Origin of the sequence: Tenacibaculum amylolyticum (assembly GCF_964511145.1) — a bacterium.
In the GTDB taxonomy this organism is placed as follows: domain Bacteria; phylum Bacteroidota; class Bacteroidia; order Flavobacteriales; family Flavobacteriaceae; genus Polaribacter; species Polaribacter amylolyticum.
This window is the reverse complement of sequence record NZ_CAZEFZ010000070.1, coordinates 42,351-157,693: the sequence shown is the minus strand read 5'-3', so window position 1 is coordinate 157,693 and position 115,343 is coordinate 42,351. Positions and strand designations below refer to the sequence as shown.

The window sequence follows — 115,343 nt, the reverse complement described above, 5'->3', positions numbered from 1 at the left end:
GAACCTGTTCCTGTAGCACAAACATTTTCTTTTATAGATGAAGAGAACAATATTGATTTATCTCGCTTTAGCTATATCGATACTATGGTAACTGTTGTAGATGCCTATAATTTCTTTAATGATTTTGGTAGCTCTCATACGTTAATAGACAGAGAACTTACCAATATTGAAGGCGATTATCGTACCATCGTAAATTTATTAACTGATCAAGTTGAATTTGCAAATGTGATTATTCTTAATAAAACCGATTTAGTAACTGCTGAACACTTAGGTGTGCTAAAAGCAGCAATTCAAAAACTAAATCCATCTGCTCGTATTATTGAATCTAGCTATAGTAAAATAGCTCCTAAAGAAATTCTAAATACAGGCTTATTCAATTTTGAAGAAGCTGAGCAAAGTGCAGGTTGGATTGAAGAACTTAATAAAAAAGAACACACTCCAGAAACTGAAGAATACGGTATTTCTTCTTTTGTATATAGAGCTCGAAAACCATTCGACCCAAATCGTTTTTGGAATTATATTCAACACCATTTCCCAAATACAATTATTCGAAGTAAAGGTTTATTTTGGATTGCTTCTAGACCAGAACAAGCAATTGTTTGGAGTCAGGCAGGAGGTTCTTTAAAAGCAGATAGCGCTGGTGTTTGGTGGAGCAGTATGTCTTTTGAAAAACGCACACAATTCTTAGCTTTTGTAGAAAATCAACAGCAAATAGAAGGAAATTGGGATAAAACTTTTGGTGATCGAAAAAATGAAATTGTATTCATAGGTCAACATATAGATGAAAAACAAATTACAACAGCTCTTAATGCCTGTTTAGCTACTAATGAAGAGTTAGAAAATAAGATGTGGGAAGTTGGTTATGATGATCAATGGCCAGTAGAAAGAGCTTATGCATTAGAATAAAATAAAGTCCATCGTATAAATTCCTGTATTTGATAGAATAATTCCTTGATTCATTCTTTCTATTTTGAGCTGCTTTGCGAAAGCTTATACTTTCGCAACATCAGTAATTCATTTTTGCTATTCAGTAATTAGAAAAGCTATCATAATCATAGTTAAAACTGTATTATTATCCTACCGCTTTTTCTATATTGTTTCGCGAAAATTTGTTGAATCTCAAATATGAAGTTAACAATAAACATTTGGAATACATATCTACTAGGCTTTACTTTTTTAATAAGTTATTTAAATGTAATTTCTAGTAGAATAATTCCATCTAAAGGTTTCAATTGGCTTGTTTTTACTCCAGAAGCTCCAATAGCTAGCTTAGTAAACGCTATTATTGTATTTACCATTTTAAAATTTCTTCTAGTTAGAAATAATAACATACTACTCCCTAAAATAAAATGGAAAAAACTTAGCTTAATAGTTTTTACAGGACTTCTTTTTTATATAATTATCTCAAACTTAATGAGCGTAATCGCTGCGATAATTTTTGATAGTTTCGATAGAAATTTCCAACCAATTGGAATGGTTACTCTTCATAATATGAGATATATAGTTGATTACTTTCTTTACAGTATTATTTTTATGGCCTATGTCTTTTACAATAAAAACATTCAACAAGAACAACATTTAAAAACAATTGAGAAGTCACTTAATAGAAGTAACCTAGCAAATTTAAGAGCGCAGCTTAATCCGCATTTTCTCTTTAATAATTTAAATAGCTTAGATGAGTTAATTTATACCGATAAAGATAAAGCTTCTGATTTTTTAGCTGATTTTGCTAGCTTATATCGATTCTGTCTAGAAAATGCCAATCAGCATTTAATTTCATTAGAAGACGAGTTAAATTTTGCTCAATCTTATTTTGACATGATGCTTCAAAAATATCCTGATGAATACCTATTACAAATTCATGAATACGAAAAAGGGGCTTTTTTAATTCCTCCCTTCACTTGCCAAACACTTATTGAAAATGTAATAGAACATAACAGACCAGATGAAAAAGGTGTTCCAATTCATATTGTAATATCGTTAAAAGACGATTACTTAATTATTCAAAATGATAAAACCTTAGATACTCGAAAAACTATGAAAAGTGGTAAGGCTATCAAAAACTTAAGAAAACAATATGAGCTCTTAGAAACTCGCCCTTTAATTATTGAAAATAACAGAACTCAATTTACCATTAAAATACCTTTAATATCAAATGATTAATATCTTAATTATAGAAGACGAAAATGCAGCTCGTAACAAGTTAAAGAGATTCCTAAGTAAATTAGATGAAGAAACAAATGTAGTTGCAGAAATCGAAGACCTAAAAGGTTTGCAAAGATTCTTTAAAAGCCCTTCAAAAATTGATGTAGTTATCTCTGATATAGAATTAAGAGATGGAAATGTATTTTCGTATTTAGAGCAATGTGATATTCGTTGTCCTATTATTTTCACTACAGCGTATAATCAGTTCTGGACCAATGCTTTTGAAGGCATGGGAATAGATTACTTACTTAAACCTTATAATTTTGCTCGTTTTCAAAAAGCTTGGGATAAGTTCAAGAAAATAGCCGTTCCAAAATCTTCTTCTAAAGAAATTTTAAGTCAGTTAGAATCTTTATTTAAACAACAGCAAACTTCAACTAATTTAAGAGAACGATTTACCTATAAAAAAGGAAACGGTATCGCATTTATAACCATCAATCAAATAGCATTAATTAAAGCTGAAGAAGGCGCTATTTTTATTATTGATGAAAACGGTAAACGATTGCTTTCTACTGAAAATGGTTTACAACAACTATTTAGTATGCTAGACGAAAAAGTCTTTTTTAGAATTAATAGAAGTGAAATTGTACATAAAAAATACATTGAGCAAATGCAACGCTTTTCAAAAAATGTAATTGCTATAAAAGTTACAGGTATACAAGAATGGTTAAAAACAAGTCAGAGTAACACTAGTGAATTTAACGACTGGGTGAAAATGTAACTTTTAATCAGTTATAAAAAAACCTGATTCCTTTTTCTATTATTTTAGTATTTTAATTAGCATGTTTTATAAATATAACTGGTAATGCCCAAAAGAGAATTTATACAAGTTCCTATTCGTAGTATTCGTCAAAATGACAATACATTAAATTCTTCATTTTCAATCGAACATATAAAAGAAGATGAAAATGCTGATAAGGTTGTTGTACCAGCACATCGACATGATTTTTACCATATTATGTTTATAAAGCAAGGAACGGGTACAAATATTATCGATTTTAAAACCTATAATGTACAACCAAATACGCTTTTTTTTATTTCTCCTGGTCAAGTACATTCAATTGAATTAAGCGCCAATGTTAAAGGATATGTTATTTCTTTTAATTCAGAATTTTACTTACTTAACGATACCATACAAAAACTATTAGATTTTCCTTTCTTTCATTCTTTTAGCAATGCTCCTGTAGCGTATTTAAATGAAAGTAATATTAAAATTCAAGCTGTTTTTGATGAATTGTATGAAGAGTATAAAACTAATTCTGATAAGAATATGCTAAGAGCCTTATTAGAATTGTTATTACTTAGAGCTGCACGTTTATATACTAAAACGCCTACAAAGGAAACACCTGCTTACTTAACATACCAAATCAGAAAACTAGAAGCTTTAATCGATACTCATTTTAAACAATATCGTGTATTAAATGACTATGCTGAATTAATGCATATTTCCCCTAAACATCTTAACAGTCTAGTTAAAAAAGGTCTTAACAAAACAGTTAAAAACCTTATTCATGAACGATTGCTTATAGAAGCTAAAAGGCTTTTGTTATTTACTAATAATTCTATTTCTGAAATTGCTTATGAATTAGGTTTTACAGACAAATCTTATTTTATGCGTTTCTTTAAAAAACAGACTTCTATTACTGCAGAAACATATCGTAACCAACATAAACCAACTTCAGTTTAAAGGATTTTTTGTCCATTAAAACCCGTAAAAAGGTCACCTTCTGCCCTACTTTTCTAATCTAATTTTGCTTTCATATTATAAATATGATACTATATGAAGCAAGATATTCTGAACTATTTCAGTAACATAAACACTAGAACTAAAGGAATTATAGTAGCACTTCTAGGAGCTATTTTAATGAGTTTCGACCCTATCTTTATTCGATTCTCAGGTGTAGGAGGATTCGATACAATTTTTCTGTTTGGATTATTTACAGCTATATCTATGTCAGCATTAGTTCAACTAAGAGAAAAACGTTCTATTGTTCAGCTTATACGAACAAATGGATGGCCTTTAATAATTCCTAGTTTTTTAATGCTTGGAAGTGCATCTGCATTTGTATTAAGTGTTAAAAACACATCTGTCGCTAATACCTTTATTATATTAAGTGCTACTCCAGCAATAGCTGCGTTAATAAGTTGGATTGTTCTAAAAGAAAAAACAAATAGTGCTACTTGGCTAGCTATTTTATTTGTAATTATTGGTGTATTTATTGTTGTAAACGGTTCATTTGATTCTGGTAATTGGAAAGGCGATCTCTTAGCTTTTGTATCTGTTTTATGTCTTTCTGTAATGTTTACTATACTTCGTAAATACAGTAAGGTAAATAGATTTACAGTTGTTGCGTTAGGAGGCTTTTTCTTAGCTTTTGTAATGTTCTTCTTCGCAAAACCTTCAAGTTATTCAATACATACTTGGATTATAATGGCAGCTATGGGACTCTTCTCTGCTCCTTTGGGTAGAGTACTTTCCATGATTGCAACAAGATATGCAACTGCTTCAGAAATTTCATTGACTCTAATGTTTCAAAATGTGTTAGCTCCAATTTTAGCATTTATCTTTTTTAATGAAGTTCCTAACACAAAAAGTTTGATTGGTGGAGGAATCATTTTCCTCACCATAGTCTTATATATCATCAACTTATCAAAACAGTCAACTAAAAAATAATAACTCTTAAATATATACTCATGGAAAAAAATGCATTACATCATTTTATAGAAGAATTATCTAAAATATGGAATCCTGTTAATTCAGATTTAACAAAGAAAAGCAAACAGTTATTAGAGGAATTAACTCAAAATTGTATTGGTGAAAGTTGGATGAATGATTTGATAGAAAATCAATATCCTGCAAAAGAAATTTATAAAAGTCAGGAACATGGATTTATTTTAATGGGACATGTAGAAAATGAAGGTGTTATGAGTCCTCCGCACGATCATGGAAATGGTTGGGTGTTATACGCAACCGTTTCAGGAAATGTACAAATGGGTATATATCAACCTATTATTTCACAAAACGGTACACTTAATTTAGTACAAAAAGATAGCTATGTTTTAGGTCCTGGACAATGTAGTATTTATTTACCTGGTGATATTCATGATACAAAATCACTAGAAGATAATACCGTTATGTTGCGTTTAACTAGTTGTGATTTTCATAAAGAGTTTGATGAAGGTAGACTAATACGATATACAAATGAAGTTAGCAAATGGTAACCATTGTATATATGATCTAAAATACCCTAGCGAGTATCTAAACTTCTTTTAGATACTCGCTTTCTTAATTTAAGAAGCTTTCCCTCAATTTAAATAATTAACTTAGTTCCATATGTTTTTCAACCTAAAATTGTTTCTTATAAACTAATTACTTATGTCTAAAATGTTTGTAAAGAATTTATCTGATGTAGCTATTGAAGTAATTATCGATTGCTTTTTAAAAGCTTTCGAAAACTATTTTGTAAAAATGCCAACCGACATCGATTATTATGTACAAAGATGGAAGGCTGCTAAAGTCGATTTTAGCCTTTCATACGGTATGTTTGATGGAAATAAAATGGTAGGTTTTATAATTCATGCTATAGACAAACGAAATGATGTTTTAATTGCTTTTAATACAGGTACTGGCGTTATCCCTGAATATAGAGGTAAAAAAATTATTCGTACTATTTATGCATATGCTCTAGATGAATTAAGAAAAAATGGTATTCAAAAAAGTGCGTTAGAAGTAATTACTGAAAACAAAATTGCAATTGCATTATATAAGAGTATTGGTTTTACAATACGCAAAGAGTATAAATGTTTTAATGGAACAATTGATCTAAATATATCTCAACTCCCAGATTTAAAAACTGTTGATCTAAAACAAATAGACTGGAACTCTTTACCTAATCAAAAGTATTACTCATGGGACAATCAAAAAGCACCAATCTTAGCAGGAAATTATAGTTTTTTTCAAGTATTACATAACGGACAACCTGAATCCTTTTTCATTATAAATACTGTCCTAAACTATGTCGCTCAAATGGATATTTTGATTTCACAAAAAGATGCTTGGAAAAGGCTTTTCGCTGGCATACAAAAAGTCTCTGGAACTATTAAAATTAATAATGTAGCTATTCAGTTACAAAATAAAATAGATGCACTAACTCAATTTGGATTGAAAAACACAGTTGATCAGTTTGAAATGGAATTGGATTTATAAGTTTCTGGAAAACCATACCCAATACTACATATGAAATTGGTATAAAAAGTTGTATCGAGAACAGCGTACTGAAGGGATTACTGTTCTCGATACTTCTCACCTTAAAGCCAAGAAAACGAATATGTAGGGCGTTTTCTCAGCAATCATAACTAACTTACATATAATAAACATCATAGAAAAGATTACCATCTCCTCTCTACTTTACTTTTACTTTCTTATAGGAGATTGCCTATCTGTAGGAATACCTACTGTAAAACTTGGCAAACGCTCCATTGTATGACAAGCTGTACAATTTGTTCTCATCATTTCAAAGTTTGTATTAAACTCTTCTTTGTTCTTTGCTTTAATCGACTTTCGAACTTCTGGTATTACGTAGTTTAAAAAGTGTTGTGCCGATTTTGCTCTTTTCGGTCTACGCTCTAATCCGAGTTTAATTGCTTTTTTTATTTTTTCTAATTGATAGCTTGCATAAGGCCAATTTTCATCTTGCCCTCCCCAATACAATTCTTGATAACGATAACCTACTTCAACCATCGTTTTATCAAAACCTCTAAACTGACTTTCAATGATTTTTACTTGCTCCTGTTCTGAGCCTTTAATCCATTGCCCTTGTACTGGTTGGTACGATTCTTTATTCGCGCAACTTGTAAGTGTACTAAGTATAAGTACTATTAACACACTTGTTTTTTTCATTATTATAATGTATTTAAATATTGTTTTACAATGTCAAATCCTTCAACATCTAAAGTAGTTGTGCCTATCCAAGGCATTCGTCCACTTCCTATAACATCTCGAATTTTCCCTTTTCTTGGTGGTATTCCTGTAGAAGATAAAGGAACTGTATATCTAAAATCGAATCCTTCTCCTGCAGCTTTTGGTAATCCTGCTGGATTGTGACAATGTGCACAATTCATTTGGAAATAAGCGCGCCCACGTTCTGCAATTGTATATGAAGTACTTAAATAATCTGGTAATACTGGTATGTTACTATGATTAAAATCGTTCATTAAACCTTTCGTTTGAAAATAAGCTAATTGGTTTACCATCGCATTCTCACGTGTAACATTTATATTCATATTCATTAAGGTTGGTCCTAATGGTTCAACAGTTGAGTTTACTTGATGACAAGTAGTACAGTTTTGCTCTGTAGGCACTTCATAACGCACTGTTCTCGATTGTCCATTAGCATCTATCCAACTTACATTTTTGCTTACTCCATTTAAATTTAATGTCGCTTCAGTTTGTGCATCATTCCACACATAAGTTGCAACATTCCATAAACCTTGACTCTTAACTAATAAACGTGTTTCTATTACTTTTTTCCCTAATGCAGGATCACGAACATCGTTGTAATAAAAAAATGTTTTTACTAAAATTGTTCCTTCAGGAAAATCTGGAACTCCATTATCTATTTTAGTGATTTGCGTTCCTGCTGGTAACTTTACTAAACGTTGTTTTTCTGAATAGTTTACAAATAACGAAGACGATAACTCTATTAAATGATAATCTGCTGTAGGCACTAAATCGTTTAAATTACCTTGGTAAATATTGTATTCGGTTAATTTCTGGTTAAAGGTTACGGTATCTGGCGCTGGTATATATCCAGGATCGCTAGAACAAGAAAAGAAAGCAGCTATAACACTAAATAGCAACAATTGGTTAAACACTTTTTTCATTTTTATTAGTTTTTTAATCATCATTTATGCTAAATTAGTAGGGAAGCACACGCTTAGTTTAATTAATTCAATGAAACCGCTCTTTTTTTCTGTAAACAAGGAAAAACAACAAAAAACTACTGAATATAAGGTTATTGCATCTATTTATTTCAATTATGGTTAAGTATATAACGCTTAGTTTTAACTTAACTGAAAATATTACTTAGTTCACATAAAAAACAGCGCTATTCACTGAAAAAGAAATTATAACATAGTTCTAATTACTATTTTTGAGCCAATGAAATTTCAGTACAGGCATATCATATATTGGGTGGTTTATAGTTTTCTATTATATTTCCTTTTAGCCTACTCTACGCATCAATATGATTTGCAACCTTACTTTATTAGTTTGTTAGTCATTCAGATTGCAATTTTCTATTTGAATTTCTCTTTACTAATTCCTCTTTTTTTCAATAATGGAAAAAACACCATCTTTTTAATAAGTAACCTATTCTTTATTATTCTATCTGCTTTTGGTATTAGTTATATAGAAGAAATTATGGCAACTTCTCCTAAAGATGAATTTGCACTAGAACCACTTTTAGCACATTCTATGCCTGCAATAGCAGCTATCTTTGTAGCTTTTTTGGTTACTATTTACCTAAAAGAAAAAAACAGAAAAGAAGAAGAACTTATCCGTATTAAAGCAGAAAAGAACTTTTTGATTCAGCAAATCAATCCGCATTTTCTGTTCAATACTCTCAATAATATTTATTCATTAGTAATACAAAACAACCCTAAAGGCGGTGATGCTGTATTACAACTTTCTAAAATGTTAGATTATTCGCTTTACAGAAGCAATGATGAACAAGTTTTATTAAGCGATGAAATCCAATATATCAATAATTTTATTGCTCTTTTTAAGCTAAAAGACAGTAGTATTAAAGGCATCAAGTTTCAGCATGATAATGTGTTTTCACAAAGTAAAATATCTCCTATGCTATTACTTACTTTTATTGAAAATGCATTTAAACATGGAAATATTGAAGATGTAGAAAATAGTTATATAGATATTACGATTGCTTCTACACAAAATGATATTACTTTTCAATGTAAAAATAGCTTTAGTAAAAAGAAAAAAACAGACAAAACTGGAGGGATCGGTATTAAAAACGTTCGCAGACGTTTGGAATTAATCTATCCTTCTAAACATACACTACACATTTTAGAAAACGAGGGAACTTTTAGCGTTTCATTAAATATTATTACAGATGAAGCTTAATTGTATTATTATAGATGATGAACAACCTGCACGTGAGTTATTACAAAACTATTGTAGTAAAATAGACTCTTTACATCTTGTAGGTAGTTACAAAACTCCAATACATGCTATTGATATTTTACAACAAGAAAATATCGATATTTTATTTATAGACATTCAAATGCCTGATATTTCTGGTCTTGATTTTATTAAATCTATAAAAACACATCATACCAAAGTAATATTTACTACTGCGTATCGTGAATATGCATTAGAAAGTTACGAATTAGATGCTATAGATTACTTAGTAAAACCCATAGAATTTCATCGCTTTCTTCGTGCTGTAGAAAAGGTAAAAGAAGTACATATAAAACGTAATGAAGTAGATGTACAAAAGAAAGAAGAAACCATTATTATTCGTGCAAATAAGAAGTTATATCGTTTGCCTATTTCTGATATTTTATACATAAAATCTGAAAATGAATATGTAAAATACGTTACTAAAAATCATGGTAATTTATTAGTTCACGGAGCTTTAAAAGATGTAATTAAAACATTAGAATCTCATACAGATTTCATAAGGATTCATCGTTCTTATATTGTTAATGTTTCTTGTATCGATTATGTTGAAGGAAATAGCATACGTATTAATAATGAGTTTTTTCCTATAAGTGATAGTTATAAAAATGCCTTTTTTGATGTGTGGAAGTAACTCTATTTTAATGTCTACAGTTATTTATATATCTAAACTTCTGTAAATCTTAATTTTTGGCTAAAGTCTTATTTAGCTACTGAGAAAAAATCAATTTGGCGTATCTTTGCACCCGATTTCAAGATGTGAATTATGCAAGACAATACCATTGTAACCTATATTAAAAATGTACTGGAAAATTTACCTACAGATTGGCTAAATTTAACAACACATAGACTCGATATATATAAAGAAGAATTAGCAAAAACTGAGTTTTTAGAACAGTTTGAAAACTTATATAACAGTACTAATTTTAACGCTACTGCCTTAAATGAATTACCTACTGCATACGATTATATTCGATTAGGACATCCTTTATCTTCTGTTTTAGAGTGGACTATTGCCAATTTAAATGGTTTAAAACCTGATAATGTAATTAGTTTTTCATCGGTTACTATTCCTATACTTGCTATTTTAAGAACTAACTTATTAGCTAAGAAAAATTCTTTAATTCTATATACAAATGAATTACCTGAGTTTTTTAATACTGAAATTGTTAAGAATGTATATGGATATACTTTTGAAACAAAAAAAATAGAAAACCTTGAAGATATTCCTGATTTTGACGGAAGCACAATTCTATTTACTGAACAAGAAAACATATGTAACTTCGACCTAACGCCTACTATTGATTTCTTTATTAATGCTTATGCAGATTTAGGAAGTATTTTAGTTGTAAAAGGATCGGAAAACGACAGCTATATTTCAGCAATTCAACATGTAAGAAGAAGAGAAACTATTGCTATGACTCCTGTAAACACATTAATTGCTTTACAGCAGTTAGTTGGCAATGTTGTTATTCCTACTTATAATACCGAAGCTGATAAAACTAGTGTTTTAAAGACTATTACAGAAATTACGAATACAAATACCAAAGCTGTTGTAGGTTCTAGTGGTTTGTCTATTCAGTACGCCATTGTTATGGGACTTATAGATCATGCATTAGAAAACCATAAAGGACATGCCATTAAAATTATTGTTCCTCCAAACTGTTATGGCGGAACTAATGATCAAGCAAGACGTGTTGCTGCTTGTTTAGATAATGTAGAAGTATTGGATTTACCTGTAGATGGAGATAATGATATGGTAAAAAGTATTGATATCGTTTTAGAAAAAGTAGCAGCTGAAGATGCTGTTCCGTATATCATTGCAGAAATTCCTACAAACCCAAGAGTTGAAGTTCCAGATCTTGTAAAATTAGAAGAAGTTTTAAGTAAGCAACGTGTAAACTCTTCTGGTAGTAATGCCATTGCTCCTGTTTTCATTTTAGATCAAACATTTTGTCCGAATGTGCACTTCTTAGGAGATAATGACATGTTAGCTTCTGTAAAAACAATTGCTTATGTAAGCGGTTCTAAATTCCCTAGCGGCGGTAAATGTACTGCTGGTTATTGTACTGCTAATACAAAAGCAGCTCCGTTAATGGATAAAATAGCATTACATATTCAACTTTGTGATAACGAAGCGACTGCACTTCAATTAGAAATATTGGCTGCACAAATGCCTTCTATGAATCAACGAATTAGCGACGCCTATAAAAACACAAGAGAATTTGTAAGCTTTATAGAAGAAAATTTACCCCATGCTAAGATTAACTTTGTTTCTGAAGAGTTAGCCTCACAAGGGTTTACACCTTCTGTATTTTCTTTAGATCTTCCTACGAAAGGGGCAACTGATGAAGAAAGAGAAGCTTATAAAAGAGCTTTAAATCTTAAGTTAATTAATTTAATGATTACGGAGATTCCTACAGAAAGTAAGTATTGCGTTAGTTATGGGCAATTAAAAGGATGTTATTGGACTATTCCTGCTACTTCTACACAAGGAACAACAAAAGAAGGAGATAAAGATTATATAGCACGTGTAGCTGTGTCTCCAAAATTGGATTTAGAATTACATAAAAAAGTATTTTCAGATTTTATACAAGAGTTGTAAAATTCTATAATAATAAAGAAAAAGCGAGATGAATACATCTCGCTTTTTTATTTAAAATAACATCGGTAATATATATTCAAATAATGCAATTAATAATAGAACAGCTAAAATATTTAAGATAAATCCCGCCTTCATCATATCTTTCACCTTAATGTAACCACTAGCAAAAACAATAGCATTGGGAGGTGTTGCCATAGGTAACATAAAAGCACAACTACTTGCAATAGTTACAGGAATTAAAAGATAAATAATTGGAATTCCTAATCCAATAGCAATTCCTGCTACTACAGGAGCTAACACAGCTACCAACGCTACATTACTCATCAATTCTGTCATAAATAGCATTAATATAATAAGTATAGAAGCCGTTAGTAAAACACCTAAATTTGAGGCTGCAATTGCATTAGAAACTATAGCTACAATTCCACTACTAGACATTCCTTTAGCTAATGCCAAACCTCCTCCAAAAAGTATTAAAATCCCCCATGAAAGCTTTTCTGTATCCTTCCATTGTAAAATAAATTCTTCTTTTTTAAAGTTAAATGGAATTGCAAAAATGGCTAATGCAGCACTAATACTTATAATAGTATCTGTAAGCTTTAGTCCAGGGAAAATATTATTAATCAATGATCTAAAAACCCAAAAGAAAACTGTAATTCCAAAGATGATTAAGACATGTTTCTCTCGTTTCGAAAGTTTTCCTAGCTTTTGTATTTCAGTATCTATAATATGTTGTGATGTTTTAAACTGTAATCCCTTATTTGGAAACATTAATTTTACTAGTACTACATATGATAATGTTATCATAATTATAGAAAAAGGTAATCCTATAGTCATCCATTTTAAAAAGGAAATTTCTATGTTGTATTCGTTTTCTAGCAAACCAATTAACACAGAGTTTGGTGGTGTTCCAATTACGGTAGCCACTCCTCCAGCGTTTGCTGAAAAAGCGATTCCCAACATTACTGCCAATGCAAAATTCTTATCTTTTTTAGTAAATCCATCTTCATCATCTACCAATAATTGAATAACAGATAACGCAATTGGTAACATTACTACTGTACTTGCAGTGTTGCTAATCCACATACTTAACAAACCTGTTGCTATCATAAAACCTAAAATTACTTTATTAGGGGTTGTTCCTGTACGTTTTACAATATTTAAAGCAATACGTTTATGTAAGTTCACTTTTTCTAATGCTAACGCTAAAATGAAGCCTCCAAAGAATAGAAATACAATCGGGCTTCCGTAATTAGCTCCTACTTCGTTCATTGGCATTACTTTTAAAATAGGAAATAATACCAATGGTAATAATGCCGTTACAGAAATAGAAACGGCTTCGGTTATCCACCAAATAATCATCCACAAAGCCACACTTATAACAGCATCAGCGTTTTCAGAAAGTAATTCAAATGGTAACTTATTAATAAGGAAAAATACAACTGGTCCTAAAACAAGGCCTATCTTTTTTGCTGTAGTGTTTTTCATTAGATATTAATTAGAATTTTGTTTGTAATATTTCTTTTTTACAAAGGGTAAGTATACTAATTTTTATGTGTTTAACACTCTGTATTCTATACAATATTATCTTTAAAACAAAAAGCTGCCACCCTATATAAGGAATGACAGCAGTTTTAAAATGAGTATATAAAAGTGTTTAGTTTATGCTGTAGTATTCTTTGTAGACTTCCAGTCTAATAATTCTTTAATTAAGAATAGGTTTGCCACAACCATTAATAATAAAATTAGGATTTCAGAAACATTACTAGCTTCATAAATGACAGCTGTTATAAAGTGATATACATTGAATAATCCTAACAAAATTGCCCAAATAAAAGAAGTCCATCTAAACCATTGTTTCGATACTTGAATGGTTAATACAGCAAATAAAAATGCCATTCCTTCTAAAATAATACGCCATTGGTGTACCCATCCTGGAATTTCTCCTGTAGATCCTTCAATCATTACAGATTCATTAAAATAAATACTTGCTAATCCATATACATGATGAATAATGAATCCAATAACAATTAATGTCCACAATGCTATAATCTTTGTTCTCATAGGTATAAAGTTTTTGTCTTTAGTCTTTTCAGACGTTTGGTTAGTTATCTGTTCCTCTTTTAATAAGGCTTTAAAATTTTTAAAATCTATAGGTGCTTTCGTAAAAGTGCTTTGCTCTTGAACTTTCTTTGTGATCTTTTTGTATACTAGTAATGAAGTTATTCCTATAAACAACCACAACATATCTACTAATAAAATATCGTGTTGTTTGTTTTGAATTGTAGTCCATATCCATTGACCAGAAACCAATCCGTTTGCAATTGGAATTAATAAACCTGCAATACCGCCTACTAACAAGCTCATTTTGTTTACAAAATAATTGTCTCGTTTAAAACGCATGTATAGTATTGTAACAAGCCACAATAAGAAATAGAAATAATAAATAGTTGTTTGTTTATCTGTATAATAGCTTCCAAACAGTTTTACAAATAAGAAAGAAATTGCCGTAACTGGAAGCATTGATAAACAAATTGCTAAGTAAATATGACCAACTTTTGCTGTGTACAAACGCTGTCTTATCGTCATACTCTTCTTATTTCTAGCTTCTATCCAAATTAATACTCCAGATAAGATTACAAAGCAAGTAATTAATGCCAGAATAAAATAGGCTATTCGCATTGCTAAACCTCCAAAATTGGCAAAATGTAACCTTGTTAATACTAGTTGAACATCTTCTGTATAACTTACTTCCGTAGGATTTTTAATAACTTCTATTGTTCCTGTTATAGCATTATATACAATACTTCCATTTCCAATAAAACGGTCATCATCTTCCATTTCTCCTAAGATTACATACTTCATATTCGTACCTCCGTAATTACGAACAAAAGCTCTTGTAATATGAAAATCTTCCCAAGTATTCGCCGCTTTCTTTACATACGAGTTAAAGCTAGGAATATCTCCTTCATATGCACTTTCCCAAGCGTATGTTTTTCTATCGGGTCTTAAATCTTCTAATAGTTTGGTTTGATCTCCATTATATAAAAAATTGGCAGGAATTAACACCAAAATACTCAATGCAAAATATGCTCCTGTAATAGCAAAAATAAATTGAAATGGTAATCCAATAGTTCCTAATGCTGTATGCGCATCTGTCCAAACTCTTTTTAGCGCAATTTTTGGGTTGAATGTATAAAAATTAGGGATTATTTTTTTCCAATGAACAATAACACCTGTTACAATAGCAAATAAGAAAAAAAGGGATACAAATCCCGCTAGATATACTCCTATTATAGGTAGTTGATGGAAGAAATGCAATCGATATAAAAACTCACCTATACCATAATGTTCGTGGTATTCTTTTCTTTTTAATGTATTTATATCTACAGAAAAATAATGCGTTGTTTTACCTTTTTCTGTTGCTGTACTATCTTGACTAGGCAATAAATAAGCGTAAATCTCATCCGTTTCTCCTCCAAAATCGAGTTGTATATCTCTTCCTTTTAATTCATATGCTTCATCTAGGGTATTAAATATTTTATCGTAGTTTATATCACTTCTTTTCGTATGACTTATACTTTCTCCTTTTTCCCAAACATTTATTTCATCTTTAAATAAAGCAAAAGCTCCAGCAAAAAATATTACATATAATGCTACGCTAATTACAATACCACTTACTGTATGTGTATTAAAAAATACATTATAATTTCTTTTACTCATTATACAAATGGATTTTGAGTATTAGCGTATGTGTATATTACTACTAAAACTATAATTATTACAACGTACAATCCCAATGCTTTAAATCCATTTTTAAACAAGTACGGAAGTATCATTAAAGTGCCCCACAAAATGTAATGTGTAATTATTGATGTAACTAAAACTTCTTTATGAAAAGGAATTATTAAAGCTAGTACCATATTTATTAATGCAGCTATAATATATCCACCTATAAGTCCAGTAATTATTTTTGCAGCTTGTTGCCAAGGCGAGGTTGTTAAGTATTTTTTATTAGCTGGCATAGTAGTAAAATTCAATTAAACTAATTGCAATTAATCCTAAAAGTATATGTTGCGTTTTGATAATTTGAAGTGGATATAATACTACTAATAAACTTATACAGGTCATTAAAAGCATAATTCCAAAAAATAATCCTGAGGTTATTCCGAAATACTTTACTGCCACATAAAAGCCAATGAGTAACAATATTACTCCGACTATTCTTTTGTATTTTAAATCTTTTGTTAAAAAAGCCCCTAATATCGTTGTACTTTCTATATTAGTTTTTGTAGAACTTGTATAACCTAAGAAAGTAGATAATAAAAAAATTAAAAGTATTAAACTTATCATTTTAGTAATAAATTAGAATAGCAAAACCCTAAACCGTTTATGATTTAGAGTTTTGCATGACATTGGACATCAATTCAAATCAACTGACACATTGTTATTTTTTAAAACTTATACGTTAACGCTCCAAAAAATGCTCTTGGTTGTTGTGGTGTAACTGTACTCCATCCTTTGTAATACACCTCATCTGTAAGATTATTTACATTAAAGCTTACACGGAATTTTGCATGGTCGTAGTATACACCTGTGTTAAATACTGTATATCCTGGTAAAGTAAACTCTCCTACATGTGGATAGTTTTCCATTGTATTGTAATCTGTAGTTCCGTTTAATCCAAAGGTTATTCCGAAATCTTTAATTACTCCATCTAAGAATCTATAGTCTGCCCAGAAGTTATAGGTAATTTCTGCTCCTGCTTCTCCAAATCTTCTTCCTACTAATAATGGATTTGATGCAGATTCTAAAACTTCTGAATCGTTGTATGCAAATCCTCCTCTAAGGTTTAATCCTTCTACAGGATATGCATTTACATCTAATTCAAAACCTTGGCTATTTACTTTTCCGTCTTGTTGTTTTGTTGCTCCAAATCCGAAGATTTTATTATCTACTGTAATGTTATAATAGCTTAATGTAGCTTCTAACTTATTACTAAAAAGATTCGTTTTAACTCCTCCTTCAAATTGATTTGCATTCTCTAAATCAAAAGATAATAACTGTAATCCAGCAGCAGGATTTGCAGGATCTGCTAAGGTTAATTCTGGATTTACATAGTTAAATCCGTTTTGAAAATTAGCAAATACAGATACTTTGTTTAAAATAGGCTGATATACTACTCCTACTTTTGGAGAAAATGTAGATTTTGTATAGGTCGTTAAATCATCTGCTGTAGTATTCTTGTCTCCTTTGTAATTGAATCTATCATATCTTACTCCTGCCATTACAGATAATTCTGGTAAAATATTTACTACATCAGATACATACGCACTTAATATGTTTTGATTTACATTCGTATTTGCATTACCAGCTCCTGTTAATACTAAATCTAAGTTTTCTTGATTCGCTGGTAATCCTTGTATTAATTGCCCTTGTGCAGTAATTAAATTTAATCCTCTAAATTCAGAGCTATTATCTATATTTTGAGTTTCTAAATAATCTACTCCTACTAATATTCTATTACGAACATCTCCAATTTTAATATCACCTGTAAAGTTTTGTTGAATATCAAATGAGTTTGTTTGAGCATCACTTCTTTGTCCAACTACTGCGAAAAATGGATTAGGTTGCGTAGCATCTAATGGATTCGCAAAAATGTTATTAACGAATGTATAGTATCCTCTTGATTCTGCTTTTCCTCCTGAAATAACTGTTTGTGAAGACCAATTATCTGTAATTTTATAAGCTATTTCTCCTCTATAATTTTGAGTTGGATTTTTAATCGCTAAACTGTTATCTGTTAATGATAACTCAGGATTGTAATTTAATGCTTCTATAGTATTAAAAGCTAAAGGTCCTAATCTGTTTAAGAATAAGAATACTGGATTCGTTTGTTTTGTACTAGATAGCTCGTAGTTAAAGTTTAATGTTAACTTATCGTTTACTTGATAAGAAACAGATGGAGCCATAAATAATGATTCTCTAAAACCTGCATCTTGGAAACTATCTTCTGACTGGAATCCTGCATTAAATCTAATAGAAACTTTTTCTGTGCTAGAATCTGTAGTATTTAAATCTACAGTCATTTTTTTGAATCCGAAAGAACCTCCTCCAACAGAAATATGTCCTCCAGTACCTTTAAATGGCTTTTTCGTTACAATGTTAATTAACCCTCCATAAGAAGTTACTGTGCTTCCAAATAATGTTGCTGAAGGTCCTTTTATTACTTCAATTCTTTCTACATTAAATGGGTTTACAAAACCATTTGTAATACCAGGCATACCGTTTACTAATTGTGGTTGTGTAGCAAAACCTCTAATTGCATAATATCCTGCACCATCTCCTGGTCTACCTGTAGATTGCCATAATTTATCTACACCTGTAGCATTTTTTAAAGCATCTTCAAAATTATTTACGTTTTGTGAAACTAATAACTCATCTGTTATTGTATTATAAACTTGTGAGTTTTCAATGTTTTTTAAAGGTAATTTTGCTACATAAGCTGTTTTTCTTCTTGAAAATTTGTTTTTATTATTAGATAATACGATTTCATCTAAAAGCTCGTTTCCTTCATATAAAGTAACCATTACATCACTTGCTGGTGCCGTTACTGTTATTTGTTTTGTTTTGAAACCAATTGAAGAAATGATTAACGTTTGTGTACCTTTAACATTTTCAATCTTGAACTTTCCATCCAGATCTGTAGCCGTTTTATTATCTGTTCCCTTTACAGAAACCGTTACCCCGTATAACGACTGATCGCTGTTATCAACTACTACACCACTTATTTGTGCAAAAGTCGACATACTGCTTAGTAGCAGTAAACCTAAAACTATAAATTGTTTCATTTATTTTTATTTAGACTGATTAAATATTATGTTTGCAGCAAAAGTATAATGTTCCCCGTTTACTACAAAATAATTTAGAATAATTTTAAATAGTGTTTAAACTACGGCAAAAGTATACACATTGTAGGTTAACAAAATGACGTATTCGGGATTAAAAATGACGAACTATGAGCGCTATAGAAATTAAGATAGATAATGAGAAGAAATATGGCTTAAAAGAGATATTGGAATTAAGTAATACAACTGAAGAATGTGGTGTTACTAGAAAAAATTATACTATAAACCCAGCTTATGGAACAGGTAATTTAGTTACTTGTAGCTTTGATGGACTTGTTGTTAGACAGTTAAATATTAAGTTGAATCATAATTTAAATTTCAATGGACTCCAAGAGGTTAATGCTTTGGTATTTTCGGCTATGCTAGATGGTGAGAAAACTATTTCAATACCAGATTCAAGTGTAGAAATCGTTCAAGAAAGTTATGAAGGTTATATAGCTTATTTAGATACTGTTAAAGGCACTATGAGTTATTCTAAAGATCGTATTGTGAAAGAAATTGTAGTAAAAATGTCAGCTAATTTTATTGAAAAACACCGATTAGATACCTTATTTCCTATACATGACGAGTATGCAATTAGTCAGCTTAAGAAAAATTTTATCCATCAGCTAGATTCTAAAACTCAAGACATTATAAATGAATTAATTTGCGATTCGAGAACAGGTTTATTAAAGCGTTTGTTCTTAGAATCTAAAGCTTTAGAACTACTATCGTTACAAATAGGAAAAGACCACCGAAATGAGGTTAAAAACTCAACTGCAACGAAAAAAGTGTATCTGGCTAAAGATATTATTACCAAAAACCTAGATACGCAATTTTCTATATTTGAATTATCTAAAAAAGTGTATTTGAATGAGTTTTTATTAAAAAAAGAATTTAAACGAATTTTTAATATTACCATTTTTGAGTTTGCGCTTCAGGAACGTATGAAAAAGGCGAAACACTTATTAACAAACACAGATACTCCCATTTATGAGATCGCTGAGTTTGTAGGTTATAAAAATCCTACTCATTTTTCGGCGGCCTTTAAAAAAATTGAACAAATGACTCCTAAACAGTTTCGTAAAAGAATACAATAAGCTCATTCTTTTATATCATATCAAGTTTTTAATACTTTTCTTTTCTTCCAGGCTTCATCTCTGTAACTTTTGGCTTTTCTACCACCATTAATATGATTCCAGCCTGGAGGCATGAATATATATTTTAAACTATCTAATATTGTTGGCGCATTTTTAACATCTTGCCATAATTCTCTCCATAGTAAAAATTGTACGTCCCATAAACTTTCGCTATTCAGTTTATCGTGCATAATTCCATATTCAATTTTTTCATTTGGCACTTCTTTTTGGAATGTTCGAAATAGTTGATCCCAAATACTAAATGTTTCTCCATAATTTCTATCTAGGTAAATATGGTTTTTTGCATGATGTACTCTATGTACCGATGGTGTAATAAGTATTCTATCTAACCATTTATATTTTCCAACGTATTTTTCACTAATATGTGTTAAGGTTGCGTACAAACGAGCTATGGGTTCTATTACAAAAATCATAAATGGATGGAATCCTAAAATAGGCAACCACATAAAATTAAATGGTGTAAAAAAGACATCAAAAATAGATCCTCTTGCTACGACTGTAAGATTCATTTCTTCTGCCGTATGATGCACTCCATGAATACACCATAAAACTCGTACTTTATGACCTAGAAAGTGTATAAAAAACACCGTAAAATCGTACAATAAATAAGCCAAAATCCAGTAGTACCATTCGAATCCTATATTAAAAAGTCGGTATTCGTATAATAGAAACATCCCTCCTACTATCATTATTTTAGACAATAAGAAATACGGAATACTTTGTATTAAATAAGACACAATGCTTACCATCCCTTCTTTTTTACGTTCTATATAATTTGAGAATAATAAAATTCCCCATTCTGCAATCATGAGGATAAGGACAATTACACTCATGTGTTGTAAATGCCCTGAAAATATTTCAATATCAGTTAAGTTCATTTTTATTAGTTTTCCTAGCTCTTATTATTATTAAGATACTTTTTGTTTTAGCTTCCTATTTTGTGCATTAATAATTAACTCCATTCTTCGTAAACTTGCTTCATCTAAGTTTAGACAAGCATCTACCCAAGAATTTGTTATATCTATAAGTTCATTCTTTTGAAGTGGAAATACTTTTTTAATACATTTATAATGGTTATATAAGAAGCTATGATTACCTTTTTGTAGGTACTTAATTAATTCGGTAATTCCATTATTTTCTTCTGTAATTACTTCGTTTATCATTCCAACTTCTTTCATCTCTGTAGCATTATACACTTTACCTGTATATAATATTTCAGAAGCGGTTTTAAAGTTTAATTTTCTAAATAAGAAGCTATAAGCTCCCATACCAGGGAAGAGATTAAATTTATTTTCTGGTAAACAAAAATTGGCTTTCTTATTCGCTAGAATGATATCATGCGCAGCAACACATTCAAAGCCTCCTCCGTAAGCATTTCCTTCAACTAGAGCAATACTAACAACAGGTAATCCAAAATTGTTATAAATATTATATACAGCTTCTACGCAAGAATGCGCATAATCTGTTAGCACTTCTCTATTTTGTTCAATAATATTTTTAAAGAAAAAAGGTAAATCTCCTCCCATATTATATACTTCAGGATGTAAAGATGTAGAAGCAATATATTTTAGTGGATACGATTCATCTGCAAAAAGCATTTTTAAATCCGCTGAAAAAATTTCAAATTCCTTTAATATTTCCAAACTAAAATTCGGAATCCCTTTTGTTTTTATTTTCCAGAGTAGTAGCTCGTGTTCTGGATAATAATCTATTTCAAAATATGTATATGTTTTAATCATTTTTTTGATAGTTGGGGGCTTTAAATGTCTCGGTTAAAAAATTACAAATTTGTGCTACTGCAGCTATAGAAGGTGGAGTTTTCTTTAATGCATTTAACACAACAAAATCATGAATGGTTCCACCATATCTAGTTGATACTACTGGAACTTTAGCCATTCGTAGTTTTTTAGCATAGGCTTCTCCTTCGTCTCTTAAAACGTCATATTCTGCCGTAATAATTAATGTTTCTGGTAAGCCACTTAATTCTGTTTTTGTGGCTTTTAAAGGAGCAATTTTACTGGATGAATGCATACTTTTATCTGGTGCATATTGTTTCCAAAACCAAATCATAATATCTCTAGATAAATAATGTCCTTTAGAAAATTGTTCGTAAGACTTTGTATTTACATTAGTATTTGTAACTGGGTTAATTAATACTTGCGCATTTAGCTTAAACTCTTTTCTTTCTTTTGTCATTAAGGCTATTACTGCAGTCATATTTCCTCCAGCACTATCTCCTCCTATACTTATTTTATTAGGGTTTAATCCATATTTTTTTCCGTACTTGGATACATACAAAGCTGATAAGTATCCTTCTTCATTTGCTACTGGAAATTTTGCTTCTGGTGCTCTAGAATATTCAACGAAAACAATTCCTACATTTGCTTTTATAGCAATGTCTCTCATCAAACGTTTATGAGTTTCAAAACTATTATATACCCAACCTCCTCCATGAAAATAGATAAACGTTGGTAGTAAGCCTTTGTATTTTTTTGGCTTAACTAATACTACATTTACTGATTTCTCTTGAAGTTTAAAAACTTCCTTTTTAAAAGTAACTGCATTATAGATTTCCGTAGTGTCTTGCTGCATGCCTTCCATAGCATCTCTACCAATATCTAATGGTAAATCTTGTAAAGGTGATCCAGTGTAAGAATGTATTGCATTTAAAAACTCTTGTACATCTGAATCTAATCCGTAGCTACCAGCTAACTTTGTTTGCGCTTTCAATGTTAATTGAAATAAGCAAATACATAACGCTAATAAACTTCTTACATTCATGCTGTTTTCTGTATTAAGTTTGCTTTCTTACTCTTACTAAAAGCTTTGTATTGATCTAATGCATATAGCAATAAAAATGTTCCTAAGTTAATACCCAGCATAATTGCAAGTACCATAGGTTCGTTGTATGCTGAAAAATTAGTAAATGCTAAAGTCCAATAAATTAGAACCCATTGAATCAAATAAAAAGAAGTTACGTGTTTACTACAGTAGAAAAATAAAGTACTAATGTAATTTTCTTTTGGCAATAAACGCTCGATGTGATAATATACCCAAAACAGTACTAACAGAATTCCCATTAATCCCATACTTCCACCTGGGCCTAAATGATAATAATCTCCAAAATGATACTCGTAATTATAATCGCATAATAGTTTCCCTGTCACTAAAAACAGAATTCCTAGATATAACATTGGTCTGAAAAGAGACTTATCTGGATCTTCTGGTTTTTCTTGATAGCTTAAACCTAGGTATAATCCCATAAGAATAAACGATAACCAAGGAAATAATGGAAAATACACATCGAAATTATTTCCCCACATTAGGTTTAAGACATAATCTACGCCAGGCACTCCTAACTGGAATCCACTAACTACTTTAGAAAGCCACATAATTACCAACGAAATAATAATTAAAATGTATTTATTCCTGATTAAGAATTTAAATGAAAGTCCAATTAAAAATAATGATATTCCTACTAGTTGAAACATATCTCCTTTTAAGAAGTAATTCAACATTCTACTAGGATCGCTTAATTGAAGTCCACTTGCTTCGACAAAACTAGTAGGAAAACCTCCAAAAAAGACTACTGGAACAATAAACCTTAAAAAGTTTAAAATGTAGCCTAAAGCAATAATAAATAGCGCTTTTTTTAAAATTCCGCTTTTATTCGCATGTCTTGAAAACGCGAATGATATTCCCATTACTATTAAGAAAATTGGAGAACCTCTTTCTAATAATTGGACAAATTTACCTGTTATTGTGTTTTCCCAAGTATCCATACTTGAAAAGAGCATCATTACATGTACAGGAATCATCATAAGTACACTAAAGCCCCTCGCAAAATCAACGGCTCTTACTCTATTATGTTTTTTCATTGTTTTCTTTACTATTTTGTATCCCAACTTAGTTTTTTTGATAAGGGTTTTCTTCTTCTATTCCCTGTTTCAATTCCTTCCTTTACATGTCCCATGAAAAAGATTCCTAAAAACTTTTCACCTTCTTCTAAGGCTATTCTTTTCCCATATTCCATGGTAGCTCCTGCTGTATCCCAATAACATCCTAAATTGAGTGCTGTGCAGCTTAACCACATATTTTGTATTCCACACGAAATAGCTGCTATTTCTTCCCATTCTGGTAATTGTGCTCTTTTACTAGGTTGAAAGATTACTGCTATTAGTGTTGCATTTTCTGCATACAATTTTGTGTCTTCATAGCGTTCATTAGAAAACTCTTCTTCTGTGTAGCGTTCTCTATAATAATCTGCCATAAATAAACCTAGCTCTTCTTGATGTTTTCCTTCTAACACAACAAAACGCCATGGTTGTGTAAGTTTATGCGTGGGAGCCCATAGTGCATTAGAAACTATTGTTTCTACAGTTTCTTTACTTATTGTTTTGTCTGAAAAATCATACGCATACGTTGTTTTCCTATCTCGTATGAGTTTTGTTATTCCTTCAATATTCATAACTACACTGTTTCTACTTCGGCTTTAGAAATCTTACTTACTTTTTTAAATTTAGCTATCGGATTTTCTAAAGTTCCTACTAACTTTAAACTTTCAATAGGATCTGCTAGGTTTAGCATTTGTTTTGTATTTCCTAATTGCAGTCTGTTTAAACAACAACGGTCGAACTCATCTACAAATAAATCGTAACGTTCGTATTTCTCTGAAAATTCTGGGTACTCTTCTTGGTATTCATAAATACATTCTGCAACCAATTGCCAAAAATTATGTTCTGAAAAACCTATTTGTGTATCTAATTGGGTTCCCATAAATCGGAAGAAGCAATCAAAAACATCTGTAAAAATTGATAGTATTTTCATTTTGTCAGAGGTTTCTGTGTACAGTCTATCTACATGCTCTGGAAGATTCATTGTTTCGTTAAATACAATTACCTCTTCTGTAATATCTTTCATTAAAACATATACAGGAGTATCTTCTTCTAGTACCATTATTAAGTTTTCTCCATGTGGCATGAATACAAATTCATATTTGTAAAAACAATGCAATAATGGAGCTAAATAAGCTTTTAAATAACGTTGTATCCAAGTTGTAGCTCCATATGGTGAAGCTGCTATTAACGATGCTAACAGAGAATTCCCTTCTGAATCTAAATGTAATAATGCTGCCATTGTCAGCACTCGCTGATTAGAGTTTATCTTCGTAAATGGACTCTCTCTCCATAATGCTGAAAGCATTTTATTATGAGGATTTGTTTTGCCTAGTACTTCATAATAATGGTTTTGATACCCAATAGTTGCTACTTCTCCAAGCATTGTAAATCTATTCCCTTGTAAATATTCATCCTCTGCTAATAAATTATTTATCCATATAGTTATAGGCGGTGTACTTTGCATATAATAAGGAGAAAGCCCTCGCATGAATCCCATATTTAAAATAGACAAAGCTGTTTTTGTGTATAATTTTTCAGGATTAGTAACATTAAATAATGTACGAATAGATTGTTGCGCTGAATAAGCATCTTCACTCTCTCCTACCAATACAATATTTTTTTGCGCAATATCTGCTGCAAAAACTTGCACTATTTTATTTGTCCATTGCCAAGGATGCACGGGCATAAAAAGATAGTCTTCTACATTTATGTTATGCTCTTTAACTATTTGTGAAAACTCATATATCTTTTCTTCTCCTAATTCATTCTTCAGTAAATTATCATATTCATATCCTTTTACAGCTGTAAAAGTTGCATATTTTTTATGTGCTGCAATCCATAAAATTTTAAACGAATGGTTTGCTTCAGGAGAATACAAATGATAATCATCATTACTAAAACCTATTCTTCCATTATTAGCTACAAAGCAAGGATGGCCTTCTGTCATTCCATGTTCTATGTCTTGAAAACTTTTAGTAGCTAAAACTTCTGCTGAGAACGTTTCGTTTTGAAGTTTGTATGCAGCTCCAGATAATGTGCTCGTTATTTCTTCTAAATACGTTGCTAAAAATTCATTAGGTATTCCTAGTATTTCTTTAAATTCTGTGATAAAAGACAAAGCATCTAATGAGTTAACACTCTTGTTATTTGAATACTTCGTAATACTTTTTTCATCTATATGCCAGTGATCTAAAGAGAATTTCTTTGCATTAAATTCATAATTATAATTATTACAATCTGATATAATACTGTAACGATTCCAATTATTTTCTGCTCTTAGAAATTCAGGTATTAGTATTAGTTCGTGTGCAAATTCACTGATGGCTTTTTTTATTAATTGACGATTTACAATTTCCCAAGTATGAGGTTGTAAATGCGCGATGTTTTCGTTTGTCATTTTTAATCAATTATTCCGTTAGTTCAATTGTTAAGAATGTGTCATTACGAATGAAATAGTCTTCTTTATTAATAGATCGCTTCATTTCATTCGTGATGACATATATTATTTATATTGTTGTACTGATAGCATTCTTATACGATTCTCTAGTACAAAAAGCCAAAGCTGCAGTTTTATGAGGTAATGCAATCTCTTTTTGGTACTCAAATCCTGCTTTCTTATTTAATACATGAATCTTTTCGTTATTCGCATCTGGCTCAACAACTACTCTATTCACATATGGTAAACTGAAAAAATATTCCATCACTGTAGAAAATACATGCCAAGTGAATTGTGGGATTCTTTTTTCTGCTGGAGCAACTAGTATATGCATACCGTAATCACTTTCTAAAGCATCATAATGTTCTGCTATCATATCTTTAGAAGCTTCATATTTTTCCATTAGAAAGATTGGCTTGTTGTTTAACATTCCAATAAACGTATGATGATGGGGATTGTCTTCAATTTCTTGATATGCCGCTTTTACTTCCTTTTGTGTTTGCTCTAACATTCCCCAATATTTTGCATAAGGTTGTGTTACCCAATTATGCAATAACTCAATATCTGTATCTAAATGAATTGGACGAATACTCATCTCTCCTAATCCGGATATTTCTCTACGAAACACTTCTTGATGTGTTGAAACCATAACTTATGCTTCTTGTGTTTTAAATTGAGCTAACGGATTGGTTAAGTCTCCTGCAAATTGTAATAAAGCAACAGGGTCGTCTAAATCAATCATTTGCTTATGATTGTTTAGTTGTAATCTGTTTAAGCAAGAAAGTTTGAAATCGTCTGCAAATAGATCGTACTTTTCAAATTTTGTAGCTAATTGAGGGAATTGCTCTTGGTATTCTCTAACATTTTCTGCTACTAATTCCCAAAAACGGGTTTCACTATAATTGGCATGTTCTTCTAAAATTGGTGCTAAAAATCTAAAGAATCCATCGAACATATCTGTAAAAATAGATAGCAGTTTTACATCCTCAGGAACGGGTGCATACATTCTTTTTAAGTGCTCAGGCAGTTCAACATCTGGGCTTAAAATACATGCTTCTTCTGTAATATCTTTTAGCAATGCATATGCAGGAATATTATCTTCTAATACCAAAATAATATTTTCTCCATGTGGCATGAATACTAAATCGTAATAATAGAAACAATGTACCATTGGACTTAAATACGCTTTTAAATACTTACGAATCCAATCGTCTATAGAAATGCCAGAATCTTTAATCATTTCAGGCACTAGTGCATTTCCATGGTGATCTATATGTAATAAAGCAGCCATTGTAATTGGCTTCTGATTTTCTTTTACTACTGAATATGGGCTTTCTCTCCATAAAGAAGCTAACATTTTATTATAATCGTTATGTGGTCCGAATTCTTCGAAATAAGGATTCACATAGCTTACAGATCCTATTTCACTTAACATTCTAAAACCGTTTTCTTTTAAGTATGGATCATTGTATAATACATCTTCTAACCAAACGGCCATTTTAGGAGCTGTTCCTAAATAATATAGAGGTAATCCTCTCATGAAGCCCATGTTTAAAATCGATAAAGCCGATTTTGTATAGAATTTTTGAAGATTGGTTGTATTGAAAAGTGTTCTTATAGATTGTTGTGCTAAGTATTGATCTGGACTATATCCTAAGCAAATTAAATCACCTTTTGCTACTTCTGGAGCAAAAATATTGGCTAGTTTATTAAACCATTGCCAAGGGTGAATTGGTAAGAACAAATAGTCTTTTGGACTATGTCCTTTTTCAGTTATAATTACATTGAACTTAGCAATTGTATCTGCATCTAATTCTTGTTGAATTAATTTCTCATAAGGTAATGTTTCAATAGCTGCATATACTGCTTTTGACTTATGACCTGCCAACCATAATAATGAGAATGAATTTCCTGCTTCTGGTGCATACGAACGATAATCTGTACTATCGAAACCAATTCGTCCGTTATTTGCTACAAACCCAGGATGCCCTTCTGTCATCGATTGTTCAATGGTTTGAAAATCTGCAGTAGCTAGTTCTTTTGCTGTTGGGTTTCCTTTCGTAATCTTAAAAGCACTTCCGTATAGTGTACTAATAATTTCTTCTAAGTATACAGGCATTTTTTCATCAGCAATTCCTAATACTTTTCTAAACTCTTTGATAAAGTAAATTGCGTCTAGTGTTTCTGGAGTTCCATTCACATATTTTTTAATTGACTTTTCATCTATTAAAAAATGATTTAATGCCATAGGTTTCGCAATAAATTCATAGCTAATTTCTTTATTATCTGCTAAAACTCTATAATGGTTATAATTATTTTCTAGCTCTTCTATTATTTCAGGCTGAATTAATAGTTCATGCGAAAATTCACATAATGCTTTTTTAACTAATAATGTATTTGCTTGTTGCCAAACTTTTGGCTGTATATGTTGTGTGGATTGTTGTGGTGATACCACATTATCTAACGTATTCATACTACTACGCTTTGAGGGTGAAAATGATTGTATTTTTTGTTGGTAATTTGCCTTTGTTAAGTAAGCTATTTGTGCTGTTTTATGAGGCAATTCGATTACTTCTCCTAGCCTAAATCCAATTCTTTGACATAAGGCAAACATCTTTTTATTACGAATGTCTGGCTCTACCAAAATTCTATCTATAACTGGATTGGTAAAGACAAAATCCATAATAGATTGAAACATAAACCATGTAAAATTGGCTACTTTAGGAGTTTTGGGTGGTGCTACTATAATATGTACACCACAATCTGAATCTTTGGCTTTATAGAAGTCTTTGATAATGTCTTTTTTAGGATTGTAACGTTCCATCACAAATGCTGGTTCGTTATTGTACATTCCTACAAAAACATCATAATCTTCAGGTGTCGAAAGCTTTATATATTCGTCTTTTACTTCTTCTAATGTGGCATTTTGCATTCCCCAAAACACCGCATACTCTTTTGTTACCCAAGAGTGTAAAAAAGTACTATCTGTTACTACTTCAAAAGGACGAATTGTAATTGTACCAAAGTCTTTATATTCTTTTGAAAAAATCATTGAGTTTTCCATTGATAGTCTGCTTTAGGTTTTAACAAGTTGTTTGTGAAATGTTCGTACAGATTTAAACACAAAGAAGTATAATACTAGTGTAATCGTAAAACCAATTAATGCTATATAAAAAGGAATTTGTAATCCATAGGTATCTACAATAATTCCTACATTCAATGAAGCTAATAATACTCCTAGATTTTGAAAAAAGTGTATTTTACTATAATCTACTGCGTATGATTCTGGCGTGCTTAATTCGAATAGTAATACATCGAATTTTACTACCCCTTGGAAAATTGCCCAACCATATATTATTCTTCCTAAAATTACGACTGCATCCGAAGGAATTCCTTGTAAGAATAGTCCTACTAAACCAATGCATAAGGCATTTATAATTCCTTTATGTCCTTGTGATTTTCTCTTATTATTAATCCACAACGCTATTAAAGCAACAAATCCCGGAATCGCATACACAGTTCCAGAAACTACTTTAGATGTATAAGGTGAAAAACTTTCCCAGTATAAAGAGAAAAATGGTCGTATTAAAAAATCACTAAAGTATAATATTAGTGTAATGAGTCCGAGTTTTAAAATAAATCCTTTGGGAATAAATTTATTTTCAGTCTTTTCAGGTTCTTCAGAAATAATTAAATGCGTAGCGTATTTTTTACTTTTCAATAAGTACGCACTCATTCCCATTTGTACAAAATCTCCTCCAGCCATAATTAAGAATATATAACTTGGATCCATTGTATCTACAGTCATTCCACCAATTACAGCTCCTAGTATTCCTCCCATATGTACAACTACAGATAATAATCCAATAGTACTAGGGTGTTCTTCTTTGGTTACTATTTTTAATATATACGGATACACTAAAAGGTAGCTTCCTTTGAATAAGATCATTACTAAAGATGCTATCCAGAAATATGTGTACGATTCTGTTTGATAGCAGTATAGCGCTAATATTCCTGCCACTGCTTGGGTATATACCAATATATTAAGCTCTGAAACCTTTTTGGAAACATATGCCCAAAAAGGAAACGCTATCATGACCATAAAGCAGATAGCTGCAAAATAATATCCTACGTTTTTGGGATTGGTCATTCCAAAACGTAGTTCAAAAAATTGCGGATAAAAAGGATGCAGTAGGTAATCACTTACTACTGCAACCAAGGTCATTAAAATTAAAAAGTTCTTTAATTTCATTTGTTTTTAATAATTCGTCATTGTAAAACTTGAAGTAGTCTGTAATAAGATTTCTATCGTGTTACTTCAGTTTCTATTTCGAGTTTCCTAAAGGAATACTCAGAGAGTATTTGGAATGACGTTTATATTTATTTTTAAGAATTCATAACGTTCATCATGATTTCCTCTTCTTTACTTACTCCAAATTGCTGAAACGCTATTTTCGTTTCTATTGGGTAATGCTCAACTCCTGTCATTTCTCTGATAATGAATGAGTTTCTATATGCTGCCATTCCTAAATCTGGTGTTACAAAACCATGTGTATGTAATTCAGCATTTTGCACAAAAATTTCATTCTGATTTTTATCTACACTATAATTACGCGCTACATCAAAACGATTCTTTTCATCCCATTCAATTCGATCAGAAATGCCTTCAACAAAATCTGGTAATTGATATGCATATCCTGTAGATAATACCAATCCTTCAGTTTCATGTTTATAGTATTTTTCTTGTTCTGTTTGGAATAACTCTAAGTTGATTGTACCATCTTCCTCTTTCGTATTTATTAACTCAGAGTTTGTACGTAATGAAACTTTTAAAGGAGTCTCAGCTATAATTTGTTTTGTATATAATAAATCGTGAATTGCTCCGATTAAATCGCTATTAATTCCTTTGTATAAATGCTTTTGATTCTTAATTAAATCATCTCTTTTTTGCGCTGGTAAATCATAGAAATAGTCTACATACTCAGGAGAAGTCATTTCTAAAGTTAGTTTAGAATATTCCAATGGAAAGAATCTTGGAGAACGTGTAATCCAATTTAATTCATACCCTTTTGTATCTATTTCTTGTAATAAATCGTAGAAAATTTCAGCAGCACTTTGCCCACTTCCTAACACTGTAATTTTTTTCTTTTCTTGCAATGCAGCTTTATGATCTAAATACTGAGAAGAATGAACCGCTTTTCCTTTAAGGTCTTTACAACATTCTGGCACATAAGGAGGTGTTCCTGTACCTAAAACAAGTTTTTTTGCCTTATAAATTTTATGCTCCTTTGTTTTTGTACAAAGTGAGGTTACTACATATACATTTTCTTCAGCAACGTAATCTATATGCGTAACTTCTGTATTGAAATGAATGTTTGATAATTTTTCAATAGCCCATTGACAGTAATGGTTATATTCATTTCTTAGTACTAAGAAATTCTCTCTTATATAAAAAGAGTACATTCTACCCTGCTCTTTTATGTAATTTAAAAAGCTAAACGGATTGGTAGGATCTGCTAACGTTACCAAATCTGCCATAAAAGGAATTTGCAACGTAGTATCTTGTAATAGCATGCCTGGGTGCCAGTTAAACTTTTCTCTTTTGTCTAAGAAAATTCCATTTAGGTTTTCTATTGGCTCTGTTAAACAAGCCAATCCTAAATTAAAGGGTCCTACACCAATGGCGATAAAATCTGCTACTGCACTCTGCTTCATAATGCTTCTGTTTTGGGTTGATATTTCTTTCCTGTTTCTTCTATCATTTCGATAATATTCAGGAGGTTATTAATTGTATTCTTTGGATTTAACAGGGTAAATTTCAAATAAATATTTCCATTTAATTTTGTACTTGCAATGGAAGCTTTTCCTGCTTTAAACAACGTGTTTTTAATGTGTAAGTTTACCTTATCGTGCGTTGGTTCGTGTGCAGCTTCTGAGTTTTTATACCTAAACACAACTGTACTTAATTCTGGAACATGTGCAGTTTCAAAATTTGGATTGTTATGTAAGTGCTCATGTACTCGTTTTGCCAACTCATGTACTTCTTCTAAATACGATGCAATAGTTTTAGTTCCTAATGTTTTTAAGGTTAACCATACTTTTAAAGCATCAAATCTTCTTGTAGTTTGAATTGATTTCTCAATTAAGTTTGGCCTTTCTGTATCTTTATCTTCCAGTGGATTTAAGTAATCTGCGTAATAAGATACATACTGAAAATGTTGCTTATTCTTCGCTAAAAAAGCGCTACAGCTAACAGGTTGGAACAATGTCTTATGAAAATCTATTGTTACAGAATCTGCCATGTTCGCTCCTTCAAAATAATGCTTATGTGTTTCTGTTAACACATAACAACCTCCATAAGCACCATCTACGTGTAACCACATATCTTGCTCTTTTGCAATCTTTCCTATGGTTTGTATTGGATCAAAGCTTCCATAATCTGTAGTTCCTAAAGTAGCTACTACAGCGATAGGTAAATTACCTTCTTGCTTTGTTTTTTCTATTGCTAATACTAACTCTTCAGCATCCATTCGCATTTTATCATCAACTTTTACAGGTACAACTGCGTCGTATCCCATTCCTAAAAGTGCTGCGTTTTTCTTTATACTGAAGTGTGATTTTTCTGAACAGAAAATTCTGAATTTACTAACCTGATCTGACCAACCGTGTTGCTTGATATTGATTCCAAACTTTTCAAAAGCATAATGGTCTCTGGCCATAAGTAAAGCCATGAAATTAGATTGTGTTCCTCCACTTGTGAATACCCCATCTGCTTGGTTTCCTAGTTGAAATTCGTTACAAATCCAACGGATTACTTCTTGCTCAATAAATGTTGCTGAAGTACTTTGATCCCATGTTTCTACTGCTGTATTTACTGAAGTAGCAATGATTTCTGCTACAATCGAAGGCAATGTAATTGGACAATTTAAATGCGCTACATAATTTGGATTATGAAATGCAATTGCGTTACTGATATACAAATCATCCAATTCGCGTAATGCCTTGTCTATAGGACTTGAACTGTGAATATCTACGAGTCTTGCTTTAGAACGATTACTTCGTATTTCTTCTAAGTCGTCACCTTTATAAAACTTCCTGCTTGCCAAAAACTTTTGTACATACCCTAAAGTTTTTGAAATATATTCTTCATATAATTTTAAGGATTCGTCATTAAACAAGTAATTATTTAATGACAATTCCTTAAACGGAGGGGCTTCGTTTATAATCATTATTTTTATTTAGTCTTAATAAGACTACAAAATTATAATGCAACGAAGTTTTAATTATGACGAAATTGGAATTAAAAAAGACGTGATTTGATTTATTATTAAAAACTTTCTAAGAAAGAAAAAACACCGTTAAAATTAATTTTAACGGTGTTTTTAGATTAATATTTTATAAATTTTATCGTTTTAGAAATTTGTTTGTTTTTAATTTTCAGTAAATAATTCCCCTCTGGTAACAACTCAATATAAGTGCTAATATCTCTTTTTATTACTATATTTTCTTCAGAAAATTCTTCTATTGTTCTTAAAGTTTTACCTGTAATATCTATTATGGAAATAGAAGTAGTTTCTTTTGATACTCCTGGATAATTCACAATTAATTGACCATGCGTCGGATTCGGGTACACTTTGATTATAGCATCTGGTTCCTCTATAAAATCTTCAAAAACTCTACTAGACAAGCTACTGATTGTAACATCTAAATTTCCCGATAAAGACCAATTTCCTGCGGCATCTTTAACTAAACTTTTAATCTTTCCGTTTCTTCTTCTTACATCTTTATTATATGAACTTCCAGCTGTAATTACTTGTGAAGCTCCTCCTCTATGTCTATAAACTTTCAAATCGTCAAACAACATGTTCGTTCTATTGGTTCTTAAAGAAATAGAGCTTCCTCTTTCTATAGGAGTTGTATCTGTCCATTTTAAAATGGGTGTATTATTTTTAAACACTTCTATAACTCCATAAGTTGGACTGTACGTAATTTTATAATTCGCCCAATTATTATCTTGATTTACATTTCCAATAGCTCTAAAATTCAATGTATTGTTAATGGTTTCATAGATGCGAACTTTATTGTCTTCTCCACTAAACCAAATTAAATAGGAATTTCCTCTTTGGTCTTGTGTTACATCATCTGCCATAATGTGAATTCCAAATTTTCTTGGCCCTGAAGTAGATTCAACCTTAGCTGCAAATTCATACAAATAAGGTAATCCTGAGTTTTGAGATAAGTAAGAATTCAATCTTGTATTGTCTACAGAAGTATTCGATTGTCGCATACGGCCGTTACTTATGGTCCAACTTCCTGCATTTTGAGTATAAGCTCCATAAAATTCATTAAAATTATCATTAAAAAAACCATTCCCTCTATTAGCATACCAATTGTTTCCGTATTGTTCTAAAGCTTGGTAAAATCGTTGGGTTACTCCTACGTTATCTCGATCATTAAAATTTGCTGTAAAATCTCCCGACTGTGTATTTCCTCCAGATGCACTAATACTAGTCGTTGGAGCTTGTGTATCTCCAGATGGTGGTGGCGGATTTGAGTTACACCTGCTTCCTAAATCATTTTGCAATGCTACAAAATAAGCATCGGCAAATCTATTTCTCCAACTATCGCTTAATAATTTGGAAGCATCGCTAGAATCTACAAAACCAATTTCACTTAACACTCCCACTGCATTATTTCCTGACAAGACTCCTAAATGAAAGATAAATGAGGCATCTTCTACAGAACGTCTATCTCTCCATTGCCCTTTTTCTACCATTCTGTCTTGAACTTGTCTCGAAAATCGACTGTTTGCTGATTGTGGAGAGTTGCTTCGATTACACCAAAACGTTTCTGTTCCTGTTCCGCCACCTCCATTACAGTGAATACTTATAAAACGATCTGCTCGCCAATTATTAGAAATTGCTCTTCGTTGACTTAATGTAATCCAACCATTTCTTGTAGATCGTGTTAATCTTACATTCCAACCGCTACAACTGCTTTCTATTAAATTTTTAAGTTTTATTCCAACAGCCAAAGCTGTAGCATGCTCTGTATCTGTTCTTCCATCTGGATTACTTCCATTAGAAGCATATCCATGTCCTGGATCAATTACAATCGTCTGTGCTAAAATATCAGCATTCAAAAAAGCTGCTGATATACATAGTAAAAAAGTGATTTTTAAATATCTTTTTTTCATGGTTTTAGTTTTGAAGGTTTAAATCGGCAATAAAAATTCTCCCTGATTTTTCATCTGTAAAAGCAATTTTTTTTCCATTAGGTGATACATCTGCCCACGTTTCAATACTATCTTTGGAGTTAGTTAGTTGTACTTTTTGAGCAGTTTTTGCCGATATATAAAACAAATCGGAAGCAGTAATACTATGTCCATCATTACTCTTATCTTCAAAAGTGACAACACCACTACTATCAGGCAACCAAGCACTAGCTAATCCATTCCCTAAATACTTTCTCTTTTCTTTTCCATCAATTGCATATAAATACATTCCTGGGCCTTCGTGCACTACCACATATTTCTGATTAGGCGCAACTATAGGATGATAATACTGTCCGCCTTCTTTCGTAATTACCCAAGGTTTTCCATGAGTTCCATATTTGGCTTCTAATTGTAATGTTTCTAGGTTAATATATACTGTAAGAATTTTCTCTTTTTGGAACTTCGATTTCCTTAAGATATTTGTGTTATCTGGATGTACTCCTTGTACTATTTTCTCTTTTTTTGTTGAAAGATTGATACTTTTTACAACGAGTTCTGAAAATAAAGCTTCCTTTGGTTTTTCTCTAAAAATGATGCTATTGCTATCGGCACTCCAATTAGCTAAATATCCTATTCCTTGTGCACTTTTTACTTTTTGAATTGTATTACTTTTTATAACATCTACTACAAATAAGGCATCGTTATGGTGATCTGTAAATACAATTTTTTCACCATCTGGCGACCATATTGGAGTACTGAACTCTCCTTCTGGTGATACGGGGGTTATATTACTTAGTTTAGACTGTGCTTCTATTTTGATCGCAAAAAATATTGCACAAATTAGTATAACATATATTGTTTTCATTTGATCTTGATTTAGTTTTTAATGAACTTAATTGTTTTAGAAACCTGTTTGTTTAGAATTTTAAGCAGATAATGTCCTTGTGGTAATGCTTTTATAGCGTTACTCAAATCTACTTGCTGCGTTTCTTTTTCTTTGGATATCTTCTTTATCACTTTGAGCGTTCTCCCTGTTATATCGACTATTGAAATCGTAGTCGTTTCTTTTATCTGTGATGGAAAATTTATAAACATTCGATCCTTTGTTGGATTAGGAAAAACTTTTACTGCATCATTTAACAAAGCTTCTGGAGTCTCAAAATTTCTACTAGACAAACTGCTAATGGTAACATCTAAGTTTCCAGATGAAGACCAATTTCCTGCAACATCTTTTACCAAACTTTTCACTTTACCGTTTCTTCTTCTTATATCTTTATTTACTCCTGTTCCCGCTGTGATTCTTTGAGTACTCCCAGCCCGATATTTGTATACTTTTAAATCATCAAATAATATATTAGTTCTGTTAGTTCTGAGAGAAATAGAACTTCCTCTTTGAATTGGAGTTGTATCTGTCCATTTTAAAATAGACCTGTTATTCTTAAAAACTTCTATAACTCCATAAGCTGGACTATAGGTTATTTTATAATTTGCCCAATTATTATCTTGACTCACATTCCCTATAGCTCTAAAATTGAGTGTATTGTTAATTGTTTCATAAATACGAATTTTGTTATCCTCTCCGCTAAACCATATCAAATAGGAATTTCCTCTTTGATCTTGAGTTACATCATCCGCCATAATGTGAATTCCAAATTTTCTTGGACCAGAAGTAGATTCTACTTTGGCTGCAAACTCATATAAATAAGGTAATCCTGAGTTTTGTGATAAAAAAGTATTTAATCGTGTATTGTCCACAGCAGTATTCGATTGTCGTAAACGTCCGTTACTTATAGACCAACTTCCTGCATTTTGTGTATATCCTGAATAAAACACATTAAAGTTGTCATTAAAAAAACCATTTCCTCTATTTGCATACCAGTTGTTACCATATTGTTCTAAAGCTTGGTAAAATCGTTGGGTTACATTTACATTATCTCGGTCGTTAAAATTTACTGTAAAGTCTCCTGATTGTGTATTTCCTCCCGATGCACTAATACTTGTTGTTGGAGCTTGTGTATCGGCACTTGTTCCAAATGAATTTTGAGAACGATAGATATAATTTTGACGGGGCTGGCCTGCATCTACAAAGGAACCTGGCGTAGATGCATTTCCTCCTGCTGCTCGCCATTCAAAATGAATATGATCTCCACTAGATCCACCTGTAGTTCCTTCTTTTGCTATTATTTGTCCTTTTTGTACGTTTTGTCCTTGACGTACTGATATACTTTTATTATGTGCATAATAAGTTCTGGTACCATCGCTATGCCTGATAATTACCAACCTTCCATAGCCACTGGTAAGACTTCCACTAATTCCAGCAAAAGAAACAACACCTGCCGCGGAAGCTCTCACATTATCATCTCTAGACAAAGAAGTAGCAAAGTCGATAGCACTGTATCCATGATGTCCGCCATTTCCAAATAAATTACACCTTCCCACAGGAGAATGTCCGCTCGTTGGCCCAGGAGTTCCATGTCTTGAAACGCAATTCTCATCTCCAAAATCCCAAGGCAAATAGTACGATAAAGAAGAGCGCTGTATCCTATTTTCTTTTATTGTTTTTTGCTCTAATTGTTCTTTCCAACCGAATACATGCATATGGGCTCCTTTCGATTGTGTTACTACTAAAGCTGTTTTTGAAGAAAGACTGTATTTATAAAGTACATCTGTATGTCCATGCAAAAAGTCTACTTTTTCATCTAAAGTTCCTGTAAATAGAAACTGTTTCCTATCTGGAGACAATAAAGGAGTTCTTACATATGAAAAGGTAATAGGTATTTTTCTAAGTTCTTTAGTTTTCAGGTTTAGTATAAAAATTCCTTCATGCTGTTCTGCTGCATCTAAAAATAATGCCTCCACAAAAATTTCATCAATATGATTAGTCCAACCAATTGGTTTGTAAGCTAACGACTGTTTTTCTTGACTGTTTTTTTGAATCAAAATTTTCTCTTCATTCAACACCGTGTTTATTGTTTTGAAACGGTATCCATTTCCAATCTGTTCTCGTTCTAGGTATACCCACAGATTAGGATCGTACGGACTTTGTAATCCTTGGAAAAAGTCAAAAGATTCACTGACAATTTCCTTATCAGAAATTTCCTTTTCAGTTAACACAACGTTATCTAACGTTTTAGGGAGCAATTCATGGTGTTTATTCTGTTTTTCAAACACTTTCTCTTTCGTTTTGGAGGAAAAACTTTTTGTTAATGGTCTTCCATTTTTTGTAAAAACAAGTTCTTGCGCAGGTAATATATATACGCACAAGTATACTGCTAATACAAGTAGATTTGTAATAGTTTTCATGTTATAAGGGTTTTAAAAAATTCGCTTATGTGTAGGCAATAAGTATGCTGTAATTATTGCATTGAATATCCGTATGAAGTTATAATTACGTTTTAAACGTCATTCCAAATTTACCTGTGCTGAACTTGTTTTAGTGTTTTCAGAATCTTACCATAATATTAAATGACGGTTTGAGATGGAAACCTGAAACAAGTTCAAGTAGACGTTCGTTATTATTATGTATAAATTCGGATAATCATATCATTTTACAATGAATAATTACGCTTTAAAATTGGAATTGCCTTATTGAATATTCTATACTAAAAAATGTATATAGTGTTAAGTATGAGTGAATATTTGGTATTTCATTAGTTCGAGGGTTTTTAATGGTTCATCTGGGGATAAAATTACAGACTATAACCAGAAAAAAAATAGGTACTAATCCTCAATTTTCAGAATTTGAATGCACTCATAATTTAACAATGTATTTAAATAAAGCGTTTGTTCCTTGTAAATTCAGCTTTTTACAAATATTATATCGATGATTTTTAATCGTTTTTTCACTTTTAAATAATTGACTGGCTATTTCTTTATTTGTTTTACCTAAAGCAACTTGATTTATAATATTGATCTCTGTCTTAGACAACTTCTCTCTTACAAGTTCATTCAATTGTAAAACTGGTTCTTCTTTTTCTTGATACCATTGCTCCCTGAATATTCTACTGATGTAAGGTTTATTTTCAATAAGTCTTCCTGCGCATTTTTTTATCAATTCAATATCCTCAGCCTTATAAAGTATCCATTTAATTTCTAGTTTTTTTAATACTTTAATAAGTTCAGTATCTAATGAAAGCGCCATAACAACTATTTTTGCTCTTGGAGCATGACGTTTTGTATATGCGGCAAGTTCCATCCCCGAATTGTCTGATTTAAAAGTAGCGTCTATAACCACTATATCTGGTTGTGAAACAACTATTACTTTTCGTAATTCTTCTAAATCACTTACATCTTCGTATAAATTAAATTGCAAATCTTTAGGAGCCTCAAACATTGCTTTAATTCCTAATTTCTTGAGAGGGTCTTCATAAGCAACAACGACGTCGAATTCTCTTATTTTCATTATGGGAAAGGGTTAAGAGGATAAATCTAATAAAAGGATTTGTTTTTTGAAAAAATGGTGTAAAATGAAACTTTTAAGGCTTTTTAAAACTCAAAATCAACAAGAAAATGAATATTTACACTAAAAATTGGATGTAAGAGCACTACGTTTAAAGATATAAGAATCTTTATTCTTTTTTCTGGAAGTAAAACGGTCTTTTGCCTAAAGTTTTGGGTAGTTATTATACCAAATCTATAATAGCTTGTTCAAGTTCTTGCCCTCTTTCTAAGCCCATTTTTTTTCGGATTCGATGACGAGACGCTTTTACAGATCCCATGGTTACATTACGAATAACCATGATTTCTTTTAGACTTAAATTCATACGCATTAAGGCGCAAATTTCTCTTTCAGATTTGGTAAGATCTGGATATAATGTTCTCAGTTTTTCATTAAACTCTTTATCTAATTGCTCTATATTATCTCCTATAGAATCGAACTTACTTTCTGTTTGAATTTGTGTGGTTAAATCTACAATTAATGACTGAAAATCTTTAGCATCTACGCCATCTCTATGTTGTTTTACTTTTTTCAACTTAGACAAAAATTCTTGTCTGAACTGCAAACGCATTTTATTATCAGCTACCAACTGTTTTGCTTGATATGTGGTATGCTTTAATTGCTCATCTAATAACTCCTTTTCAAATTGTTCTTTCTTAAAACGCTCTTGATTTAGCTTTCTTCTGTTGTTAACAATTATCAACAACGTAATTACAACAACAGATACTAATAACAATACAACTATATAAAGGTTATTTCTAGCTTGCTTTACTGCTGTTTTCAACTCTAACTCTTTTTTTTCAGTCGCAAATTTAATACTGTCGGCTTGTTTCTCTTTTTGAAACTTATAATTCAATTCTAATTCAGTTATTTTCTTTGCATTTCTAATATTAAAAATAGAATCATAATAGTATTTATGAGTTTTATAAAAGCCAAGAGCATATCTATAATTCCCCATTTTTTCGAAAATATGACTTCTTAGCTGATACATTAAAGGTAGTTTCGCTGTGTTTCCATATTTTTTGGCAGAAGCAAAAGTTTCATCTATATAATGAATCGCTTGTTGATGCTTACCCAAATCAGAATGAATTTTGGCAAGATGCATTTGACTGTTAATAATAAATTTAGTGTAGTTTTCAGACTTATAAAGCGCTATGTTTTTCTTATATATTTCAATGGCATTGTCATAGTTCCCTGTAGTATAATGGATTGTCGCAATATTTTCATTAGCTCTTGCTTTTCCAAAAGAAGTAGGATAATAATTTCTCGATAATTGATAATAGTACATTGCAGAATCATTCTGCTTATTGTAATAATAGCTTACACCTAGCATATTCAAAGTTCTTCCCAATTGTGTACTATCAATATTCCTTTTTTGTATTGCTATTGATTTTAGAAAATATGATTTAGATTTTTCATACTCTTTTTGATATCGAAATAGCATACCTATATTATGGTAACTCTGAGCTATTCCTACAGTATCTTTTAAGGTTTCTCTAATTTTTAAAGCTTCTAATCGTAAGTCAAGCGAGTTTTCATAATTTTTTTGCATGGATTCATATTTACCTAAGGTATCAAATATTAACGCTTTTTTCTTTAGAAAATAACTTGACTTAGAAGTGTTTTTTTTAATAATCTCTAAAGCTTCATTCATTAAACTTCTCCCTTCATCTACATTTCTTTTTTCAACTTTTTTAGTGAGCTCTACCAGATAATGTAATTTCAAAGAGTCATTCTTTGCAGTAGAAATATGTTCTCTTAATTTAACTTCTACAGAATCCTGTTTTGATTGTCCAAAACTAGCAAATACATAACTACAAAAAAGACATACTAAAAGAACCCTCATAAAAATAAGTATATAAAAAAAGACACTACAAATATAGTTACATAAAGATAATACACTTCATAATAGCATACAAGTTAAAAATAGCTACATCTCTTTTAAACAAAGGGTTGAAACTTTTTGTAACCATAAAAACAGAGTGCTTCTAACATCTGTTTTGTACCATTGTATCAACATTGTTTATTAGTTTTTTAAAGTCTTCAAATTTCCTATTTATGAAAAAAATAGTACTTCTATTTTTAGTATTACTGTGTGGCATATTATTGCTTCCAATACAATTACACGCAGCAAAAAATAACGATTCTAAAAATCGTTTCACCGGACAAATTCAAGTGAAAGGAATGGATCCAATGGGTACACCTTTTACTAATGGTCAAACAAACGTATCAGAACCAGATGGTACACTCTTTTTTGATACTGCCATTGGAGCTGAATCTTTCAACTCTTTCACTATTGAAAACATAAGTTTTGCTGACGATTTAAATATCTCCAGTGTTACTATTACTGGTGCTCATGCTAGTGATTTTCAAGTAGACGCGATGCTACCTGTTACTATGAATCCTGGTATGATGGAACAGATTATGATAAAATTTAATCCTCAATCAGCAGGTATAAAAAATGCAACAGTCACAATTGTAAGTGACGATGCTACTAATGGTACGTTTACATTTACCATACAAGGAACTGCTTTTGAAGGTGGTACTGGACTAGATTTTGATGGAGTAGATGACAATATTACATTTGATAATGGAAACTATAGTTTAAATGGAAATTTCTCTATTGAACTTTGGATAAAACCTGATATTTCAGGAACTGGAGAGCATTTTATATTGGATAATCAGAGCTCAAATTCAGGTTATAGCTTACGTATCGATACTTCAATGCAGCTTAATTTCAGTTTTTTTACGGCTAGTGGAATTAATACGTTAACAAGTTCTCCAATTGTAAATGATCAATGGCATCATTTGGTAATTGTTTACAATGGTACTAGCTATATCATGTATATAGATGGAGTACTAGATACTTCTTTAGAGCTTTCGGATACAATCGTTGATAGCAGTAGTAATAACTTAACTATTGGAGCTACCAGCGGCGGTGGATCATATTATAAAGGAGTTTTAGATGAATTAAGAGTATGGGAAACAGAAATTTCTAGTTGTAGAATTACAAATCAATTTAGTTGTGAATTAGTCGGGAATGAAGACAATTTACTTGCTTATTATAATTTTAATAATGGAGAAGTAAATGGGAATAATTTCCCAATGTTTGATGTTTTAAGATATAATCATACAATTTCTTCTGGTACACCACCAGAAGGAAAGCTAAATAATTTTGGTTTAACAGAAACAACCTCAAACTGGATAGATGCTACAGCAAATGGTGTTACTGGAACTTGTAGTACGTATACAGAACCTATTATAAGAATTACTTCCAATAGCAATACAATTACGAATGGAAGTACCGATACAGTTAAACCAAATAATACTTCTTTTGGAAACGTAGTATTAGGACAGGCTGAACCTGCGGATTATACGATTAGTAATACTGGTAATGGCATACTAAACGTTTCTAATATTGTGATTGATGGTTCTACTGATTTTACAATCATTGAATCACCAGCAACGGTAGCAGCTGGAGGATCGGGAAACTTACGAATATTATTTACGCCAAGTTCAAATGCAACTAAAGAAGCTACTGTTCGAATTACTAATGACGATTGTGATGACGCTACTTTCGAATTTGATATAGAAGGAACTGGGTTTACACCAGCTACAGGGCTTGATTTCGATGGAGTGAATGATCATATTAGTATTAATCATAATAGTTCATTCAATACCAATACATTTACAATAGAGACATACTTTAAAACATCGTCTTCTACGGCTGGACAGTCAATTATCGCTAAGTATGATGCAACAGGAATTAATGGATTTTCAATGAATTTAAATAATTCTGGAAGGTTACAATTTGAGTATGCAGTGCCAAATAGTGAAACGACTAGTGCATCTAATGCTTCTGGATTAAATGATGGGAACTGGCATCATGTTGCTTTAGCATTTGGAAATGGAAAGGTCACATTCTATATAGATGGTGTACTAGACAATGAAATTACGTTTAGTAATATTCCAGAAACTCCAACAAATACAGAATCACTTTCCATAGGGTACTCTGAATTTAATACCATTTATTTTAATGGAGAAATAGATGAAGTTCGTTATTGGTCTAGAGTACTATGTTTAGATGAAATTAATGCACAACGTGGTTGTGAATTAGCAGGAAATGAATCAGGATTAGTAGCATATTACAATTTAAATCAAGGTAGTATTGACGCTAATAATACTTCTGAGACAACTGCTAATGATGAGACATCAAACAATTTAGATGGTACATTAACTAATTTTGATTTAACAGGTAGTACTTCTAACTGGGTAGATACTTCTGCAAATGGAATTTCAGGAACTTGTTCTATAGCGATTCCTGAAATTAATGTGCAAGGTGATGGTAATGATATTTTAAATGGAGATACTTCGCCTACCTCAAGTGATAATACAGATGCTGGTACAGTGAATGTAGGTTCATCGAAGAATATGAACTTTAATGTACGTAATACAAATGGTACAGGAGACTTAGCAATAAGTAGTGTTACGCTATCTGGCGATACTTCTGAATTCACAGTTACACTAAACCCAAGTAATAACCCTATATTACCTGCACAATCTGCTGGTTTAACTATTTCTTTTCATCCAACTTCTGGCGGCCTTAAAACGGCTGTAGTAACTATTATTAGTAATGATTGTGACGAACCTGAATATACGTTTACAATACAAGGAACAGGGATCCCACCAGGAACAGGACTAGATTTTGACGGTTCTGATGATATTGTCACTATTTCTCATGATAACTCGCAAAACAACTTAGACTTTTCTGTAGACTTTTGGATTAAAACCACAGATGGACTTGGAGGAGTCATCAATAAGTTTACACCAAATGGAAACAATGGTTGGCGTATTAATCTAGATGGAGGTAGAATAGAGTTTTACTATTACGCAGATGCTTCAAATTATATTACTCGTTTATTGAGTCCACAAACCAAAGTAGATGATGGGAACTGGCATCACGTGGCTATTACCTTAGATTCTGGAAATGCAAGATGTTATATCGATGGAACAATTGCCAGAACAACAGGATGGGTAGGAACAGCTACTGCAACCACTACAACTGCCAACATCCAGCTAGGATACGCAGCTGCAGATACTCCATCAGGTGATACTGGAGGATACTTCGATGGTGAATTGGATGAATTACGTATTTGGACTAAAACCTTGAGTCCTTTTGAAGTAGAAAGCCTAAATGGTTGTACTACAGATATGACGCAAACCAACTTAGTGGCTAGTTATAATTTTAATGAAGGAATTGCTGCTTCTGATAATAGCGGACTTACTACTTTAACAGATGGTTCTGGAAATAACTTTAACGGTACACTTAGCAATTTTGCATTAAATGGAGCTACAAGTAATTGGATTGATGCGGCTGACAATAATATTTCTGGAAGCTGTGATTGCGTTGCTCCTGGAAATGTTACATTAACAACTCAAACAGAGGTAGACAATTTTACAGCAACTTTAGGAACCTGTGGTATTATTGAAGGGAATATAACCATTAACGGAACTATTACAGATCTATCTGGTTTTTCTAACATTCATACGATTTCTGGAAACTTATATTTAGAAGGGAATATTGTAGATGATCTTTCTGGGTTTAATTCGTTAACTACCATTGGTGATAATTTTACGTTAAAAGATATGACGAATACGACTTCTCTAACAGCTTTTTCAAATGTTGAAAATCTTGGAGGAGATTTTGAAGTTAATAACTTAGATCAAGTAACAGAGCTATCAATTCTTAGTCAAATTTCTTCTATTTCAAACATTACCATTACTAATAGTTCCATGTTATCTACAATTACTTTTGATGAATTACAAACTGTAAGTGGAAGGGTTTCTATAACATTTAATAGTTCTTTAAGTGCTATTGCTATTCCAAAATTAACTGAGGTAACTAATGAATTTAGAATGAATAATAATGGCGGTGGAATGACGAACCTTAGCTTAGATGTTTTACAAAGTACAGGAAATCTTTTATTGGCTGATATGAATGGTTTACAATCTATAACAATTCCAGAATTACAAACCATTACAGGTCGTTTTGCTATTAGTGGTTTTAGTGCTTTAACCACACTTAGTATTCCTAAATTAGCAAGTATCAACAATAATGCTTCAATTAATAATTGTAGTCAACTTACCACCATAACTACAACAGCTTTGTCTACTATAGGTGGTAATTTCAGTATGGATGATTTAGGAATAACTAGCTTAAATTTCCTTCAAAATCTAACTAGTATTAGTGGTCAGCTTTTAATAAGAGATATGGCCAATTTGAATAACCTTCAAGGGTTTGATGAATTGACAACATTAGGTAGTTTTAATTTTTCCGATTGTGATTTGGTTACTAATTTAGAAGGATTCCCCAAATTAGCTATCACTTCTATAAATTCATTGGGTATTAGTGAAAATGAATTACTTACAACATTCGATAATTCTTTCTTAGCCTCTTTAACCTCTATTGGTATTTTAAATATTAGCTTCAATGGAAGTCTTACAGATATTAGTGCATTACAAAACGTAACAGCATTAACCAGTACAGATTCTACTATTAGAAATAACAATGAATTAGTTACTATTGATTTATTTGGATTACAAAATGTAACTAACACCTTAAAAATACAGAATCAAGCTAACACAACAAGTTTATGTGGCTTATATAACTATGTACATAATGGTAATGGAAGTACTACGTTATCTTTTGTTGGTACTAACCCTACAAATTGGGATAGCATACAAGATGTTATTGATAATTGTGACACACCAGTAATTACGCTAATTGGTGATAATCCACAAGAAATTGAACTAGGTAGTGGTTATACGGAATTAGGAGCAACAGTAAATGATGGTTCTACAGTTACTATAAACACAAGTGCTTTTATTGATGCTATTGGAAGTTATAACATTACCTATAATGCAACTGGTGTTTCTGGAAATAATGCTGTAGAAGTCATAAGAACTGTAAACGTAGTCCATCCTGCGCAAGTTACTTGGACTGGTAATACAGATAGCGACTGGACAGTAAACGGAAATTGGTCTACAAATATACAACCGCTAACAACTCAAAATATTCTTATTCCTAACGTAACAAATGCTCCTGTAGTAGAAACTGCTGTACAGGTAAATGATCTCACTATAGAAACTGATGCTGATTTTAATATTTCTGAAAATGGAGCTGTAATTCTAGATGGAAACTTTAGTACGAGTAGTAATACTACGATTACTTCAACTGCAAGTACAAGTGGAACATTACTTATAAAAGGAACTTCTAATGGGACTATTACGTATGAAAGAGGTGGTTTAACTGCCAATACTTGGAGTATGGTTACAGCACCTGTTTCGGGACAAAGTATTAAAGAATTTGCTGAAAATGCTTCGAATAATATTCGTACAAATACTTCGGTAACTCCAACTCGATATGCAATTGGTTATTACGATGATAGTCAACCAGCAGGTTCGAAGTGGAGATATTACACGACTACAGATTTAGCAACTAATAATCTAACTTTTGAAAAAGGTAGCAGCTATATTATCTCCAGAACTACTGATGGAACTGTTACGTTTACAGGAACATTAGAAACGGCTAACGTAACAAAAAACGTGACTTCTTCTGAATGGAATGCCCTTGGAAATCCATATACAGCCTACTTACCTATAAATGAAAATGGAGGAACTAATTTTATTCAAGACAACTTAGCTAAATTCGATGCTTCATATGTTAGTGCTTATATTTGGGATACTTCTCAAAATAAATATGTAGCACATTCTTTAGTAAGCGATGCTAAATTTTTAGCACCTGGTCAAGGGTTCTTTGTAAGAACTACTACTGGAGTCTCTGATTTTTCTTTCAACGAAGCACATAGAACTACTCAGCCAACTTCAGGAGGAACATTTAACAGAACTACTACTCCACAACAAAATCCAACTATTGAACTGATTGCGAGTACAGAAAACATCCAAGTTAAAACAGCTATAAAATACGCTCAGAATGCTACAAAAGGATTAGACGCTGGATATGATATTGGAAACTTTGAAGGAGCTTCTTTTGATGTATTTACACATTTATTAGAAAACTCTGATAAAGAATTTACTATCCAATCACTTCCTATTTCTGAGTATGAAAATATGGTAATTCCGGTAGGTTTAACAATAGCAGCTGGAAAAACAGTAGTATTTTCAGTAACAACTACTAATTTGCCTTCAGATGCTTTTGTATATCTAGAGGATAAATCCACTGGAATCTTCACAAAACTTGGTGATGATAATACATATACTATTGCTGCAAACGAAAAGATTGAAGGTGTAGGAAGGTTTTATCTACACACAACTTCTCAAACATTGAATAATGACGATTCAATTGATAATATAACTAATATCCGTATTTATAAATCATCTACTAAAGAGATTACTGTAACTGGTTTACAAACCAATGCTATTGTTAAAGTATATTCTATGTTGGGTGAAGAACTTATACATAAAGAATTACAATCTACAACAAACACAATTAGTTTACCAGCATTAGCTACTGGAGTTTATATTCTAAAACTGAATACAGAAACGGGTAACATTACTAAGAAAATTATTTTAGACTAATTCAACAAGAAGCATCATATAATGAAACATAAAAAACAACATCAAGAAGAAATCACAAGAAAAGAAGCACTTACTAAAATGAAAAATTATGGAAAATACGCAGCTTTTACTGCTATAGGCACTTATATTTTATTATCTCCTAAAAAAGCGCAAGCTGCGAGCCCTGAAGTTCCAGGAGATGGTTTTTAGTTTATTCTTCCCCCAGATTTAGTAAACTTCAAAAGACAGCTATTTCTAGCTGTCTTTTTCTTTAAAGTTATTTTATGAGCCTTTTTTATTTATACTAATGTTTATAAAGCTTACTATTTGTCATTCTAAACGATAGTGAAGAATATTAAAAACTACGTCATTCCGAAGAAGTGAAACGACTGAAGGAATCTTTCAATCTAAAAATAGATTGCTTCTTTCGTCCCTCAATCGCAATGACGTAAAGTAGAAAAATGTTTATTTATTAGACTAAACTCTTCGCTTTCCCTTCGAGTAACCTCAGGGATCACTCAGGATTACATTCTACCTTTCCTCTTTTGTTTTTCTAAAAAAATCTAAATCTAGTTTATTTAGAGTTTTTCTCAACGAAATTCGTTGAGAAAAAGAACTCTATCTATAACTCATATACTTTTACATAATCAATTATAAAGTCTTCAGGGAAAATAGTATCATCTACTTCTGGACCTCCAAAATTCCCTCCTATTGCCATATTTATAATTAAGTAAAAAGGTTTGCTATATGGCCAGTTTTTTTCATTTTTATTAATTGGTGCATATGTATATACTTTTTTCTTATCTATATAAAATATGATCGCCTCCTTTGTCCATTCCATTTCATAGACGTGAAATCCTTCTTCGATAGTAGGTATTTTAGTTTTTTGAGAATGAATTGTATTTCCAAAACTTGATGCATTATGTAAAGAAGTATAAATCGTATGTGGTTCTCTTCCTACATATTCCATAATATCTATTTCTCCACAATTAGGCCATATGTTAGTATCAATATCATTTCCTAACATCCATATGGCAGGCCATAAACCATGACCTTTTGGTAACTTTGCTCTTACTTCTACTTTTCCATAAGTAAATTCAAGTTTTCCTTTTGTATGGATTTTTCCTGAAAAATATAAGCTGTCTTTTTTTGATGCTTTGATGATCAAACTTCCATCTTTAACAATTACATTTTGCTTTGTATATAATTGACGCTCATTATTTCCCCAACCACATAAATTAGGACAGCCGTCTCCTAGATCGTAATTCCAAATAGTTGTATTTAATTCAGCTTCATTAAACTCTTCATTAAAAATTAACTTATTATCTTCTGTATTACAAGAAACCAAGCTTAAAATGATAATTATAATTGCTATTTTTCTCATAAGAAATCAAATGATGTTTCTAAAGAAGTATCTGAACTTCCGCCTACAAATACCTTAAACTCTCCTGGTTCAACTATGAAAGCTCCTGTGTTATTAAAAAAACCTAGTTCTTTTTCAGTTAATGTGAATGTTACTGTTTTTGTTTCTTTAGGCTTTAATGTTATTAGTTCAAATCCTTTTAGTTCTTTTACTGGTCTGGTTACACTAGCTATCATATCTCGAATATATAGTTGAACCACTTCTTTACCTTCTACTTCTCCTGTATTCGTTACATTTACGATTACTTTTACATTCTTTCCTTGTGTACTAACTTGTATATCGTTATAGCTAAAAGTGGTGTAACTTAAACCATAACCAAAAGGATACAAAGGTTTATTTGTTTCATCTTGGTAATGCGACCAAAACACTTCTTTTTTAGGGCCGGGTCTACCTGTATTTTTATAATTATAATAGATTGGAATTTGACCTACTGATCTTGGAAAAGTCATAGGTAATTTTCCACTTGGATTATAATCTCCATACAACACTTGTGCCACTGCATTTCCAGTTTGAGAGCCTAATTGCCATGCTTCTACTATAGCAGGTATATTCATTTCTGCCCAATTTATAGTTAAAGGTCGACCATTATTTAAAACTAATACAATGTTTTTATTTACTTGATAAACTGCTTCTAATAATTCTTGTTGTATTCCTGGTAAATCTAAAGAAGTACTACTCCTTGCTTCTCCACTTTGGAAGCCTACTTCTCCTAATACCATTACAACTACATCTGATTTTTTTGCTGCTTCAATAGCTTTGTTAAATTTCGATGTATCTGTTAAGTTTACTTGTACTTCATTAATAAAGTTTGTTGCTCCAACAGCAACAGATGCTCCTTCTGCATAAATTAATTCATTCTCTTTATACTTTTGCATACCTTCTAAAACAGAAATTGCCGAATTATCTTTAGCTGCTAGCCTCCAACTTCCTAGTGGGCTATTTTTATCTGCTGCCAATCCTCCAATTAATGCTATTTTTTGTCCACTTTTTTTCAAAGGCAACACCTTATTTTCGTTTTTCAATAACACAATTGATTTTTTTGCTATGTCTAAGGCTGCCTCTTGTATTTCTTTACTTCCAATTACTGATTTTTCTCGTTCTTCATTGCAATATTTATAAGGATCTTCAAATAAGCCTAATTCAAATTTCACTTTCAAAATTCGTCTTACTGCATCATCTATTAAGCTTTCTTTTACACTTCCATCATTTACTAACTCAGCAAGTTCATTAATATATGCATACGATTCCATATCCATATCTGAACCAGCTTTTACTGCTAAGTCTGCTGCATCTTTTTTATCTTTTACATATCCGTGCGCCATCATTTCCATAATAGAACCCCAATCTGAAACTACGAAACCTTTAAAGTTCCATCTTCCTTTTAAAATTTCTCTTTGTAAAAATGCATTTCCTGTCGCTGGTATTCCATTCAATTCGTTAAATGCATTCATAAATGTTTTTACATCTGCATCTTTTGCTGCTTTAAAAGGCGGTAAAATTGTATTGTAAAGTGTAGATGTTCCAACGTCTACTGTATTATAATCTTTTCCAGATTCTGCAAATCCGTACGCAGCAAAATGTTTAGCACATGCTGCTAAAGTAGCTGGGCTAGAAAGATCTTCTCCTTGAAATCCTTTTACACGCGCCACTGCTATTTTACTTCCTAAAAAAGTATCTTCTCCTGCTCCTTCCATGACTCTTCCCCAACGTGGATCTCTTGAAATATCTACCATAGGAGCAAATGTCCAATTAATACCAGCTGCCGCTGCTTCTTTAGCAGCCATTGCTGCTGATTTTTTAATTGCTTCTAAATCCCAACTAGCCGATTCTGCTATAGGAATTGGGCTTTGCGTTTCATATCCATGAATTACATCAAATCCTATGATTAAAGGGATTCCTAGCCTACTTTCTTCAACTGCTATCTTTTGTACTTTTTTTACATTAGCAACACCTCTTACGTTTAGCATAGAACCTACTAAACCTTTTCTTAAATGTTCGTATTTTTTAGCTGCATCTCCATCACTCGGAACTGGCCCCGTTACATCCCAGAAACCATTATATTGATTCATCTGACCTATTTTTTCTTCTAAAGTCATTAAATTCAATACTGAATCTACTTTTCTATCAATATCTTTTCTTCCTTCTTTTATTCCTGTAGACTTTTGACAACCTATTATTGCCAAGAGAATAATACTAATTATGAGCGTATTTTTTTTCATATAAGAATAGTTTAAAAAGAGGTTAATAATGAAGTCTTATTAACCTCCCATTAATTCAAACAATTTACTATTGATATACTCGTATGTAATCAACTTCCATCGTAGCCTGAGTGAAACTACCATCAATGGCTCCCCCTAAAGTTCCACCCATAGCTACATTTAATATCAAAAAGAAATCTTGATTAAACGGTAAATCTGCATTATTTGCCAATTCATAATATTTAACATTATCTAAGTAAACACTTACCTTTTCTGATGTCCATTCTAAAGTATACAAATGAAACTCCGAAGTAGCATTGCTAATCGAGGTATTTTGACTAAAATCTGCCTTAGTGTTACTAGCTGTATCTTGCCAATGACAAGTAGCTAATACCGTATTTTTATCTGCCCCTGTTTGTTCCATGATATCAATCTCTCCACTAAAAGGCCAACCAACTGTTGAGAAGTTTGCTCCTAACATCCATATCGCTGGCCATGTTCCCATACCTTCTGGTAATTTTGCGCGCACTTCTACTCTTCCATATTCAAATTCAAATAAGCCTTCTGTCTTCAATCTTGCTGATGTATAATTACTTCCTGAAAAACTCTCACTCTTTGCTGTGATCACTAAATTTCCATTCTCTACAACTGCATTGTCTGCTCTGTTGGTGTAGTATTGTACTTCATTGTTTCCCCATCCATTGGTTCCTGTACCAATATCATAGGTCCATTTAGTTGGGTCTGGTGCACCATCTGTGTTAAAATCATCTTCCCAAACTAAAGTGTTGTGTACAAAAACTGGTGGCGGTGGTGTTACTACTGTTTGTGAGGTTAATAAAAACCACCAGTCAAACTCATTATTGGCATCCGTAATCTTTAGTACCAGCTCATTTGGGGTACCTCTATCAAAAATCTGGTAACTATGATTCCCTATGTAATATCCTATAAATCCATTGCCGGTAATCGTTAACGTTTCTACACCTCCTGGAGCTGTTAATGTCCAATTTTCTGTATAATCATTAAATTCATAATTCAATACATCCGATCCATCTACAGTTCCTCCTGTTCCTCCTAATTCATCTATTAAATTAATTCTTCCAAATACATCTCCATTAGTAACATGCATTACTGTACCGTCTGAATTAAAAATATAACGATCGTCATACATTCCAACACCGTCCTTTTCATTCGCTGAGGCTTGATACCATTCTCCAAAAATAGTTCCGCCAACTGGGCCTAACCCAAAATGTCCGTCTACTTCAGACTTTATACGCCATGTCTTTGAAGAAGATGCTGTTGGATCTGCTGGATTGAATCCATATAACTTGGTCTTTAAATCATCTGGTGGTGAATAGGTAGCCAACACATCTACTTGGATTGTTTTACTAGAGCTTACTCCTGCTGTACCAATTGCTACTACTGTAACCGTATACGTATTTACTCCTAGTTCACTAAAATTATAGGTTTTTCTTCCTGAAGGCTCAACAGATTCTGAACCATTGAATACATATTTGTAGGATAAGGCATTATCTGCTGTAGCCGTAAAGTTAACTACACCACTTCCATCTCCATTAGGATTTGTAGCATCCTGACCTATGATCTCTGCTGTGATTTCGATATTCGAAGGATTCGTAATCGATCCAAATTCATAAGTGGTTTCTTCACAACTACTAAATATACATAACGACAATACAATGCATAGAGATCTGAAAATATATTGATTTATTTTTTTCATGTCTGATTCTTTTTGTTCTACTGTTAATTGGTTAAAGAAAGTTCATCGTAATAGTATACACTATCATCTCCTGGGTTTCCAAAATCAAAGAAAATAACCACTCGTACATAATCTGCTACTGGTGCTCCACTAAAATCATATACTAAATCTTCCCATTGATTCGCTACTGAAGTGGTCAAATCTACTTCATAATCAATACTAGCATCCTCATTCTCTATCTTTAATTTCACAGTGATTCCTTGTTTTGGTGACCATACCTTAACTGCAACCTTACTATAGGTAGTTAAATCTAATGCAGCTCCGCCTGTTTCAAAAAACGCTCCTGCCCATACTTCTGATCCATTAGTTTTGGTAAGTTGTGCTACATTACCTGTGGTATTAGCTCCGGTAGCATCTGGATTGGCAACCACAACTACATTTGCGATATTTCCAAAAGAGGTAAATGCTGGTGCTGCTCCTTCAAAATCTTGGAAGATCAAAGGTTGAACTCCTCCTGAGTTGTTTACCAGTTCTATATCATCGTAATAATATGTACTGTCATCTCCTGGATTTCCAAAGTCGAAGAAAATAACTATACGTACATAACTCGCTGCTGGTGCTCCACTAAAATCATACGTCAGCTCTTCCCATTGATTCGCTACCGTAGTGGTTAAGTCTACTTCATGATCAATACTTGCATCTTGATTTTCTAATTTTAACTTTACAACTGCTCCTTGTTTTGGTGACCATACTTTAACCCTAATGTTCGAATAGTTCGTAAGGTCTAATGGAGAAGCAACTTCAAAGAAGCCTCCTGCCCAAGTTTCTGCTCCATTCCCTTTTATAAGTCTGGCTACATTACTACTGGTATTAATGCCTGACATGTCTGGATTACTAACTACTTCTACACCTGCTCCTCCAAAACTCGTAAAAGCCGGTGCCGCTCCTTCAAAATCTTGTACTAATTGACTAGTATTACTCGATGGTGCTTTCCAGAAATAGACATTGTCTATAAATACAATACCTGCTCCACTTGGATCGCTTGAGATAATGTATTGATTGATATCTGAGAAAGAAGTCATTCCTGCGGCTGCAAAATCGGCTAATGGAATGTCCATAGAAACCCATTCTCCTTGCGCTGGTGTAAAGCTTAATTCAGCCTCAGTATCGCCATTTCCTCCTCCAAATCCATCGCCATTAAAGTCTACTAACTTTAATCTAAAAGCAGTGATGTTAGGTGTCCAAACATCTAAGTGAATGAATTCCATATTAGAGGCATCTACTGGAGCACTTACCGTTTCAATTCCATTAAAATTAAGTGTTGTGTATTTCTTGGTAGCATTGCCTTCAATCATAACATCTTCAAAGGTTGCAGCACTCCAAACGGTATTCCATGTATCTACTGTAACATCGGTATAGGCATCACTAAATAGTGAAATAACATCTGCATCGTTTCTTCCAGGTGGTGTTGGGGCTACTGAACTTGGTTCTAATATTTCTGTAACTGTAAAACTCGCTGTGTATTCGGTAGTAGCAATGGCAGCTCCTTTAGCTACAATACGTACATCATAAGTACCTGGATCTTGATACTGGTACGACAGTGTTTCTCCGATATTAGCCGTTGCTGCAGGTTGTGTAACACCTGCTTCTCCTGAGTAAAATTCATACATTGCTGCATAATCTGCAGTTGCTGTGACATCGACTTGCTTTGATACAGCATTGCTATTTTCTATGGTAACCATTAAATTCTCTGGAGCTTTGAAAGAAATTACTAGGTCTTGTGTAACTTCTGTCTTTTCACCATTGATATTATAAGCTACTATCTTTAAAGTATAGGTTCCTTCTGCATAAGTATGATCAATACTTTCTCCTGCATTAAGTGCTATAGGATCTGGAGTATTGTCTCCAAAATACACCATAAAACGTACTGCACCATCTGCCGTGGGTGTAATGGTTACAAGTCCTGAATTGTCCTGCGTAAGTTCATATGTAGCTGCCACATTTGAGGGCGCCACAATAGTATCTAAAAAACTTGTGTCTCTATCCTCTGTACAGGCTATTAACAGTACCAAAAGGATACATAAGTGATAATATATTTTCTTCATAATATGCTTTCTTTTAATTAATAACCTGGGTTTTGTGACCATCTGTTTCCTGCTAATTCTATCTCAATCCTTGGGATAGGAAATAAGTTATTCTTCGGACTGGTAAAACCTGGAATGGTAGCCGTTTGACCTGTACGTACCTGATCAAAGAAACGGTGTCCTTCGCCTGCTAATTCCAATCTCCGTTCATTATAAATATCCGTAGTTAACGTTGCTCCTGATGAAGTAAGATCATGGTTCGTATCTCCAAAAGCTCTTCTACGAACTTGATTGACATATCTCAATGCAATACCATCATTGATACCACCTCGATTATACGCTTCTGCTGCCATTAACAATACATCAGCATAACGAATTGCTCGATAATTGTTACTGTGCGTTAAATGAGGATCGGGTGCATTTCCTTCTTCATAAGGAATGTATTTAAAGTTGAAATAACCGTTGTGATCGTGACCTTCGGTATATTGAACATCTGGACGTGTTTGAACAAAGGCTTCAATATCAAATATTGTGGCATCTTTACGCGTATCTCCTGCTTCAAAAGCATTCACAATAGCCATTGTTGGAATATTAAAACTAAAGCCATCTGCATAAGGTGCATAGTTACCACTTCGAAAACGTGGGCCCATAAAACCTACTGCAATGTTTCCTTCAACACATTGAAAACAGCCAAAACCACCGCCTTCTTGCCCGAAGTACTGAACTTCAAAAACAGATTCTGAGTTGTTCTCATTTTGATTTGAGAAAATACTTGCAAAATCCGTCACTAAACTATACTGTCCTGAGTTAATTATCTGATCAAAAGTTTGAGCAGCTTCTGCAAATTTTTCTTGATATAAATAAATCTTGCCTAATAAAGCTAAAGTTGCCCCTTTGGTGGCTCTTCCTTTTTGACTTTGCTGCCATGGTAAAACTCCTATAGCTTCTTGTAAATCTCCTTCTAATTGTGCATATACTTCCGTAATCGTAGATTTATCAATCGTTTGGATTTCTTCTAAAGTAATACGTTTGTCTAAATACATTGGAATATCGCCAAAGAATTTGACTAACTCAAAATAATAATACGAACGTAAAAACTTTGTCTCTGCTAAAACTTCTGCTTTGCGACTAAAATCTGTTTTGTCTTTAAATTCCATGATATAATTAGCACGACTTATACCTGCATACATCCATTGGAAAATATTACGTAAGGCATCATTATCTGGGTTCTGGGTCATAGCATCTATCTGCTGCCAAGACAAAACATCTGTAGGGTTTTCTCCTCCACACAAACTATTATCCGATGCTATCTCTCCTAAAATTTGATTTAAATAAGTGGTAGATAATAAATCATATACGCCTATCAAGGCATTTTCATAATCGTCTGCATTATTAAAATAATTTTCTGTATTCTCTTGACCTTCTGGTAAAATTTCTAAGTAATCTTTACATCCATAGGTTATAAAAAAGATCAACACTGCTATATATTGAATATGTTTTTTCATCTTATTGCTTTATTAAAATGATACTTTGATTCCTGTGATAAACATTCTTGCTTGCGGGTATTGTCCTAAGTCAACTCCTGCTCCGATAGCACTTGCATTAGAGATATCTGGGTCATAACCCCGATACTTCGTAAACGTATATAAATTGTTTGCTGACAAGTATATTCTTACACTTGTAAATCCAGAATCTTTAATCTGACTTCCATCTAGTGTATATCCTATTTGTACATTTTGGATTCTTAAAAAAGATCCGTCTTCTACATAAAATGAAGAAAATAATTGATTGTTTGCTGCATTGGTAGAGGCTCTAGGAATCTCATTAGAAGTGTCAGGTCCTGTCCATCTTCCATTGTACAAAGACAACTTATTACTATAGGTTAAAAAACGTTCGTAACTTCTTACAATTTCGTTTCCTATAGATGCATAAAACGTAGCGCCAAAATCGAATTGTTTATAATTAATATTAAAACCTCCCCCCATTGTTATATCTGGTATTGGGTTTCCTAAAACAGTTAAATCATTTTCACTACCAAACTCTATGTAACCGTTTCCATCTACATCTACATATTTTAAATCTCCTGGAGCTGCGCCTGGCTGGTATTCATCTAAAATTCCGTCACCATCTCTATCAATAGCCAAGGCATCTATTTCTGCTTGTGTTTGAAAAACACCATCGGTTTGTAGTCCATAAAATACACCAATTGGTAATCCTGTTTGCATACGTGAAGTTTGTTGGTTTAACCCGAATAATCCTCCTGAAATAAATCCAGCTGCATTATTTACTTCTAGTACTTTATTATCAATACTAGTTAAGTTATAGTTTATATTAATTGATAAGTCATCTGAAAATTCGTGTGAAAAGCTTAGACCTAAATCAATACCAGTATTTTCTACTGTTCCTGCATTTACTACAGGTGCTTGACTTCCTCCTGCAGATGCTCCTAATAATGCCGAAACTTCTGGTACTAATAATAAATCTTCTGTACGTTTTTTATAGTAATCGAAATTGATATTTAATTTGTTATCCCAAAGTGCAGCATCAAAACCTATGTTTGTTTGGAAATTAGTTTCCCATTGTAAGTTTGGATTCGCCAAAGCTCCTACTGCATTTCCGAAGGTTAATACATCTCCAAAAGGATACGAAGCTTCTGCATTCGCTCCTTGTAAAATTCCAATCCATCTAAAAGATCCTATTTTATCATTTCCTGTAATTCCCCAACTTCCTCTTAATTTTAAACTCGATAACCAATCTACTTTAAAGAATTCTTCTCTATGAACTAACCATCCACCAGAAAACGAAGGAAAATACCCTACTCGATTACTCGGTCCAAATCTTGTAGAAGCATCTCTACGAACCATTGCTGAGAAAATATATTTTTGATCGTAATCGTATTGTAACCTTCCAAATACAGACACCCATCTGTCTTCTCCTACTCCTGAATTAGAGTTCAATGTTTCTTGAATATCATTAGTACCACCTGCTGAATCATCGTCATCTATAATAAATGATTGTGTGTTACTTAAAAAAGCATTCTGCCAAGAATCATTCCCTGTAACTAAAAAACCAGCTCCAAATAATCCTTTATATTGAGCACTTCGTAATGAAAAACCTAATAACCCTTGGAAATTGTGATGCTCCCCTATTTTCAAATTATAGTTTGCAAAACTCTCCCAAGTATAATCGAAAAAGTTTTCTACACTTTCATTTACTGTACTATATACATCGCGGTCTCCATCGTTATTCCTATCTAAATCAAAAGCCCCACTTGGCGTTAAACGGACATTGTTTACGACTTTGTTTTGCCCATAATATTGTATAGGAAAATAAGCTCTAGCTCTAACATCTGCATAATTAAAATTATACCTAGAGGTTAACTTTAAATTATCAAATACATCATATTCTAGTTCTAGCTTTCCTGTAAATCGATCTACTTTTGTTTCGTTATATGTATTATGAAGTACAGCAAATGGATTTACAATTTCGTTTCCTTGCTCTGTTCCTATGTACGAAAAACCTCTAGAAGGTCCTGTACCATCGGTACCATCGTAAATTGAAGTTAATGGCGAAGCATTAGTTGCATAATATAAAATCGACCCTCTACTTCCTTCTGGTATAGCTCTTCTTTTTACATTCGTATATAGCAACAATGTGTTGGCTTTCAGTTTATCTGTAAGATCTATCCCTAAATTACTTTTAACTGTCCAACGTTTGAAGTATGATTTATCTGGGGCTATAATTCCTTCTTGATCTAAGAAACTACCACTCAGGTTAAATGTATAATTTTCTCCTCCTCCATTAGCACTAATGTTGTGATTAATCATTGGAGTTGATTCGAATAACTCATCTTGCCAATCGGTTCCTCCGTTAATATTTTGTAATTGAAAAGGTGGAAGGTTACCATCTGCAGCTTCAATCTCATTCACCAAAGCAGCATATTCTAAAGGCTTTAATAAATTTAGTTTATTCGTTGTTTCTTGAATTGCTATTGAAGATGAAAATGTAAATTGTGTTTTTGTATTCTTTCTTCCAGATTTGGTAGTAATTAAAATAACTCCATTCGCTCCTTGTACTCCGTAGATGGCTGCACTAGAATCTTTGATGACATCTATTTTTTCTATATCGTTTGGATCTATGATACTTAAATCATTACCAATAGGAATTCCATCTACTACTACCAAAGGTGAATTGTCTCCATTTGTTGTAATACCTCTAATTCTGATATTGAACCCAGCTCCTGGTGCTCCAGAATTAGAAGATATTTGTACTCCTGCAGACTTCCCTTGCAAAGCTTGATCTATTCTTACTGGGTTGTTTTTTTGAATATCTTCTGAATTGATACTTGAATAAGCTCCAGAAACTAATTCTTTTCGCTTAGATCCATATCCTACGACAACAACTTCATCTAGTTGTTCTGAACTTTCTTCTAAAGTAACATTTATAACACTGCTATTTACAACAACTGTTTCTGTAGCATACCCTATTGATTTAAACTCTAGAGTAGCTCCTCTACTTACTTCTATTGTATAGTTCCCATCAAAATCGGTTTCTACACCTGTTGTTGTATTTTTAATTATAACTGATACTCCGGGTATTGGATCTCCTGTGATCGCATCTGTAACATTACCCGTAACTTTTACATTTTGAGCTGATATAACATTTACAGCTAAAAACAGAATTACTGTGATAATTTGTTTAATCATAAAGCTAGTTTTTGATTTTTTAATAAAATTACTTTATGATTTTTGAATATTTACTAATACAAACCAATACAAAAAACATACATATAATTGCATAGGGTAATTAGCAGTAAATAGTAGCCTAATAGCCTGTTTTTGTCGCTTTAAAAATTTAATGTTGTGGTATTGTATAGTTTAGAAAAGCTATTTGTAGTGTTTTTAAATCTCCAAAATATAGTTTGTTAAGTTTGCATCGTGTGGTAAGTTCATCTTTTTACGTAAACGGTATCGTTTTACTTCTACACTACGAGGAGAAATATTTAATAATGGAGCTATTTCTTTAGAAGACAAATTTAGTCTTAAGTAAGCACACAATCGTAAATCATTTGGTGTTAGATTATCGTGCATACTTTTTACTTTTTTGATAAAATCTTTATCAGCATTGTTAAAAGCTTCTTTAAACATTTGCCAATCGTCTGTATTGTTCAGATTTTTATCTATAATTTTAATTACATTCTTAATACTTTTTTCATCTCCTTTTCCTATTTCATTTTTTATTGTACCTAATAGTTCGTTCTTTTTTATGATACTCATTGTAGAGATGCCCAGTTCTCTATTTTTACTTTCAACATCTTGCTTCAATTGCATATTTTTTATTTCCATCAGTTCTTTTTCATTCGCCAATGTTTTTAATTGAAATTCATTTTGTTGCTTTTCTAGTAAGGCTTCTTTTTGTTTTCTATATGATCTTTTATATAGTCTATCCATAAATACAGAGAAAAGGAAAACAAGTACTACATAACTTCCTATTGCCCAATTTGAAATATACCAAGCTCTTTCAATTGAGAAAGAAAATATGGCTGTATTAGAAATAATTCCTCCTATCTTTCCTCTTACTTGAAACGTATAATCTCCAAATGGTAAATTTTCGAACAACACATCACTCTTATCCATCCATTCTGACCACTCTGTTGTATATCCATCCAGTTTATATTGGTATTTCTGATTCAAATCTTTAGAGAGATAAGGAATACTATATAAAAACTTTAGATTATTTTCTTTTGATGATAAATTAATTGGAGTATCTAGTTTTAATAATTTTGATTTATGATTTAATGAGTAGTTTTCTATTGTATTAATACTTATTGTATATGTTTTTTCTTTTTGACTTTTTAAATCAGTGATGATATATCCATTCAATGTACCCATTAAATATTTTTCATCTTGAATTTTTTCTATGTTCTCATAACCTACTGCCCCTTCTCTTAAACCTTTGGCTAAACCTTTATTGACTATAATTGAGTTGGAACTAAACTTATCTGGTTTTATATAATTAATATGCTCTTTTGAGAAACCAAACAATCTATTTGTATTTCTTTCAGCAACGATTCTTCCTGTTATAAATTCTTCTTCTTTTATAATTTTACTGAGTAGCGTATCCTTAATAAACTGATGTGCTTTGTCTAAATATCTATATACGCCTCCTTTGTACGCATACAAAATATTATTTTGGTATTTAACTAAGCTTGAATGTATTCCTTTAGTTATAATAGTATCAATTTTTTGCGCAATTACCTTGGTATATTCTTTATCTACGGTAAGTTTACAGATCCCTTTGTATTCGTGATTGACAAAAATGGTATGGTTATGATGAACTTCAAAAAACTTAGATGAAATATCAAATCCTTTAATTTTATTTAATAATTCCCAAGTTCCGTTTATTTTTTTTAGTACATATAATCCATCGTAATTCCCTTGTAGTAATTTATTTTTGGTAAGCTCTTTTACCCCCCAGGTTCCCTGTACTGAACTAATTTTCTTTACAGTCCCGTTTTTAACAAGATATGTTCCTCTATTATGTCCACAAAATAATTCGCCTTGAACAATATCCAAACTCCAAACCTGCCCTTGTGTATCTTTTATAAATTGAAAATCTTCGTTAGAAGGATATTTTTTATAAAACAAACCTTGATTAGTTCCTAAATATAAGTTTCCGTTATAATAAGAAGCCGTATAAACTGTACCTAAAGTACCATTTATATCTTTAAATATCTTTGTTGAAGAAGTAATATCAATCTCATTAATTCCATTATCTAACCCTAACCATACGTTATCATCACTATCTTCAAAAGTGCTTAGAACAGTATTATTAGATAATCCGTTTTTTTGATTCAGTTTAAAAAGTATTGTTCCATCTGCTTTACTATATAACATTCCATTGGAAATTGTACCAATAATAAAATTTCCATTATTTAGTTTACTAGCACTGTATACTGTTTTTCCTAATGCATAATTAGAAGTTTCATTATTTTCGAACAGATAAGGTTTACTTTTCGTATGAAATCCTTTACTATCAGTTAGAAAAATCAGTTCATTGTTTTCTTTATAAATAAGTACAACAATATTATCTTTAAGAATATCATAAGCAGTTTCTAACTTTGCTATCCCCTTTTCTATTTTAAAAATTCCTTTTCCTATTTCTTGAAAGTATATACTATCATCTACTTTAAATAGTTTGGTAATTGTATTTTGAGAGTTAATCACTTTCGTTAACCCTGTTTCTAAATTATAGATATAAATTCTTTGTAAAGATTGAAAAAGTACCCAACCATCTAACTCAATAATATTCCAAAATTGTTCATCGTCTAACAATGAAATATTATGTTGTTTTACTAGAGAAGTATATTGCAAGCTTCCATAAGCATCTCTTTTCCAAAAGCCAAAATCCATATAAAAACCTGTAAAAACCTTATCTTCGAAGGCTTTTACTGATCTCATAATTGTTTGGTTTGGCGTAGGATATACATTCCATCTTGCACCGTTAAACTCTAATAACCCTATATTATTAGCCACATAAATGTATCCATTAGTTCCTTGACTAATAGACCAGTTTTGCGATTCGGCATTGTAATCTTCTGGAAAAAACTGATTAATTAAAGGTAATTCCTGAGTGTATACCCATTGTAAACCGAAAAGCAAGAATATTATTACATAGATTCTAAATGCTTTCAACTAAGAGAAATAGATATAGATTGCTATTACAATAATACAAATAAAAACACCAACTGGTTTTGTGTATCTCCACGGAGTAATATCTACCTGTTTCGATTCTTTTTGTTCGTAAGCTACTTTCTTAGGATACAACTTACCTATAATCAACATAATTATAGTATTTAACACAAAAAGTATTGCCATAATATGTAAAAAATGAGGATACGCTCCTGCTGTAACCAATTCTAGTTCTTCTGGATTTGCTACTCCAGAAACTTTTGCATTTGTTAATGCTTTTGTCACAAAATTAGGCCTCAATACAAATTCACTTATAATGTATAATATTGAACCTGTTAACAATCCTATTTTGGCTGCAATTGCTGGTACTTTTTTAGTTACAAAACCGACAAAAATAATTGTAAGAATAGGAATACTATAAATTCCATTTACTTGTTGTAAATAGGTAAATATACTTTCTAAACTCGATAAAAAAGGTGCAATAATCATTGCTGCAATAGCCAAGATAACTCCAAAGATTTTACCGTATTTAACTACTGTTTTTTCGTCTGCTTCTCTATTTATATGCTCTTTATAAATATCTATCCCAAATAAAGTAACCGAACTGTTTAACACACTATTAAAAGAACTTAAAATAGCTCCAAATAAAACCGCTGCAAAGAATCCAATAAATTCTTTTGGTAAAATTTTTCTAACTAATTGTCCGTATGCTTCATCTGGTGCTCCAACTGAAAGACTTCCATTTACAGACATGTAGTATGCGATAACTCCTGGTAATACTACAATTAAAGGTCCTAGTATTTTAATAAAGGCACCAAGTAAAAGTCCTTTTTGACCTTCTTGTAAATTTTTTGCTCCTAAGGCTCTCTGGATAATTTGTTGATTCGTTCCCCAATAAAACAATTGTACTAACATCATTCCGGTAAAAATAGTAGCAAATGGTACAGAAGCTGTAGTTCCTCCAATAGAATCGAAATGTGAAGGAATTTTATCATTTAAAACAGCTATTCCTTCCATAACACTTCCATCTCCAATTGCTAACAATCCAAAAATTGGAATTAAAATTCCGCCTATTAATAAACCAATTGCATTAATTGCATCAGATACAGCTACAGCTTTTAAACCTCCAAAAACTGCATAAATAGATCCTATTATTCCAATAGCCCATACACACAACCACAATGCTGTTCCTTTAGAAACTCCTAATAATGTAGGAACATCAAACATTCCACTAATAGCTAAAGATCCTGAATATAAAATAGTAGGTAATAACACAACAACATATCCCGTTAAAAACAGAGATGATGTTAAGGTTTTTGTAGTAATATCAAATCGTTCTGCTAAGAATTGAGGTATTGTAATTAAACCACTTTTTAAATAACGAGGTAGTAAAAAAACTGCCGTTACTACCATTGCTATTGCTGCTAAAGTTTCCCAAGCCATTACCAATATTCCTTCTGAAAAAGCTGCTCCGTTTAATCCTACAATTTGTTCTGTAGATAAATTGGTTAATAATAATGAACCTGCAATAACTCCAGCAGTTAAACTTCTACCTCCTAAAAAATAACCATCGGAGGTTTCTTCGTTGGTTTTTCTTGTTGCACTCCATGAAACAATAGCTACTATAAGTGTAAAGCCTATAAATGAAATAATTCCTAACATAAAGATTGGTTTGTTTAACCATACAATTTAAGATTATTTCTTTGTCGTAATATTAAAAAAACGCACTGTATGGTTTTTGTATAGGTGTAAAGTAAACTAAAAATCTAGAAATCAATAGCAACAAAATTAACAGACTATAGTACTTTTATTATGTTAGATATGGTTTCCTGATGAATTATCCACTAATTCCTTTTATTTTCCAAATTCCATTTTCTTTTCGAGCCATAAAAACAAACATATCATCCCAAATAAAATTATCGGCTTTTGTTTTTCCTTCTTTCAACTCCCAACCAATAAAAAAATAATCTGATGATTTTGTAATATAATATGCTGGTAGTTTTGCCTTGAACTTTTTAAGTAACTCCTCTTTAGTCAATAGTAGCACTTTATAAGTCTTTAAGTAATCTTTAAATGTCTTTTGTTTATCTTTTATTGCATTTTTTGTTGACCTACATGATTTTTTTTCTTTCCCTTTCTTTTTAAAGATACCATCTCCGTCCATTACTAAAATTTCATCACTTAATGCATTAAATACATAATCGCAATCTTGAGCAAAATATGCCTTCACTATGTCTAAAGAAAACTTTTTTGCTTCCATTTTTAAACTGTCTTCTTTTGTTATAGCTTTCTTTGAACTTGTGCAGGCTCCTAAAACTAGAATGATTATGATGTATAGTTTTTTCATTTTTCTTTTAAATAAATGTAGTGTTTGTTTTTATTCATCAGCAAATACAAATCTAATTTGTAAAATGAGATTTTCTATGGTTATTTAATATTTAATTTACTTTAGATGAGAAAAAGTTTTTTAATATTACTTCATAAATTCTAAAAAAGATGAAGCATGTAAACAGAATCATGACAAATATTTGTTCTGATAATCTTATTGAAAGTAAAAATTTTTACACGAAACTTTTTGATCTTGATGTAGCTTATGACAGTGATTGGTTTGTGCATCTTACCTCAAAAGATAAAAAACTTGAATTGGGTATTATAAAAAGAGACAATGAAATTGTTCCAAAGGAATTTCAACGCTTACCTCAAGGGTTTTATATCACATTTGTAGTTGATAATGCAGATGAGCTATTTGAAATTGCTAAAACAGAAAATTTCGAAATTGTAAGTGAGCCTGCTGATACATTTTACGGGCAAAGGCGTTTATTATTAAAAGATCCTAATGGAGTTTTAGTAGATATTTCTTCTCTAATTACAGATTTTTAATTTTAGAACTATTTCTTAGAAAGGGTATAGATACCTGATTGGTTCTTCTGTTTATTTTATTTATAAAAATTAGATTTACGAATTGTAAATTCAAAACAAACTCCTTCTCTATCATCGTTTCTTTCTTTTAAGCTAATCTTTCCTCCTAACCTTGTAACTATTGATTTTACAGTTGCCAAACCAATACCTGTGTTTTTAAAACTCGACTCTTCTAATGTTTCAAACATTAAGAAAATCTTGTCACGATATTCTGCTGCTACACCAGGGCCATTATCTACGTACTTAAATTGGAAAAACTCCTCATTTTCAATACAAGTAATATGTACTTCACAATTTTCTTTATCATTAAACTTATGAGAATTGGTTAATAGATTCTGAAAAATTTGGAGAAAAGAAATTTTTGAATGCTTAAAATTTATATCTAAGTCTTCTAAATTTATGGTTACTTCATTTTCTAAGCCGCAGTTTTTTAAAATATCTTCTAATAATAATTTAAAATTGAAATTTTCAAAATGAATATTTGCATTCGTAACTTGTGTATACAGTAATAATTGTTCAATCATAGATTCCATATACACTGTTCTAGAAGATATTAAATCTATTAATTCAACAGCTTTTGAATCGCTAGAAACCTCATCACTAAGGTCTTCTTTAATAAATTCTGCTAACGAATTAATTCCGCGAATAGGCGTTTTTAAGTCATGGGTTAATTTATAAGCAAATTGATTTAGCTCATTGTTTAGTCTTCCTATCTCTTGATTTGCTTGTTCTAAAACCATGTTCTTCTTTCGCAACTCAAATAAACTCATTACTTGTTGCGACAATGCTCTTAAAGATTCTTGTTGTCCTTCTGTAAGCGAAGTTCTAGGTTCATTATCTATAACACATAATGTTCCTAAAGCATATCCTTCTTTCGTTTTTAAAGGAGCTCCTGCATAAAAAATTACATGAGGTTTATCTATAGTTAATGGATTATCATGAAAACGTACATCTTTAGTAGCATCTGGTACAATTAATAAATTATCTGGATCTAAAATACTATGCGCACAAAAAGCTAACTCTCTCGGAGTTTCTTTTGCATTTAAACCATAAGCAGACTTAAACCATTGTCTGGTTGGATCTACCAAAGAAACCAATGCTATTGGTGCATCGCATATTTCTGCAGCAATTTTTGTAATACTATCATAATCTTCTTCTGGAAGTGTATCTAAAACATTAAAACTTTTTAAAGCTTCAATTCTTTTTTTTTCATTTTTTGGAATACTAGCTACTTGCATCTATCAATTTTAATGAGAGTCTAAAAAATAGTATTGACTCTATAATTTTCATTTAATTATTAGAACCTATCACATAAATATAGTGTAATGAATTGAATAAAAAAAGGGAAATTACTTGTGTATTCTAAGGAAATTACTCTATTTAATAATAAGAAGGAGTAAATTAGCCTAATTCAAATAATCAAATCATTTATAAAAAACATATATGAAAACCTTAAACCATTATGTTGCTATTTATAAGGAACAACTCTCTAAAGGAGATATCTTAATTGCTTATAATGAACTGGTAAAGTTTGTTATGAAATTAAGAACAAATTGTATTAAAAATCTTTCTGACGAATATGTTTTTACTGGCATTTTACATGGTTATATGGATTATACCTATTTCTATTATTCTAACGATTTTTTGAAAAGTAAAAAATTAAAACTTGGATTAGTTTTAAATCATTTAGAAATGCGTTTTGAAATTTGGTTGCTAGGAAATACTATAAAAATTCAGAAAAGTTATTGGGAATTACTTAGGGATTCAAAATGGAATAAAGGAAGAAATGAAATGCCTACTTATGCTGTTTTAGAAGCTATTATTGAGGATACTCCTGATTTTGATAATTTACCAGTTTTAGCTGAAAAAATTGAAAAGAAATTGCTTGATGTATCTACTGAAATAGTTGAGACTGTTAGTGAATTAGGATAAATACTTATTTAGACTTTCTTCCTACCACTACTCACAAACATAAACAACTAACAAACAAAAACTTAATTAATTTCAGTATATTTGATTCAATGGAATTTTCACTTCTAAAAATGCTATGAAACTCCCATAAAACTGTTATTACTTTAACATATACTGCTATTATTATGAAACATTTAATTACCTCTCTACTTATCGTTTTACTATTTTCTTCATGTACACAAAATGAAAACGAACTAAGTTCAACACAAAATAAGACTGCTAATTCTAGGTCTACACGTACATCAAGTACTATTCATAAAGGAATTTACATCAATGATTTTTTACATGATGGTATTTTAGGTGATACAATAAAGGAAGATGCATTATTAGCTTGGTGCCATACAAACGGTTTTAATAATATTTACTTGTATAATATTGGTGCTATTCTTTCTGGAAGTTCAAAACAGTTTTTAGATCCGTTTGTGCAAAAAGCTCATAATTATCAAAATGGAATTGATGTTACTTTTGTTTCTGCGGGTTTTGGTACTTCTTTTAGTAATATTGAAAGCTATCATGATCAATACAGTAATTTACCTAAAGGAATTGTAAGTGAAATTGAATTCTGGAATGGTGGTATGAATTACACTTCAGATTATTTACCATGGATTCACAAATTAAATAGTTTAAAATTTGATATTCCAAATGGACAAAGCACACCAAGAAACCCAAATATTATTAAAAGATTTTACATTGGTAAGATTAAAAACAGCGGACAAGCTCCAAGTTTAACTATTGCTAAGGAGTTAGTAACACATCATGATGAAATTTTATTAGCAAACTATCATTCGAATGCTTATAATTTATCTACTTCCACATCTACCAATTCTATTAAAAATAGACTACGTTTATTGGCCTTAGCAGGTAATGAATTGAATAAAACGGTAAATATTGTCATTCTTTTTAATGTAAATCAGAATTCGAGCTCACCTCATATATGGAGTTACTTTGATATAAATAATGGCAATCACAATTTTGAAGATACATACACTAATTTTTATAATGATTTTCTTGTTGCTCAGGACATTCCTTATAAACAATTTTTAAATCTTAAAGGATTTGGTATTTACAGATATTCTGATGCAAAAAGTGCGAGGCCTTAATTATTAAAAATCATTTTTGAATATATAAGTATTGTTTATTTTCGAAATCTTTGTGATTTATAATACAATGCATTAAATATTTATACGAATAAATTAGCTATAATATGAAAATGACAAAACTTGAAACCGAAATGATGCTTTACTTTCTTTACAGAGTGCCAATGTATATTAAGAATGTTGATAAAGACAATATTATTTCATTTATGCACGGAGCAGATTTCGGTAAACGAACCGAACCACATTGGACTACATTATTAAATGAATTCATTTCTCTTAAATATAAAATTGAAGGGAATGCTCTAGGTTGGTCTTATCAAGTTGAGTTATTTAGCAAACAAGAGCAAATAGAATGGATTGATGGATTTAAAAAATTAATGATAACACTAATTAAAGAATCTGATCAAATACCATACACTAAGAAAATGCAAAAATTAATAAACATGATTAAGAATTGAAAATTAAACACAATGATTAATTATATATTTATTCTATTGATTTTTTTCACCAAAAACATCAAAAAACGACATGAAAAATCTTACATTAAATTACTTATTATTACTATTAGTTGTATTCACTTTATCATGTGAAAGTTCAGATAACGATACCACAGACGATCCTAATAATGAAATTACTGATGATTATAAATTAGTAGCTGTCTCTAATCAGGGAAAAATCTATGAAATAGGTAATAATACTGGAAATATAGAGAACGTAGCACAAATGAATAGAGAAAATAATGGTTCTATTTTATCTACTAATACTCTAATTTTTTCTCAAAATAAAATTTATGCGATTGAATATGTTTATAATCCACAACCTATAAACAACCTTCTAATATTTGACAGGCAAAATAGTACAAGTCAGGTAATCCCTTTAACACTCCCTTCAACCATTAATGGTGATGAAAGAGGAATAATTGCACTTGCTTGGGATACTAACAATTTAATTGGAGTTTTAGCTGAAAATGTTTTGATCAACAATTCAACAAAACATCTTATAACTATTAATCTTCAAGATAATTCAATTAGTGAACTTGGAATTACCTTTAATGAGGACACTATTAGTTCAATGATAAAAATTAATTCAAAACTATACATCTCAACTTGGAACGAAGGTTTCTTAGCTATTGACTTAGGAGCTAATACTGTAAATAATTGGAACACTATAAATGGTAGTAGAATTGCTAAGGTTAGTAATTCTGAATTAGCTATAATGCAACCTGTTGCTGGTTCTATAAATGGTGCTAAACCAGGAATATTAAATTTATCTACACAAACTGTTGCTGACAAATCTAACGGAACTACTTATGGACTTATGACCGTCTTTGGTAATACCATTTATAAAAATGGTAATTATTTAAATTTAGTCGTTTCACAAAGTTCAAACTCTGGTTTAGGGATTTTAAAAACCAATTTAAATACCAATCAAAATTCAATTGTGAATATTGATTCTAATAACGTAGATAGTAATTTGATCATTGTAGGTACTACTGATTAAACTTTAATCTATGAAAAAGATATTACTATTTATAGTCATTTTACTTTTCCTCTTTAGCTGCAATAAAAAACCCATTTGTAATATCAATCAAAATAATGCTGGTTACAAAGTCTATGATATAGATGAAGCAATTTGTTTTATTGCTTTAAGATTAGATAAAAAAGCTTATGACATCAATTTAATTCGTAATGCTTTAATCGCTGAAGAAAATTATATGAGCAATATTGGACTGATTTCGGTAAGCTCTAATCCTAATAATAATTCAAATATTGAATTACATATTGATAAACTTATAGAATATATAGTAAAGACTGAAAAAGTTGACCTAACTAAAACTCAATTATTAGAAATTTATGAAACTGAAATTGAGTATTTAAAATTTATTGGTGTAGTACAAGAAGAAAAAACTACACCAAAAACTCAAATAAATTAGGCTTATCATTTAAATACTCTCCAAAGAAATTTAAGTCTTTCATTCGTTGTATTAACGGAGCTAAATCATCGCTTTTTTCTAATTCAATTCCTACAACAGCTGGGCCGTTTTCTCTTGTTGTTTTTTTAGAATATTCGAAAAATGTAATGTCGTCTTTTTCTCCTAATACATTCATTACAAATTCTTTTAAAGCTCCAGCTCTTTGTGGAAAGCGAATGATGAAATAATGTTTTAGTCCATTATACAACAATGCTCTTTCTTTTATTTCAGCAGTCCTTGTGATGTCATTATTACTTCCACTTACTACGCAAACTACGTTTTTACCTGCCAATTCTTCTTTAAAAAAATCTAATGCACTTACTGTTAATGCTCCAGCTGGTTCTACTACAATTGCCTCTTTGTTATACATTTCTAGGATTGTTTGACACACTTTCCCTTCTGGAACAGTAACCATATCGTATAGATTTTCAATACATATTTTATGTGTCAACGCTCCTACTTGTTGCACCGCAGCTCCATCTACAAACTTGTCTATTTTGTCTAACTTTAGATTTTCTGAACTTTCAATAGCCAGTTTCATTGACGGTGCTCCTGAAGGTTCTACTCCAATCACTTTTGTACTCGGAGATAAATGTTTAAATACACTTGATAATCCAGAAACCAAACCTCCTCCTCCAACAGGAACAAACACATAATCAACCGTATCGTTCGATTGCTCTATAATTTCTAATCCAACTGTTCCTTGTCCTTCTATGACTTTTTCATCATCAAAAGGATGGATAAATACTTTTCCTTCTTTGTCTGATTCTTTTCTTGCTTCATTATAAGCGTCGTCAAACGTGTCTCCTACTAATTTTATCGTTACAAAATCGCCCCCAAACATTCGTACTTGCTCTACTTTTTGCTTAGGTGTTGGAGCAGGCATATAAATAGTTCCGTAACTTTCTTTTTTACGACAAGCCAACGCAACACCTTGTGCATGGTTTCCAGCACTCGCACATACAATTCCATTCTCCAACTCCTCTCTACTTAACGAATTAATTTTGTTATAGGCACCTCTTATTTTATAGGAACGTACTTGTTGCAGATCTTCTCGTTTCAATAAAATGTTTGCTTTGTACGTATTCGATAAGTTGAAGTTTTGCTGCAATGGAGTTACTGCAGCTACATTTTTTAATGTAGTAGCAGCTTCTTGTACTGCTGTTAATGTTGGAAAATAGATATTGTTTATTGTTGGTTTCATGTATTTCTTATATCTGTTATTGCGAGTGTCCCCTGAGTAACGAGCAATCTATTTTTAGATTTTAAAGATTCCTTCAGTAGTTGGCTTCGCTATGGCTCAACCTCCAACTTCGGAATGACGTGAATAAATTTATCATCCTGAGTTACCCTTCGAGTAGCCTCAGGGTACACTCAGGATGACATAAAAATGATTATAACAAAACTGGTTCTTCAGCTGGTTGGGTTTCTTTTAAGACTTTCATTGCAGTCATTGCTGTTCTTAATCGCTCTCCTACTTTTTCTATAGAATGACTTCTAATCTGTTTATTTACTTCAATTAGTTTTACATTATCAACTTCGTTTGAAGTAGCGAATTCTTTTCCAACTAAATCAGTAGTAACCGATTCCATAAACCTAGTTAATAATGGTTTTGCGGCATGATCGAATAAATAACAACCGTATTCTGCTGTATCAGAAATGATTCTATTCATTTCGTATAGTTTTTTTCTTGCTACTGTATTCGCTATTAATGGTAATTCGTGTAATGATTCGTAATATGCAGATTCTTCTATAATTCCTGAAGCTACCATTGTTTCAAAAGCCAATTCTACTCCTGCTTTTACAAAAGCAACTAACAAAGTTCCTTTATCAAAATATTCTTGTTCTGTAACAGCTACTTCTGTTGCTTGTGTTTTTTCAAAACCTGTTTCTGCAGTCGCTGCTCTCCACTTTAATAAATTTTTATCATCATTAGCCCAATCTTCCATCATGGTTTTAGAGAAGTGTCCAGACATGATATCGTCCATATGTTTGTTAAACAATGGTTGTAAAATTACCTTCAATTCTTCTGATAATTCATAAGCTTTTACTTTTGCTGGATTCGATAAACGATCCATCATATTAGTAATTCCTCCATGTTTTAATGCCTCAGTAATAGTTTCCCATCCATATTGCACTAATTTACTAGCAAATTCTGGCGATACACCTTCAGCCACCATTTTATCGAAACATAAGATAGATGCTGTTTGCAACACACCACATAAAATGGTTTGTTCTCCCATTAAATCTGATTTTACTTCTGCAACAAACGACGACTCTAATACACCTGCTCTATGTCCGCCAGTAGCAAATGCGTATGCTTTTGCTTGTGCCAGTCCTTTTCCTTCTGGATCGTTTGCTGGGTGTACTGCAATTAATGTTGGTACTCCAAAGCCTCTTTTATATTCTTCTCGTACTTCACTTCCTGGACATTTTGGCGCCACCATAATTACCGTTATGTCTTTACGTACTTGCATTCCTTCTTCTACAATATTGAAACCATGTGAATAGGATAATGTTGCACCTTCTTTCATTAACGGCATTACTGTTTCTACAACATTACTATGCTGCTTATCTGGTGTTAAATTACATACTAGATCTGCCTCTGGAATTAACTCTCCATAAGTTCCTACTTCAAAATTATTCTCTGTAGCATTTTTATACGATTGACGTTGCTCTCTAATGGCTAATTCTCTTAAAGCATAAGATACATCTAAACCAGAGTCTCTCATGTTTAATCCTTGATTCAGTCCTTGCGCACCACAACCTACAATGACTACTTTTTTATCTTTTAACGCTTGAATTCCTTCAGAGAACTCGCTTGAATCCATAAACCTACATTTTCCTAATTGTGCTAATTGCTCTCTAAGCGATAATTGATTGAAATAATTTGTTCTCATGTTTTCTTCTAGTTGTTTTAATTATGTTTTTCTAACAGATAAAAATTCTCGTTTAAAATATCTGTTGTTTTTAAGTTTATGCTATTATTTAATTCTTTTGAATAACGAAAATAATCCTTATGCTCTATTACAGAATATGATGCTTTTTCTTTATAAAAATTATGACTTAAGGTTAAATAATCACTTTTAGATGTTGTCAACTTTTTATTGAAAAAGAAGTCTTGTAACCGTAAAAAAGCGGCTCTTTTTTCTATGGAAGCATCATATGAAACACTACCTATGTAATCTCCTTTTTTCTGAATCTTTTCGAAGAAATTGAATATTCTTTCTGCTTGATGCTTATTTAAGAAAAATAGTACGCCTTCTAATAAGATAAAAGTTCCTTTTGTCTTTTGAAGTGCTTTTAACTCAGTAGTAATGCTTGCTTCGTAATCTTTACTGAAATCTGTACCTAAAAAATGTATCTTTCTATTAGGTAACTTTCCTTCTTTTATCCAATTAGAAATCTTCTTCTTTTTGAAATCAATGATTTCAGGTTTGTCTATTTCTATATGCTGAATTGATCCATCTAATAAGAATGGATACATGCTAAATCCTGAACCGAAATTAAGTAAGGTATCTACTTTATTTTCTTTAAAAAGCTGCTTAATTTTCTCCAGAAAAAACCGATTTCTAACACAATGTGTTTGTACTTCTTCTGAAGAAACTTCCGTTAAATACGCATCAACCCAAGTTTTCGTTTTGGAATTACTCCATAACTTGGAAAAAGTATCGCTACTTAACGATTCGTTCATTGCTCTGAACATAGAGGTCATAAAAGCGGTTTCATGTACTTCCATAATTTCCATTCATTTTTCAATCTTCTTTTAACATTTCAGACACTCTCATTTCATCTCTGGTAATAGCTATTCTACCAGATCTTACAAACTGTTTAATTCCGTATTTATCGAGTATATGATATAGTTCTTCTACCTCTTCTTTCTTTCCTGATTTTTCTAAAACGAAGAAGTCTTTATTGATATTGATTACTCGTGATTTACTATCGTTGATTATACGTTGAATTTCATCGTTATCTATTAATAAATCTGTACTTAGTTTGAATAAGCAAGACTCTTGATATATTGTTTTATCATCTGTGTGATAGTACGCTTTTATAACATCTACTTGTTTTTCTAATTGTCCTATGATTTTCTTCATCTGATCTTCTGTAATTCTTACCAATAAGGTAATTCTGGAAACACTTTTTATTTCAGATTTAGATACGTTGACACTTTCTATATTGATATGTCTACGTTGGAAAACGCCTGTAATTCTATTTAAAACTCCTACACTGTTTTCAGTGTATATTGATATGGTATAGGTGTGTTTTTGACTCATGATTTTTTAGCTTAATCTTACTTCTGAAACTGATGATCCTGTTGGTATCATAGGAAATACATTGTCTTCCTTTTCTACACATACTTCTAAAAAGAATGCTTCTTCAGACTGCATCATTTCTGCTACAGCTCCGGCTAATTCTTCTCTTTTTGTAACTCTCGTTGCTGGAATATGATATCCTTTTGCTATCGTAATAAAATCTGGATTTGTCATTGTCGTAGATGCATAACGTTTATCAAAAAATAATTGCTGCCACTGACGTACCATTCCTAAAAACTCGTTGTTTAACACTACTATTTTTACAGCAGCTTTTGTTTGTAAAATGGTTCCTAATTCTTGAATAGTCATTTGATATCCTCCATCTCCAATTACTGCAACTACTTCTCTTTCTGGTGTTCCCATTTTAGCACCAATAGCAGCTGGTAAAGCAAATCCCATTGTTCCTAAACCTCCTGAGGTTATGTTACTTTTGCTTTTATTAAAATCAGCATATCTACAAGCAACCATTTGATGTTGTCCTACATCTGTTACTACAATTGCATTTCCTTGAGAAGCTTTGTTTATTTCTTTAATAACTTCTCCCATGGTTAATCCTTCCTTGGTTGGATACAAATCTTTTTTAATGACTTTATCAAATTCTATTGCATCTAAATCTCTGAATTCTTGTAACCATTTATCGTGCATATTTTCCTTTACCAAAGGTAAAATGGCTTGCAAAGTCTCTTTTGCATCTCCTAATACCGCTACATCTGCTTTTACATTTTTATTGACTTCTGCCGGATCAATTTCGAAATGAACTACTTTGGCTTGTGTTGCATAACGACTTAAATCTCCTGTTACACGATCATCGAAACGCATTCCTACGGCGATTAACAAATCACACTCATTAGTTAATTTATTAGGTCCGTAGTTCCCATGCATTCCTACCATTCCTACATGTAACGGATGTTTGGTTGGTAAGGCCGATAATCCTAATAAGGTACTTGCTGAAGGAATTCCCGTTTTTTCGATAAAACTTTTAAATTCCTCTTCAGCTTTTCCTAAAATGATTCCTTGTCCCCAAACAATGAAGGGTTTTTTAGCTTGATTGATCAGCTTAGCAGCATTCTCAATAGCTGTTGTATTGATATTTGGGGTTGGTTTATAACTTCTTACCGATGTACATAGTTCATAAGCAAAATCAAACTTTTCAAACTGTGCGTTTTTAGTAATATCTATTAAAACAGGTCCTGGTCTTCCAGATTTTGCTATGTAAAATGCTTTGGCAAATACTTCTGGTATTTCTGAAGCTTTTGTTATTTGATAATTCCATTTGGTTACTGGCGTTGAAATTCCAACTATATCTGTTTCCTGAAATGCATCCGTTCCTAATAAATGCTCTGCTACTTGTCCTGTGATACAAACCATAGGTGTAGAATCTATTTGTGCATCTGCTATTCCTGTAATTAAATTCGTAGCTCCTGGACCTGACGTTGCAATGGCTACTCCAACTTTTCCTGTTGCTCTAGCATAACCTTGCGCTGCATGTGTAGCTCCTTGTTCATGACGTGTTAACACATGATGTAATTCTTTTTGATATTTGTATAATTCGTCATATACAGGCATAATAGCTCCTCCTGGATATCCGTATAATACATCGACTCCTTCTGCTAACAAACATTTTACGACTGCCTCTGCACCAGAAATAGTCACGCTAGTTTTTACTTGTTGTTCTTTAACTTTTTGCTCTCTAGTTTCCATGTTGTTGCTATTTAAAATTCGTCTGTTACACATCCGTTTGATGCAGATGCTACTGTTTTTGCATATTTATATAATACTCCTCTTGCTACTTTTAATGGTGGAGCTTGCCATTCTTTTCGTCTCTGTGCTAACTCTTTTTCAGAAACTTCTACGTTTATCGTATTCGTTTGTGCGTTGATTGTAATAGTATCTCCATTTTTTACTAAGGCAATTACACCACCTTCCTGCGCTTCAGGAGTAATATGTCCTACCACAAAACCGTGCGTTCCTCCAGAAAATCTACCATCGGTAATTAAAGCAACTTCTTTTCCTAAACCTGCTCCCATAATAGCAGCGGTTGGTTTTAACATTTCTGGCATTCCAGGACCTCCTTTTGGACCTTCGTATCTGATCACTACCACATCTCCTTTTGCTACTTCTCCATTTTTAATTCCGTCGTTTGCTGCATATTCTCCTTCAAATACTTTTGCTTTTCCTGAAAAATACAATCCTTCTTTCCCTGTTATTTTTGCCACTGAACCTTCCTTAGCTAAGTTTCCATATAACATTCGTAAGTGTCCAGTTGGTTTGATCGGATCATCTACTGATTTAATAACATCTTGTCCATCTGTTAGACTAAGAACTTCTACTAAGTTTTCAGCGATGGTTTTTCCTGTCACCGTTAAGCAATCACCATGTATCAATCCTTTTTCTAATAAATATTTCAATACAGCTGGCGTACCTCCTACTTTATGTACATCTTCCATTAAGTATTTTCCACTCGGTTTCAAATCAGCTAAGAATGGTGTTTCATCTGAAATACGTTGAAAATCTTTTAATGTGAATTCAATACCTGCAGCTTTTGCAATGGCTAAAAAGTGTAAGACGGCATTGGTAGAACCTCCCATTACAGTAACTAATCGCACTGCATTTTCTAGCGATTTTTTGGTTACAATATCAGATGGCTTGATATCCTTTTCTAATAACACTCGTAAAGCTTCTCCTGCTTTTACACATTCTTGCTCTTTATTATTACTTATTGCAGGATTTGATGAATTATATGGCAAACTCATTCCTAAAGCTTCAATAGCAGAAGCCATCGTATTTGCAGTATACATTCCTCCACAAGCGCCTGCTCCTGGACAAGCTTTCTCAATAACACTTTGGTATTCTTGTTGTGTAATTGTCCCTGCTACTTTGCTACCCCAAGCTTCAAAAGCCGAAACAACATCTAACTTTTGTCCTTCATGACAACCTGAAGCAATGGTTCCTCCATATACCAATACTGAAGGTCTGTTTAAACGTAACATAGCCATGAGTGCTCCCGGCATATTTTTATCGCAGCCTACAACCGTTACTAAACCATCGTACGACATAGCTTGTACTACGGTTTCCATAGAATCTGCAATTACATCACGAGAAGGTAACGAATAACGCATTCCTGGTGTTCCCATAGAAATTCCATCAGAAACTCCGATTGTATTAAATATTAATCCAACTAAATTCTCGTTTTCGGTGCCTTCCTTTACCAGTTTAGCTAAATCATTTAAGTGCATATTGCACGGATTTCCTTCGTATCCAGTACTTGCAATTCCCACAAATGGTTTTTGTAAGTCTTCTTTAGATAATCCTATAGCATGCAACATGGCTTGCGCTGCAGGTTGTGTATCGTCTTGTGTTACTCTTTTGCTAAATTTGTTTAGTTCCATTTTACAATGCTTTTTCTTGTACGCGTTCTTCTAATACTTCTGCTTTGTATAATTTCATTAAATTATATCCGTGAGTTTCTTCCCAATTCATAGGAAATTTATAATCATCTAATGATTGTAATCCTACAACTTCAGCTGCTGTTCCTGTAAAAAAACAAGCATCTGCTTCTTTTAATTCTTCTAGTGTAAAAAATCGTTCTTCCAATGGTATTCCTTCTTCTTTACAGATATCAATAACTGTTGCTCTTGTAATTCCAGCCATAATGTGCCCTCTTGGCGGCGTTACTAACTTTCCATCTTTTTCCATAAATACATTCGCCCCAGAACATTCTGCTACATTTCCATTCATATCTAATAACAAAGCTTCGTCATATCCTTCTTTTTTGGCTTCATTGGTAGATAAAATTGAGTTTACATAATGCCCGGTAACCTTTGCTTCTACAAAACAAGAATTTGGATTAGGTCTTTGGAATTTTGAAGTCTTTACTTTTAATAATTTATCTCCCATGTATTTTCCCCATTCCCAACATTGTATTATTAAATTCGTTTCTTCAGAAGTTAATAAACTCATATTCGCTCCTGTTGTAATTAATGGGCGGATGTATGCATCTTTTAAGTTATTACGCTCTAATAATTCATAGGTAATTGCAGTTAGTTCTTCTGGAGAATAATCAAATTGAATATTCATGACTTCCGCTCCGTACTTTAGCCTTTTGTAGTGTTCTTCTGCCTTAAATATTTTAGCTCCTTGTTTTGTATCATAGGCTCTTATTCCTTCGAAAACACCGTTCCCATAATGTAAACTTTGACTGTACAGATTGGTACTTGCTTCTTTAGCTTTTAAAAAGCTGCCATTGTAAAAAACTTCACTTTGCTCATTGAAATACATAGTTTCTAATTTTTGAATCTAAATTATTTTATCCTTTTTTTTATGTGTTTTATTTTTCTGTTACTTTATGATTTTTAACATTTTAAACATTTTCACAAACAACTAAAAAACAACTACTTAACTTGTTATTAAAATGATATTCATGCAATAAAAAAAGCCTGTATCAGTTGGTTGATACAGGCTTTTTTTAAGGCAATAACCATTTGTATCAACTCGGTGGTGAGCTAATAATGACAATAATGATTACTACGATTATGTTTTGTGTTAAATTCATATGATACTGAACTAAAAAAGGCTTCCTAAATTTAGGAAGCCTTTTAATTTTTATATGTTGAGTTTAAAAATCACTTCCCTTATCCTTGTGAAATAATAATCACAACGACAATAATAGAAATGATATTTAATACTTGTTTTCTCATTGATGTCTACAAATATTGTAATTTATTTTTGACATATCCTAATTGTTTATCGAAAAATATAGGTTTTTCATTGTTTAACAGGCTTTTAAAAGTAGAATTAGAAGTATTTTATACTTTTTAGTGTATTTTTGATATATTAAATTGAAAAAGAAATATGGAAAAATTGATTTCAAAAACTGCTTTACAGATTAAGGATCGCATTGAACTCTGGAACCCAATATATTAAATGCAAAACATTTAAAAACTTGATCGTTTTCAATTTTAGTCATTGTTTAACATTTTTGAAACTTATAAATCATATTTTTATCCAAAATACTTTAAAATGAAAAAAAGTACCATTATTTGTTTTATAAAGTTCTTTTTATAGCTATGGATAACAAAACATGCTTTAGAAGCATAAAAAATAATATTATATATATTTATTCTGGAAAAAGGTATTCTCGCGCTATAAATAATAAAAAACTTAATATAGAGAAAACTAGTTTCATTAGTATTACAGCTCCTTTGAATAAACCATATAATTTTAAAATAAGTTTTGAGGTCAATTAAAAACATCTTGCTTTTTCAAAGAAAAATATTTTTTATCTCGTATATCATTGCTATTTCTTTTAGTCAATTTGCAGAAAATAAAAAGATCGCCTTAGCTATTATATTTTTCTTTATCTCTCTTTTTACTCATTTATTTATATATGATATAAATAATAAAAATAAATACTACTTCTATTATAATGTAGGGTTAAGTTATAATATATTATGGTTTTCTACCATAACTATTGGTTTTATAAATTTATTTATATTATTAATTGTATGAAAAAGTTACATATAGATAGTATTACCAAATCATATGCAAATAAAAGAATATTAAGTGGTGTATTTCTTTCTTGTGAAAAAGGGAAAACTATAGGATTACTTGGACGCAATGGTTCTGGCAAATCTACATTACTTAAAATAGTGTTTGGTATTGAAAAATGCGAGTATAAATTTGTTAAAATCGGTAATAAAGTGATTAATTCTGTTAGTGACGGAAGAAACTTATTAAACTATTTACCTCAAGAAAATTTTCTTCCTAATAATGTAAAAATTAAAAAACTGATTCGTTTATTTTTAGATAAAAAAGAAAGAATATACTTATATAAAAATGAACATATAAAACCTTTGCTAAATAAGACAAATCATGATTTATCTGGTGGAGAAAAAAGAATAGTAGAGATACTATTGATTGTACATTCTAGTGCACCTTTTATCTTACTAGATGAACCTTTCAATGGACTAAGTCCTATTACAAGGTCCTATATCATCAACTATTTAAAAAAAATGAAGTCTTTAAAAGGTTATATAATTACTGATCATGATTATAAAAATGTGATTGCATTGGCAGATGATATTGTATTCTTAAAAGATGGTTATTTAAAACCAATTAAGACTTCTAATGAATTAATAGATTTAGGGTATTTAACTAAAGATGCTTTAAACCTAATTAATAAGAAACCAAATTCTTAATAATTATTTAGTTCAAACGAAATGGAATTTCATTACATTTAAAGTCAATAACAAGTTAAACTTGTATTATACAGAAACTAACAATTACATAGAACCTTATTATGGAAGCACCAGATCATATACTGATTAATGGTTATAAACACATTAATTTTAAAGCGAAAATAAGTACAGAAAGTGAGTCTATTGAAAAAAGTACTACCTTTTTTAATTGGATTGACGAAAGGAGAACTGTACGTGATTTTTCTGATCAACCTGTGCCTAAAGTTGTTATTGAAAACTTAATTAAAACAGCTTCTACTGCTCCTTCTGGTGCTCATAAACAGCCATGGACTTTCTGTGCTATTTCTAATTCAGCTTTAAAAACTAAAATTAGAACTGCTGCTGAAATTGAAGAAAAAGAAAGTTATGAAAATAGAATGAGTGAACGTTGGTTAAAAGATTTGGAACCTCTTGGAACCGATATGCATAAACCTTTTTTAGAAACTGCTCCTTGGTTAATTATTGCCTTTAAAAAAGCCTATGATTTTGGAGAAAATGGAAATAAACATAACAATTACTATGTAAATGAGTCCATTGGAATTGCTTGTGGAATGTTAATTACAGCGATTCATAATGCTGGTTTAGTTACCTTAACTCATACACCAAGTCCTATGAACTTTTTAACAAAAATTCTTAATAGACCTAGTAACGAACGTGCTTTTTTATTGCTTCCCGTAGGCTATCCTAAACTCCCTACATATGTACCAGATTTAGAAAGAAAACCGTTAGATGAAATAGCTGTTTTTTATGAGTAAATCATTTTTAATATACACTTTTAAAAGTGCTGCTACTCCCAAGGAGGAACACCAAGCACAATTGCCCCACCACTCTCCTTTTTCCGACTTTACTAAAAAATTTGTTGATTCTAAAGAAAAGGGATGTAATGCCCGTATCTTTGGTTCATTTGGTTTGTTACCATAATTCTTTAATCTATTTCTCTAAACTACTAGTAACAATCTGACTATTCATGGAATTTAAGTCCGTTCAAAGCTTTATTTACTTTTTTATTTTCTCCATACATTATAATCCCCACTAACTCTTGAGTTTCATCTGTAAACTTGCTTATTTCTATATGATTTTCATCTTCATTTTTTGTTGAAAAAAGTGCATTTGTATATATCCCTAAATGTAACTCTCTTTCTTTCGCTCTTAAAAATGCTCTATTAATTTGAGCTTGATCATCTGCTTTGTAAACCAGTACTGGATGTTTTATAAATGGAAGATATTCTGACTTTGATGCATTTATAAATGGTTTTCCATGAGTTTCGGGAAACTGTATTGCAACTGAACTTGCTAAAAATGACGCTACATTCAGTTTTTGCCAATCCATTAGGTTATTTTTTATAACCATGGCTATTTTATTATCATATTTCATTTTCTTACTTTATTTTTAGTTCCATTTGAATATTACATCGCTCGTAAGGGGTATCATGCCCCACTATTTTTTTAAATCCTAGTTTTTTATAAAGTGATATTGCTGGCTTTAAAATAGTATTGCTTTCAAGATATATATTTGAAGCTCCTAAAGATGCTGCTTTTTCTATAATAGCTGTGCCTAATAAATGTCCGATTCCTTTTCCTTGTGCTTTAGGAGACACTGCCATTTTCGCTAGTTCATAATCATGTTTTTGGTCATTCATTTTAATAAGTGCACATACACCCAAAACAGTATTTTTTTGAACTGCTACTAAAATCTTTCCTCCCTTATCTAAGATATACTCTTTAGGGTTATCTAAAGCTTTTCTATCTGCTTCCTCAATTTTAAAATACTTTTCAATCCACTCTTCATTCAACCGTTTAAAGTCTTTATGGTGTACTGGTAAATATTCTAGTATTTCTATCTCTAAAGCTTCTCTTTGTTTCTTTTGCTTTGCTACTCTTTCTAATAATGACTTTTCACTCAATACATATTCGAACTCCTGAATTGCTAACCAAAGATTATGCTTTGTTTGTTTTAAAGCATCTTTTATCGCATTTTCAACATCTGTATATTGTTCTTTTATTTTTTCAGATATCTCTATCCCTTTTTCTGTTAAGAAAACATTGTTGATACGTTTATCAGATACATCCTTTTGTTCAAATATTAAACCCGCTTTAGACATCTCCCTAGCAATTTTAATAACTGACGGGTGGGATTGTCCAATTCCTCTAGCTATAGATGTTATTGATTTCCCTTTATTTTCATTTGAAAGAAAATAGAAAACAGGAAACCATTTGGGTTTTAGTTCAATATTATATAGTTGATAAATTCGTTCTGCATCTTCAGTAACTATATTACTTAATGCTCTTAACCTACTCCCTAATGCCATCTCTCCAATGCTATCAAAATTCATAATTTCCAAATCAGTATTAAATTACGTAACTAGTTACAAATATATAAACTTTTAATTTAAATAATACTACTGTTATTCTATTTTTCCCCTCATTCGTTCCTATTCCTATAGCACTCATACCTTTCTATACATTTTTGAGCTCCTTTTTAAATTACTTTGGATGTATCATAAATGAAATACACTAAAATTTAAGAGCGTTTTTTTTCTTTTCATTTTAGTTTCAAATAACTAATCTATTCTTAAAACAAACTATTATGGTTCTATCAACTTATAATACAATTCGATTTATTGGATATGCAGTACCAACAACTCCTGCAGATGTGGTATCAATTGGTAATCCGAATGGTCCTGGGGCTGTTGCAGGATATTATTTAGCAAATGCTGATGTATATACAGATATAGATGCTCGTATTGCTATTATGAAAAATGCTGTAGACATTGCGCATCAGAATCTTCCTAAAGCAGATGGTACTACTTTAAATCTTTTTGTTGCTCCTGAATTTTATTTTCATGGTATTCATGGACCTTATATCTATACTGAGGATTCTAATGATCCTATGATTTATTTAAAACAACGGTTAGAAGCTACTTTTATTAATGAAAAATATAAAGACTGGACATTCGTTTTCGGTTCATGTATTAGTGCTTTAGTGAAAGATATTGATGCTGTTTATGCTTCTGATAGCGCTACAACTAGAAATAGTGTTGTTAAAAATTTATCAGAAAATTGGCTTAATTCTTACGGTCCTTTAAATGGAGTTGTTTTTGATATGCTTGTTAACTTCATTAAAAACTGCCACGCTTATCCAAATTGTGAAGTTCGTAACAGAAGTGTTATTGTAAGTAATGCTCAGATAAGTACTCCTAATAAAACTATTACTACCAATGCTATGATTACTGAAAAATACTATTGTTCTAATGAAGATTTTTTACTGTATTCTACAAATAATAGTCAAGTAGTTACAGAACAAATGGTTGCCTATCCTGTTATAGATTTATCTGCTGGAGATGCCAAGCAAACTTCAGATGATTCGTTTGCTATTTTTAATCAAAATGGTACAACGGGTACTACACAAATGGCCGTTGAAATTTGTTTAGATCACTCAGATGTACGATTAAGAAGAAATATTGATAACGAACCTACAAGTGTTTCTGGAATTAATGTTCAAATCATTCCTTCTTGTGGTATGCAAATTAGTGAAGCTTCTATCGCTTCTATTGCTAATAGTTTTGTTTTTAATTGTGATGGTCAGTACACCTTAAATGATAACACAACAGGTGCAGAAGCTATACAAAAAGTAAATTCTGTATATGCCAATTATAAAAATAAAGTAACCTACAATGATAAATCTATTTCGTATGGTGCTCATACGCAATTTGCACAGGTATTATCAGGTCCAGTTAAAGGAAATCCTACAGCTAATGGTGCTTTAAATGCTGTAACTAAAAAACAAACTTCTACAGATTCATTAAAAGTATATCCTGTAGCAGTTCCAAGTGAATTGAATTTTTCAAATTATTTTGCCGGAGGCCCTGGTGAAATACATATCTATGGTGGCGATACTCCTTTTGATTTGGTTTCTTAGTTTATAAAAATATATTAAGTGAGAGGTTCTTTTAGTTGTTCGTTTACAAGGGGCTAAAGCCACCTTGGTTTTTATGTTCTTCATGTTCATTCTGAAATACCTAAGAATAGAGTGTTATTTTATATGATTCTTGAGTTATTTCCTTCGATAAACTCAGGAAACAGTTTAGGATAACAAAGGATTTATTACAAGAAAAATTTTGATAACGATAGATTCTTCTCTTTTGCCTTTAGCTCTTTTGAGAAACCTCAGGAATCTTTCAGGCAAACAATAAGTTCAAAGAATCTAAATGAAAACTATTTCAGTAGTAGACTTCGGCGGAGCTTAGCCTTCAATTTCGGAATGTAAACATTGGTTAACGTAGTTTTAATTTCATTTCTGATTCCAACAAATAAAAAAACAAAAGCAACCTGTAGTTCTCATAAACAGGTTGCTTTACTTTTTTGAGATTCATCTCAAAAAATCCACAATGATTAGTTGTTAGATTCTATATTCCTTTTTCACTATTTTATTAAATTCTATCTATTTTTTTCTTGTTAACTTATAGAGTGTAGGCTATAAATGGTAAACTATGCACTTAATAAATCATTTGCGTCTTTTAACGGTAAACTAGAGCTTCCCATTAAGTATGCATCTACATGATGTGCTGCTTGTCGTCCTTCAGAAATTGCCCAAACAATTAACGATTGTCCTCTTCGCATATCTCCTGCAACAAAAATTCCTGGAACATTGGTTTCGTAACTATATGTACTCGCCTTTATATTTGTTCTAAAATCTAATTCTAAACCTAATTGTTCTGGCAATGTTTTTTCTGGGCCTGTAAACCCTAATGCTAAAAACACCAAATCGCAAGACCATATTTTTTCAGTTTCTTCTTTTTCGATTAGTTGTGGTCTTTCTCCTGGAATGATTTTCCACTCTACTTCTACCGTTTTTAAAGCTGTTAATTCACCTTTCTCGTTTTTGATGAATTCTTTGGTATTTATCAACCAATTTCTATCACAACCTTCTTCATGCGATGTACTTGTTTTTAATTCCAATGGCCAAAATGGCCAAGGTGTTTTTGCACTTCTCGCTTTTGGAGGTTTTGGCATGATTTCAAAATTCGTTACCGACTTCGCTCCGTGCCTGTTTGAAGTTCCTATACAATCTGAACCAGTATCTCCTCCTCCAATTACAATAATATCCTTTCCTTTTGCATTAATAATTTCCTTTTCTAACTCTTTATCAAACAATGCTTTTGTTTGCTTGGTTAAAAACTCCATTGCTTGGTACACACCTTTCGCATCACTTCCTGCAATTGGTAAACTCCTTGCTTTTGTTGCACCTCCACAAAGTACAACTGCATCGAATTCCTTTAGCTCGTCTACAGCAACATTTACTCCAACATGTGCATTTGTTATAAATGTAATCCCTTCTGCTTCTAAGATAGCTACACGTCTATCTATAATTTCCTTTTCTAATTTAAAATTCGGGATTCCATAGCGTAATAAACCTCCAATTTTATCTGCTCTTTCAAATACTGTAACGCTATGTCCTGCTCTATTTAATTGTTGGGCGGCAGCTAAACCTGCTGGACCAGAACCTACAACTGCAACCGTTTTTCCAGTTCTGTATTTAGGTAACCTGGGCTCTATCCATCCATTTTCAAATCCTTTCTCTACAATATATTTTTCAATATTTTCTATGGAAACAGGCTTGTCTATAATACCTAATACACATGCTTTTTCACATGGTGCTGGGCATAATCTTCCTGTAAATTCTGGAAAGTTATTTGTTGCATGTAGAATTTCTAATGCTTTATGCCACTCGCCTTTATGCACCATATCGTTAAAATCTGGAATATAATTTCCTAACGGACAACCGCTATGACAAAAGGGAATTCCACAATCCATACAACGAGAACCTTGTTTTTGCTGCTCTTTCGTAGCCAAAGGTGTTGTAAATTCTTTGAAATTAGTAAGTCTATTTTTAACAGCTGTATTAATTTCCTGCTTTCTCTGATACTTTTTAAATCCGCCTAATTCACCCATAATTTACGCTGTTATTTTTTTGGTTAATGCTTCTTGTTCTAATCTTTCTAGAGCCAATCTATAATCTGTAGGGAATACTTTAATGAAATCCATTTTATTAATTTCCCAATCTCCTAAGACCTTTGTTCCTAAACTACTTTCGGTATATGTTACATGTTTTTGAATCAATCCTTTTAACTCGTGTTGATCTTCTGTTTCTAAATGTACCAACTCTACCATATCTAAATTACATAGTTCATTTCTAAATTGGTGAGAAGGATCGTACACATATGCAATACCTCCACTCATTCCAGCAGCAAAATTTCGTCCTGTATTTCCTAATACCACTACTTTTCCTCCTGTCATGTACTCACAACCGTGATCGCCAATTCCTTCAACAACAGCAGTAATCCCTGAGTTTCTAACACAAAAACGTTCTCCTGCAATTCCGTTGATATATGCTTCTCCTTTTACAGCTCCATAAAAACAAACATTTCCAACAATAATATTTTCTTCTGCTATAAAATCTGCTTCTTTTGGCTTCTTCACAATGATTTTTCCACCAGACAACCCTTTACCTAAATAATCGTTGGTTTCTCCATCTACAATCATTTTTAATCCGTTGGTTGCAAAAGCTCCAAAGCTTTGTCCTGCTGATCCTTTAAAATTTAAAGTTAATGTGTCTTCTGGTAAGCCTACTTCTCCGTGAAGTTTTGATATTTCGTTACTTGTTAAAGCTCCAACAGAACGATTTGTATTTTGAATTTCATACGACAACTCTGATTTTATTTTGTTCTTTATCGCTGCTTTCGCATCGTCTACAATTTTAAAATCAAGTACTTTTTCTAAATTATGATCTTGTTTTTCAGTATTGTATAATATCGTTGTATTTTCAGAAGTAGGTTTGTGTAAGATAGCAGATACATCTACTCCTTTTGCTTTGTAATGATTTACAACCTTATTCATATTCAACTTCTCTACTTGTCCTACCATTTCTTTAATTGACCTGAATCCTAGAGAAGCCATAATTTGTCGCACTTCTTCTGCTACGAAATACATAAAGTTAATTACATGTTCTGGTGTACCTTTAAAGTTTTTACGTAGTTCTGGATCTTGTGTTGCAATTCCTACTGGACAAGTATTTAAATGGCATTGACGCATCATAATACATCCAGAAGCAACCAACGGCGCAGTTGCAAATCCAAATTCTTCTGCCCCTAGCAAACAAGCAATTGCTACATCTCTACCAGTTTTTAACTGTCCATCACATTCTAGCACCACTCTGTTACGTAGATTATTCATTACCAACGTTTGTTGTGCTTCGGCTATTCCTAATTCCCATGGTAATCCTGCATGTCGTAACGAAGTTAATGGAGAAGCTCCCGTTCCTCCATCGAAACCAGAAACCAGAATAACATCTGCTTTGGCTTTTGCTACTCCTGCAGCGATGGTTCCTACACCAACTTTAGAGACTAATTTAACATTTATTCTCGCTTCTCTATTTGCATTTTTCAAATCAAAAATTAGCTGTGCTAAATCTTCTATTGAATAAATATCGTGATGTGGTGGTGGCGAAATTAATCCTACATAAGGCGTAGAATTTCTAACTTCTGCAATCCATGGTAATACTTTTTGTCCAGGTAATTGTCCGCCTTCTCCTGGCTTAGCTCCTTGTGCCATTTTAATTTGAATTTCTTTGGCACTTGTTAGGTAATTACTCGTTACTCCAAATCGGCCAGAAGCAACTTGTTTGATTGCACTGTTTTTAGAATCGCCATTTGATAGTTTTTTAAAACGTTCTTTATTTTCTCCACCTTCTCCTGAATTAGATTTACCTCCAATTCGATTCATTGCAATTGCTAAATTTTCATGTGCTTCTTCACTAATAGAACCATAGGACATGGCTCCTGTTTTGAAACGTTTTACTATTTCTGTCCAAGGTTCTACTTCTTCAATTGGAATTGGATCTAAGTTTACAAACTCGAACAATCCTCTTAAAGTCATTAGTTCTTCAGACTGTTTATTGATTTTATCTGCATAGACCTTATAACTTTCCTTGCTCTTAGAACGAACTGCTTGTTGTAGTTTTGAAACTGTAGTTGGATTGAACATGTGTCGTTCACCATTTCTTCTCCATCTATAATCTCCTCCAACTTCTAAATCCAATACTGAATCAATTTCAGCATCTCTAAATGATTCCGTGCAACGCTTATAAATATCCTTTTGTAGTACGTATAATCCTATACCTCCAATTCTCGAAGGTGTATCTGGAAAATACTTTTCTGTGAAAGTTTTCTTGAGTCCTAAAATTTCAAAGATTTGTGAAGCTCTGTATGAATGTAACGTAGAAATTCCAATCTTATTCATGATCTTTAATAAGCCTTTTCCTATGGCTTTATTAAAATTCTTTACCGCTTTTTCTAATTCAATAGCTTTAATTTCTCCTTTTTCTACTTGTCTCGCAATGATTTCATTTACCATATATGGATTTATAGCACTGGCTCCATAGCCAAATAACGTTGCAAAATGATGCGGTTCTCTTGGTTCTGCACTTTCTACAATAATTCCAATTTTAGAACGCGTACCTTTTCTATACATTGAATTATGCAAGTATGAACAAGCTAGTAATGCAGGAATTGGCGCCCATTCTTTATTGACACCTCTATCTGATAAAATAATGATATTTGCTCCTTCATCTTCAACAGCTACAGTAGCTTTATATAAAATTCCTTCCAAAGCATTTTCTATTCCATTAACTCCTTTTTCTAAAGGGAATAGCATTGGAATTGTTACCGCTTTGAAATCATCGTGTTGTAAATTTTTAATTTTATCTAAATCCTCATTCGATATTACAGGATTTTGAATACGAAGCTTTGTCGCTTGCTCTGGAATAACTTCGAAAATATTTCTATCAGAACCAATAGCCAAACTAATATCTGTAATGATTTCTTCTCGAATACCATCTAATGGCGGATTGGTTACTTGTGCAAATAGCTGTTTGAAATAATTATACAGTAACTGTGGCCTGTCAGACAATACGGCTAATGGTGTATCGGTTCCCATAGAACCAATGGCTTCTTTGGCATTTTTAGCCATTGGAGCAATTAAATGATCTATTTCTTCAGTTGTATATCCAAATAAGCGTAAACGTGTTTTATAATCCGTTTTCTCCTTTGGAATGGTATTATCTGTATATGGAATATTCGCTAACGGAAGTGATTTTTCTGCTACCCATTTTTGATATGGATGTTTTGAAACAATTTTTGATTTGATTTCTTCATCTTCAATAATTCTTCCTTCATTCATATCTACCAAAAACATTTTCCCCGGCTCTAATCGACCATGTTTTACTACGTTTTCTGGTTTTATATTCAATACGCCTATTTCTGAAGACATGACCACATTTCCATTCTTTGTAACGGTATATCTCGAAGGTCTTAATCCATTTCTGTCTAATAAAGCTCCAATATAATTTCCATCTGTAAAAGGAACTGAGGCAGGTCCGTCCCATGGTTCCATAATACAAGAATTATATTCGTAGAATGCCTTTTTATCTGCACTCATAGCCGTATCTTTTTCCCAGGCTTCAGGTACTAGCATCATCATTACTTCTGGTAAGGAACGACCTGTCATTAACAATAATTCTACTGCCATATCCATCGAAGCAGAATCTGACTTTCCTTTCGTAATAATTGGGAATAACTTTTGAATGTCGTCTCCAAACAATTCCGATTGCATTAACTCTTGTCTGGCTAGCATACGTTTTACATTTCCTTTCAACGTATTTATTTCTCCATTGTGGCACATGAATCTAAATGGTTGCGCCAAATCCCACGATGGAAATGTATTTGTTGAAAAGCGTTGGTGTACTAAAGCCAAACGGGTTACTAAATCAGGTTGTTTTAAGTCTACATAAAAGCGTCCAATATCTTCTGGCATTAACAATCCTTTATAAATTAGGGTTGTTGTAGAAAAGCTTGACAAATAAAAATACTTACTTTCTGAAATTTTTGAAGCAGCTATGGTATGTTCACTTATTTTTCTCGCAGCGAATAACTTTGCATTGAATTGTAAATCATTTAATTCTTCTTTTCCTTTTGCTACAAAAATCTGTTTGATTTTTGGTTGTGTTTTTGCTGCAATTGCTCCTAAATTAGAAGTATCTACAGGTACGTCTCTCCAACCTAATATAGTTAAGCCTTGCCTTTTTAATTCTCCTTCCAAAATAGTTTCACAATAACTACTTTGATTGAACTTTTTCGGTAAAAAAACTTGACCTACTGCATATGCTCGTTCTGCTGGTAGTTCAAAATCACAAACTCGTGTAAAAAACTCATGTGGGATATCTATTAAAATTCCTGCTCCATCTCCTGTACGTCCATCTGAACTTACGGCTCCTCTATGCTCTAATTTTACTAGTATTTCTAATGCATCGTGAATAATCTGATTTGATTTTTTTCCTTCCAAGTTACATATGAAACCTGCTCCACAATTGTCTCTTTCAAATTCATTTAAATATAAGCCTTGGTTTTTCATCATTTGTTGTTTGTTTTTTAGTTCTTACTTTTTTCGGGAAATGAGAAATGCGAAATTTTCGCATTTCTCATTTTTTATTACTGCCAACTTTTTCATTTAATTGAATATCTGTATTAAGTCAATTACATTTTTAGCGTCATTCCGAATTTATTTCGGAATCTCATAATACTCTTAAGTAACAGTTTGTGATGAGAACCTGAAACAAGTTCAGGTTGACGTTTATCTCAAACCACAATTAATTACTCATTTTAAATAATTCCTTGGCTTACTAACACTATTCAAATTCTATTGAATTAAACATTCTCTTATACCAGTTCTAATGGAATTTCTTCTTTTACTTCTTCTTTAATTTCTTGGTCACTTCCTCTATTTCTCTTTCCTGGATACGCTAATGCTCCGTGTTCAGATAAGTCTAACCCTTCAATTTCCTCTTTTTCTGTTACACGTAATCCAATCGTTTTCTTTAAAGCATATAGAAATACAAATGATGTTACTAAAGCCCAGACTGCATATGCCGCTACACCTATTAATTGTGTTATCAATTGTGCAGAACCTCCTCCATTCAATAATCCGATAGCAGTAGTTCCATCTATTCCCCATAAACCGATTGCTAAAGTTCCCCAAGCACCTACAATTCCATGAACTGAAACAGCTCCAACTGCATCATCTATTTTTAGCTTTTGCTCCATAAATTCCATTGAGAATACAACGATAACACCACCAACTAAACCTGCTAAAATGGCTCCTCCATCGCTCATATTACCACAACCTGCTGTAATACTTACCAATCCTGCTAAAGCTCCATTTAAAGTCATGTCTAAGTTTGGTTTTTTATACTTAATCCAAGAAATGAATAATGCTCCTAAAGTTCCTGCAGCTGCTGCTAAATTGGTTAATAACACTACTTTTGCTGCGCCTACAGAATCGTCTCCACCCCAAGCTAATTGAGACCCACCATTGAATCCAAACCAACCAAACCAAAGAATGAATACACCAAGTGTTGCTAATAACTTGTTGTGCCCTAGAATTGACACTGCTTTTCCATCTTTTGTATATTTTCCTAAACGAGGCCCTACTAAGATTGCAGCAATTAGCGCAGCCCAACCTCCTACTGAATGTACAATTGAAGAACCAGCAAAGTCTATAAAACCTAATTTAGCTAACCAGCCATCTCCATTCCATTGCCAACCTCCAGCTATTGGATAAATAAAAGCTGTCATTACCAAAGAGAAAATGATGTAAGTTGTATATTTTGTTCTCCCTGCAATTGCCCCCGAAACTATAGTAGCTGCTGTTGCACAAAATACTGTTTGAAAAAATAAATCTGATGGATCTTGTTCATTGTAAAATGCAAAACCACTCCAGCCAATCCATCCGTTTGTACTACCGTACATTAACGAATATCCTACAAGCCAGAACACTAAAGAGCCTACGGCGATATCTAAAGCATTTTTCATTGCAATGTTTACCACATTCTTTGAACGAGTCATACCTGATTCTACCAATGTAAAACCTGCTTGCATAAGGAACACTAAAACTCCAGATAATAGAATCCAAAGCATCGTCATATCTCCCTTTATTCCCTCTATTTGTTTTGCTAGATCCTCTGCTACTTGTGGCTCAGTAATTGTTAGTAAAAAATTAGTCATCATTAAATAGTTTTTGTTATCAATTCTTTTGTTAGTTAAACTTGTAAATCGCTGCAAACGTTACTCCTGTAACATTGTCTTTGGTTCCTATTACCGGAATATCATCAGAAGTATCAAATCGTACTTCTCCTATTACTTTTAAGTTTTTAGTAAGTTCTTTGTTTGCCGATAATGTTAAGGCTAATACACTTTGATCTGTACTTCCAGAAGTTGTTGTGAAATACTCAGGTCGTAATCCTAATGCAAATGTGTCTGAGAATGTATTTTGTAAATACAATGCTCCTCCATAATATCCTCCATCTGCATCATTAGAATTTGAATAAGCTGCATTGATCCCTATATAAAACGAATCTGTTGCGTTAAATCCTCCTGTATAATCTAAATACAATACATCATCAAACCCAAAACCATCTGCTCCATATACGACATTAAAGAACTGTCCTTTGTATCCTGTTTGAAATCCTACCTGAAAATCGTTTGTAATGTTTGTCCCCGCAGTTAACCCATGCGGATTTGTTACCGCTAACATGAATGACAAATCATCTGAAACCTGATAATCTGCTTTTATTCCTGTATGAGAAAAAGGTCCTGCATTGAATAAATAAGAAACTGAATAATTGAAGTTATCTACTGGTGAAATTACTTCGTATCCAAAAAATGTATTGAATTGCCCTAAAGAAAGTACAAGCTTATCTGTTGCTCTATAATACACATACAACTGATTAATATTTCCTTCGTAAGCATTAGCTGCACTAGCTCTTGGTCCGAATGCTAAATCTGCTACTGCTCCTGCTTTTCCTATATCATAAGAAATTACAGTATTTGCCATTCCTAATCCAAAGCCGTGTGCTGGTTCCCCTGAAGTATTAGCTGCTAGTATTCCAATACTTCCTCTTGCATTATCTGCTAAATTGGTAGTTGCGTATACATCTACGCTTCCACTAAAAGATAAATTGTTTTCTTTTTCTTCTTGAGCAAAAGTTACATTTTGCAAAAAACATGTTAAAATCGCTAGTTTAAAATTTCTTGTTTTTGACATAAATAAAGGATTTAAGTTAGTTAATCGCTTCCCAAAACTATATGCTAGCTTTCAAAAAAACAAAACCTAACCCCTTGTTAAACAAGCGAAAACGTTGTATTTAAAATGTTAACTATTAAAAAAATACATCAAAAAATAGTAATATGTTAATTTGAGTTTTTTGTTAGATATTGAATTTATGAGATTCTTAATTTGAAGTACTGATATTACGAATCAAATAAAAATGCATTTTTATTAAAAAAAAGTGAGTTTTAACAATTTTTATTCAATATTCAGAATCAATTAAAATAAAAAATACATACAAAAACCATTTTTTTAACTATTTTATTGATAAATACGTAAAAACAAAAATTATATACCAAGCATCATAATTTTATTTTACTAAAAGATTACAGCTTCTTCTCCTTATTTCAATATTAATTTAGAAATATTAGGGAGGTTGAAAGAAGTAAATTTCTCCGAGATAAGCTTAGGTATAGTTTATTCTATAAGGAATAAAATTGGAGTTTCTTTTTGCAAGGGACTAAAGTCCCTTGGTTATATTAAAAATGAAGTTGAAACTAATAAAAAAACACTCCTGCTTAAGGAGTGTTTACATTCAAATAAAATAACAGACTTCTTTTTAATAACAACTTGTTGTTTTATTTTTTTTAAAAGTGGAATCATTTTTACCCTTCAATTAGACTCGGAGAACAAAATTTTGATTCCACTTGCATACAAACAATCAGTTTTCTATATCTTCTTCAAAATAGATTTGTTTTAATAGTTACTTATCTAATTAGAACTAGATAATTGTGCTTTGTCCCATATGAACATTCACAAAATTAATATTGCTATCTTCTTGATTATGGATATAATCTACCACAAAATCTCCAACTTTAGAAGTAGTAAAATGGTTTTCTGAATTGATATCTTGTGTTGTAATTCCTAATTCTAATGACTTTTGTACAGCTCTTTCAATTACAGCTGCTTCTTTGTGTAATTCGAGGTGTTTTAACAACATTGCTGCTGATAAAATTGAAGCTAACGGATTTGCTATATCTTTTCCTTTTGCTTGTGGAAACGAACCATGTATTGGTTCAAATAATGCATTATCTGTTCCTACTGAAGCCGAAGCTAATAATCCTATAGATCCACCAATAACACTTGCTTCGTCTGATAAAATATCTCCAAATAAGTTTTCTGTTAAAATAACATCGAACTGTTTTGGATTTAAAATCAGTTGCATCGCTGCATTATCTACAAACATGGTATCTACAGTTACATCTGGATATTGTGTTGCTAAATTGGTAATTGTTTTACGCCATAACCTTGATGTTTCTAACACATTTGCTTTGTCTACTAAAGTCAACCTCTTCTTTCTATTTTGAGCTGCTTTAAATGCTAAATGCCCCATTCTTTCAATTTCTTCTACCGTATAAGAGCATCCATCAAAAGCTATTTTACCATCATCGCTAAGCTCTTTGATCCCAAAATAAATACCTCCGGTTAACTCTCTATAAATAGTGATATCAGTTCCTTTAATACGTTCTTCTTTTAAAGGAGAATGCGATAGTAAGGCATCGAAAGCTTTTACTGGTCTTACATTACAAAATAACCCTAGTTCCTTACGTAATTTCAGTAGTCCCTGTTCTGGCCTTACTTTTGCTGTAGGATCATTATCGTATTTAGGATCTCCAATTGCTCCAAATAAAATTGCATCGCTTTTTTTACAAGAAGTTAATGTTGCTTCTGGTAATGGATTTCCTGTTTTATCGATTGCACAAGCTCCCATAAGTACTTCTTCATATACAAAGGTATGATCGTATACTTCTGAAATAGCTTCCAGTGCTTTTTTTGCTTGCTCTGTTACTTCTGGGCCGATTCCATCTCCTGGAATTACAGTAATGTTAAATTTCATATCTGTACTTTTTATAAGGAAGCTTCGTATGCTTCTATTTTTTTCTTCTTGCTGATTAAAAAATCAATGTCGTCGTAACCGTTTAATAGACATATTTTCTTGTAGGAATTAATTTCAAAATTGGTTGTTCCTACTGCTGTTTTTAATGTTTGGTTTTCTAGATCTACCGTAAGTTTTGATGTTGGGTTATTGGTAACTTCTGCTAGTAATTTTTGCAAATACTCTTCTCTGACCTGAATGGGTAAAATGCCATTGTTTAACGCATTTCCTTTGAAAATATCAGCAAAAAAACTACTAATTACTACTTTAAAACCATAGCCTGCTAGAGCCCAAGCTGCATGTTCTCTACTTGATCCACATCCAAAATTATCTCCAGCAATAAGGATATTTCCTTCATAGGTAGCGTTATTTAGCACAAAACTATTATTTACGGAACCATCTTTATGAAAACGCCAATCTCTAAATACATTATCTCCAAATCCTTTTTTATCTGTTGCTTTTAAAAAACGAGCAGGAATGATTTGATCTGTATCTATATTTTCGACTGGTAATGGTATGGCTGTACCTTCTAATTTCTCAAATTTTTCCATTAATTCAAGTGTTTTGTAATGTCTATAATTTTTCCTTCTACAGCTGTAGCTGCCGCTATTAAAGGACTAGCTAAAATGGTTCTTGCTCCTTGACCTTGTCTTCCTTCAAAATTTCTATTAGAAGTAGAAACACAATACTCTCCTTCAGGAATTTTATCATCGTTCATTGCTAAACAAGCCGAACAACCTGGTTGACGTAATTCAAAACCTGCTGCTTCAAAAATATCTTGCAAGCCTTCTTCTTTTATTTGTTTTGCTACTTGTTGTGAACCTGGTACTAACCAAGCATTTACATTCGCTGCTTTTTGTTTTCCTTTTACAAAATCTGCTGCTACTTTAAAATCTTCAATTCTAGAATTGGTGCAACTACCTATGAAAACATAATTGATTGGTGTTCCTACTAAACTTGTTCCTTTTTTAAAGTTCATATAGGTTAATGATTTTTCAAAAGAAGCATCACTTTCTTCGGGAATGGTTTCTGTTATTTTAATTCCCATACCTGGATTGGTTCCGTAGGTAACCATTGGTGCTATATCTTCTGCATCAAAATGATATTCTTTATCAAAAACAGCATCTACATCACTTCTTAATGTTTCCCAGTAGGCTGCTTTTTCTTCAAATGCTTCTCCTTTTGGAGCAAATTCTCTTCCTTTTACATATTCAAAAGTTGTTTCATCTGGAGCAATCATTCCTCCTCTTGCCCCCATTTCTATGCTCATATTGCATACCGTCATTCTTCCTTCCATAGACATTTCTTCAAATACATTTCCTGCATATTCACAGAAATATCCTGTTCCTGAGTTGGTTCCTAACTTAGAAATGATATATAGAATTACATCTTTTGGTAATACTCCTTTCTTTAATTTTCCGTTTACATTTACACGTAAACTTTTTGGTTTTTGGATTAATAAACACTGACTTGCAAAGACTTGTGCTACTTGACTTGTTCCAATACCAAAAGCAATAGTTCCAAAAGCTCCATGAGTAGATGTATGACTATCTCCACAAACCATAGTCATTCCAGGTTGTGTAATTCCTAATTCTGGCGCCATTACATGTACAATACCATTATACTTGTGTCCTAAACCATATAGCGTAATATTATTCTCTTTACAGTTTTTTTCTAGTTGCTCTAACTGATTTTTAGACAATGCATCTTTTACTGGTAAATGTTGATTTACCGTTGGGGTATTGTGATCTGCTGTAGCAACAACTTTATCTGGCCGTGCTAATGGAATTCCTCTTTCTTTTAATTCATTAAATGCTTGCGGGCTTGTTACTTCATGAATTAAATGCTTGTCTATATACAATATTTGTGGTCCGTTTTCTATTTTATCAACCACATGTGCATCCCATACTTTATCGAATAATGTTTGTCCCATTAAGCTATAGCTATTTTTGAAATTTTATTGACTTGTTTCATTATCATATGGATATCTTCATCTATCACTTCTTTTTGCTTATCTGCAAACTGTAAGAATGTTTGATATGCTTTATCTAACTGTAATTTAGTTAATTCGTACCCAATTTTCTTTGCTCTATATGCTAATGCTGCTCTACCACTTCTTGCGGTTAATACAATAGTACTTTCTGTAACTCCAACTTCTTCTGGGTTCATAATTTCATAAGTGTTTCTATTCTTAATAACACCATCTTGATGAATTCCAGAACTATGTGCAAATGCATTGGCTCCTACAATAGCTTTATTTGGTTGTACAGGCATTCCCATTTTTTCTCTTACCATTAAGCTTGTATCGTACAAAAGTTTTGTATTGATATCTGTATGTAAGTTTAGGTATGAATGTTGTTTTAAAATCATGACGACCTCTTCTAAAGCTGTATTTCCTGCTCTTTCTCCAATACCATTAATCGTACATTCTATTTGTCTAGCTCCATTTACAACTCCTGCTATAGAATTTGCAGTAGCCAATCCTAAATCGTTATGACAATGGCACGAAATAATTACATTTTCTATTCCTTTGACATTTTTTTTCAGATAATTAATTTTTTCACCATATTCTTCTGGTAAACAATATCCTGTAGTATCTGGAATGTTTAATACAGTAGCGCCACTCTTAATTACTTCTTCACATACTTTCGCTAAGAATTCATTTTCTGTTCTACCAGCATCTTCTGCATAAAACTCAACATCATCTACAAAGTTTTTTGCATACGATACTGCCTCTTTAGCTCGTTTAATAACCGTTTCTCTTGTACTATTAAACTTAAATTTTATGTGTGATTCACTAGTACCTATTCCTGTATGAATTCTTGGTTTTACTGCATATTTCAAAGCTTCTGCAGCCACTTCAATATCTTTCTTTACTGCTCTTGTTAAACCACAAACTGTTGCATTTTTAACGAGTTTTGCTATTTCACTAACAGAAATGAAATCTCCAGGGCTGGATACAGGAAATCCAGCTTCAATAATATCTACTCCTAAGTTATCTAATCGATCTGCGATAACTAGTTTTTGATTTGTGTCTAATTTACATCCTGGAACTTGCTCTCCATCTCTTAGTGTCGTATCAAAAATTTGGATTTTATTGTCTTTCATTATTACAAATAGTTGTCATTATCTCTATCAAATGTATATATTGGTAAAAGAGAAATGTTAAAAAACAGTCGTATTACTACGATATCAAAAACAATTTAAAAATAATTTAAAAAACTGATAGCCAGCAATTTAAAATGAATAATTTTACAAAAGCTAATCAATTTCAAGATGCATTATTTATGCTTATTCAGTCTTTAACCAAGTCTGAAAAAAGGCAGTTTAATTTGTATGTAGGAAGATTAGTTGGAAATACAGAAGCTAAATTCTTTGCTTTATTTAAATTTTTAGAGAAGCAAAAGAAATATGATGAAAAAGCGATTATAAAGAGTGGTATTGTTAGCAAGCAACAACTTTCAAATTTAAAAGCACATTTGTACAAGCAAATCTTAACAAGCTTACGTATGAATCCTGCTCATAAAAATATTAGAGTACAAATACGTGAGCAATTGGACTTTGCTACTGTTTTGTATCAAAAAGGACTGTACAAACAGAGTTTGAAGTTATTGGATAAAGCCAAAACAATGGCCATTGAAAATGAAGAGAAAAATATTGCTTATGAAATTGTAGAATTAGAAAAGGTTATTGAAAGTCAATATATCACCCGTAGCATTGATACTAGAGCTGATGAACTAACTGTATTAGCTAAGGAATTGAGCCAGCAAAACGTAATTACGAGCAAGCTTTCAAATTTATCCCTTCAATTATATGGTATTCTTTTAAAAACAGGATACGCTAGAAATGATTTTGAATTGAATAAAATTAATGACTATTTCTATGCCAGGCTTCCTGAATTTGATTATTCTAAATTAGGTTTTCGTGAAAAGCTTTGGTTATATAAAGCGCATTTATGGCGTTGTTTTTTAACGCAAGATTTTTTACACGGATATAAGTATGCTAGTAAATGGGTAACTCTTTTTAGAGTTTATCCGAAAATGGTTATTATTAATCCTGTATTCTATTTGAAAGGAAGAAATTACTTATTAGAATCGCTGTTTTTTACTAGACATTTAAGTGAATTTTATAAGGAGTTAGATTTCTTTGAAAAAGAAATTCAACAAGATAGAATTCCGACTAATAGTAATACTGAAATTTTAATTTTTCAATATCTGTATGCTAATAAACTACACAAACACTTTCTTGAAGGTAGTTTTAGTGAAGGTGAATATTTAGTTACAGAAATTACTGATAAAATAAAATTATACAGTAGTCGATTAGATAAGCATCATATTGTCCAGTTTTATTATAAAATTGCTTGTTTATATTTTGGAATGGGTAATAATAGAAAATGCATTGAATATCTCTCTAAAATTATTGAAGCTAAAAAGTTGTATGTAGGCGAAGATTTACAATGTTTTGCTAGAGTTTTGAACTTAATTGCGCATTATGAATGTGGTTTAGATTATCATTTAGAACGACAATTTAAAGAAACTTATAAGTTTCTTTTAAAGATGGAAAATTTACAAGAAGTTCAGAAAGTTTTTATTGAATCGATTCGTTCTTTAGGTGATTTGTATCCTCATCAATTTAAAAAGGAATTTCAGAAAATTCATAGTCGATTACAGGTTTTCGAGAATCATCCGTATGAAAAAAGAGCTTTTTTATATCTAGATATTCTTTCATGGTTAGAAAGTAAGATTGCTAATAAAACAGTAGCCGAAATTATTAAGGAGAAGTCTCAATTGTATAAGTAATGAAATAGATACTTAGCTTAAATATAAAAAGATTACTTCACTTCATTGCTTTTCGTTCGTAATGACGTTTTTTAAAAGTTAAATATTCTTTACTTTGCCTTCGAGTCTCCTCAGGCCTCGTTCAGAATGACAATTGACAAGAGAAAAGACACTAGAATAAAAGACAAAAAGATTACTTCACTACATTGTATTTCGTTCGTAATGAAATTTTTTGAAGTTAAATATTCTTCACTTTGCCTTCGAGTTTCCTCAGGCGTCGTTCAGAATAGCAATTGAAAAGAGAAAAGATCTCTACCTACGCAGAAACGAAGTTATTCAAGCTGTATTCTATTTATTTCAAAGAACTTGACAAAAAAGGTCAGTTGTAAATAACTGACCTTTTCAAATAATCCCTAGCTAGGAAGTTTTAACTAAAATCCATCTCCTGGTGGTTCTGGACTTGCTGCTTGTGCTTTTTTAGGGTTTAATAGTATATATGTTCCTAAAGCAGTTAATGCAGCGTATTTCCCATAATTTCCAATCTTTTGAATTGCTTCTTTTCTAGTTAGTAATTCTTCTGTAGTATTTTGATTGTTTTTTGTTTTCATTGCTGAATATAGATTCCTTTATTTTTTAAATACAACTTTCTTGCTTTTTGTTCCCTTAATCGTTTCTATTCTTACCAAATACACGCCTACTTCCAATGTTGTAGGTACAATAGTATTGGTGGTAGCTCCGATAATTTCCTCTTTATATACTTCATTACCTAATAAAGAAAATATGTGTACTGTAGCTTCTTCTCCATTTTGTAAACCTTGAATAGCTAATTCTTGTTTTCCTGATTTAAATATCTTGATATTACTAAGGTTATTTACCTCATCTATACCCAATACTTTTGCTTCTGTATGGATATAAAATCTTCCAATACCATTTATAGTTTCTTGTGGTGTAAACGTGTAGCTTCCTCCGTTATTAATCTGTACAAAAGAGTTTGTTAGTTTATCTTCTAAGTAGATGTTTAAGTTTCTATCAAAGCCTTCTCCTTTAGCTGATATTTGTACTTTTTTACCTGCTTCAGAAGTAATTCCTAATGGAATAATCGAATTTGAATAATCAGTTTCTGGTAAAGATTGTATTGTAAAGCCATTGCCTTCTGAATTATCTATTAAATGTGTGTAGATATCAAATGTACTTCCGTTGAAGTTTCCTATATCATACCCAGTATCCATTCCCCTTGTGGCGTTGGTCAGATACTTAATATGCGTATTTACAGTAATGTCACTTTGTGTAGCCATTATTTCAATACTTGGTGTATTCACATTAACAGCCCCTCTTGAAAATGTTTGTATTCCAGTTGCATCTGATAAACGTTGATTTTCTCTAAAGTTTATTGAAGAAACTCCTGTAGCTATTTTTACAAAGAATCCTTGCCCGACTGTAAATGAAGTATCTGAATCTAATAATGTTTTTGCTACATATTTATTTTGATCATTACTCCAAGCATATACTGCAACATAAGCTGGATTGAATTTGCTCATATTTTCTTGAATAAAATTCATAGTTGCATTTTTATTAATTGGTAAATATGCCGTGTAAGGATTTCCTATCGCATTCCATTGATCTGAAGCTACTGTTACTGTTTCATCTACAGTTGTTAAATTTCCTGTAAATGTTACAGAACCATTTGTTTCTCTAGAAATAATATACCCTTTCCCTTTTTCAAAAGTTAGAGTATTGGTTACAATATCATCTGCTGTATAATATACCCATTTAGAACCTGCTGCTTGACTATCATCATAATAAGCGACTGCATAACGGTTTGGAATTACAGAAGTATTTACTCGAATATCGTTTGCGGCATTTTCAATAAATTCTTTAATGCTTTGCCCTGAAACTGGTGCGGTGATCATACTCCATTTGTTTGCTTCCAAACCAGAACGTTCAAAAGTAACCATACCATTTGATGTTCCTTTTACAATTAAAGTTCCACTAGTATTCACTGAAGAAGTAATACCAATAGTTTCATTGACAGTTAAATCTCCATTAACAATTACAGCTCCATTATCTGAAATATCAAAACCTGCTAATGTTTCAATAGTTAAATCATTCATTTCAGCAACTACTCCTGAAGAAATTATAGGTTGATTTATTATATCTTGAATAACAACATCATTTGTAGTTAATGGTAAGGCATTATCAATCCAGTTGGCTGTTTCTGTCCAAGAAGTATTTGTATTTCCTGACCAAAATGCGACATTACTACAATCCTTTCCTCCATCAGTAATATTCCAATTAAATGGAGCAGATGATAATGTATTCCTAGCAGCTTCTCCTAAACAATAAGTAACATCTGCATTTAATGTTAAATTAGCTGGGATTATAGTTTCTCCTGCTTCTAAGGTAGACCAGCCAATTAGTGTAGCATCATAATTTTCTTGAGATACTGATGTATCAGTAAGCATATTTACCATTGTAGAAGTACTACTAATATCCCAAGAAGATAAATCTTGATTAAAATTAAGAGCTCTATCAAACATTTCATTCATAAAGAGCACATTAGAAACATTCCAATTATTCATTGGTTGGTTATATCTAGATGCTCTTTGAAACATGAAATGCATTCTATCTACTTTGCTAACATCCCAATTGTTTAATGACTGATTAAACCTATTTGCAGATCTAAACATTTCTGCCATGTCAATAAAACCAGTAACAAATTCTCCAATATTCCATTGAGAAATATCTTGGTTAAATCGAGTACTATTTTCAAATAAACCATTAAAATTAGAAACTTTACCTACATTCCATGTGCTTATATTTCCATTGAACCTAGAAAAAGCGAATAGAGAACGCATATTGGTTACATTAGAAGTATTCCATCCTGAAAAATCAGCAGAACCTATACTATCACAGCCATTAAACATATAGCTCATATTGGTTACATTAGATAAATCTGGACTATCAGTAGCATTAATGACCAAATTTGAACAACCTCTAAAAGCATCTTCCATTGAAGTCCACACTTGTGTTCCCCATTGCTCAACAGATTGTATTTGTGAAGCATTACTTCCACTATCAAAATGTATTCTTGGGAAATCTCCTATTACTTTTACACTATATATTCCAGCTGTAACATATTCATGTGTGGCATCTCCTGTAAATCCACTTTCAACAGTTCCATCTCCCCAATCTACTGCATAACTATACCCGCTTCCAGCAGTTGGAATTGTAATACTTTCGTTAGCACTAGTTGTTTCCCAAGTGGTAATAAAAGCGTTGGTAAAATCACAATCTATACCTCCGTCTGTAATAGTCCAATTATAAGGTGCAGATATTAGTATATTTCTAGCTTCTCCGCCCAAACAATAATTACTGTCACCTCCATTGAAGTTAATATTCATAGGTATCACTTCTCCAACAGCTTTGTTGGCCCAACCAATTAAGGTAGCGTCATAATTTTCTTTAGAGAATGCAGTATTTCGGAACATATCTGACATGTTTGTCATGTTACTAATATCCCATTGACCTAGATCTTGATCAAAATTTTCACATTGACGAAACATCATTCCTGTATTAGTAACTTTACTAACATCCCATTTCCCAATAGGTTGATTAAAATCTCTCACTGCAAGAAACATGGAAAACATATTAACATTGCCAGTAACGTTTTCTCCTATATTCCAATTACTTATATCCTGATTAAAAGCCACGGCTCCTTGGAACATAAAAATAAAACTACTTGCGCTACCTACATTCCAATTAGTTATACTATTACTATTAAATTCTGCCGCATCTGCAAATGTATAACCAAAATTTTCAATACCGCTGGTATTCCATCCTGAAAAATCAACTTTAAAATTTTTATCTAATGAACTACACGCCCTAAACATCATTCGTAATGAAGTAACCAAAGATAAATCTGGTGCGTCTGTTGCTTTGACTTCTAAATTTCCGCATCTCCTAAAAGCACTATCCATAGAAGTCCATTGCTGTGTTCCCCATTGATCAACAGATATTATTTTGTCTTTATCTCCGGCAGCATTGAAATGTATTCTAGGAAAATCTCCTGTAATTTTAACTGTATATGTTCCTGAAGTAGTATACTCGTGAGTGGCGTTACCTGTGTAACCTCCTTCAATAGTTCCATCTCCCCAATCTACTGTATAATTATAATTAGCTCCAATGGTTGGAATAGTTATACTTTCATTATCTGTGGTAGTTTGCCAAGTTGTAATAAAAAAGTCAGTATCTGTACAAGATGCTCCTCCATCGTTAATTATCCAGTTATATGGAGCTGAGGTTAATACATCTCTAGCATCTGCACCAAAACAATATGTAGTATCTGTATCTAAAGTTAAACCTGTTGGGATTCGTATTTCACCTCCTTCTAAGGTTGACCATGCAATTAATAAATTATCAAAGTTCGCTTGAGAAAACCCTGAACCTGTAAACATGTTTGATACGTCAGTAGCATTACTAATGTCCCAGTTGCTTACATCTCTATCAAAAGCTACTGCATTACGGAACATATTGGTCATTACTGTAAACTTACTCGTATTCCACCCGCTGATATCTTGGTTAAAGGCACTAGCTCCGAAAAACATATTCAGTGCATTAATTTGAGCGCTTGATTCTTGATTAAATATCCATTGATCTAGAGGCTGATTAAAACTTCTATTATCTTGGAACATCCTTGAAAAATTAGTGACGTTACTAACATTCCAATCATTAATATTTTCATTAAATCCAGATCTGGAAAAAGCATTTGACATTGAAGTGATATTACTAACATCCCAATCTTTCATTTTACCTCCATTATCTGTAAGAGATGTAGTTTCTACAAAAGTTTGATTAAAATCAGTAACATTGCTAAGGTTGGGTATATCGGTAGCATTAATTACAAGGTTACTACAACGGAAAAAAGCTCCATTCATATTTCTCCATACCTGTGTACCCCATTGATCTATAGATTGAATACTATTGTTGCTGCCACCCCCAAAAAAGTAAATTTGTGGAAAATCACCATTTATTCTTACAGTGTATGTTCCTGCAGTTGCATATTCATGACTTGCATTTCCAGTTTCTTCAGAGGTGACTTTTCCATCTCCCCAATCAACTGAGTAATTATATCCTGTTCCAGTTGTAGGTATAATAATTATTTCATTATCTGTAGTTGTTTGCCATGTAGTAATGAAAAAGTCTGTTGAGTTACAAGCATTACCGCCATCTGTGATTGTCCAATTATAAGGTGCTGATATCAACATATTCCTAGCTGATGTAGCTAAACAATATTTAGCATTACCTGCTCCTAAAGAAACATTTAAACTTAAAGTTTCTTCACTTTCAAGGTTTGCCCATCCTATTAATGTCTTATCATAGTTTTCATCGGAGAACCCTGTAGTTCCTCTGAATATATCTGTAAAGTCGGTCACATTACTAATGTTCCAATCTCCTAAGTTTTGGTTAAAAGTTTTTGTGTCTGAAAAAGCTTCTATGGCAGATTCTAGGTTAATTGTATTCCATTGATTCAAAGGACTATTGAAATCTTCACAGCCAGTAAACATATAATTCATACTTTTTAGTGAACTTACATCCCATGAATTGATATTTTCTTCCATAGTAGCGTTACGGAACATACTATCCATTAATGTAATCGTACTTGTATTCCAAGTTCCTAGATTACCTCCATTATCTATACAAGATCCATTTTCAAACATACTTACCATAGATGACACATCACTAAGATCAGGAATATTTGTTGCTTCAATTTTTAAGAAGCCACAATTTTTAAACGCTTCTTCCATTGAGGTCCATTTCTGTGTACCCCACTGTTCAATGGTCTGAATTAGTTGTGCATTTGCCAAAGTAGAACCTCCAAAGTAAATTCTTGGAAAATCTCCTTTGATTCTAACAGTATAAGTTCCTGCTGTTGCATAAGTGTGTACAGCATCACCTGTAAATCCTAATTCAACAATTCCATCTCCCCAATCTACAGCATAATTGTATCCTGTTCCTGTAGTTGGAATTGTTATATTTTCATTAGGTGAAGTAGTTTGCCAAGTCGTTATGAAAAAATCATTAGAACAATTTGTACCTCCATCAGTAATGTTCCAGTTATATGGAGAATTCGTTAATTTATTTCTATCAGTTTCACCTAAACAATATTGAATCGTATTCGCATTAAAAGTAACACCTGTAGGAATTTGTATCTCTCCTACTTCTAAGTTAGCCCAGCCTATTAAAGTAGTATCGTAATTGTTTGTTGAAACTACTGAGTTTTTAAGCATATCATTCATGTTAGTTGCACTACTAATATCCCAATCCCCTAAACTTTGATTGAACATTTCTGCATCTTCAAACATGCTTATGAATTCAGTAACATTACTTACATTCCAATTTGCTAATGATTGATTGAATTTTTTTGCTCCTTGGAACATTCCGTTCATGCTTGTTACTTTGCTCACATCCCAATTACCAATAGGTTGATTGAAAGTATTAGTATCCTTAAACATTACTGACATATTGATTGTACCAGTTACATTTTCACCTATATTCCAACCTGTAATATTTTGATTAAAAGCAGTATTTCCGTCAAACATTCTAAAGAAGTTCGTTACATTACCAACATTCCAACTACTGATGTTAAAATCAAAAATTGAATTCGCAAACATATTAGCCATATTAGTAATAGTACTTGTATTCCATGAGTTCATAGATGCTTCATTATCTACAATATTTGTTGTCCCCATGAACATTCTTTCCATTGAAGTAACTGAACTTAAATCTGGTGTGTCACTTACGTTTAGTTCTAAATTTGAACATCCGTAAAATGCAGATGCCATACTTGCCCATTGTTGAGATCCCCATTGATCTATAGAAGTAATTTTATTCTTATCCCCTAAATTATTGAAATATATTCTAGGGAAATCACCAGAAATTTTTACTCTGTATATTCCTGCTGTTGCATATACATGTGATGCATTTCCTGTCATATTGGTATCAAAAGATCCATCTCCCCAATTCACTGTATAATTATAACCAGAACCTGTAGTAGGAATTGTAATACTTTCATTGGCCGAAGTAGTTTGCCAAGTAGTAATAAAAAAATCAGTAGTTGCACATCCTAATCCTGCATCATTTATCGTCCAATTTTTTATTACATCTAATGTATTTCTATCAGTTTCTGCAAAACAATATTTTAGATTACTAGCTCCAAAATTCAGATCATTAGGTGTATTTGAGTTGGATGCCCAACCTTTTAATGTTGCATCGTAATTAGCTACAGATAATGCAGTACCATTTAACATATTATTCATCAACTGTGCATTGCTTAAATCCCAGTTTCCAAGATCCACATCAAACAAGCTCGCCCCTTGAAATGCGCTTGTAAAATCTTCAATGTTGCTTACATCCCAGTTTTTTATTTGTCCTCCATTATCCACTAACTTCTTACTATTATTGAAAGCTTCAACCATAGTCGTAACGTTTGATAAATCTGGAGTATCCGTAGCATTAATAACTACGTTATCTGCACCTGCAAAAGCCCTTCGAAATGAAGTAAACTTGGCTGCTCCCCATTGTTCTACAGATTCCATTTTGTCTGCTTCTGGTCTATAATTAGCATATAATTGCCCAATTGCTCCTGAAACCTTAACTGTATATGTACCTGGAGTAGCATAAGTATGAGAAGAGCTTCCGCCTTCTGCTGTAGTATTTCCATCTCCCCAGTCTATAGCAAATGAAGATCCTCCTCCTGTAGTACGAATTTGAACACGTTCATTATTTGAAATAGTTTTCCAGGTAGAAATAAACTTATCCTCTTCATCACAAACTAAACCTCCATCGGTAATAATCCATTTATTATTATTAATCAAAGATTGTCGTACGCTAGAACCAATACAATAATTACTATTACCTCCATGAAAAGTGATATCGTTAGGAATCTGGGTTTCACCAGCATCTAAAGTTGCCCAACCAAATAAAGTAGCATCATAATTATCTGTACTTAAACCAGCATTCTCAAACATCTTGTCCATTCCTAGTAAACCTAAGCCTTGTACAGAACCAACATCCCAATTAGCTAAACTCTGATTAAAAGATGTAGCTCCATTAAACATATAATTAAATATAGTAACCTTGCTCACATCCCAATTAGAAAGATCTTGGTTAAAACTAGTTGCTTCCCAAAATACCGCTTCACATTTTGTTAAGTTATTAAATGTCCAGCTTCCGATAGGCTGATTAAACACAGTATTCTTATAAAACATTAGACTAATATTATCAGCGGCTTGCATGTTCCATCCACTAATATTTCGGTTAAAAGCTGTTCCTTGAAACATACCTGCAAAATCAGTGATCGTACTTACGTTCCAATCTTTTAACTTGTCTTTAGCGTCAGTAAATGAGGAAGCATTTTGAAAAGCATATCCAAGCGATGTAACTTGTGACAAATCAGGCACATCATCTGCATTTAACTCTAAATTAGAACATCCGTAGAAAGAAAAATCTAAACCTGTCCATTTGTTTGTTCCCCACTGCTCAATAGTTGTTAATTTTTCTTTTCCAGCCCTATTAAAGAAATACAATTGAGAAAAATCACCATAGATTTTTACAGTGTACGTTCCTGCTGTTGCATAGGTATGTGTAGTATCGCCCGTAAAACCACTTTCAATACTTCCATCTCCCCAATCTACAGTATAGTCATTTGAAGTTCCTAGCATATAAATTGGAATACTTAAATCTCCACCAGAAACCGTCCAAGTAGTAATAAATTTTTCTTCTTCAATTCCTCCATAAGCATCTCCATCAAATGTCCATGAGTAATTATTTGCTAGTCTTTCTCTATGTACTGGATCAGCATATCTTAAATCTAACACTCCTAACTCTTTGTTAGTTGGAATAGTAGTTTCTCCAGCGGATAAAGTTCCCCAACCTTCTAAAGTTTTATCATAATTTTCTGAAGACAAACCACTAGCGCTTAACATTGCGGCAAAATCAGAACCACTTGAAATATCCCAGCTTCCCAAATCTTGATTGAAATCTGATGCTCCAAAAAACATTTGTATAAAACGTGTTACTTTGCTAACGTCCCAATTATTTAGTGGTGAATTAAATTTGAAAGCTCCTAGGAACATTGATCCCATGTCTATAGCACCTGTTACAAACTCTCCTACATTCCAACCATTTAAATTTTCATTAAAAATAGGAGCATTAGTAAACATACCATTAAAATCAGTCACCTTACCAACATCCCAATTTCCAATATTAGCACCGGTAAAATTATCTCCCTGGAAAAACATACTTTTCATAGTAGTAACAGAACTTGTATTCCAACCAGAAAAATCTAATGTTCCAGAAACTCCTAAGTTTGTACAATCAAAAAACATCCCCGACATATCAGTAACTTCTGATACATCTGGAATATCAGTAGCCAATACATCTAAGTCATCACATTCTCTAAATGCATCTTTCATAGTCAACCATTTTGAGCTTCCCCATTGATCAATTGATCGTATTTTTCGTTCCATCCTAGTAACACTTGTATTGGAAGAAATGGCTGGGAAAACCCCATAAATTTTTACTTGGTAGGTTCCAGCAATCGCATAATTATGCGTTGTATTACCCGTATGATTATTTGTAATTGTACCATCTCCCCAATCAACAGAATAATAATAATCATATCCACTAACTGTTGATATAACTATTCGTCTTGCATCAGCACCAGAAATACCAGTAGCATTTGTTTTCCAAGTTGTAATAAATTTATCTTCTTCAGGACAAATGTGTGAATCTCCTCCAAAAGACCAATTATATGTGTTTTCTAAAATAGCTCTACTAGTGACATCACAATATGCTATAGAAGTCACATTTTGAAGCGAAATATTTGTGGGGATAGCTGTTTCTCCTAGAGTTAATGTTGCCCATCCTTGTATTGTTGCATCATAGTTTTCAACAGAAATTCCTGAACTCCAAAAAATCTGGCCCATTTCTATTATGTTACTAATATCCCACGCTCCAATATTTTGATTAAATGCTTGCGCTTCAAGAAACATTTGTCCTACCTCTTGAACAGAACTCATATTCCAATTGTTAAGTTCTTGATTAAAATTTGTAGCTCTTTTAAAAACAGCATTGGCAAACTCCAAACTAGTAGTGATCCAACTATTTAAAGGTTGATTAAAATTAGTTGCTCCTTCGAACATCGAATCTATGAACCGTACATTACTCACATTCCAGCTATCAATATTTTCATTAAAACCAGAAGATTTAAATGTATTTGTAAGATTCTCAATAGTATTTGTATTCCAATTTCCGATATTATCTCTTAAATCTTCAAGACTAGTAGTTCCTTCAAACATAGATGTCATATTTACTACCAAACCTAAATCGGGTTCATCAGAAGCTTTCAAAACTAGATTAGAACATCCATGAAAAGCTCCTTCCATAGTTACCCATTTATTGTTTCCCCATTGTTCGATAGAAACAATTTTATCTTTGTCTCCTGTATTATTAAAATAAATTGCAGGAAAAGGAGTTACCGTAAAAAAATCACCAGCTATCCTATCAATACTTACAGTATGCACACCAGGGTCAACAAAAGTTAGCGTTTTACTTCCATTAGCATTCTCAAATCTTGGTAACTCACCAGATGCTCTGGTATAATTTACTTGGTAAGCATAGGTTTCACCAGGTTTTGTTGGAATGGTAAAAGTTTCATTAGCTGTAGTCGTTTCAACTTTAAAAACGAATTGTGCTTGAGTTGTTCCTAAAAAAAGAAAAAAGAAAATTATTGTGTAAAGTTGTTTCATGAGGGTGTAAAATTACTTTTAGTAAGAGTTACAAATCTCTCATCTTTCTATAACACAAACAATAAAACTATGGTAGCAAAAGGTAGCAAAACCTAAAAAATGAGTCTTTTAAGTGGAGTTTTACAGTAAAAGAAAAAACCATACTTTAATAGCATGGCTTTAATTTTATTTCTATTTCTTTCTACTTGTTTACTACTTTCTATTTCTAACAGTTCTTGTTCTTGTAGCTGTTTTTCCTTTTGATCTACTAGTTCTTATATTTCTACTTGCTCTAGAATTTGATCTTGATGGATTGCTTCTAGTTTTGTACCTGTTATTTTGAGTTCTTTTCATTGAAGAACTAGCTGAGCGATTCCTAGAATAACTCCTAGTTTTTTTAGCTTGTGATGTATTTCTAGTTCCTCTGTTATATGATGCTGTTCTATTATTTGATCTATTTACTATACTACTTCTATTTCTTTTATTAGCCTGTGTTCTATTAGTTCTAGAAACTGTTCTTGTTGCTGCTCTATCTCTTGAAATAATAGTATTTCTTGATACTCTGCGTGAGTTATTTGTAGAGCGGTTATAATTGCTAGCAACTCTTGAGTTATTTCTATTTATACGACTATAATTTCTGTCGTTTCTTTGATACATCGATCTTCTACTATCTCTAGATCTAAATCTTACATTTCTAGCAGTGGCTACTCTACGTCCTCTATTGAAGTTTCTTACGCTACTTTCTGGTCTATAATAGCTACGGTTTCTATACGATCTGCCATAGTATCCGTTGTAATAGTTATTTCTGTATACTGCATATGAAAATCTATATGGTAAATAAAACCTTCTGTAAGGACGATTCCATACTACACATCTGTTTACTACAGGTACGGCAAAATAAGCGTGAAATGGTCTGTACACATAACGTCTATTAAAACTATTAATATATCCTGTACAGTTTAAAAAATCTCCATAACTATTGTAGTGTACAAATAAGCCTCCTACTCTAGATACACGTCCCCAATTATTATATCTTATAAAAACATCTCCTGCCTGAACAATTCTTCCATAGTGATCATAAAAAATTGGGATGTCTTCAATTTGTACTACTGCTCCATAATCATCATACTGCACAAACGGGTCGTAATTAAACCCTGAATTGAAACTAATATTTACTCCAGGAGTATTTATATTCACGTTTACACCATTTCTTGAGCCATTAAGATAAAAATCGAATTGTCCATCTGGATATACCGCAAACTCAACTCCACACTCTGTAAAAATGAATGATTTTCCGTAATTGTAATAACGTGCAGTTGTATTTGTACTTGCTTCTGAAGCATTCATTGTAAATGTAGTTAACAAAAACCCTATAAGTAGTAAAACAAATTTTCTCATAATATTTGATTTTAGATGTGTATCATTTTTTGATATACATTTATACAATACCAAGTAGCATGCCAAAAATTAAAACACTAACATTCAAAAGTTAAAATTTGACTTTTTTACTACTATAAGTAATACTACATTTAGTATCATTATTTTGTTTTACAAGAGGTTGAATTTCCTTCGTTTAATTGCGATTACATTTTGTATTCATTTACATTATTTCTCTTAGGTAATCTATTGAAGAGTATTTTCAAATTATTCAATAATCATTTTCTTAGTAGCTACCTTGTGACTATTTACATATAATGTGTAAAAGTACACTCCTACAGGTAATGAAGCACTGTTAAAAAATAACTCCTGTTCTCCTTTTTCTTTTAAATATACTGTATCAATAATTTGTCCCGATGTGTTGCTAAATACAATAGCAGCTTTTTCATATTGTTGTGGTATATAATATTTTATTGATGTAGTACCATTAAATGGGTTTGGAATATTTTGATATAAAATTGGCTGTTTTTTATTTGCTGTTACTCCTCCAACACTTAAAGTACCATTACAAGCGCATTGTTCTATCGTTTCTATTCTTGAAATTAAATCATTGATTTTTGCTTCTTGCGCTGCTAAAAGTGGAGCTAAATCTACTGTTACTGAAGCTCCATTATCAATAGCTACAGTTAACACTGTTCCAGATAGTATTGCTGATGTTAAATCTTGATTATCTGAATTTATATAAGATGATAAATCTATTGTTTTTATACTTCCAGAAATACTTAGTGTATTACCTGATAAGTTTAACTCTTGATTATCCGTTCCTGTTCCATCTTGTAAACTTGATAAATCAATCGTATTTCCATTAGAAATACTTAAATCGGTATCTGTTAAAGACAAAGTTTGAGCATCTGTATTATCTAAATAACTCGATAAATCAACTGTAGTATTATCGTTGGTTAAACTCAAGGTATTACCAGATAAAATCAAATCCTGATTGTCCGTTCCTGTTCCGTCTTGTAGACTTGATAAATCAATGGTATTTCCATTAGAAATACTTAAATCG

At 31.9% G+C, this 115,343-nt stretch carries 78 protein-coding genes (2 of these 78 cut by a window edge); 24 read left to right on the top strand and 54 right to left on the bottom strand.

From position 1 onward, the window contains the following. The 7 genes from ACKTTC_RS16970 to ACKTTC_RS16940 all read left to right on the top strand — a co-directional run. A protein-coding gene (locus ACKTTC_RS16970) for a GTP-binding protein (protein WP_408041047.1) crosses the window boundary here: on the top strand, nt 1-906 show its 3' portion. The gene continues 318 nt to the left of window position 1, outside the view; only the last 906 of its 1,224 coding nucleotides appear in the window; its start codon lies beyond the left edge, outside the window; its stop codon occupies nt 904-906. Between the two features lie 219 nt (nt 907-1,125). Next, complete coding sequence (locus ACKTTC_RS16965; RefSeq protein ID WP_408041046.1) at nt 1,126-2,163, top strand: sensor histidine kinase; 1,038 nt, start codon at nt 1,126-1,128, stop codon at nt 2,161-2,163. Continuing rightward, nucleotides 2,156-2,926, top strand: a complete 771-nt coding sequence (locus ACKTTC_RS16960) for a LytR/AlgR family response regulator transcription factor (RefSeq protein WP_408041045.1) — start codon at nt 2,156-2,158, stop codon at nt 2,924-2,926. Before ACKTTC_RS16965 ends, ACKTTC_RS16960 begins: the two co-directional genes overlap by 8 nt. Before the next feature lie 84 nt (nt 2,927-3,010). Beyond that, nucleotides 3,011-3,892, top strand: coding sequence for an AraC family transcriptional regulator (locus tag ACKTTC_RS16955; protein ID WP_408041044.1), 882 nt, complete (start codon nt 3,011-3,013; stop codon nt 3,890-3,892). Nucleotides 3,893-3,985: 93 nt separating this feature from the next. After that, the gene (locus ACKTTC_RS16950) at nt 3,986-4,879 is read left to right on the top strand and encodes a DMT family transporter (protein WP_408041043.1); all 894 of its coding nucleotides are present in this window, start codon (nt 3,986-3,988) and stop codon (nt 4,877-4,879) included. Between the two features lie 20 nt (nt 4,880-4,899). Next, nucleotides 4,900-5,427 (top strand): hypothetical protein, encoded by a 528-nt coding sequence (locus ACKTTC_RS16945; protein WP_408041042.1) that lies wholly within the window; start codon nt 4,900-4,902, stop codon nt 5,425-5,427. A 154-nt stretch (nt 5,428-5,581) separates the two neighbouring features. After that, entirely contained in the window at nt 5,582-6,412 is an 831-nt protein-coding gene (locus tag ACKTTC_RS16940; RefSeq protein WP_408041041.1) for a GNAT family N-acetyltransferase, read from the top strand. Nucleotides 6,413-6,619: 207 nt separating this feature from the next. Here the strand turns inward: ACKTTC_RS16940 and ACKTTC_RS16935 are convergent, their stop codons facing one another. Beyond that, nucleotides 6,620-7,105, bottom strand: coding sequence for a hypothetical protein (locus ACKTTC_RS16935; protein ID WP_408041040.1), 486 nt, complete (start codon nt 7,103-7,105; stop codon nt 6,620-6,622). Between the two features lie 2 nt (nt 7,106-7,107). Continuing rightward, complete coding sequence (locus tag ACKTTC_RS16930) at nt 7,108-8,088, bottom strand: c-type cytochrome (RefSeq protein WP_408041039.1); 981 nt, start codon at nt 8,086-8,088, stop codon at nt 7,108-7,110. A 277-nt stretch (nt 8,089-8,365) separates the two neighbouring features. Here ACKTTC_RS16930 and ACKTTC_RS16925 point away from each other — a divergent pair, with 277 nt between their 5' ends. The 3 genes from ACKTTC_RS16925 (at nt 8,366) to ACKTTC_RS16915 (ending at nt 12,011) form a co-directional block, all read left to right on the top strand. Further along, nucleotides 8,366-9,349, top strand: a complete 984-nt coding sequence (locus ACKTTC_RS16925; RefSeq protein ID WP_408041038.1) for a sensor histidine kinase — start codon at nt 8,366-8,368, stop codon at nt 9,347-9,349. Continuing rightward, a complete protein-coding gene (locus tag ACKTTC_RS16920) occupies nt 9,339-10,040 on the top strand; it encodes a LytR/AlgR family response regulator transcription factor (RefSeq protein ID WP_408041037.1) in 702 nt (233 codons plus the stop codon). The genes ACKTTC_RS16925 and ACKTTC_RS16920 overlap by 11 nt, the downstream gene beginning before the upstream one ends. A 132-nt stretch (nt 10,041-10,172) precedes the next feature. Beyond that, nucleotides 10,173-12,011 (top strand): PLP-dependent aminotransferase family protein, encoded by a 1,839-nt coding sequence (locus ACKTTC_RS16915; RefSeq protein ID WP_408041036.1) that lies wholly within the window; start codon nt 10,173-10,175, stop codon nt 12,009-12,011. A gap of 51 nt (nt 12,012-12,062) precedes the next feature. Here ACKTTC_RS16915 and ACKTTC_RS16910 read toward each other — a convergent pair whose 3' ends face one another. From ACKTTC_RS16910 to ACKTTC_RS16890, 5 genes are all read right to left on the bottom strand, one after another. Then, nucleotides 12,063-13,499, bottom strand: a complete 1,437-nt coding sequence (locus tag ACKTTC_RS16910) for an SLC13 family permease (protein WP_408041035.1) — start codon at nt 13,497-13,499, stop codon at nt 12,063-12,065. A 174-nt stretch (nt 13,500-13,673) separates the two neighbouring features. Next, a complete protein-coding gene (locus ACKTTC_RS16905; protein ID WP_408041034.1) occupies nt 13,674-15,734 on the bottom strand; it encodes a PepSY-associated TM helix domain-containing protein in 2,061 nt (686 codons plus the stop codon). Next, nucleotides 15,734-16,036 carry a hypothetical protein gene (locus ACKTTC_RS16900; RefSeq protein WP_408041033.1) on the bottom strand — a complete coding sequence of 101 codons (303 nt, stop codon included), beginning with the start codon at nt 16,034-16,036 and terminating at the stop codon, nt 15,734-15,736. The genes ACKTTC_RS16905 and ACKTTC_RS16900 overlap by 1 nt, the downstream gene beginning before the upstream one ends. Next, nucleotides 16,026-16,364: a hypothetical protein gene (locus ACKTTC_RS16895; RefSeq protein WP_408041032.1), complete on the bottom strand. Its 339-nt coding sequence runs from the start codon at nt 16,362-16,364 to the stop codon at nt 16,026-16,028. The genes ACKTTC_RS16900 and ACKTTC_RS16895 overlap by 11 nt, the downstream gene beginning before the upstream one ends. A 101-nt stretch (nt 16,365-16,465) precedes the next feature. Next, the gene (locus ACKTTC_RS16890) at nt 16,466-18,862 is read right to left on the bottom strand and encodes a TonB-dependent receptor domain-containing protein (protein WP_408041031.1); all 2,397 of its coding nucleotides are present in this window, start codon (nt 18,860-18,862) and stop codon (nt 16,466-16,468) included. 167 nt (nt 18,863-19,029) lie between these two features. On the opposite strand from ACKTTC_RS16890, the gene ACKTTC_RS16885 reads away from it, so the two are divergent. Next, nucleotides 19,030-19,998, top strand: coding sequence for a helix-turn-helix domain-containing protein (locus ACKTTC_RS16885; protein ID WP_408041030.1), 969 nt, complete (start codon nt 19,030-19,032; stop codon nt 19,996-19,998). A 20-nt stretch (nt 19,999-20,018) separates the two neighbouring features. On the opposite strand, the gene ACKTTC_RS16880 is transcribed toward ACKTTC_RS16885, so the two are convergent. From ACKTTC_RS16880 to ACKTTC_RS16805, 16 genes are all read right to left on the bottom strand, one after another. Further along, a complete protein-coding gene (locus tag ACKTTC_RS16880; protein WP_408041029.1) occupies nt 20,019-20,936 on the bottom strand; it encodes a sterol desaturase family protein in 918 nt (305 codons plus the stop codon). Nucleotides 20,937-20,966: 30 nt separating this feature from the next. Beyond that, nucleotides 20,967-21,797 carry a crotonase/enoyl-CoA hydratase family protein gene (locus ACKTTC_RS16875; protein ID WP_408041028.1) on the bottom strand — a complete coding sequence of 277 codons (831 nt, stop codon included), beginning with the start codon at nt 21,795-21,797 and terminating at the stop codon, nt 20,967-20,969. Further along, complete coding sequence (locus ACKTTC_RS16870) at nt 21,790-22,839, bottom strand: alpha/beta hydrolase (RefSeq protein ID WP_408041027.1); 1,050 nt, start codon at nt 22,837-22,839, stop codon at nt 21,790-21,792. The genes ACKTTC_RS16875 and ACKTTC_RS16870 overlap by 8 nt, the downstream gene beginning before the upstream one ends. Beyond that, on the bottom strand, nt 22,836-23,936 hold the full coding sequence (locus ACKTTC_RS16865; RefSeq protein WP_408041026.1) for a heparan-alpha-glucosaminide N-acetyltransferase domain-containing protein: 1,101 nt from the start codon (nt 23,934-23,936) through the stop codon (nt 22,836-22,838). Before ACKTTC_RS16865 ends, ACKTTC_RS16870 begins: the two co-directional genes overlap by 4 nt. 11 nt (nt 23,937-23,947) lie before the next feature. Beyond that, on the bottom strand, nt 23,948-24,526 hold the full coding sequence (locus ACKTTC_RS16860) for a nitroreductase family protein (RefSeq protein WP_408041025.1): 579 nt from the start codon (nt 24,524-24,526) through the stop codon (nt 23,948-23,950). Between the two features lie 2 nt (nt 24,527-24,528). After that, a complete protein-coding gene (locus ACKTTC_RS16855) occupies nt 24,529-26,352 on the bottom strand; it encodes an IucA/IucC family protein (RefSeq protein ID WP_408041024.1) in 1,824 nt (607 codons plus the stop codon). Between the two features lie 109 nt (nt 26,353-26,461). Next, the gene (locus ACKTTC_RS16850; protein ID WP_408041023.1) at nt 26,462-27,040 is read right to left on the bottom strand and encodes a GNAT family N-acetyltransferase; all 579 of its coding nucleotides are present in this window, start codon (nt 27,038-27,040) and stop codon (nt 26,462-26,464) included. A gap of 3 nt (nt 27,041-27,043) precedes the next feature. Beyond that, nucleotides 27,044-29,455: a GNAT family N-acetyltransferase gene (locus ACKTTC_RS16845; RefSeq protein ID WP_408041022.1), complete on the bottom strand. Its 2,412-nt coding sequence runs from the start codon at nt 29,453-29,455 to the stop codon at nt 27,044-27,046. Between the two features lie 12 nt (nt 29,456-29,467). Continuing rightward, entirely contained in the window at nt 29,468-30,643 is a 1,176-nt protein-coding gene (locus ACKTTC_RS16840) for an MFS transporter (RefSeq protein ID WP_408041021.1), read from the bottom strand. A 134-nt stretch (nt 30,644-30,777) separates the two neighbouring features. Further along, nucleotides 30,778-32,106, bottom strand: a complete 1,329-nt coding sequence (locus ACKTTC_RS16835; RefSeq protein WP_408041020.1) for a lysine N(6)-hydroxylase/L-ornithine N(5)-oxygenase family protein — start codon at nt 32,104-32,106, stop codon at nt 30,778-30,780. Then, on the bottom strand, nt 32,103-33,620 hold the full coding sequence (locus ACKTTC_RS16830; RefSeq protein WP_408041019.1) for a pyridoxal phosphate-dependent decarboxylase family protein: 1,518 nt from the start codon (nt 33,618-33,620) through the stop codon (nt 32,103-32,105). Before ACKTTC_RS16830 ends, ACKTTC_RS16835 begins: the two co-directional genes overlap by 4 nt. A gap of 158 nt (nt 33,621-33,778) precedes the next feature. Beyond that, nucleotides 33,779-35,587 (bottom strand): N-acetylmuramoyl-L-alanine amidase, encoded by a 1,809-nt coding sequence (locus ACKTTC_RS16825; protein ID WP_408041018.1) that lies wholly within the window; start codon nt 35,585-35,587, stop codon nt 33,779-33,781. A 4-nt stretch (nt 35,588-35,591) separates the two neighbouring features. After that, nucleotides 35,592-36,470: a TolB family protein gene (locus ACKTTC_RS16820; RefSeq protein ID WP_408041017.1), complete on the bottom strand. Its 879-nt coding sequence runs from the start codon at nt 36,468-36,470 to the stop codon at nt 35,592-35,594. Nucleotides 36,471-36,481: 11 nt separating this feature from the next. Then, nucleotides 36,482-38,908, bottom strand: a complete 2,427-nt coding sequence (locus tag ACKTTC_RS16815; protein ID WP_408041016.1) for a peptidoglycan DD-metalloendopeptidase family protein — start codon at nt 38,906-38,908, stop codon at nt 36,482-36,484. Between the two features lie 448 nt (nt 38,909-39,356). After that, nucleotides 39,357-40,007 carry a response regulator transcription factor gene (locus tag ACKTTC_RS16810; RefSeq protein WP_408041015.1) on the bottom strand — a complete coding sequence of 217 codons (651 nt, stop codon included), beginning with the start codon at nt 40,005-40,007 and terminating at the stop codon, nt 39,357-39,359. A gap of 220 nt (nt 40,008-40,227) precedes the next feature. After that, nucleotides 40,228-41,889, bottom strand: a complete 1,662-nt coding sequence (locus ACKTTC_RS16805) for a tetratricopeptide repeat protein (RefSeq protein ID WP_408041014.1) — start codon at nt 41,887-41,889, stop codon at nt 40,228-40,230. Between the two features lie 212 nt (nt 41,890-42,101). On the opposite strand from ACKTTC_RS16805, the gene ACKTTC_RS16800 reads away from it, so the two are divergent. Further along, on the top strand, nt 42,102-48,641 hold the full coding sequence (locus ACKTTC_RS16800; protein WP_408041013.1) for a LamG-like jellyroll fold domain-containing protein: 6,540 nt from the start codon (nt 42,102-42,104) through the stop codon (nt 48,639-48,641). 21 nt (nt 48,642-48,662) lie between these two features. Then, nucleotides 48,663-48,830 (top strand): hypothetical protein, encoded by a 168-nt coding sequence (locus ACKTTC_RS16795; protein WP_408041012.1) that lies wholly within the window; start codon nt 48,663-48,665, stop codon nt 48,828-48,830. A 412-nt stretch (nt 48,831-49,242) separates the two neighbouring features. On the opposite strand, the gene ACKTTC_RS16790 is transcribed toward ACKTTC_RS16795, so the two are convergent. The 9 genes from ACKTTC_RS16790 to ACKTTC_RS16750 form a co-directional block, all read right to left on the bottom strand. Beyond that, on the bottom strand, nt 49,243-50,004 hold the full coding sequence (locus tag ACKTTC_RS16790) for a glycoside hydrolase family 16 protein (protein WP_408041011.1): 762 nt from the start codon (nt 50,002-50,004) through the stop codon (nt 49,243-49,245). Next, the gene (bglX, locus tag ACKTTC_RS16785) at nt 50,001-52,262 is read right to left on the bottom strand and encodes a beta-glucosidase BglX (protein WP_408041010.1); all 2,262 of its coding nucleotides are present in this window, start codon (nt 52,260-52,262) and stop codon (nt 50,001-50,003) included. Before bglX ends, ACKTTC_RS16790 begins: the two co-directional genes overlap by 4 nt. 67 nt (nt 52,263-52,329) lie before the next feature. Continuing rightward, nucleotides 52,330-53,976 (bottom strand): glycoside hydrolase family 16 protein, encoded by a 1,647-nt coding sequence (locus ACKTTC_RS16780; RefSeq protein WP_408041009.1) that lies wholly within the window; start codon nt 53,974-53,976, stop codon nt 52,330-52,332. A gap of 23 nt (nt 53,977-53,999) precedes the next feature. Then, entirely contained in the window at nt 54,000-56,060 is a 2,061-nt protein-coding gene (locus tag ACKTTC_RS16775; RefSeq protein ID WP_408041008.1) for a PKD domain protein, read from the bottom strand. A 17-nt stretch (nt 56,061-56,077) separates the two neighbouring features. Next, a complete protein-coding gene (locus ACKTTC_RS16770) occupies nt 56,078-57,544 on the bottom strand; it encodes a RagB/SusD family nutrient uptake outer membrane protein (RefSeq protein ID WP_408041007.1) in 1,467 nt (488 codons plus the stop codon). A 12-nt stretch (nt 57,545-57,556) separates the two neighbouring features. After that, a complete protein-coding gene (locus tag ACKTTC_RS16765) occupies nt 57,557-60,745 on the bottom strand; it encodes a SusC/RagA family TonB-linked outer membrane protein (RefSeq protein ID WP_408041006.1) in 3,189 nt (1,062 codons plus the stop codon). Between the two features lie 195 nt (nt 60,746-60,940). Continuing rightward, a complete protein-coding gene (locus ACKTTC_RS16760; protein WP_408041005.1) occupies nt 60,941-63,700 on the bottom strand; it encodes a helix-turn-helix and ligand-binding sensor domain-containing protein in 2,760 nt (919 codons plus the stop codon). A 33-nt stretch (nt 63,701-63,733) separates the two neighbouring features. Then, complete coding sequence (locus tag ACKTTC_RS16755; protein ID WP_408041004.1) at nt 63,734-65,392, bottom strand: solute:sodium symporter family transporter; 1,659 nt, start codon at nt 65,390-65,392, stop codon at nt 63,734-63,736. Between the two features lie 175 nt (nt 65,393-65,567). After that, the gene (locus ACKTTC_RS16750; RefSeq protein ID WP_408041003.1) at nt 65,568-66,077 is read right to left on the bottom strand and encodes a hypothetical protein; all 510 of its coding nucleotides are present in this window, start codon (nt 66,075-66,077) and stop codon (nt 65,568-65,570) included. Between the two features lie 149 nt (nt 66,078-66,226). Between ACKTTC_RS16750 and ACKTTC_RS16745 the strand changes: the two genes are divergently transcribed. Continuing rightward, entirely contained in the window at nt 66,227-66,610 is a 384-nt protein-coding gene (locus tag ACKTTC_RS16745) for a VOC family protein (protein WP_408041002.1), read from the top strand. Nucleotides 66,611-66,666: 56 nt separating this feature from the next. On the opposite strand, the gene ACKTTC_RS16740 is transcribed toward ACKTTC_RS16745, so the two are convergent. Beyond that, nucleotides 66,667-67,887, bottom strand: a complete 1,221-nt coding sequence (locus ACKTTC_RS16740; RefSeq protein ID WP_408041001.1) for a sensor histidine kinase — start codon at nt 67,885-67,887, stop codon at nt 66,667-66,669. 205 nt (nt 67,888-68,092) lie between these two features. On the opposite strand from ACKTTC_RS16740, the gene ACKTTC_RS16735 reads away from it, so the two are divergent. From ACKTTC_RS16735 to ACKTTC_RS16715, 5 genes are all read left to right on the top strand, one after another. Beyond that, nucleotides 68,093-68,581, top strand: coding sequence for a DUF7000 family protein (locus ACKTTC_RS16735; protein ID WP_408041000.1), 489 nt, complete (start codon nt 68,093-68,095; stop codon nt 68,579-68,581). 164 nt (nt 68,582-68,745) lie between these two features. After that, nucleotides 68,746-69,720, top strand: a complete 975-nt coding sequence (locus tag ACKTTC_RS16730; RefSeq protein WP_408040999.1) for a hypothetical protein — start codon at nt 68,746-68,748, stop codon at nt 69,718-69,720. Nucleotides 69,721-69,824: 104 nt separating this feature from the next. After that, nucleotides 69,825-70,175: a hypothetical protein gene (locus tag ACKTTC_RS16725; RefSeq protein WP_408040998.1), complete on the top strand. Its 351-nt coding sequence runs from the start codon at nt 69,825-69,827 to the stop codon at nt 70,173-70,175. Nucleotides 70,176-70,245: 70 nt separating this feature from the next. Continuing rightward, nucleotides 70,246-71,217, top strand: coding sequence for a hypothetical protein (locus tag ACKTTC_RS16720; protein WP_408040997.1), 972 nt, complete (start codon nt 70,246-70,248; stop codon nt 71,215-71,217). A gap of 10 nt (nt 71,218-71,227) precedes the next feature. After that, nucleotides 71,228-71,650 carry a hypothetical protein gene (locus ACKTTC_RS16715; protein ID WP_408040996.1) on the top strand — a complete coding sequence of 141 codons (423 nt, stop codon included), beginning with the start codon at nt 71,228-71,230 and terminating at the stop codon, nt 71,648-71,650. On the opposite strand, the gene ilvA is transcribed toward ACKTTC_RS16715, so the two are convergent. The 7 genes from ilvA to ACKTTC_RS16680 form a co-directional block, all read right to left on the bottom strand. Then, the gene (gene ilvA, locus ACKTTC_RS16710) at nt 71,625-72,893 is read right to left on the bottom strand and encodes a threonine ammonia-lyase (protein WP_408040995.1); all 1,269 of its coding nucleotides are present in this window, start codon (nt 72,891-72,893) and stop codon (nt 71,625-71,627) included. The genes ACKTTC_RS16715 and ilvA overlap by 26 nt on opposite strands. 190 nt (nt 72,894-73,083) lie before the next feature. After that, on the bottom strand, nt 73,084-74,589 hold the full coding sequence (gene ilvC, locus ACKTTC_RS16705; protein WP_408040994.1) for a ketol-acid reductoisomerase: 1,506 nt from the start codon (nt 74,587-74,589) through the stop codon (nt 73,084-73,086). 17 nt (nt 74,590-74,606) lie between these two features. Further along, on the bottom strand, nt 74,607-75,428 hold the full coding sequence (locus tag ACKTTC_RS16700; protein WP_408040993.1) for a class I SAM-dependent methyltransferase: 822 nt from the start codon (nt 75,426-75,428) through the stop codon (nt 74,607-74,609). Nucleotides 75,429-75,444: 16 nt separating this feature from the next. Next, nucleotides 75,445-75,966, bottom strand: coding sequence for an acetolactate synthase small subunit (ilvN, locus tag ACKTTC_RS16695; protein WP_408040992.1), 522 nt, complete (start codon nt 75,964-75,966; stop codon nt 75,445-75,447). A 6-nt stretch (nt 75,967-75,972) separates the two neighbouring features. Further along, complete coding sequence (ilvB, locus tag ACKTTC_RS16690) at nt 75,973-77,706, bottom strand: biosynthetic-type acetolactate synthase large subunit (RefSeq protein WP_408040991.1); 1,734 nt, start codon at nt 77,704-77,706, stop codon at nt 75,973-75,975. An 11-nt stretch (nt 77,707-77,717) separates the two neighbouring features. Further along, nucleotides 77,718-79,394, bottom strand: coding sequence for a dihydroxy-acid dehydratase (ilvD, locus tag ACKTTC_RS16685; protein ID WP_408040990.1), 1,677 nt, complete (start codon nt 79,392-79,394; stop codon nt 77,718-77,720). Nucleotide 79,395: 1 nt separating this feature from the next. Beyond that, on the bottom strand, nt 79,396-80,283 hold the full coding sequence (locus tag ACKTTC_RS16680; protein ID WP_408040989.1) for a branched-chain amino acid transaminase: 888 nt from the start codon (nt 80,281-80,283) through the stop codon (nt 79,396-79,398). Nucleotides 80,284-81,509: 1,226 nt separating this feature from the next. Here ACKTTC_RS16680 and ACKTTC_RS16675 point away from each other — a divergent pair. The 3 genes from ACKTTC_RS16675 to ACKTTC_RS16665 all read left to right on the top strand — a co-directional run bounded on the left by ACKTTC_RS16675 (nt 81,510) and on the right by ACKTTC_RS16665 (nt 83,162). Further along, on the top strand, nt 81,510-82,202 hold the full coding sequence (locus ACKTTC_RS16675) for an ATP-binding cassette domain-containing protein (RefSeq protein ID WP_408040988.1): 693 nt from the start codon (nt 81,510-81,512) through the stop codon (nt 82,200-82,202). Between the two features lie 101 nt (nt 82,203-82,303). Next, nucleotides 82,304-82,996 carry a nitroreductase family protein gene (locus ACKTTC_RS16670; protein WP_408040987.1) on the top strand — a complete coding sequence of 231 codons (693 nt, stop codon included), beginning with the start codon at nt 82,304-82,306 and terminating at the stop codon, nt 82,994-82,996. Then, entirely contained in the window at nt 82,989-83,162 is a 174-nt protein-coding gene (locus ACKTTC_RS16665) for a hypothetical protein (RefSeq protein ID WP_408040986.1), read from the top strand. Before ACKTTC_RS16670 ends, ACKTTC_RS16665 begins: the two co-directional genes overlap by 8 nt. Nucleotides 83,163-83,202: 40 nt before the next feature. On the opposite strand, the gene ACKTTC_RS16660 is transcribed toward ACKTTC_RS16665, so the two are convergent. Both ACKTTC_RS16660 and ACKTTC_RS16655 read right to left on the bottom strand, forming a co-directional pair. After that, nucleotides 83,203-83,616 carry a DUF2000 family protein gene (locus ACKTTC_RS16660; RefSeq protein ID WP_408040985.1) on the bottom strand — a complete coding sequence of 138 codons (414 nt, stop codon included), beginning with the start codon at nt 83,614-83,616 and terminating at the stop codon, nt 83,203-83,205. Nucleotides 83,617-83,620: 4 nt separating this feature from the next. Beyond that, nucleotides 83,621-84,574 (bottom strand): bifunctional helix-turn-helix transcriptional regulator/GNAT family N-acetyltransferase, encoded by a 954-nt coding sequence (locus ACKTTC_RS16655; protein ID WP_408040984.1) that lies wholly within the window; start codon nt 84,572-84,574, stop codon nt 83,621-83,623. A gap of 254 nt (nt 84,575-84,828) precedes the next feature. On the opposite strand from ACKTTC_RS16655, the gene ACKTTC_RS16650 reads away from it, so the two are divergent. Further along, nucleotides 84,829-86,160 (top strand): hypothetical protein, encoded by a 1,332-nt coding sequence (locus ACKTTC_RS16650; RefSeq protein ID WP_408040983.1) that lies wholly within the window; start codon nt 84,829-84,831, stop codon nt 86,158-86,160. A 569-nt stretch (nt 86,161-86,729) separates the two neighbouring features. Here ACKTTC_RS16650 and ACKTTC_RS16645 read toward each other — a convergent pair. The 8 genes from ACKTTC_RS16645 to ACKTTC_RS16610 all read right to left on the bottom strand — a co-directional run bounded on the left by ACKTTC_RS16645 (nt 86,730) and on the right by ACKTTC_RS16610 (nt 100,443). Further along, complete coding sequence (locus tag ACKTTC_RS16645) at nt 86,730-88,193, bottom strand: glutamate synthase subunit beta (RefSeq protein ID WP_408040982.1); 1,464 nt, start codon at nt 88,191-88,193, stop codon at nt 86,730-86,732. 3 nt (nt 88,194-88,196) lie between these two features. Further along, complete coding sequence (gene gltB / locus ACKTTC_RS16640) at nt 88,197-92,708, bottom strand: glutamate synthase large subunit (RefSeq protein ID WP_456243515.1); 4,512 nt, start codon at nt 92,706-92,708, stop codon at nt 88,197-88,199. Nucleotides 92,709-93,013: 305 nt separating this feature from the next. Next, nucleotides 93,014-94,360: an ammonium transporter gene (locus ACKTTC_RS16635; protein WP_408040980.1), complete on the bottom strand. Its 1,347-nt coding sequence runs from the start codon at nt 94,358-94,360 to the stop codon at nt 93,014-93,016. Nucleotides 94,361-94,388: 28 nt separating this feature from the next. Then, nucleotides 94,389-95,396, bottom strand: coding sequence for an outer membrane beta-barrel protein (locus ACKTTC_RS16630; protein WP_408040979.1), 1,008 nt, complete (start codon nt 95,394-95,396; stop codon nt 94,389-94,391). A 784-nt stretch (nt 95,397-96,180) separates the two neighbouring features. After that, nucleotides 96,181-97,296 carry a 3-isopropylmalate dehydrogenase gene (leuB, locus tag ACKTTC_RS16625; RefSeq protein WP_408040978.1) on the bottom strand — a complete coding sequence of 372 codons (1,116 nt, stop codon included), beginning with the start codon at nt 97,294-97,296 and terminating at the stop codon, nt 96,181-96,183. A gap of 11 nt (nt 97,297-97,307) precedes the next feature. Further along, complete coding sequence (gene leuD / locus ACKTTC_RS16620; protein WP_408040977.1) at nt 97,308-97,886, bottom strand: 3-isopropylmalate dehydratase small subunit; 579 nt, start codon at nt 97,884-97,886, stop codon at nt 97,308-97,310. Continuing rightward, nucleotides 97,886-99,268, bottom strand: coding sequence for a 3-isopropylmalate dehydratase large subunit (gene leuC, locus ACKTTC_RS16615; RefSeq protein ID WP_408040976.1), 1,383 nt, complete (start codon nt 99,266-99,268; stop codon nt 97,886-97,888). Before leuC ends, leuD begins: the two co-directional genes overlap by 1 nt. Further along, on the bottom strand, nt 99,268-100,443 hold the full coding sequence (locus ACKTTC_RS16610) for a 2-isopropylmalate synthase (protein ID WP_408040975.1): 1,176 nt from the start codon (nt 100,441-100,443) through the stop codon (nt 99,268-99,270). The genes leuC and ACKTTC_RS16610 overlap by 1 nt, the downstream gene beginning before the upstream one ends. 134 nt (nt 100,444-100,577) lie before the next feature. On the opposite strand from ACKTTC_RS16610, the gene ACKTTC_RS16605 reads away from it, so the two are divergent. Next, nucleotides 100,578-102,134 carry a hypothetical protein gene (locus ACKTTC_RS16605; protein WP_408040974.1) on the top strand — a complete coding sequence of 519 codons (1,557 nt, stop codon included), beginning with the start codon at nt 100,578-100,580 and terminating at the stop codon, nt 102,132-102,134. A 410-nt stretch (nt 102,135-102,544) separates the two neighbouring features. Here the strand turns inward: ACKTTC_RS16605 and ACKTTC_RS16600 are convergent, their stop codons facing one another. The 4 genes from ACKTTC_RS16600 to ACKTTC_RS20610 all read right to left on the bottom strand — a co-directional run. Continuing rightward, nucleotides 102,545-102,721 carry a hypothetical protein gene (locus ACKTTC_RS16600; protein WP_408040973.1) on the bottom strand — a complete coding sequence of 59 codons (177 nt, stop codon included), beginning with the start codon at nt 102,719-102,721 and terminating at the stop codon, nt 102,545-102,547. Between the two features lie 18 nt (nt 102,722-102,739). Then, a complete protein-coding gene (locus ACKTTC_RS16595; protein WP_408040972.1) occupies nt 102,740-112,921 on the bottom strand; it encodes a BspA family leucine-rich repeat surface protein in 10,182 nt (3,393 codons plus the stop codon). A gap of 192 nt (nt 112,922-113,113) precedes the next feature. Beyond that, nucleotides 113,114-114,298 (bottom strand): hypothetical protein, encoded by a 1,185-nt coding sequence (locus ACKTTC_RS16590; RefSeq protein ID WP_408040971.1) that lies wholly within the window; start codon nt 114,296-114,298, stop codon nt 113,114-113,116. A 246-nt stretch (nt 114,299-114,544) separates the two neighbouring features. Further along, nucleotides 114,545-115,343, bottom strand: partial view of a beta strand repeat-containing protein gene (locus ACKTTC_RS20610; RefSeq protein ID WP_456243514.1) — the end only. It continues 1,388 nt past the right edge of the window; the window shows 799 of its 2,187 coding nt (coding positions 1,389-2,187); the start codon falls outside the window, past its right edge; it ends in the stop codon at nt 114,545-114,547.

Excerpts from the sequence above, each read along its gene's own strand:
- ACKTTC_RS16865 (WP_408041026.1), bottom strand. The coding sequence starts at position 23,936 with ATGAAAAAACATAATAGAGTAAGAGCCGTTGATTTTGCGAGGGGCTTT.
- ACKTTC_RS16745 (WP_408041002.1), top strand. The coding sequence starts at position 66,227 with ATGAAGCATGTAAACAGAATCATGACAAATATTTGTTCTGATAATCTT.
- ACKTTC_RS16955 (WP_408041044.1), top strand. The coding sequence starts at position 3,011 with ATGCCCAAAAGAGAATTTATACAAGTTCCTATTCGTAGTATTCGTCAA.
- ACKTTC_RS16940 (WP_408041041.1), top strand. The coding sequence starts at position 5,582 with ATGTCTAAAATGTTTGTAAAGAATTTATCTGATGTAGCTATTGAAGTA.
- ACKTTC_RS16890 (WP_408041031.1), bottom strand. The coding sequence starts at position 18,862 with ATGAAACAATTTATAGTTTTAGGTTTACTGCTACTAAGCAGTATGTCG.
- ACKTTC_RS16875 (WP_408041028.1), bottom strand. The coding sequence starts at position 21,797 with ATGATTAAAACATATACATATTTTGAAATAGATTATTATCCAGAACAC.
- ilvC (WP_408040994.1), bottom strand. The coding sequence starts at position 74,589 with ATGAGAACAAATTATTTCAATCAATTATCGCTTAGAGAGCAATTAGCA.
- ACKTTC_RS16910 (WP_408041035.1), bottom strand. The coding sequence starts at position 13,499 with ATGAAAAACACTACAGCAAAAAAGATAGGCCTTGTTTTAGGACCAGTT.
- ACKTTC_RS16780 (WP_408041009.1), bottom strand. The coding sequence starts at position 53,976 with ATGAAAAAAATAAATCAATATATTTTCAGATCTCTATGCATTGTATTG.
- ACKTTC_RS16735 (WP_408041000.1), top strand. The coding sequence starts at position 68,093 with ATGAAAACCTTAAACCATTATGTTGCTATTTATAAGGAACAACTCTCT.
- ilvB (WP_408040991.1), bottom strand. The coding sequence starts at position 77,706 with ATGGAAACTAGAGAGCAAAAAGTTAAAGAACAACAAGTAAAAACTAGC.
- ACKTTC_RS16840 (WP_408041021.1), bottom strand. The coding sequence starts at position 30,643 with ATGAAATTAAAGAACTTTTTAATTTTAATGACCTTGGTTGCAGTAGTA.
- ACKTTC_RS16930 (WP_408041039.1), bottom strand. The coding sequence starts at position 8,088 with ATGAAAAAAGTGTTTAACCAATTGTTGCTATTTAGTGTTATAGCTGCT.
- ACKTTC_RS16795 (WP_408041012.1), top strand. The coding sequence starts at position 48,663 with ATGAAACATAAAAAACAACATCAAGAAGAAATCACAAGAAAAGAAGCA.
- ACKTTC_RS16675 (WP_408040988.1), top strand. The coding sequence starts at position 81,510 with ATGAAAAAGTTACATATAGATAGTATTACCAAATCATATGCAAATAAA.
- ACKTTC_RS16805 (WP_408041014.1), bottom strand. The coding sequence starts at position 41,889 with ATGAGGGTTCTTTTAGTATGTCTTTTTTGTAGTTATGTATTTGCTAGT.
- ACKTTC_RS16965 (WP_408041046.1), top strand. The coding sequence starts at position 1,126 with ATGAAGTTAACAATAAACATTTGGAATACATATCTACTAGGCTTTACT.
- gltB (WP_456243515.1), bottom strand. The coding sequence starts at position 92,708 with ATGAAAAACCAAGGCTTATATTTAAATGAATTTGAAAGAGACAATTGT.
- ilvN (WP_408040992.1), bottom strand. The coding sequence starts at position 75,966 with ATGAGTCAAAAACACACCTATACCATATCAATATACACTGAAAACAGT.
- ACKTTC_RS16680 (WP_408040989.1), bottom strand. The coding sequence starts at position 80,283 with ATGTATTTCAATGAGCAAAGTGAAGTTTTTTACAATGGCAGCTTTTTA.
- ACKTTC_RS16650 (WP_408040983.1), top strand. The coding sequence starts at position 84,829 with ATGGTTCTATCAACTTATAATACAATTCGATTTATTGGATATGCAGTA.
- ACKTTC_RS16725 (WP_408040998.1), top strand. The coding sequence starts at position 69,825 with ATGAAAATGACAAAACTTGAAACCGAAATGATGCTTTACTTTCTTTAC.
- ACKTTC_RS16880 (WP_408041029.1), bottom strand. The coding sequence starts at position 20,936 with ATGAACTTAACTGATATTGAAATATTTTCAGGGCATTTACAACACATG.
- ACKTTC_RS16600 (WP_408040973.1), bottom strand. The coding sequence starts at position 102,721 with ATGAAAACAAAAAACAATCAAAATACTACAGAAGAATTACTAACTAGA.
- ACKTTC_RS16845 (WP_408041022.1), bottom strand. The coding sequence starts at position 29,455 with ATGGAAAACTCAATGATTTTTTCAAAAGAATATAAAGACTTTGGTACA.
- ACKTTC_RS16665 (WP_408040986.1), top strand. The coding sequence starts at position 82,989 with ATGAGTAAATCATTTTTAATATACACTTTTAAAAGTGCTGCTACTCCC.
- ACKTTC_RS16655 (WP_408040984.1), bottom strand. The coding sequence starts at position 84,574 with ATGAATTTTGATAGCATTGGAGAGATGGCATTAGGGAGTAGGTTAAGA.
- ACKTTC_RS16590 (WP_408040971.1), bottom strand. The coding sequence starts at position 114,298 with ATGAGAAAATTTGTTTTACTACTTATAGGGTTTTTGTTAACTACATTT.
- ACKTTC_RS16660 (WP_408040985.1), bottom strand. The coding sequence starts at position 83,616 with ATGAAATATGATAATAAAATAGCCATGGTTATAAAAAATAACCTAATG.
- leuB (WP_408040978.1), bottom strand. The coding sequence starts at position 97,296 with ATGAAATTTAACATTACTGTAATTCCAGGAGATGGAATCGGCCCAGAA.
- ACKTTC_RS16960 (WP_408041045.1), top strand. The coding sequence starts at position 2,156 with ATGATTAATATCTTAATTATAGAAGACGAAAATGCAGCTCGTAACAAG.
- ACKTTC_RS16645 (WP_408040982.1), bottom strand. The coding sequence starts at position 88,193 with ATGGGTGAATTAGGCGGATTTAAAAAGTATCAGAGAAAGCAGGAAATT.
- ACKTTC_RS16740 (WP_408041001.1), bottom strand. The coding sequence starts at position 67,887 with ATGCAAGTAGCTAGTATTCCAAAAAATGAAAAAAAAAGAATTGAAGCT.
- ACKTTC_RS16905 (WP_408041034.1), bottom strand. The coding sequence starts at position 15,734 with ATGAGTAAAAGAAATTATAATGTATTTTTTAATACACATACAGTAAGT.
- ACKTTC_RS16920 (WP_408041037.1), top strand. The coding sequence starts at position 9,339 with ATGAAGCTTAATTGTATTATTATAGATGATGAACAACCTGCACGTGAG.
- ACKTTC_RS16830 (WP_408041019.1), bottom strand. The coding sequence starts at position 33,620 with ATGATTATAAACGAAGCCCCTCCGTTTAAGGAATTGTCATTAAATAAT.
- ACKTTC_RS16850 (WP_408041023.1), bottom strand. The coding sequence starts at position 27,040 with ATGGTTTCAACACATCAAGAAGTGTTTCGTAGAGAAATATCCGGATTA.
- ACKTTC_RS16915 (WP_408041036.1), top strand. The coding sequence starts at position 10,173 with ATGCAAGACAATACCATTGTAACCTATATTAAAAATGTACTGGAAAAT.
- ACKTTC_RS16925 (WP_408041038.1), top strand. The coding sequence starts at position 8,366 with ATGAAATTTCAGTACAGGCATATCATATATTGGGTGGTTTATAGTTTT.
- ACKTTC_RS16950 (WP_408041043.1), top strand. The coding sequence starts at position 3,986 with ATGAAGCAAGATATTCTGAACTATTTCAGTAACATAAACACTAGAACT.
- ilvD (WP_408040990.1), bottom strand. The coding sequence starts at position 79,394 with ATGGAACTAAACAAATTTAGCAAAAGAGTAACACAAGACGATACACAA.
- ACKTTC_RS16885 (WP_408041030.1), top strand. The coding sequence starts at position 19,030 with ATGAGCGCTATAGAAATTAAGATAGATAATGAGAAGAAATATGGCTTA.
- ACKTTC_RS16900 (WP_408041033.1), bottom strand. The coding sequence starts at position 16,036 with ATGCCAGCTAATAAAAAATACTTAACAACCTCGCCTTGGCAACAAGCT.
- ACKTTC_RS16670 (WP_408040987.1), top strand. The coding sequence starts at position 82,304 with ATGGAAGCACCAGATCATATACTGATTAATGGTTATAAACACATTAAT.
- ACKTTC_RS16610 (WP_408040975.1), bottom strand. The coding sequence starts at position 100,443 with ATGAAAGACAATAAAATCCAAATTTTTGATACGACACTAAGAGATGGA.
- ACKTTC_RS16755 (WP_408041004.1), bottom strand. The coding sequence starts at position 65,392 with ATGTTAGGAATTATTTCATTTATAGGCTTTACACTTATAGTAGCTATT.
- ACKTTC_RS16635 (WP_408040980.1), bottom strand. The coding sequence starts at position 94,360 with ATGATGACTAATTTTTTACTAACAATTACTGAGCCACAAGTAGCAGAG.
- leuD (WP_408040977.1), bottom strand. The coding sequence starts at position 97,886 with ATGGAAAAATTTGAGAAATTAGAAGGTACAGCCATACCATTACCAGTC.
- ACKTTC_RS16800 (WP_408041013.1), top strand. The coding sequence starts at position 42,102 with ATGAAAAAAATAGTACTTCTATTTTTAGTATTACTGTGTGGCATATTA.
- ACKTTC_RS16720 (WP_408040997.1), top strand. The coding sequence starts at position 70,246 with ATGAAAAATCTTACATTAAATTACTTATTATTACTATTAGTTGTATTC.
- ACKTTC_RS16765 (WP_408041006.1), bottom strand. The coding sequence starts at position 60,745 with ATGATTAAACAAATTATCACAGTAATTCTGTTTTTAGCTGTAAATGTT.
- ACKTTC_RS16820 (WP_408041017.1), bottom strand. The coding sequence starts at position 36,470 with ATGAAAACAATATATGTTATACTAATTTGTGCAATATTTTTTGCGATC.
- ACKTTC_RS16810 (WP_408041015.1), bottom strand. The coding sequence starts at position 40,007 with ATGAAAATAAGAGAATTCGACGTCGTTGTTGCTTATGAAGACCCTCTC.
- ACKTTC_RS16895 (WP_408041032.1), bottom strand. The coding sequence starts at position 16,364 with ATGATAAGTTTAATACTTTTAATTTTTTTATTATCTACTTTCTTAGGT.
- ACKTTC_RS16855 (WP_408041024.1), bottom strand. The coding sequence starts at position 26,352 with ATGACAAACGAAAACATCGCGCATTTACAACCTCATACTTGGGAAATT.
- ACKTTC_RS16945 (WP_408041042.1), top strand. The coding sequence starts at position 4,900 with ATGGAAAAAAATGCATTACATCATTTTATAGAAGAATTATCTAAAATA.
- ilvA (WP_408040995.1), bottom strand. The coding sequence starts at position 72,893 with ATGAAACCAACAATAAACAATATCTATTTTCCAACATTAACAGCAGTA.
- ACKTTC_RS16835 (WP_408041020.1), bottom strand. The coding sequence starts at position 32,106 with ATGAAGCAGAGTGCAGTAGCAGATTTTATCGCCATTGGTGTAGGACCC.
- ACKTTC_RS16935 (WP_408041040.1), bottom strand. The coding sequence starts at position 7,105 with ATGAAAAAAACAAGTGTGTTAATAGTACTTATACTTAGTACACTTACA.
- ACKTTC_RS16775 (WP_408041008.1), bottom strand. The coding sequence starts at position 56,060 with ATGAAGAAAATATATTATCACTTATGTATCCTTTTGGTACTGTTAATA.
- ACKTTC_RS16770 (WP_408041007.1), bottom strand. The coding sequence starts at position 57,544 with ATGAAAAAACATATTCAATATATAGCAGTGTTGATCTTTTTTATAACC.
- ACKTTC_RS16730 (WP_408040999.1), top strand. The coding sequence starts at position 68,746 with ATGAAACATTTAATTACCTCTCTACTTATCGTTTTACTATTTTCTTCA.
- ACKTTC_RS16825 (WP_408041018.1), bottom strand. The coding sequence starts at position 35,587 with ATGAAAAAAAGATATTTAAAAATCACTTTTTTACTATGTATATCAGCA.
- ACKTTC_RS16815 (WP_408041016.1), bottom strand. The coding sequence starts at position 38,908 with ATGAAAACTATTACAAATCTACTTGTATTAGCAGTATACTTGTGCGTA.
- bglX (WP_408041010.1), bottom strand. The coding sequence starts at position 52,262 with ATGAAAAAAAATACGCTCATAATTAGTATTATTCTCTTGGCAATAATA.
- ACKTTC_RS16790 (WP_408041011.1), bottom strand. The coding sequence starts at position 50,004 with ATGAGAAAAATAGCAATTATAATTATCATTTTAAGCTTGGTTTCTTGT.
- ACKTTC_RS16700 (WP_408040993.1), bottom strand. The coding sequence starts at position 75,428 with ATGGAAGTACATGAAACCGCTTTTATGACCTCTATGTTCAGAGCAATG.
- leuC (WP_408040976.1), bottom strand. The coding sequence starts at position 99,268 with ATGGGACAAACATTATTCGATAAAGTATGGGATGCACATGTGGTTGAT.
- ACKTTC_RS16750 (WP_408041003.1), bottom strand. The coding sequence starts at position 66,077 with ATGAAAAAACTATACATCATAATCATTCTAGTTTTAGGAGCCTGCACA.
- ACKTTC_RS16715 (WP_408040996.1), top strand. The coding sequence starts at position 71,228 with ATGAAAAAGATATTACTATTTATAGTCATTTTACTTTTCCTCTTTAGC.
- ACKTTC_RS16870 (WP_408041027.1), bottom strand. The coding sequence starts at position 22,839 with ATGAATGTAAGAAGTTTATTAGCGTTATGTATTTGCTTATTTCAATTA.
- ACKTTC_RS16605 (WP_408040974.1), top strand. The coding sequence starts at position 100,578 with ATGAATAATTTTACAAAAGCTAATCAATTTCAAGATGCATTATTTATG.
- ACKTTC_RS16630 (WP_408040979.1), bottom strand. The coding sequence starts at position 95,396 with ATGTCAAAAACAAGAAATTTTAAACTAGCGATTTTAACATGTTTTTTG.
- ACKTTC_RS16860 (WP_408041025.1), bottom strand. The coding sequence starts at position 24,526 with ATGAATATTGAAGGAATAACAAAACTCATACGAGATAGGAAAACAACG.
- ACKTTC_RS16595 (WP_408040972.1), bottom strand. The coding sequence starts at position 112,921 with ATGAAACAACTTTACACAATAATTTTCTTTTTTCTTTTTTTAGGAACA.